This is a genomic window from Aquimarina spinulae (assembly GCF_943373825.1).
GTDB classification, from domain to species: Bacteria; Bacteroidota; Bacteroidia; order Flavobacteriales; family Flavobacteriaceae; genus Aquimarina; species Aquimarina spinulae.
Window position 1 is genome coordinate 1,066,544 of sequence record NZ_CALSBP010000002.1, and the last position, 115,343, is coordinate 1,181,886.

Genomic DNA, 115,343 nt, shown 5'->3' on the forward strand with positions numbered 1-115,343 from the left:
TTTGGACCAGTATATCTTGCCATTATTAATAATTTAGTTACTTAGGATGATTATGAATTAAGGTCTCTTTCCTTCGATAATCAATATTCCTAATTTAGATTTACTTATTGTTATTTATATATAAAAAGATCCCGAAGTAAAATTCGGGATAAAATTTATACTCTACGTCTTTTAGGAGGACGGCATCCATTGTGTGGCATTGGAGTAACATCAATAATTTCTGAAACTTCAATACCAGAATTATGAAGAGAACGTATTGCTGATTCTCTACCATTACCAGGACCTTTAACATATACTTTCACCTTCTTAAGTCCAGCTTCGATAGCTACTTTAGAAGCATCTTCTGCAGCTAACTGGGCAGCATAAGGAGTGTTCTTTTTAGAACCTCTAAAACCCATTTTACCAGCAGAAGACCAAGAAATAACGTCTCCCTTTTTATTTGTTAACGAAATAATTATGTTGTTAAAAGAAGCTGTTACGTGTGCTTCTCCTATAGATTCAACAATTACTTTACGTTTTTTTGAAGTTGACTTTGCCATACTACTTATTATTTAGTTGCTTTTTTCTTATTAGCAACTGTTTTTCTTCTTCCTTTACGTGTTCTAGAATTGTTCTTAGTGCGTTGCCCTCTAAGTGGTAAACCAGCTCTATGACGGATACCTCTATAACATCCAATATCCATAAGGCGTTTGATGTTTAACTGTACCTCAGAACGTAATTCTCCTTCGATGGTATAGACTCCAACAGCTTCACGGATACGACCAATTTGGTCATCATCCCAATCTGAAACTTTTACACTTTCATCTACTTTGGCAGTTTCTAAAATTTCTTTAGCTCTACTTCTACCAATTCCGAAGATATAGGTTAATGCTATAACTCCTCGCTTTTGTTTAGGTATATCTACCCCTGCAATTCTTGCCATAATTACCCTTGTCTTTGTTTAAATCTAGGATTCTTTTTATTAATTACGTAAAGTCGGCCTTTTCTACGCACAATCTTGCACTCGGCACTTCTTTTTTTTATTGATGCTCTAACTTTCATCTCTTTGTTTTTAGTTTCCAAAACATACAAATTATATCTTTTGGAAGATATCAGTAACAAGATTTTTCGGCCTGCAAAACTACACAAAAAATCTTAATTTACAATATTCTTTAATTATTTAGTATCTATATGTTATACGAGCCTTAGTTAAATCATAAGGACTCATTTCTAACTTTACCTTATCTCCTGGTAATAATTTAATGTAATGCATACGCATCTTACCAGATATATGAGCTGTCACTACGTGACCATTTTCTAGTTCTACACGAAACATTGCATTTGATAATGCTTCGATGATACTTCCGTCTTGTTCTATTGCCGGTTGTTTTGCCATTATGCTACTGCTTTACGGTTTTTACCAGTTTTCATTAATCCATCATAATGTCTATTTAACAAGTATGAATTAACCTGTTGCATTGTATCGATAGCTACACCTACCATAATAAGTAGAGAAGTTCCTCCGAAAAACAATGCCCAACCTTGTTGTACATTCAACAATTTAACTGCTATCGCAGGAAACACTGCAATTAGCGCCAAGAATATTGATCCTGGCAATGTGATCTGAGACATGATCTTATCTAAATATTCTGATGTTTCACTTCCCGGGCGAATACCAGGAATAAAACCACCACTACGCTTCAAATCGTCTGCCATTTTATTTGTTGGCACCGTGATAGCTGTATAAAAATATGTAAATATGATAATCAATACTGCAAATAAAACATTATACCAAAATCCAAAAATATCGCTAAATGCTGCAGCAATACCTTGAGAGGTTTCTGAATCTGACAAACCAGCTACAGCGGCAGGCACGAACATAATTGCCTGAGCAAAAATGATAGGCATTACCCCTGAAGCATTTAATTTTAAAGGTATATACTGACGAGATCCAAAAACATTCTTCTCGTATCCTCCTCCAGCTGTTCTTCTAGCATATTGAACAGGTATTTGACGTACCGCCATTACCAACAATACTGATGCTAATATAATTACAAACCAGATAACCAGTTCTATCAATACCATAATCATTCCTCCTCCATCGCCAGAAGTTCTTGATGCAAAGTTTTGCACAAATGATTGCGGCAGCGTAGCAATAATACCCACCATAATTAAAAGAGAGATACCATTACCTATACCTTTATCTGTAATTTTTTCACCTAACCACATGGCAAAAATACAACCTGTAGATATAATGATTACAGAAGACACAACAAAAACTGTTTGATTAGGAATCACAAAAGCTTCTGCCGGAAGTGTTGCAAACAGATTATAGATATATCCTGGTCCTTGAACCAAAGTAATAGCGATAGTTAACCAACGTGTAATTTGGTTAATCTTTTTTCTACCACTTTCTCCTTCTTTTTGTAGTTTTTGTAAATAAGGAATAGCTATTCCCATTAACTGCACTACAATTGAGGCTGATATATACGGCATAATACCTAATGCAAATACTGAAGCGTTAGCGAAAGCTCCTCCTGTAAACGCGTTAAGCAATCCCAACAAACCATCTTGAGTTTGTGTTCCCAGGTTTGCTAATTCTGAAGCATCTATTCCTGGAAGTACTATTTGCGCCCCAAATCGATATACCAAAAGTAATCCTAGTGTAACTAAGATTCTATTCTTTAGTTCTTCGATTTTCCAAATGTTTTTTATTGTGTCAATAAATTTCATGAATTGTCTATTATAAGGTTACTGCTTCACCACCTGCCGCTTCTATAGCAGCTTTTGCAGTGGCTGTAAATTTGTGAGCTGAAACTTTTAATTTTGCTTTCAGTTCACCTCTTCCCAATATTTTAACCAAATCATTTTTCCCCGCCAAACGTGTAGTTAAAATCACATCTAGATCAACAGTATCTTTAATTTTACCATCATCTACTAATTTCTGTAGTGTGTCTAAATTAATCCCTTGATACTCTTTTCTGTTGATGTTTTTAAAACCAAATTTTGGCACACGTCTTTGAAGAGGCATTTGCCCACCTTCAAAACCTATCTTTTTAGAATATCCAGAACGTGATTTTGCTCCTTTATGTCCACGAGTAGCAGTTCCTCCCTTTCCAGAACCTTGTCCACGACCTACTCGTTTGCTATTGTTTTTTACCGAACCTGCAGCAGGTTTTAAGTTACTTAAATCCATGTGCTTTTATTATTTTGTTTCTATCGAAACTAAATGTTTAACTTTATTTACCATCCCAAGGATATTAGGAGTATCTTCATGCTCCACAACCTGGCCGATCTTTTTAAGACCTAGAGCCTCTAGGGTTCTCTTCTGTCTCTGAGTACGGTTAATCGCACTTTTTACTTTAGTAATTTTAATCTTTGCCATCGTTCCTGAATTTATCCTTTAAACACTTTCTCTAGTGAAACTCCACGTTGAGTTGCTACTTGTTGCGCACTACGCAATTGTAACAAAGCATCAAACGTTGCTTTCACCACATTGTGTGGGTTAGACGATCCTTGGTTTTTAGAAAGTACATCATGTACCCCTACAGATTCTAATACTGCACGGATTGCTCCACCAGCAATTACCCCGGTACCTGTAGCAGCAGGTAAGAGTAAAACTCTTGCTCCACCGTACTTACCTTTTTGTTCGTGAGGTAATGTACCTTTATGTAATGGAATACGAACCAAATTCTTTTTTGCATCTTCTACTGCCTTAGCGATAGCTTCTGCTACCTCTTTAGACTTACCTAAACCGTGACCTACAACACCGTTTTCGTCACCTACAACAACTATAGCCGAGAAACCAAATGCTCTACCACCTTTAGTTACCTTAGTTACACGTTGCACACCAACTAAACGATCTTTAAGTTCAAGCCCGCTTGGTTTTACTAATTCTGCGTTTTTATATTTTTGATACATATTTTCTTAGAATTTAAGTCCTGCTTCTCTAGCACCGTCTGCTAATGATTTTACTCTACCGTGATACAAATATCCTCCTCTATCAAAGGATACTGTTTCTACACCAGCTTTCTTAGCTTTTTCAGCAAGCGCTTTTCCTACTAAGTTTGCTTTTTCTATCTTACTTCCTTTTGCTGAAGCAATGTCTTTATCTCTTGAAGAAGCTGCACTGATTGTTTTACCAGTTACATCATCTATGACTTGAGCATAGATTTCTTTATTACTTCTAAAAACAGATAATCTAGGACGTTGTTCTGTACCGCTTACATTACCGCGGATACGCTTTCTTATCTTTAATCTTCTTAAATCTTTTGAGAATGCCATAACGTTAGTTATTATGCAGATTTACCTGCTTTTCTTCTTAATTGTTCTCCTACGAATTTGACTCCCTTCCCTTTATAAGGTTCTGGTTTACGAAAGCCTCTAATTTTAGCTGCTATCTGACCCACCAATTGCTTATCATGAGAAGTTAATTTTACGATAGGGTTCTTACCTTTTTCTGAAATAGTTTCGACCTTAACTTCTGGCGCTATCTCTAAAACTATATTATGAGAGAATCCCAAAGCCAAATCTAATTTCTGACCCTGATTAGAAGCTCTATAACCAACTCCTACCAATTCTAACTCTTTAGTAAATCCTTCAGAAACTCCATTAACCATATTATTAATCAAAGCTCTGTATAAACCGTGCTTTGCTTTATGATCTTTGGCTTCACTAGGTCTTTCTAGAACTACCTGGCCCTCTTCGACTTTCACACCGATACTATCGATTTTCTGAGAAAGCTCTCCTAATTTTCCTTTAACAGTAACAACATTACCTGTCACTTCAACAGTGACACCAGACGGAATAGTTACTGGATTTTTTCCTATTCTTGACATTTCTTTTGTCTTTTATACTGTTAATATACGTAACAAAGTACTTCACCACCTACATTCTCTTGCTTTGCACGTTTACCGGTCATTACACCATGAGAAGTAGAGACTATTGCAACACCTAATCCGTTAAGAATTCTTGGAATATCATTAGACCCTGCATACTTACGTAAACCTGGCTTACTGATTCTTTGCAATTCTTTAATAACTGGTTCTTTAGTTATTTTATCGTATTTAAGTGCTATTTTGATAGTACCTTGTGTTGTATTATCTTCAAATTTATAACTTAAAATATATCCTTGATCGAATAATATCTTAGTGATCTCTTTTTTAACCTTCGATGCTGGAATCTCAACTACTCTGTGCTGAGCACTATTTGCATTACGAATTCTGGTTAAATAATCTGCTATAGGATCTGTATTCATTGTTTATAATTTATGGTTTTGGTTTTCAATTTTTTAATTGAACCTTAAACCAATTAATTTACTTTATTATTACCAACTAGCTTTTGTTACTCCCGGAATTAATCCTTTGTTCGCCATCTCTCTGAATGTTACACGAGAAATTCCAAACTGACGCATATATCCTTTTGGTCTTCCTGTTAACTTACAACGATTATGCTTACGAATTGGCGAAGCATTTTTAGGCAACTTCTGTAATGCTTCATAATCTCCAGCTTCTTTTAAAGCTTTACGTTTTTCAGCGTACTTTGCTACAGTTTTTGCTCTCTTCACCTCACGGGCTTTCATTGATTCTTTAGCCATAATTAATTCTTTTTAAAAGGTAATCCTAGTTCGGTTAACAATGATTTTGCTTCTTTATCGGTTTTTGCCGAAGTTTCGAAAGTAATGTTCATTCCTGAAATCTTATTTACCTTATCGATATCGATCTCGGGAAAAATAATCTGCTCAAGAACACCTAATGAATAATTACCTCTACCATCAAAACCTGTAGCTTTAATTCCGTTAAAATCTCTAACACGTGGTAAAGCTGAAGTAATAAGACGATCTAAAAATTCGTACATTCTTTCTCCTCTTAACGTAACTTTTGCTCCAATTGGCATTCCTTTACGTAATTTGAAAGAAGCAACATCCTTTTTAGAAATCGTTGCTATAGCTTTCTGACCTGTTATATTTGTTAATTCGTCTACTGCATAGTCGATTAACTTTTTATCGGCTACTGCTGCTCCAACACCTCTACTTAAAACTATTTTTTTAAGTTTTGGTACTTGCATTACATTATCATAGCTGAATTCTTCTGTAAGAGCAGACACTACTCTGTCTTTATACTCTTGTTTTAATCTTGGGATATAAGCCATAATTATATTACTTCATTAGATTTTTTAGAAAATCTCACTTTCTTATCTCCTTCTATTCTATATCCTATTCTTGTTGTTTCACCTTTAGCGGTTAACAATGATAAGTTAGAAATATGAATAGGTGCTTCTTGTTTTACAATACCACCTTGTGGATTTGTAGCACTAGGCTTCTGGTGTTTTGACACTAAGTTCACACCTTCTACAATTGCCTTGTTCTTATCTTTCAATACTTTTTGCACAGTTCCCTCTTGACCTTTATTGTCTCCAGCAATAACTCGCACAGTATCTCCTGATTTTATTTTTAGCTTTGTCATCTTCACAAATGTTTTAAAGCACTTCTGGCGCTAGTGAAACAATCTTCATGAATTGCTTATCACGAAGTTCTCTTGCTACTGGACCAAATACACGTGTTCCTCTCATTTCTCCTGTAGGAGTCAATAGAACACACGCGTTATCATCAAAACGGATATAAGAACCGTCTGGTCTACGCACTTCTTTTTTGGTACGAACTACAACTGCAGTTGAAACTGCTCCTTTTTTAATGTTTCCATTTGGAGTTGCTTCTTTTACACTGACAACTATTTTGTCTCCTACAGAGGCGTATCTTCTTTTTGTACCACCTAAAACACGAATGACTAAAACTTCTTTTCCACCTGTGTTATCGGCTACTTTTAATCTAGACTCTTGTTGTACCATAATTACTTCGCTCTTTCAATTACTTCTACTAATCTCCAGCATTTGGTTTTACTCAAAGGTCTTGTTTCCATGATCTTTACAGTATCACCAATATTGCAGTCGTTTTTCTCGTCGTGTGCAACGTATTTTTTCGTTTTTAACACGAATTTTCCGTACATAGGATGTTTTACTTTTTTAACTTCAGCAACCACAATGGATTTCTGCATTTTGTTACTAGTAACAACTCCTATACGCTCTTTTCTTAAATTTCTTTTTTCCATCTTTCAGCAGAATTAACCGTTTAATTCTCTTTTTGTTAGCTCTGTAGCCATTCTCGCAATAGATCTTCTTACTTTACGTAATTGTAAAGGGTTTTCTAAGGGAGACATAGCGTGAGCCATTCTTAAATCTGAATACGCTTTTTGAGATTTACCAAGTTCCTCTTGTAATTCAGCTGTAGATAATTCTTTTACTTCTGATTGTTTCATAATCCTCAAATATTAAGCTTGATAATCTCTAGCTACTATAAACTTAGTTTTTACAGGAAGCTTCTGAGCTGCCAGACGTAAAGCTTCTTTAGCTACGTCATAAGGCACTCCGCTTATTTCAAATAATATTCTTCCTGGTTTTACTACTGCTGCCCAATACTCAACAGCACCTTTTCCTTTACCCATACGTACTTCAAGAGGTTTCTTAGTTATAGGCTTGTCTGGGAAAATTTTAATCCACAGAGAACCTTCTCTCTTCATATAACGAGTAGCAGAAATACGAGCTGCTTCTATTTGTCTAGCAGTAACAAAACTTGAATCTAATGATTTGATTCCGAAAGTACCATTAGAAAGTGTGTGTCCTCTTTGAGAAAGACCTTTCATACGTCCTTTTTGTTGCTTACGGAATTTTGTTCTTTTAGGCTGTAACATTGTTAATTTACTTTAAAAAATTACTTTCTACGACGTGATTTGTTATTACCTCCACTTCGTCCACCTCTGTCACCTTTTCCTTGTTTTTTGGATAAACCAACCAAAGGAGAAAGCTCTCTTTTACCATATACTTCGCCTTTCATAATCCATACTTTAACACCCAATCTACCATAAGTAGTGTGTGATTCTACCAAAGCATAATCTATGTCAGCTCTAAATGTTGATAAAGGAATACGACCTTCTTTATAAGACTCTGTACGTGCCATTTCTGCACCGTTCAAACGTCCTGAAATCTGGATTTTGATACCTTCTGCATTCATTCTCATTGCTGCCGCGATAGCCATTTTAATAGCACGACGATATGAGATACGGCTTTCGATTTGTCTTGCAACACTCGATCCTACCAAAAATGCATCAAGTTCTGGTCTTTTGATTTCAAAAATATTGATCTGAACTTCCTTTTCTGTAATTTTCTTAAGCTCTTCTTTTAACTTGTCTACCTCCTGACCACCTTTTCCGATAATAATACCAGGTCTAGCAGTAGTGATAGTAACGGTTACAAGTTTAAGCGTACGCTCAATAATTACTCTAGATACACTAGCTTTTGATAAACGTGCGTGTACATACTTTCTAATCTTATCGTCTTCGGCAAGTTTGTCACCGTAGTCATTACCTCCATACCAGTTAGATTCCCATCCTCTGATAATACCAAGGCGATTTCCGATTGGATTTGTCTTCTGTCCCATAGTTTATATTAGCTTTGTGTATTATTGTTTGCTGCAACCACTATTGTTACGTGGTTAGAGCGTTTTCTTATTCTGTGTGCACGACCCTGTGGAGCAGGACGAAGTCTTTTTAACATACTCCCTCCATCTACACGAATCTCTTTTACAAAAAGATCTGCATCTTCGATGCTAGCGTCTTCATTTTTCGCCTGCCAGTTTGCTATTGCCGAAAGCAATAACTTTTCTAAACGACGTGATGCTTCTTTAGGGTTAAATCTAAGAATATGAAGCGCCTTTTCAACTTTTACACCACGAACTAAATCCGCTACTAAACGCATCTTACGAGGTGACGTAGGGCAGTTATTAAGTTTAGCAAAAGCGATTTGCTTTTTCTCTTCCTTAATTCTTTCTGCCATTTCTCTTTTACGAACTCCCATGACTTAAATTATTTTTTACCTTTATTTTTAGCACCAGCGTGTCCTCTAAAGGAACGTGTTGGCGAAAATTCTCCTAATTTATGACCTACCATATTCTCGGTAATATATACCGGTACAAACTGGCGACCATTATGAACTGCAATTGTTTGCCCTACAAAGTCAGGAGTAATCATAGATGCTCTAGACCAAGTCTTAATAACAGACTTTTTATTAGCTTCTACATTTGCAGCTACTTTTTTCTCTAACTTATAGTGAACGTAAGGTCCTTTTTTTAATGAACGTGCCATATCTTATTATTTCTTTCTACGTTCTACAATATACTTATTACTCGCTTTCGTTTTAGAACGGGTTCTAAATCCTTTTGCAGGAAGACCTTTTCTAGAACGTGGGTGACCTCCAGAAGAGCGTCCTTCTCCACCACCCATTGGGTGATCAACAGGGTTCATCGCTACTGGTCTCGTACGAGGACGACGACCTAACCATCTTGTTCTACCAGCTTTACCTCCTACGATCAATTGATGATCACTATTAGATATAGCACCTATAGTAGCCACACAGTTAACTAATATCATTCTCACTTCACCAGAAGGTAATTTTACCGTAGCAAACTTACCATCTCTAGCCATAAGCTGAGCGAATGATCCAGCACTACGAGCCATAACAGCACCTTGACCTGGGCGTAATTCTATACAAGAAATGATTGTACCTAATGGAATATCACTAAGTGGCATAGCGTTACCGATCTCTGGAGCTACATTGCTACCAGAAACGACATTCTGACCTACCTGTAAACCATTTTGAGCGATAACATAGCGTTTCTCACCATCTTGGTAATTTAGCAACGCTATAAATGCAGTTCTGTTTGGATCGTATTCTATTGTTGCAACGGTAGCAGGAATTCCCTGTTTATCACGTTTAAAATCAATGATACGATACCTTCTTTTATGACCACCACCTTTGTAGCGCATAGTCATTTTTCCTTGACTGTTTCTACCTCCAGATCTTTTTTTCGGAGCCAATAGGCTTTTTTCCGGCTTATCAGTAGTAATGGCGTCAAATCCATTTACTACTCTAAAACGCTGACCTGGGGTAATTGGCTTTAATTTTCTTACTGACATTTTCTAGTCTTAAAGATTACTATATAAATCAATTACTTCACCTTCCGCCACCTGTACAATTGCTTTTTTATAAGCACTTGTTTTACCAGTGACCATACCTGTTTTTGTATAACGAGTATTACGATCTGGACGGACATTTATTGTTCGAACTTTAGTAACAGATACACCATAAGCAGCTTCAACTGCTTTCTTGATCTCTACCTTATTCGCTTTCTTATCTACTACAAAACCATAGCGGTTAAACACTTCACTATCTGCAGTAGCCTTTTCTGTAATAATAGGTTTTATTAAGATACTCATGGCTTCTATTTACTTAAATTCGTTTCAATTCCTTTCAAAGAACTTTCCAAAAGCACAACATTATTCGCATTAAGTATTTTGTAAGTACTTAATTCTGAAGAAGTTATAACTTCTGAACTTTTCAAATTGCGTGACGACAAATATACATTTTTATTCGACTCTGCCAACACAAACAAAGATTTTTTGTTTTCAAGCCCTAAAGACTTTAAAACTGCAGTAAAATTCTTAGTTTTTACAGTATCAAAAGTAAAGTCTTCGATCACTGTTATTGCTTTGTCATTTGCCTTAATACTTAACGCAGATTTACGTGCTAATCTCTTTAAGTTCTTATTCAATTTAAAAGAGTAGCTACGTGGTCTAGGACCAAAAACTCTACCTCCACCTTTAAATATAGGAGACTTTATACTACCTGCTCTCGCGGTACCTGTCCCTTTTTGCTTCTTTATCTTTCTAGTACTACCTACAATTTCTGCACGCTCCTTAGCTTTATGAGTACCTTGACGTTGATTAGCCAAGTATTGCTTCACATCTAAGTATACAGCATGATCATTTGGTTCTATACCAAAAACAGCATCAGAAAGGTCTGCCTTTCTTCCTGTTTCTTTTCCGTTTATATCAATTACCGCTACTTTCATTACTTCTGAATCGTTACATAAGCGTTTTTATGTCCAGGAACACATCCTTTAACAACAAGTATATTCTTTTCAGGAACTACTTTTAACACTCTTAAGTTTTGAACTTTTACTTTTTCTCCACCCATTCTACCTGCCATTTTCATTCCTTTGAAAACTCTTGCAGGATATGATGCAGCACCAATAGAACCTGGGGCTCTTAAACGGTTATGCTGACCATGAGTTGCTTGACCAACACCACCAAAATTGTGTCTCTTTACTACCCCTTGAAAACCTTTTCCTTTTGAAGTTGCTGATACATCAACAAATTCTCCTTCGGCAAAGTGCTCAACAGTTACTGTATCTCCTAATTTGTAATCCTCCTCAAAACCTTTGAATTCGACAACTTTACGTTTAGCAACAGTTCCTGCTTTTTTAAAGTGACCTAACGCCGCTTTAGTAGCATTTTTGTCTGCTTTGTCATCGAAACCTAGCTGAACAGCTTCATAACCGTCAACTTCTTCAGTTCTGACTTGGGTAACCACACATGGTCCAGCTTCGATTACTGTACATGGAATATTCTTTCCATTTTCATCGAAGATGCTGGTCATGCCGATCTTTTTTCCTATTAACCCAGACATATTTAATTATTTATTAATGATTTACTTATTCTATATTGAAATTACTTTCAATTTTTTTATTCTTTTGCAAAAAAACAGGGTCAAAACACGTTCAACCCTGAATGTATTTCTTTGCCGTTTTTCCCTCGCATACAGCTTGGGACATTTTATCGTAAGGTACACTTACGCACCAAGGTCTTATCACACTTTGATTTCAACCTCTACTCCACTTGGTAATTCCAACTTCATTAACGCATCAATCGTTTTTGAAGAAGAGCTATAAATATCCAAAAGCCTTTTATAAGAACTTAATTGAAATTGCTCTCTGGATTTTTTGTTTACGTGTGGAGAACGAAGCACCGTAAAAATTTTCTTATGTGTTGGCAAAGGAATTGGCCCAGTTACTACAGCTCCTGTACTCTTTACCGTCTTTACGATTTTCTCAGCAGACTTATCTACTAAGTTATGATCGTAAGATTTTAGTTTTATTCTGATTTTTTGACTCATTTCTGTAATAATTAAGCGTTAACTCCTTTTGCAGCTGCAATTACTTCTTCCGAAATATTAGAAGGAGTTTCAGCATAGTGAGAAAATTCCATTGTTGATGTTGCTCTACCAGATGACAATGTTCTTAATGTTGTTACATATCCAAACATTTCAGAAAGCGGAACAGTTGCTTTTACAGTTTTTGCACCAGCACGATCACCCATATCACTTACTTGCCCTCTACGACGGTTAAGATCACCTACGATATCACCCATATTTTCTTCTGGAGTAATAACCTCTAATTTCATAATTGGCTCCATAATTACGGCTTTAGCAGCTTTTGCTGAATTTTTAAAACCTAATTTAGCAGCTAATTCGAAAGATAGTTGATCAGAATCCACATCGTGATAAGATCCGTCAGTCAATGTTACCTTAATCGCATCCACTTCATAACCAGCTAAAGGTCCATTTACCATTGCCATTTTGAAACCTTTCTCTATAGAAGGAACAAATTCTTTTGGTACGTTTCCACCTTTTATCTTATTAATAAACTCAAGTCCAACTACACCTTCATCTGCTGGTTCAATTGTAAATACAATATCTGCAAATTTTCCTCGTCCACCAGATTGCTTCTTGTAAACTTCTCTATGTTCTGCTACAGCAGTAATAGCTTCTTTGTACTCTACTTGTGGTTGACCTTGATTTACTTCAACTTTGAATTCTCGTTTTAAACGATCTACAATAACATCCAAGTGAAGTTCACCCATTCCAGATATGATAGTCTGTCCTGAAGCTTCATCAGAACGCACTGTAAATGTTGGATCTTCTTCGGCCAGTTTCCCTAAGCCAATCCCTAATTTATCAACATCTGCTTTAGTCTTAGGCTCAACCGCGATACCAATTACAGGATCCGGAAAGTCCATAGATTCTAAAACAATAGGGTTTTTCTCATCTGTAAGTGTATCTCCTGTTTTGATAGATTTAAATCCAACAGCAGCACCAATATCTCCAGCTTCTATATACTCAATTGCATTTTGCTTATTAGCATGCATTTGATAGATACGAGAAATACGTTCTTTTTTACCAGAACGATTGTTTAACACATAAGAACCTGCATCTAAACGACCAGAATAAGCTCTAAAGAATGCTAAACGCCCTACAAAAGGATCTGTAGCAATTTTAAAAGCTAAAGCCGCAAAAGGCTCTTTTACATCTGGCTTACGTATCTCTTCTTGATCTGTATTAGGATTTATACCTGCAATACCTTCTTTATCTGTTGGAGAAGGTAAATAACGACATACCGCATCTAATAAAAACTGAACACCTTTATTTTTAAACGCAGATCCACAGATCATAGGAATAATACTCATATCCATTACAGCAGCTCTAAGTGCAGCATGCACTTCTTCTTCTGTAATCGATTCTTCATCTTCCATAAATTTCTCAAGAAGATCTTCATCATACGCAGCAACTTCTTCAATAAGTTTACCACGAAGCGTTCTTGCTTCTTCTTTAAGATCATCTGGAATATCAATAACATCAAACGTTGACCCTTGTCCTTCTTCATGCCATACAATAGCACGATTCTTTACCAAATCAACAATTCCTTTGAAATCTTCTTCGTCACCAATATTTAACACAATAGGTACTGCATTAGAACCTAGCATATCTTTAACCTGCTGACATACTTCCATAAAATTAGATCCTTGACGGTCCATCTTATTCACAAAACCGATTCTTGGTACTTTATAGTTATCAGCAAGTCTCCAGTTAGTTTCTGATTGTGGCTCTACACCATCAACAGCACTAAACAAAAACACTAACCCATCTAGTACACGCAAAGAACGATTTACCTCTACTGTAAAATCAACGTGACCCGGAGTATCAATTATATTAAAATGATACCCTTTAGTATCATCTACCGGTTTACCATTTTCTGTTGGAAAACTCCACTCACATGTTGTAGCAGCAGAAGTAATCGTGATACCACGTTCTTGCTCTTGCTCCATCCAATCCATAGTAGCTGCACCATCATGCACCTCACCAATTTTATGACTCACCCCAGTATAATAAAGAATACGTTCGGTGGTTGTAGTTTTCCCTGCGTCAATATGCGCAGCAATTCCTATATTTCTAGTATATTTTAAATCTCTAGCCATTTCTTAATGATTAAAATCTAAAGTGAGAGAATGCTTTATTTGCTTCAGCCATTTTATGAGTATCTACTCTTTTCTTAACAGCAGCTCCTTCTTCTTTTTCTGCAGCTATAATTTCTGCAGCAAGTTTCTGAGCCATAGATTTCTCATTTCTTTTACGTGAAAATTGAATCAACCACTTCATAGCGGTAGATATTTTACGATCTGGTCTGATTGGATTAGGAATTTGAAAAGTAGCTCCTCCTACACGACGGCTTCGCACCTCTACATGTGGCATTACATTAGATAAAGCATCTTTCCAAATTTCTAAAGACGTTTTTTCGTCATTTTGTTTTTTCTCTTCTACGATATCAATTGCATCATAGAATATTTTGAAAGCTGTCGATTTCTTTCCATCCCACATCATCATGTTCACAAAACGTGTAACTAATTGATCGTTAAAACGTGGATCTGGCAAAATCGGTCTTTTTTTAGCCTTTCTTTTTCTCATGTCTTCTTCTTAAAGTTTTTTGATTACTTCTTAGGGCGTTTAGCACCATACTTAGATCTACGTTGTGTTCTTCCTTCTACACCTGCGGTGTCTAAAGCTCCACGAACAATGTGATATCTAACTCCTGGTAAATCTTTTACCCTTCCACCTCTAACTAATACTATCGAGTGCTCCTGGAGGTTATGACCTTCACCACCGATGTACGCATTTACTTCTTTACCATTTGTTAACCTAACACGAGCTACTTTACGCATAGCTGAATTTGGTTTTTTTGGTGTAGTAGTATAAACACGTGTACAAACACCGCGGCGTTGCGGGCACGAATCCAAAGCAGCCGATTTACTCTTCTTAGTTATTTTGGCTCTACCTTTTCTTACTAATTGTGAAATTGTTGGCATAATTTGCTTTACACTATTATTAAAAATTTAAAAAAATATCCCTTTTAAAGGGCTGCAAAGGTAGAAATATTTTCGAGCAAATCAAATCCTAAGGGATTAATTTTTATTCGTTTATATATATCACCCGAAATAAACAAGGCAGAACAGTAATGTCACCAAACAAATCACAACAAAAACCTTCTGCATTAACCTAAACAGAAGACAAACATAATACTATAATATACGATTACAACATCTTACTATATTATAATGTATACATCTAACTAATTACACCAACTTTACAATAGCTACACTTTAAATTATTATAACCTATCCTTTGTCTAAAAAAAACACTTATCCAATAATAACATAAACTCCCAATATTGCATCCTTATATATACTATAATCAAATTTAAACACTTAATAGGCCCAAATCAAGACAACTCTTCTGCACAGCACTAAACTTTTACAACTTGTTAATCAATAAGAACACTCCTTACATTAAACCTAATACACAATACAAAATATTAAATTAATCAACCTAATCACTCCCCCTATCTACCTAGCACACAAAAACACAACATACGATTAAAATTAGAACTCAAATCACACCTTAATATCTAAATAAACTTTATTTAAACACATTATCATTCCTACAAGCGAAAAAAAAACAAATAAAAAAATCATTACAATTTCAACAAAAAAAAAGCAAAAAAAATGCATTTTCAACAACCGTTTTAAACTTTTAATTACAAAAAGTTGTTTTATTAAGATTTTATTAAGATTTTTGGAACTGGCTAATTCAAATAAATTATAAAATGAAAACAAAGTTTAGTGGAATTTTAACGCTATTACTAGCGTTTGTTGTGCAATTTACTTTTGCACAGGAAAAAGCAATTTCAGGAACTGTAACCGATGATAAAGGGTTACCTCTTCCTGGAGTTAATGTTATTGTGAAAAATACAGCAAATGGTACTCAAACTGATTTCGATGGTAAATATACCATTCAGGCAACTCAGGGCGCAGTACTTTCTTTCAGCTATGTCGGATTCGACTCGAAAGATGTGGTGGTTGGCGACGGTAACTCAATTAATCTTCAATTATCAGCTTCAGCTTCGGAACTAGAAGAAGTTGTTATAACTGCTCAAGGGCTTAAAAGAGGGAAAAAAGCTATTGGATACGCATTACAGCAGGTAGATAGCGAAGATATTATTGAATCAGGCTCTACAAATGCAGTAGATGCATTAGTAGGAAAAGCTGCTGGTATACAAATTACCAGATCATCTGGATCTGCAGGTGGTGGTTCCAGAATACTGGTTCGTGGTGTAACCTCGTTGATTGGAAACAATCAACCTCTTATTGTTATTGATGGGGTAAGAACAAATAATGAAACCTTATCTACTGAAGGAAACACTGCGGGAACAGCACAATCTAATCGTTTAATGGATCTTAATACAGAAGATATTAAATCCTTAACAGTATTAAAAGGGGCGGCCGCTACAGCATTATATGGAACTGCTGGATCAACCGGTGTTATTGTTATCGAAACTAAAAAAGGGAATAAAGATCAGAGATTTAGTATAGATTTCACTTCCCAGACTACGATTGATCAAGTAACTTCTGTTTTTGATCTTCAAAATATATTTGCTCAAGGTTCTGGTGGAACATATGCAGACCCATCTACAGGAGCAAGTGGTTCTTGGGGACCTAGAATATCTGATTTAGAATATTCTACAAACTCTAGTCACCCAAATGCTCCAGGAGCGAGTGCTTTTGATTCTAATGGACGATATCTTTATGACCCAAATGGTTTTTTAGTTCCTAGAGGAACAGGAAATGGGCAAGCAGCTAATACTTACGATAACGTAGGTGATTTTTTCACAACAGCAGTTAGCACCCTTCACTCTCTTGGGGTTCAAGGTGGTGCAGAAAATTCATCTTACAGATTTTCAACCTCTTATCTTGATGGCGAAGGAGTAGTTCCTAATGAGCTTTATGATCGATTCACTGCATCTTTAGCAGGAGATTTACAAGCTACAGAAAAATTAAGTTTTAGTACTACATTAAATTATGCAAAATCTGATTTTCAAAGGGTTCAACAAGGATCTAACACCTCTGGGCTTCTGTTAGGATTACTAAGAACTCCTGCATCATTTGATAACTCAGGAGGCTATGGTAGAGATGCCGTTGATACTCCTGCTGCTTATATATTCTCAAATGGAAACCAAAGAAACTATCGTGGTGGTGGTGGATATGACAATCCATATTGGACAGTCAACAATACCCTTCGAGATGAAGAGGTTAATAGAGTATATGGTAGTTTCAAATTAAACTACCAAGCTCACCCATGGCTTAATGTTGGGTTTAATGTAGGTACAGATTATACAAATGACCGAAGAAAGCAAAATTTCGAAATCAATTCAAGAACGCAATCATCAGGTCAAGTAATCAAGGATGAGTTCAACACTTCTATTATTGATTCTTATTTAAATCTTACAGGATCAGGAGAAATAACTACAGATTTTACTTTAAATTATTTGGTTGGAGCCAATTTGTTTTCTTTCAAAAGGTCTAGACTAAATGTTTCAGGAACAAATTTACTTTTTCAAAACTTTTTGGATTTAAGTAATGCTACTGACGTTACCTCTTTTGAAACCCTTACCCGATATAGAACTCTTGGTGTTTTCGGACAGATAGAATTTGGATGGAAAGACGCAATATTTATTACTGCTACAGGTAGAAATGACTGGGATACTAGATTAGCAGGAACGGGAGATAATTTTGACTTAGGAAGTTTAAGTTTCTTTTACCCTTCTGTTTCTTCTTCTATTGTTTTTTCAGAATTCTTACCTGAGAATGATATTCTTACTCTTGGTAAACTAAGAGGTTCTTGGGCCCAAGTAGGAGCCCCACCTCCATTTGCATATTTAACCTCTACTTCATTTGAAGTTGATCCTATTGGAGATGGATGGGGGAATGCGAATAGCTTCCCAATTGTAGGGCAAACAGGTTTTGAATTAGATAATGTTCGAGGTAATTCTTCACTAACTCCTGAAATATCTGAAACTATTGAGGTTGGTGCTGATTTACGTTTTTTTAATGATAGATTTGGAATTGACTTCACCTATTACAAAAGAAAAACCAAGGATGCTATTCTAAATGCATCACTACCGTCATCTACAGGTTCTACCAATGTATGGCTAAATGCAGGTAGACTAACTTCTGATGGTATCGAATTAGTTGTTGATGGAACACCTGTACGAAATGACAATTTTACCTGGAACACTCAGTTCAACTTTACGAAATCTGAAAGTGTTGTTGACGAACTTGCTCCAGGATTAGAACGTCTTTTCCTTGCAGGCTTTAACAGTGCAGGTACATACCTAGTTGCCGGTAACCCATATGGAGCTATTTTTGGAGGTGCATACTTAAGAGAAGGCGCTGGTGGCGCAAATGATGATGGCTTAAATATCCCGAGTGGCTCTGTTGTAATTAATGACGACCCTACTTCATCTGAATACGGATATCAAGCAGTAGATCCAACTCAACGATCGATTGGTAATCCAAATCCTGATTTTATTTTAGGATGGAAAAATAGCTTTAGCTATAAAAGAATTAATTTCTCATTTCTATTAGATTGGAGACAAGGTGGTGATCTTTGGAATGGAACGGCATGGGCTCTTTCTTTCTTTGGTAGATCTCAAATTACAGCAGAAACAAGACAAGAGGCTCCAGCACCGATTCAAGGAGTTTTATCTGATGGATCAGCAAATAACATTCCTGTGGTAAGAGATCAATCATACTGGCAATCTTCACTTGGTGGATTTGGAGCTGTAGGAGAACAATTTGTTCAAGATGGTGGTTGGATAAGACTTAGAGAAGTTGGTTTATCTTATAGCTTTCCTGAAAAAATGTTTGGAGGCAAATTTGTAAAAGGAGGATCAATTGGTGTAACTGGTAGAAATCTTTGGTTTACTTCTGATTATGAAGGTATCGATCCGGAAACCAGTCTAACAGGTACAGGTAATGGACAAGGCTTTGATTATTTCAATATGCCAAGTACAAAATCTGTAATTTTTAAACTATCACTTAAATTCTAAAAAATATTATGAAATCACATATTTTTAAAATACAATTTATCTTTTTATTGTGCATCGCCACAATATCTTGTGAAAATTTTTTAGATGAAAATCTAAACGTAGACCCAAATAAACCTTCTTCAGTTCCTGTTAGTGCCATGTTACCCTCTATAGGTATCAATATTGCAGATGTTACAGGAGGTGATTTTTCTAGGTTTAACTGCCTGTTAACGCAACAAGTAGAAGGTGTTGCCAGACAATGGACATCTTTCAATAGTTATACAGGATTAACTCCTAATAGGTTTGATACTGCTTGGACTAATTTATATGAAGCAATTTTTATCGAACTAGATATTTATATAAAACAAAGTGAAGAATTAGGAGCTAATCATTATCTAGGTATTGGACAAATACTTCAGGCCTACTCATTAATGTTAGCCACTGATGTTTGGGGAGATATACCATATACCGAAGCAGGTCAAGGTCTTGACAACACTTCTCCTGTATATGATGATCAAGCTACAGTAATATACCCTGCGATTTTCTCCTTACTTCAAAGCGGTATTGAAAATCTAGGAAAAAACGATGGAGGTTTTGCTGTTGAAGGAGATGTTTTTTATAGTGGTGATACTGCATTATGGATAAAAGCTGCAAGAGCAATAAGAGCAAGAGCGCATTTACACCAAGATAATTATGCTGATGCTTTAACAGATGCTCAAGCATCTTTCACATCAAGAAGTGATAATTTAAGATTTACTTATGAAGCAACCAAACCTGGTCAATGGCATAGGTTTAATGATGGAAGAACAGGTGATATTGAATTTCACCCATTCATGAGTGGCTTAATGACAGCACTTAATGACACTGATAGATTAGCTATTTTTTCTGAAACATTTGTTACTGGTCATTCTTATTTGATTGATGCCTTTGGCCAGGATTTAATTTCATATAGAGAAATTAAATTCATAGAAGCTGAATGTTTACTAAGAACAGGAGGAAGTGACGCCGCAATTTCTACAGCTTATTTAGCAGGTATCGAAGCATCATTTGAAGAAGTAGGCCTTACAAATGCACAATACACCACCTACATCGGCAATGCTACTGTTAACCCTGGCGTAGGAAGTATTGCATTAGATCCTCATGTTTATACTCAAAAATATATTGGGCTTTTTGTTCAACCAGAAGTATACAACGACTATAGAAGGACCGGATTTCCTAATTTAACACCAACTTCGGGAACACAAGTTCCTGTGAGATGGAATTATAGTAGTGACGAGTTATTGTTTAACACAAATACTCCTGGCCCAAGTGAAGCTGATTTATATAAACCAAGAGTTGATTGGAATCTATAAAATTTTTAATTTTCCAAATTAGAAATTGGCTCACAACCAAAAGTAGACATAGCGTTAATTTTCAATAGCTTACTACTATATAAAAACAAAAGAACCTGTAATTTAGTTTACAGGTTCTTTTTTGTTTTTAATGTCTTATCTCATTATAAAGTAGCAATAAACTATTGCTAATATTTGGTCTCTTTAGATTGTAATTATATATTTTTTAATAGTGAAAAGTTGTTTTATTAAGATATTATGATGATTTTTGGAGCTGGCTAATTCAAATAAATTGTAAAATGAGAACAAAGTTTAGTGGAATTCTAACGCTTTTACTAGCGTTTGTCGTGCAATTCACTTTTGCACAAGAAAAAACGATTTCAGGAACTGTAACCGATGATAAAGGGTTACCTCTTCCTGGAGTTAATGTTGTTGTAAAAAATACAGCAAGTGGTACTCAAACCGATTTTGATGGAAACTATACCATCCAAACAAATCGAGGTGCTGTACTTTCCTTTAGTTATGTTGGATTTAATCCTAAAGATGTAATAATTGGAGATAGTAACACTATCAATATCCAATTAGTTACCTCTGCTTCTGAATTAGAAGAAGTAGTAATCACCGGACAAGGTTCTGGTATAGCTAAAAGAAAATTATCTACTACTGTAGATTTTTTAACAGCCGATCAAGTAGACAAATTACCTTCTAATCAAATAGATCAATTATTACAGTCTACTACGCCTAGTGCGCAAATAAGGTTAAGTTCTGGTCAACCTGGTACAGCAGCTATCATAAGAACAAGAGGAGCTATTTCTGCTTCGACCTCGGCAACACCAGTAGTTATTGTTGACGGTATTCGTGTAGATAATTTAAATTCGAATCCTCAGTTAGGTATTGGAACAGGAGGTGCTGCGATTTCTGCATTAGCAGATATCCCTGTAGAATCTATAGAAAAAATAGAATATATTAAGGGAGGTGCAGCAACAACTTTATATGGTGCTGATGCGGCAAATGGTATCATCCAAATTATTACTAAGAAAGGTACTTCTGGTAAAACAAGATTTATGTTCGAAACTAAAGTTGGAGCGATCAAAGCGACTGAAGACTTTCTTAAATATAAAAGAACAGGTGAGGCTTTATTTGAACCTGGTCTTGCTATAGAATATAAAATAGGAGTTAATGGAGGTAATGAAAAAGTTACTTATAACTTTTCAGGTAGTTTATACGCAGATGACTCTTTCAATAGGTTAAATGAACAAGTAAGAAGAAACCTTTCTTTTGGTCTTGGTGCACAAGTAACTGATAGATTAAAATATCAAGGGTCTTTCTCTTATGTTGGTTTTGAATCTAACCTGGATTACAATGCAAATACTAGTTTTTCTAGATTTTCGGCTTTTGAAGGTGCTGGACGTGGAAACCTAGATGAATTAACAGAAGCTGAATGGCAAGATGAATTAAATCGTTCTAATAACATTGGAGCTCAAGTAGACATAAATAGTACTGTAAATCGTTTTACAAACTCTAACAAATTTACTTACGATTTTACAGATAGTTTTCAAGCAAATGCAATTATAGGTGTTGATTCTAGAACACAGACACAACAAGAGGTTGGATCTAATGCACTTCAAATCGCTCAAGGGTCGATTAACCCTGGTACAACCGATCAAGCATACTTAAACCGACTAGTGAGACACGCTTTTACAGTTACTGGTGATCTTAATTTTACGCACAGAGCTAATTTAGAAAACTTCTCATTTGTAACTGTTTTTGGAGGACAATTTTTTAGATCAACAGACAGACAGTATAATACAGGAGGCTCAGGTGGAGTTGATGGTACTACTGATTTAGGTTTTTTCCCAACTCAAACAACGGATGATTTTATTTTAGAAAATGCTAATTATGGAGTGTACTTTTTAGAGAATATTGGGATTTATGATGTAGCCTTTCTTGAATTTGGTGGTCGACTAGATCAAAATACTCAAGCGGGTAAAAATACAGATCCTTTATTCTTACCTAAAATCGGTATTACCTATAATATTTCTGATCATGATTTTTATTATGACAGTGGTATAAAAGATATTTTATCTACTGTGAAGTTAAGAGCGAACTATGGTGAAGCAACAAATTTTGCACGAGCGTTTTCACAAGATAAAACCTTTAATCTTAATCCATTTTTAGGAGCTCCATCTTTTATCTTTAACAACCCTGGAAATGATGATTTAATTTCTGAAACTGTTATTACCACAGAATATGGTATCGAATTAGGATTGTTTAATGACAGAATTAATCTAAGTGGTACAAGATATGTTGCGACAACAGAAGATGCATTATTTACTCCTGGACAGCCACCAACTAGTGGTCAATTTAATCAAATCCAAAATATTGGTGAAATTAAAAATGAGGGATGGGAACTTGCCTTGAGTGCTGATGTTATTAGAAGCGAAAAGCACACTTTAAACGTTAACTTTTCTTACAACACGAACGAAAATAGTGTAGTTAGTACTGGTGGTGCTCCTGCATTTAATGTTGGTGGATTTACTGTTATCGGATCTTGGGTAGAAGAAGGAGAAAGCCTTGGATATCTTAGAGGTACTTCTGCTGCTCCTAATGGAGATGGTACATATACATTCACTCCAAATAGTCCTCTAGGAGATACATTTGCTCCTTATTTTGGATCATTTGGAATAAACTATACATGGGATAAATTTAATTTCTTCATGACTGGAGATTATCAATTTGGAGGAAAGATTGTTGATTTAAGCTTTTTACTAAGACATTTAAGAGGAGCTGATGATACTGGAATTCCTGAAGATCTTGTAGGAACGACTAGTCCTTTTAATTATGTTAATTATTTTACTTATGATAATGATTTTGTAAAAATTAGAAATATAGGAATCAATTATTCTTTAGGAGATAAGTTGGGAATATTTGAAAATGTAATTATTGGATTTACAGTAACGAATCCTTTCAACTGGACTGCTGGTGATTTTGATCCAGAGACTACAGGTTCAGGTATTAATCTTCAGAATGGGTTTAGTAGTGGAGGATTTGCTTATGGTACAGAATCTGCACCAAGAACTTATATGACCTCTCTTAAATTCCAGTTTTAAGAATAAATTTAAAATATATTAAAAATGAAAAAAATATTTTTATACACCTTAACAATTGTTCTTTTAATAGGATGTACAGATGATCTAAAAGATGCAACTGATTTCACTTCTGTAGAGAACCCGAATCTTTCTGAGGCATCTATTATAGGTAAACCTAACTCTTCATCAATATGGCTTGAAGGGATTGAAAGAGACCTATCAATTACTTTAAATGAAATATTAATACTAGCAGAACTTGGTTCTGATAATTATGTAAATACTCAAACTTTTTTTAGTCAATTTTTGGATGGTCTTGAAATAAGAATTGATGATCCAGATATGAGAGATACACAATTTAGAATAGCTAGAGTTCGTGAAGCTGCTAAATTTGGACTAGAATCTGTTGGTCCTAATGATTCAGAATATAATACTGAAACAGAAGCTGAGTATAACTTTTTTGAAGGAATGTCGTATTTATATGCAGGGATGTACTTCTCTAATCTTCCGCAGGAAGAGCTAGGACCTACATTTACTTCGGTTCAGAATCTGACAAGTGCTATAACTTCATTTGATCTTGCAATAGGCCTTAATCCTAAAGCAGAGTATTATCTTGCAAAAGCAAGGGCTAATTATTATTTAGGAAATAAAGCAGAGGCTGTACAAGCGGCAAATGATGCTTTAGGACTTAGTACTAGTTTTCTAAGATCTGCTCGATATGACGAATTAAATGGTCCTTCAAATAGATTAGAAGATGCATTTTATGAAAGAGCTACTTTTGATGATTTTCAACCGTTACCATCTTTAGATTTTCTTGATCCAAAATATTCTTTTGTTGATGCAAATCAAGATGCTTCTGTACATTATTTAAAAGCAGAAGAAGCATATTTAATTTTAGCAGAATCTAATCTTGCAGACAATAATGTTGGAGCAGCTCAAACTAATTTAGAAGATTTATTAACGTTGGTGGGTACTAGAGAAGTAAGAACTATAGATGATTCTATTGAAGGAAGAACTCAACAAAGTCCTGGATCTAGACCAGATAAAGCTACTGTTGTGGTTAATTCAAGACCAGGTTTAGTTTTAGATCGTCAGGCTGGTAATGTAATGGTACCTTCTGTATCTGGTACTTCTTTAGTACAAACAGATATTGATGCTATGACTGGTGGAGACACTTCACTAGAATTACTATATAGAACTAGACAAGAAATTTTTATTGCAGAAGGACTTCGTTTTGCAGATATGGGAGTTAAATTGGTTATTCATGAAAATGAGATCTTACAAAACTCAAATATTTCAGAAGGAGATCCTGGTACTGTATCAGTTATTCCATCGTTTATAAATTCTAATATTGCAAATTTAGATGCATTTACTTATGATGACGGAACTGGTGTTGTAACTACCGCGATAGATCTTAATTCTATTTTGGTTGCAAACAAAACTTCTAATGAGGTTTTACCTTTTCATTAATTGTGATCTAGTATTATATTTGTAATACCAATTATTACTTTTTTAAGGGAATTACAAAAAAATAATAAATCCAATTAAAAGCAAAAATGTTAAAAGAGAGGCTACATACTATATGTAGCCTCTTTTTTGTATACAATTCATAAAACTCATTTCTATTATACTATCTTTGGCCCCAATAAATAAGCTACAAACAATTAGGGTAATGCCGATCTACCGTTATGACAGATATGGTTTTACTATATAATAATATACTATATACAGATGAAAAACGATTCCTTAGTTTTTGGTATCAGAGCAATTATAGAAGCCATAACGTCTGGCAAGACCATCGATAAGCTTTTTATCCAAAAAGGATTACATGGTGACCTGGCTAAAGAATTAATGAGCCTTGTAAGGAAACAGAATATTACTATTAACTATGTTCCTGTAGAAAAATTGAATAGATTAACCCGTAGCAATCATCAAGGTGCGGTTGCTTACACCTCTCCTATCGATTTTTATGATCTCGAAAATCTTGTTATGAATGTTATTGAATCTGGAGAAACTCCTTTATTTCTAATTCTCGATCAACTTTCTGATGTTCGTAATTTTGGAGCTATTATCAGAACTGCAGAATGTACAGGTGTACATGGCATTATCATTCAGAAAAAGGGAGGAGCGCCTGTTAATGCAGATACTGTAAAAACTTCTGCTGGTGCTGTATTCAAAATCCCTATATGTAAGGTAGATCATATAAAAGATGCCATGTTTTATTTGCAAGGATCTGGTGTTCAGATAGTAGCTGCCACAGAAAAAGCTAACTCCACTATTTATGATACAAATCTAACTATTCCTACCGCTATCATTATGGGAAGTGAAGGTAAAGGTATTTCTCAATCTGTATTAAAACTGGTAGATCAACAAGCTAAACTACCAATGTATGGAGATATTGCCTCATTAAACGTATCTGTAGCTTGTGGTGTGTTTTTATATGAAATTATAAGACAAAGGTTATAATACTAATTATTCTTCTTCAGGCTTATCTGTATTAGGTCTATATTCGTATATAACGCTAATCTCCTCATCCAAATCTTTCTGAGGTAGGTTTTCGATAAAATTACCATTATCATCAAAATGCTTTAGAAACTCATCTTCTTCAGGATCATAATGTTCGGACTCCCAGATATATTTTTTTGGTTGTACTACTCCTTTTTTGATAAAAAAAGCTAACACAGCCCCAGATAGTATACCTGATAAATGCCCTTCCCATGAGATTTTAGGATCTATAGGCAATACATACATTACCATGCTTCCGTAAATAAAAACTACAACAAAGGATAATGCAATTAATCTAAAGTGTCTTGCAAAAATCCCTTTAAAAAACAAAAAACCAAAAAGCATATAAATTACACCACTTGCTCCAATATGATTTGCTGGCCGACCTAATAACCAGGTTAAAAAGCCTGTAAGAAAAACTCCTATACATAATACTTTCCAAGCGTTATTTTGATAGAAAAAGAAGAGTGCAGCCGACAAAATCAATAATGGCAACGTATTATGCCATAAATGGGTAATATCGGCATGGATAAAAGGAGAGAATAGTATTCCTCTTAACCCAATCACTGTTCTGGGAAGTACTCCAAAATGATTAAAACTTAAGTCAAAACGAATTTCAAACCAAAAAACTATCCAAATAAGTAATACAAACAACAATGGATACCCTACTACCCCTGTATTAAACTTAAAATGAGTTTCTTTTTCTTGCATAGTAGTAAGAATATATCAAAAAAAAGTCCAAAACAAAAAGTTCGGTTAAAATGTCAGGTGTATCCTATATTTTATTCTAAGTCTGTAGATTTATAATAATTATCACCATCTACAGGAAATGCTTTTTCCGAAAACATATCTTCTATTATTCGGTTGGTTAAAGGAGCAATACCTGTTTTAACACCATCTACTTTTATCGGATATGTCATATTAGAAGAATGATTATACCCTAAACAATGTCCAAACTCATGCGCAGTAATATGCCCCGTTTTCTTAGTTAAATAATCCCTTAAGATATGTTCTGCAACACCAAACGTGCTACCTCCTCCTAAACCAGAGACATTTACAACTTTTCCGCATTTCAAAAACTCCTTATTGATTAGTTTTTGATAAAGTTCTTTTTTCTCTTCACTAGTCATAACGATGGCACCATCATTTTTAACTAAGTGCTCTTTTAGGAAACCTTCTTCAAAAGCTTCTGAAGCAAAGATATAACCCAGATTAATTATCATACCAGAAAATCTCCTTATATCCTTAGCACTAATATCATCACTCCAATTGTTATCAGGATTATTATTTTCATCAAAATCATGATATCTAATATCCCATTTCAATTTAGAAAGTGTTTTTAACTTTTTGACAAGTTCGCTTTCCCCCATAAAATCAAACGTTACTTTATCTACTAAAATCCCTTCTGTACTATAATCAGATAAATCTACCATGATTCCATCAAGGTTGATAAATTGAGTTTCTTCACTAAGAAAAGAATATTTAATTTCCTGTTTTGCGTGCGCCCTTATCTTATTAATTTTAAATAGCTTAATCTTAGATTCTACCCCTTCTATATCTGCAATAATAAAAACATTTTCAATATCAACCGGAGCAAAATTAGCAACTTCAATAGTAAAAGCATCAATTGCTTTTACCCTTATTATCTTACCGATTTCATATCGTCTTGTTTCCGAAGTCATTAATTCCTGGGTCTCATCATCCTGAAACATTAATTTAGAATTGGCATCGGTATCAAAAGAATACTCTCTAACTGCAAATTCGGTATTTTCTGCCTCGCTGGAGTTATCATCGTTACTACAAGAAATTAATATGAGCATACTCATTAACAATAAAATATTCTTGTATGTATATATGTTTCTCATTTTTTTGGTTGTTTGTTAGTACGTGTATTGAGCTAATAACTTAACCCTACCCAGCTTATTGTCTGGCAAGAGTAAATTATTCTGTTTTTAAAAAATATATATTACTCTATTACATTCTAATATTTGAGCTCAAAATTCTATAAAAGCTTGTATTTTTACACTTATGAATAAACCACTTGCAGAACGAATACGACCAAAATCCTTAGAACAGTATCTAAGCCAGGAACACCTGATTGGTGATGATGGTTCTCTTACCCAGCAAATCAAAAGAGGACTTATCCCCTCTCTAATACTTTGGGGTCCACCCGGAGTGGGAAAAACGACATTAGCCAATATCATCGCTAACGAATCAGAAAGGCCTTTCTACACTCTTAGTGCTATTAATAGTGGTGTTAAAGAAGTAAGAGAAGTAATTGATAAGGCAAAACAGAGTGGAGGTTTGTTTACTGCCAAAAACCCTATCTTATTTATTGATGAAATTCATCGTTTTAGCAAATCACAACAAGATTCTTTATTAGGTGCAGTAGAGAAAGGATGGATTACCCTTATTGGAGCTACTACAGAAAATCCAAGTTTTGAAGTCATACCTGCACTCTTGTCTCGTTGCCAGGTGTATACACTTAATCCTTTTGGCAAGAAAGAATTAGAAGCATTACTCAATAGAGCCATGCAAGAAGATGAGCATTTAAAATCTAAAGAAATAGTACTTAAAGAAACAGAATCTCTACTAAGGCTAAGTGGCGGAGATGCTCGTAAGCTTTTAAATATTTTCGAATTAATTGTTTCTAGTCAGGATCAGGAACCCATTACAATTACTAATGATCTGGTTTCAAAATTAGTACAACAAAATACGGTGCGATATGACAAAACTGGAGAGCAGCACTATGATATCATCTCTGCTTTTATTAAATCTATCAGGGGAAGCGATCCTAATGCTGCTGTATATTGGCTTGCACGTATGATTGAAGGCGGTGAAGATCTTAAATTCATTGCCAGAAGGCTAATTATACTAGCTTCTGAAGATATCGGAAACGCTAATCCAACTGCCTTGATTTTAGCAAATAATTCTTTCCAGGCCGTTAATACTATTGGTTATCCCGAAGCTAGAATTATATTAAGTCAATGCACAGTTTATCTAGCTTCTTCACCTAAAAGTAATGCATCTTATATGGCTATAAATAAAGCCCAGCAATTGGTAAAACAAACAGGGGATTTATCTATTCCGTTACATATAAGAAATGCTCCAACCAAATTAATGAAAGAATTAGGGTATGGTGAAGACTACAAATATGCTCATAATCATAAAGACAATTTTGTAAAACAAGAATTTCTTCCTGATGAGATTGCCAACACAAAATTATATGATCCAGGAAATAATCAGCGTGAAAACTCATTTAGAACATTTCTTAAATCGAGATGGGGAGATAAATACGAGTATTAACCCTTCTTTTATCTCCCCATTGTATAATTTTTTCCTTTTTAAAAAAGGAATGATTAAATTTTACTGTCTTGCAAAAGTATCTGTAATAAGCTTATTGGTTGCTGGATTAATACGCTCTAATATAAAATTTCCATACCCATCAAAATATCCATTACCACTTAAATCTCCTGCCTGAACTATATAATTTTTTCCGCTTCCCGATTTAAAAATTTTCCCTATCGAGTTTTGCTTTTCTTCACTTTTAAATATCTCATATCCATAATCTTGTTTTTTAAACAAGAAACTTACATCATTAAAAAGGTATGTAATCGTATTTCCTGATGGAGAAGAAGCTTCTACAATTTCCTTAGTTTGTATGGGCTCTTCTTTTTTAACAATCTTTTCTTCTTTATCACCGCTATATGTATAGTTAAGTGCCTCTACCGATATAAAAGCATCTCTAAGTGCTTCATGATATCCCTTCTTATACTCTTTTTCCCTACTCTTTCCTTCTGCCGATGTAAATACTACACTACCATTACAATCTGTTAGCTCAAATACTAGCCTCGTTAAAAACATACCGGGTTTTCTTTTTATATTAGCTCTTAGTGCCTTACAGCCATTAGCTCTAAGATCCTCTGGAAAATTTTCTTCTTTTAAATAGGCTTCAAATCCATACTTAGTCAATAAAAATTTAGTGAGTGAATTAAGCTGATATTTATCCTCTCCTTTTAAAAAATTATAGCTCTTAGGCACTATAACATACTTATACTCATTGATATTTTTTTGAGCATTTACACTTAACGTAGAAATTAAAACAATCCCTAAAAACAAAATACGTAACATATCTATCTCATTATGAAATTAAAACCTAGTTGTACAGAAGTACCTCTTGCTTTTGCAAGATTAGTATATTCTAATAAATTATTACCCGAAATATAAAAATTAATTTTATTAATATGAATAGATGCAAGAAATCCTATATTATAATATGAATAATCATCAATAGTATACGTAAGTTTTGTTCTTAAAAAATTAAAAAACCGCTTATAATAAAACAATGAAACTGCATATTGAGGTCTTTTGGGTCTAAATTGGGTAAACAACTGTACTCCTATAGCATCCATGTATGGAGGTTTTTCTCCCTCAAGATAACAATCACAAGTACCATCATCATATCGGTTAAAAGAATATCTAACAGAGCTGTTTAATTTTAAAGGACGCATAGTTATATAAGTTGTACTTAATGTATCAAGTGGAACAGCTTCTTCTAGTTCATCTAAAAAATTCTGAGCATCCTGACCAGAAAACTGAATTGGTGTTTCAAATCCTTCAAAAGCATAATTACCTCGTGCTCGATAGGTTTCTACATCTTTGGTATATAATATCATCCCTAAATCATTTGCACTTCCTGTAATAGCGAGCTGTTCATTTATTTTATGAGTAAACCCTATATCTACACCAAGCCCCAGGTTTCCTCCCAAAAAAGCTCTTCCTATTAGCTTATTAACGATATCTTTTCCTTCTTTATCTTTAAGGGAAGCATATCCAGATGTTCTTACAGTAACATCTGCATTACTAATTATATGTTGATAAACATTATTTCCTTCTGGGGTTTCTACAGTAGTAAAAGTTCCTTTATTTTTAGCACTACGAATATGAAACATACTAGAATATAATTTGGCTCTGGCCCCAAAAGTTAACTTCTTATTTATCTTCTTTGTGTATCCAAAATGAAATGTAGTTAACAATTCTATAGATCCATTTATAGTAGAAAAACGAAACGGCTGATTAAGAAAATCCTGGTTCCCTTGATAAGCAAGAACCACAAAGTCTTTCGGGAAATACCCTATAACATCTAATTCCTGATAGATTCCTCCAGAGAAATATATATTTTTATTTTTTTTGCTTTCCCATCCAAAACTAATAAGTTCTAATTGCTGTGTTAGGGTTAAATAATCATTGCTTGTAAGGGTATTAAGTGTATTTTCTATTTTATCATTAATGTTTCTTCCATCATCTGCAAAAACATCGTAGATAGACGCTCCTTTTAATCCTGCATTTATATGAAACTGTGATAAAAAAGGCACTCCTGCATGGTAATCAAAATTTATATCAGCTCCAGGATTAAGAAGCAATGACTGAGGAAGATCTGTGAAATCGTATAAGGTTTCTTTATTTTGAGAATATCCCAAGCATCCCCACAGACCTATAAAGAATATAACAATTCTCATAACTCGTAATTAAAAAAATAAGTTCCTTTGGATCGTAATTCAAGGATCCCTCGTAAACTACTATTAATATTTTGTACTCTCATTGAAGAAACAAGTCGTGTAGCATCTCTCAAAACACCAATGTCTGCAGTATCGAAAATGATAACTTCTGTCGTAACAATTGGGCCTGTATCTTCTCCATTTCCAGAATTGGCAGTCATACTATATAAAGGACCAATTCGCTGATTATTATCGTTTAAAAATCCAAAATCAAAATCAAAATCACGCTCTATAGTATTTGTAAACTCAAAAGTCAATTCTACTCTTTCTAAATTATCCACTACAAAATCGGTTCCTAAAAGGTCATAGTCTAAAGTATCATTTACGATTACTTCTGGAATAACAATAGCAGGATCTATATTAGAATCAACAAATTGATTTGTATCAAATCGGGAATACACAAAGTCTACCTCATAGACCGGGGTAAGTACAACGTCTTCTGCTTGCTCAAAATCTACATCTTTTACACAAGAAATTAATGATATTAGCATGCATACACCACATAGTAATACATATACTTTTTTTGTTTTCATTTTGTAGGGAATTATAAAAAATTAAGACGAGTTCTTAAATTATTAGTTATTCATATCATCATCTTGTGTTAATTTCCTTTACTTCTAAGATTTACTTTTGATCTTCGATTATAACAACAGTATAAGTTACAAATACCCTATTTTCAAATTGTTAATTTATTTCGTGTTTTTAAAAACATAATTTAGAACACTTAATAATCAATGTTTAAGCTACTAAAAAAATCCCTGGAATTGCACATGAATTGAAATAAATTACAAATATCTATCTATTATAGATATTTTTTAATTTGCTTTAATTCAGAAACTTGAATATTATGCGTCGGTAGTTCTTCTTTATGATAATTAAAACATATAGTTTTTAAACCTACTGCCTCTGCTCCCAATATATCTGCTTCATAATTATCCCCTATCATCATACTACTATCAAGTTTCGCACCAGATTTTTGTATTGCCTGTTCAAAAATAAATGGATTAGGTTTTTTAACTCCCGCTTCTTCACTATCTGTTATTGTTTTAAAATAATGTAGTATTCCAGAATTTGATAGTTTCTTATTTTGCACTTCTTTAAAGCCATTGGTAATGATATGTAAATCATATTTTGGATTAAGATACTCTAATAAATCTTGGGTTCCATCAATCAAATAGTTATGAAGTGGTAGAAAATTAATATAATCATCAGACATTTCATCTATAATTTCTAGAGAAAATGATATATCGAGATGCATAAATGCTTCTGTAAGTCTACTTCTGCGAAGTTGTTTTTTGTTTACTCTCTCTTCTCTGTATAATTTCCAATACTTCATGTTAATGGGTTGATATACAGCCAGGAAATCTTCAATTTTGGTATTAACATTAAATTTATCAAAAATCATCTTAAATGCTAAAGATGAGTTCCTGTCGAAATCCCAAAGGGTGTGATCCAAATCAAAAAATATGTGTTTTACCGTACTATTCATCTTCTGTTGTCCAAATAAATTCTAAAATTGATTTCCAAAAAGGTTCATTTTGCAAATCACTAAACAATGTGTTACTAAAAACCGGAATAAAGATCCCATTTACCTTTTTTACTTTATCTATATATATGCTAATTTCTTTTCTTGCCGACATTAGATCATTAATATCTTCTCTATCACCCTGACTGGCAAAACAAAAAGAATACACCACCAAAGGAGTTTGCACCTCATAATCAAGATCATAGAACATAAACGGAGAGCAAGTTCCTGCTCTAAAACCAGATTGTTTGGGATAGCCCATAGAATAATCCTCCCCTATTTCTAACTCGATAAAATTGCGATACGCCTCTGGTAATTTTATTTTAAAAAAAGAACAAAGCGAGTATTGAAGTCTTCTGTTAACAATATTCTCTATTCGTAGTTTTTCCTTTTTCAAAAGTGACAAATCAGAGATGGCTTCATACGAAACTTTTAGTCCTACATCAATATAATCTGCAATATGCTTAATAATAGTATGATGCTTTGGGCGGTTATACCCTACATTTTTTTCATATTTAGAATAATCTCCCAATCCAAATAGGGCCTTAGCTTTTCTTTTTTTCTTTTTTTGAAGTTGAATTACAAAATCAAATATATCATATGGATCTCTTTTTAATCCAATAAGCACCTTTATTCTATCTGTTAGTTTATCAAATTGTAATTTCCATAAATCTCGAATTCCTCCTCCTATTGATCGCAAAACTCCTTTATTTTTATACACAAAAGTCTGAGCGACAGAAAAAACAGGAATAATGGTAAATTTCTTTTCCCGAAATTCGAGATCAGGGTATTTCTCTAAAAGCACTTTTTTGAATTTATATGCCCATATATCTATTACCGGATCTTGCAAAAAATTATGGATATATCCTATACTTTCTGTAGCAGGAAAACGCCCCATATTATCTTTTACATGTGGCAAATACTCCTCATATCGTGTTAAAAGATAAAAAGTAGCTGCAAAAATATCAAACGGTAATGCAGAATCGGCATGCTTAACATCAAAAAAACATTTTGTTTCTTCCCAATCAAAAACTTGAACATCTACGTCATTTAAGCCATGCTCAAAAAGTAAATCAACACTCTGGAAATAAAGCTCTTTTCCTAATGGTTGTCTTCCATACGAAAGCTTAGGGCCATCATGAGCGATAAAAGGTTCTATTTTAGATGTTAAATCAATATCTAAACCTAGTATTCGCTTACACATTTGTTTAAATGTATAGGAAACTCTTGGGGTAATTCTTTGTACGTGAATTAATAGCATATTGTTGTATTGTGTATTACGGTTTATAATTCCGTAAGACTCACTTCTATATTATGGATTCATCTGCAAAGCTAAAATAGTTTTTTTCTGTAATAACAAGATGATCCAGTAGATTGATATCTAAAGTTATCCCTGCTTGTTTTAGTTTTTGGGTTAATATTTTATCTGATTGACTTGGCATCACTACTCCACTAGGATGATTATGTCCTAATATTATTCCTGTAGCGCCATATTCTAAAGCAGATCTAAAAACGATTCGAGCATCTACCAGAGTTCCTGTCTTTCCTCCAACACTTATCTGCTTTTTCTGAATTACTTTATTTGCATTATTCAGAAACAGCACCCAAAATTCCTCATGCTCAAGATCTCCTATGATAGGGTGAAAAAGATGAAATGCATCTTTACTACACGTAATTTTTGGTACTATGGGTACGTTTTCATCTCTTCGTCTTCTTCCTAATTCTAAACCGGCAACAATAGCTATCGCTTTAGCTTCGCCAATCCCCTTAAAATTTATCAATTGTTTTACTGATAATTTTCCCAATGCATTAATTTCATGATCGACGCTAGCCAAAATACGCTTACTTAATGCAACGGCACTTTCTTCGCGATTACCCGAACCAATGAGTATCGCAATCAATTCTGCATCTGTTAATGCGTTCTTCCCTTTAGCGATTAATTTTTCTCTTGGACGATCATTTTCACTCCATTCCTTGATAGAAAATGAAGAATTTAATTTACTCATATAACAAGTTTAACAATTAAAAATAGTCGGTAAATCCTATCTGTAAGTATAAACTATTTATCTCAATTACAACAACTTATTCTCGAATTAATATCACTATATTAACACTTCATTTATTGCCAAATTGTATTATTTCGCTATATATATTTGTTTGAAAATGAAAGTTTTACTATATTTGGTCACCCTTAATCCAAAAATGAATATTTTAACACCTTCAAATGAACCTATTTATGAAGAATATTTTTACTTTCGTTTTACTTCTTGCAACCGTGAGTTTCTATGGGCAGGATAAGAAGATTTCGTTTCTTAATTTAGTAGGAAATAACATACAAGTCCCTAAGGGATGCCAAGCGCAATCTGAATATGAACTACAAGCTTGTGACGGAACATCAATAAAATGGGATTATTATAATGATGACATGTTATCTGCAGTTTTTGATGCTACAATAACGGCATTTGCAGAAAGTAATAGTTCAAAAACAGAAGTAACCTTTACTTCTTTTGGTGCTCAACTAAAAGGATATAAATTTAAAATGGGAACTACTTTCCAATATTTTTTGAAAGGAACAATTAAAGATCAACCGTTAATGATCAATTTGGGTACTCCAAAAGATATTGCAAATAATGATGATCTAGATGGGTTTCTAAGTCTTTTCTTTGATGAGGTAAGTTAAAAAAACATATATAATATTCTATAAAAGGCTAATCATATGATTAGCCTTTATTTTTTTAGACTAAAAAGTGGTATTTTTGAGTACACCGCCTAAAAAAATGTATTATGAAATCCCTACTCGATCCAGCCGCACATAACGAGATAGAAAATCGCATAAACAAATTATCTGTTACTAGTAATGCTATCTGGGGAAAAATGAATGTTTCACAAATGTTTCATCATTGTCAATTTCCATTAAAAATTGCTTTAAAAAAAGATCACCCCGAACTTAAACCCAATATATTGGCTAAGCTACTCTTCAAAAAATCTATGTATAATGATAAACCATGGAGAAAAAACTTGCCAACACATTCAAAACTAAAAGTAGTTGAGCAAAAGGATTTTGAAACCGAGAAAGAAAAACTTTTACATCTTGTAACCGAATTTTCTAACCAGAAAGATAAAAAAGAATGGGAGCCTCATCCAATGTTCGGGAAATTTACTAATAAACAATGGGGACAACTACAATATAAACATCTGGATCATCATCTTCAACAGTTTAACGCATAACTTCTAAAAACACTAGTATAAGAAAAACATTATCCAGAAGTCCTAAACCATGAGTTGTTGGTCAAACCAATCAAAAAAGTATAAAAGATTTACAATCAAGTCTATTGAAAACACTTTCAGTTTTCAATCCAATGTTTCACTTCGTTAAAATCCAATCCTCCATAATTACCACTACTCATAAGTAATAGTGCAGAATTATCTAAATCTTTCTGCTTTAAATACTGCTGAAAACTTCCTGGATCGGTATAAATAATGAGATCATTGCGATTAAAAGCTTCGGCAATTTGCGAAGCAGAAACTTCCTTAAGCTGTTTTATCTTTACGGCATGAGGGGAGTAAAACACTACTGCCTCATCGGCGGCATCCAAAGCGCCTTCATATTCTTTTAAAAATGAAGCATCCAGACTACTATAGGTGTGTAACTCTAGACAGGCCACCACATTTCGATTTTGATATTGCTCTTTTACTGCTTTTGTAGTTGCCCTTACTTTAGATGGGCTATGCGCAAAATCTTTATATGCCACAGCTTTATGGCTCTCTGCGATTTTTTCTAATCGCTTTGATGCTCCCGTAAAAGAAGCAATGGCCTCATAAAAATCATCTTCATCAATTCCCATATGCTGGCAAATCCATTTTGCACCAGCAAGGTTATTTAAATTATGTGCACCAAATATTTCGATGGGCATTTCTCCTTCAGGAGTATCTAGTAAAGTTTCTCCATCCTCTACGCGATACTGCGGAGTTACATATTCAAACTTTCGAATTGGATTTTCTGTTAACTCTGCTAGTTTTTTTACCTCAGTATCCTCTTGATTATATACCAATGCGCCACCATTAACAATAGAATTCATAAAAATTCTAAACTGATCGACATACATATCAAAAGTCGGAAATACATTAATATGGTCCCAGGCAATCCCACTTACCAAAGCAATATTAGGGTGATACAAATGAAATTTTGGCCTGCGGTCAATCGGCGAAGATAAATACTCATCTCCTTCTAAAACGATAAAATCATTCTCTTCTGTAAGGTGCACCATGGTATCAAAACCTTCTAATTGCGCTCCTACCATATAGTCTACTTCCTTATCATGATAGTGCAGCACATGCAAAATCATAGAAGTAATCGTTGTTTTACCATGCGATCCTCCTATTACTACACGGGTCTTATTTTTGGACTGTTCGTATAAAAATTCTGGATACGAATATATTTTCACCCCTAATTCCTGAGCCTTAAGAAGTTCTTCATTGTCCTTTTTGGCATGCATACCCAAAATAATTGCATCAAGATCTGAAGTGATTTTTTCTGGAAACCAACCAAATTCGGTTGGTAATAATCCATGTCGTTCTAATCTTGATTTTGAAGGTTCAAAAATAGTATCATCACTTCCTGTTATTTGATATCCTTTTTGATGTAATGCTATGGCCAGGTTATGCATCGCACTACCTCCAATAGCTATAAAATGTACACGCATAGTAAACTCTTAAATCAGAGAGTAAAGATACAATTAACAATTAGCTAATAAAATAATGAGGTAATGAAAAATAATTTCAAGCCATAATTATTTTCCTCATTAAATCATAGGGTTTCCTAAACAAAACAGAGACTTCCCTCATTTATCATTTCATCTGTTCTTTTTTAAGCCTTTCTTAGTCATCAAATAAAATGTGGCAGAAATTTTGATTTATAGTAACAAAATTATCCTGACTCATTTCAAATACGTAGTTTTATGATGCTATTTACGAATTATGAAGCGTTATCATATAAAATAATACAGCACTTATTTACGTTTGTTTCACAACCTAAAAAATATATGATGAAAAAGCATATCATCCTTATTATAATCTGTATATCAAACCTGTATATTATGAAAGGTCAAAATGACTATCAAAGTGATTGGAAAAAAGTAGAAGCTTTTAACCAGGAAGGATTACCAAAATCTGCTTTGGAGGTAGTTGAAACTATATATACTAAAGCGAAAAAAGAAAATAATGATAACCAGGTAATTAAAGCTTTTCTTCATAAGGCAAAGTATATGCTTACTCTAGAAGAAAACGCACAACTTACCATTATCAAAAACTTGAAAAGCGATATTGAAAATAGCGAGTTTCCTAAAAGAAATATCCTAGAAAGCGTTCTTGCCAACTTATACTGGCAGTATTTTCAACAAAATCGATGGAAATTTTATAATAGAACTCAAACTTCAGAAAAAGTTGATGTCGAAGATTTTAGAACCTGGGATCTGGAAACATTATTTGCAGAAACACACCTTTACTACCAAAAATCTCTTAAAAATGGAGTTTTGGCCCAGCAAACGAACCTTAATAAGTTTGATCAAATCTTAGATACGCGTACCGATTCTAAAAAATATCGTCCTACACTATACGATTTTTTAGCTCATAATGCTTTAGATTTCTATAAAACCTCAGAAACCAATATTACCAAACCTTCGTATGCTTTTACTATAAATGATAAAAAATATTTACAAGAACACACTGTTTTTTCATCTTTAAAAATAGAAACCAAAGACTCATTATCATTACAATTTAATGCTTTAAAGCTATTTCAAGATTTAATAAAATTTCATGCAAGAGACAAAGCACCAGATGCTTTGATCGAAGTAAATATAGAACGCATAAAATTTGTATCAGAAAATGCTGTTTTTGGTGATAAAAAAACCGTTTTACTCGAATGCTTACAATCAGAAAAAAAGAAATTTGCAACTCATAGTGCTTCAGCTTTATATGATTATGAAATTGCGAATTTATATAAAGAATATGCTTCTACTTATATCCCGGAAGAAAACGATACGCATCGCTGGAAATTAAAAGAAGCCTTAGAAATATGTAATGCTACAATTAAGAAATTCCCTGATTCGAGAGGAGCCAATCAATGTAAAGCATTAAAAAGTCAGATACTTCATACCGAATTAAGCATCAAAACTGAAAAATATATTCCTATACAGAAACCTGGTAGATTACTAATCACATATAAAAACCTGAATAAACTTTATTTTAGTGCTTTTAAAATTACTCCTAAGCAACTAAAAGATTTAAATAGGTTATATAAAACTGAAGATCAGATCAAATTCTTGAGTTCCTTAAAGGTAACTAAAACATGGGAAGCAGAAATTTGCGATGAACAAGACTATCAAACACATACTACCGAAGTATTATTACCCGAACTGGAGCAAGATTCATATCTTATTTTAGCAACGATATCAAAAGATCTTTCTCAAAAAAGCTTGTTTTCATATGGGAACACCCAGGTTACTAATTTAGCATTAACAGAAAACAGAACTCCAGAAAAATCAATATTCCAGGTTTTAGATCGTAATAATGGAGTTCCTATTGCCAATGCTAAAATACATTTGAAAACAAATAATCAAAGAGGATACGGCAACAAATTAGATAAAACACTAATTACCGATGAAAAAGGTCAGGCATATTTAATAGTAAATACATATCACTATGATGTTAATATTACTGTTTCGTATGAGAAAGATGCTGCCAGATTTGAGGGATACTATCTAAATCAATCTCATAAACCAGATTATAGTACTAAAACTAACACTACTACTTTTCTTTTTACAGATCGTAGTATTTATAGGCCTGGACAAACTGTATATTTTAAAGGGATTATGATGTCTTCTGATGGTAAAGAAGAATTTAAAGTAGTACCTAACCAACCCACTTTTGCGACATTAAAAGATGTAAACGGACAGGATGTAAAAACTTTACAATTCACAACTAATGATTACGGATCTTATAGCGGTGAGTTTATAATTCCTACTTCTGGACTTACCGGGGTGTATACCATACAAACTAATAATTATAATAGTACTTCCTTTTCTGTTGAAGAGTATAAACGGCCTAAGTTTGAGGCTAAATTTAATCCGGTTACAGAGACCTATAAAGTTAATGATGAAATAAAACTTACCGGAGTTGCAACGGCTTATGCCGGTAGTGCAATTACTGATGCCAAAGTAGTGTACAGAGTACACCGTAAAGTGCAATATCCCCGTTGGTGCTATTGGTATCCAAGACACACGGTAGAACCTCAGGAAATCACTCATGGAGAAACCGTAACCGATGAAAAAGGAGAGTACACTATTAATTTTAAAGCACTCCCTGATCTTGGAGTATCTAAAGAGGATTTACCAATTTTTAATTACGAGGTTATAGCAGATGTAATCGATATAAACGGAGAAACACGCAGCACCACAACAATAGTTAATGTAGGATATCATGCGATAACCGCTGCTATTACAATCAAAGATAAGATTGATAAAACACAAAAAGACAACACGCTTACGATAACCACCATTAACCTAAATAACGAGTCTGTTGCAGCAGCAGGAACGGTTAAGGTTTATAAGCTGAAAGCTCCTAAAAAACCTATGCGAATTCGCCCATGGAAAGCACCTGATTACGAAGGTTTCAAAGAAGAAAAATTTGCAGCATTATTTCCTCATGATGCTTTCAAAAATGAGCATGATTATCGAAAATGGGATAAAGGAAATATGGTACTGGATAAACCGTTTAATACTGCATCGACAAAAGAAAATGAAACAGGAACACAACAACTTTCTTTGGGTAGCATCAAAAAATGGGAGTCTGGTAAATATGTTATCGAATTAAATACCAAAGATCGATTCGGTCAGGATGTAAAAGATATACAATACATTACCCTATACAGTCAGGAAGACAAAAATATTAGTGATCAGCAATTGTTTGAAATCACCACCAATAAATCTACCTATAAAATTGGAGATGAAGCGATTGTAAAGTTTAGTTCTGCTTCAGAAGACATAACAATTACAGTAGATATTGAGAAGAACCATAAAATTATTGAAACAAAACTTATTAAGCTCTCGAAGAATAGTAAAACTATCAAAATTCCAATTACAAAAGAGGATCTGGGAGGGTTTTCAATCGGATATAGCTACCTAAATTATAATGGATATCAAAGCGGAGCAATGATAATCCCTGTACCTTATGAACCTACAGAGCTTAGTATAGAAACCAAAACCTTTAGAGACAAATTACTTCCTGGTCAACAGGAAACCTGGAGTTTTACGATCAAAGGTCCTAAAGGTGATAAGGTTAGTGCAGAACTATTGGCTAGTATGTATGATGCTTCTTTAGATCAGTTCAGACCTCATCAATGGTATTTTGATCCTATCAATCGACCTACATATTATACCCAGAGTAAACGACATGCTACACAGAGTTTTGGAGTGCTCACATTTAGATTACAAAACCACAATAACCCATCATACCATTATAGCAGCCAGGGGTATGATCAACTAAACTGGTATGGTTTATATTTTGGTCAACAATATTTTGGAGGTCGAAATAGAAATTATGACATCATGGAAAGTGGTGCTCCTGCACCAATGATGAAAAGGTCTGCTGCCAAATCTGCCGTTGCCAATGAAGTTGCAATGGAAGAAGCAGAATTTAATGCCGATGATGGGGTTCGAGGAGTCGCTGGAGATGTTGCCGAGAAAGACGAGGAAGAAAGTAGAGCAGGAAAACAACAAGAACAGCAATCTCTCGAAGGTGTTAAAATTCGGAAAAACCTACAGGAAACTGCTTTTTTCTTTCCACAATTAACTACCGATGCAGAAGGTAATGTAAGTTTTAATTTTACCGCTCCCGAAGCATTAACAAAATGGAAATTGCAGCTACTGTCACATACCAAAGGTTTAAACGCAGCAACAACAACTTTAGAAACAGTAACTCAAAAAGAGTTGATGATTCTTCCTAATCCACCCAGATTCTTAAGAGAAGGTGATAGAATAATACTAAGTTCTAAAATATCAAACCTTGCTACCAAAGACCTTAATGGTATTGTAGAGTTACAACTATTTGATGCTTTAACCAATAAAGTGATAGATACAAAGCTTCAAAATAATAATGCTCGTCTAGATTTTATGGTAAAAGCCAAAGGAAACACTAATGTATCCTGGGAGCTTCGGATTCCTGATGATGTACAGACTGTTCAATATAAAATCATAGCCAAAGCAGGAGATTTTTCTGATGGTGAACAAAATGTACTTCCAGTATTAAGCAATAGAATGCTAGTTACCGAGACATTACCTATGTGGATTCGTTCTGATCAAACAAAAACATTTACACTAGATAAATTAAAGGATAACACCTCTAGTACACTAAAACATCATAAGCTTACTCTGGAGATGACTTCTAACCCGGCTTGGTATGCTGTACAAGCGCTACCCTACCTTATGGAATATCCATATGAATGTGCAGAACAAACATTCTCTAGATACTATGCAAATAGCCTGGCTAGCCATATTGCTAACTCTAATCCCAGAATCCAGGAAGTATTTAATCAATGGAAATCCAGTGATGCACTACTAAGTAATCTTGAAAAAAACCAGGAATTAAAGTCTCTGATGATTCAAGAAACACCATGGTTACGTGATGCACAAAGCGAAACAGAACAAAAGAAACGAATCGCTTTGCTTTTTGATCTTAATAAAATGAATAACGAACTACAATCGGCATTAAACAAATTAAAACAAATGCAGTATGGTTCTGGTGGGTTCCCTTGGTTTCAGGGAGGGCGAGAAAATAGGTTTATCACACAACATATTACTACAGGATTCGGACATCTAAAAAAGTTAGGGGTTACGAAATATGATGGAGATACCGCAAATATGCTACAAAATGCAGTTCGTTTTCTGGATGCAGAATTTGTAAAAGAATACAAGGAGCTTAAGCGATATTGTGAGAAACATAAGATTGACATCAATAAAAATCATTTAAGCTATACTCAGATTCATTATTTGTATATGCGTAGTTTCTTTACAAATATCAAAAGGCCAAAAAATACTAACGAGGCTTGGAACTATTACCTGGGGCAATCTAAAAAATATTGGTTAAGTCAAAGTCTATATGCGCAAGGAATGTTAGCCTTAATAACACACAGAAATGATGATAGTACAACAGCTAACAAAATCATAAGATCACTAGACGAAAAAAGTGTAACTAGTGAAGAATTAGGGATGTATTGGAAATCAAATACAGCAAGTTGGTTCTGGTATCAGGCTCCAATCGAAACTCAATCGCTAATGATTGAAGTCTTTTCAGAAGTAGAAGCAGAACCTAAACGAACCAAAATTGTTGATAATCTAAAAATCTGGTTACTTAAAAACAAACAAACCAATCGTTGGAAAACCACTAAGGCTACTTCTGATGCTGTATATGCATTATTACTACAAGGCAGTGATTGGTTATCGGTAACCGATATGGTAGACATCGTATTAGGAGATCAAAAAATCGATCCAGGCAAAATGGAAGATGTAAAGGTCGAAGCTGGAACAGGATATTTTAAAACCTCCTGGAATGGCAATGAAATAAAACCTAATATGGCAACTGCCAAAATCTCTAAAAAAGGAAAAGGTATTGCCTGGGGAGCTTTATACTGGCAATATTTTGAAGAACTAGATAAAATCACTTCGGCAAAAACACCACTCTCTTTAAAGAAAAAATTGTTCTTAAAGAAGAATACAGATACCGGTGAAGAAATTACAGAAATTACTTCAAAAACCAAGCTAGAATTAGGTGATCTGATAAGAGTACGTATCGAATTGAGATCTGATCGTGCAATGGAGTTTGTTCATATGAAAGATATGAGAGCATCTGGCCTGGAGCCCATCAATGTAATCTCACAATATAAATGGCAAGATGGTTTAGGATATTATGAAAGTACGAAAGATGCTTCTACAAACTTTTTCTTTGACTATTTACCCAAAGGAGTATATGTTTTTGAGTATGACCTTCGTGTCAATAATAAAGGAGATTTTTCTAACGGCATCACCACGATACAAAGTATGTATGCCCCAGAGTTCTCTAGTCATTCTGAAGGAATCAGAGTAACCATCAAATAGAATAATACATTTCTTTTAATTATTTTAGTCTTCTCCAAGTTTACCGAATGTGGTTTGGTAAACTTGGAGAAGACTAACTAATATTCAGACTTTATTTTATGAGGGTAATCAAAAAGATATTCAAATACATTGGGATCATTTTAATACTCCCGGCATTATATCTTATCATATCTCTGGTACTAACCTATATTCCAGTAAATGGAAAACAAGATAACGAAGAAAAAAATCACACTGTTTACCTAAGTTCTAATGGTGTTCATTTAGAAATTATCATTGCCAAAAACGATTTAAATACTATTGTTTTAGAAGATCAGTTAGATGCTTCTCAGGCACAATATTTCTCATTTGGCTGGGGCGATAAAAACTTTTATGTCGAAACTCCATTATGGGCTGATCTTACATTTGTTAATGGGTTTCAAGCTTTATTTCTTAATACTCCAACCTTATTACACGTCACCAGGCATTCTTCTATACAAGAGGATTGGGTAGCTCTAAAGGTCAATCAAAAACAGCTCACAAAGATAAACCAATATATATCTGCTACTTTTAGATTAAATGGTGAAAACAAAAAAATAGTATTACCTGGTTTAGGATATTACAAAAACGATGATTTTTATGAAGCTACAGGAAATTACACATGCTTTAACACCTGTAATAGCTGGGTCAACACCGGATTAAAACAAAGTGATATAAAAGCGTGTTTATGGACACCCTTTGATTTTGGATTAATGGGTATGCATAAAAATTAATCTGACAGATAAAAAAAACCTGTCTGGTTTAAAACCGACAGGTCCAGAAATATTATAAAGATCTAATTTTATTTCTTGGGCATCATTACTGCATCTATCGTATGGATAAGCCCATTAGATGCCTTAACATCTGTAGTTACCAGATTACCTCCATTACCCATTTGATCTATAAGAAAAACTCTATCCCCTTTCATTGTTGCAGTCAATAATGCTCCTCCTATTGTTTTTAACTTCACACTTCCGTTACCCTCATTAATTGCAATAACAATATCTTCTTTTGTAATTACACTAGGTATGATATGACAATTTAATATAGTCTTTAGCTGCTCTTTATTTTCTGACTTTAATAGTTTTTCTACAGTAGCAGGATTTAATTTATCAAAAGCTAAATTTACTGGAGCAAATATGGTAAACGAACCTTTATCCTCTAGTGACTTTGCCAATTCGGTCACTTTAATTGCAGATGTGAGTGTAGAAAACCCTTTATCCATAGAAGCAAATTCGAGTATAGTGGGTAGTTTTTCCTTAATAGTTTCCGAAGATGTTACATTCTGTGCTATTAATTTTTCGTTTTGTGTAGTCCTATCATTTTTCGTTTCACTACAAGCGGTCAATAATAACAATCCGGATAAAGCAAAAACTGGTAATACATTTCTAATTTTCATTGTAAGGATTTTTCGTTTTTTTGTTTGTATGGGAACGGTACAGAAGTGTTTTTCTTTGGTAAATTTTGGTTAAATAAATCTTAACAAAACACTAAATTCATTATTCAACAAATTTTAAGAACCAAAGAACACTACTATACAATTACTTTATAAAGGTAGCAGGGGTAGCAAAATTATAAACGTCAACTTATTATCCGTAACGTTTCTTCTAGTATTCGTTTTTAGTCATACTCATAATGAATTTCTTAATCTAGATTATTTTTTTAGTCATCTTATATGTTGAATTTTGTCTTAAGCAAATAAAATCAATGACATGAAAAAAGATCGGATCGATATTAGTGAGGTTAATCCAAATGCATACAAGCCTATTTTGGCACTTTATGATGATATCAAAAAAAGTTCATTATCTGACCTAGAGTTTTTATTGATAGAAATTAGGGCTTCACAAATTAATGGTTGTGCCTACTGCGTGCAAATGCATATTCAGGAAGCTGTTAATCAAGGAGAAAAACAATATCGCATACATGCTTTACCTTTTTGGAGAGAATCTCCTTTTTTTATTGAAGAAGAACAAGTCATCCTGGAAATGACAGAGGAAATAACTCATATTTCTGCAGATGGATTAAGTGATGAGCTGTATCAAAAAGCCATTCGTCTTTTTGGTGAAAAAAAAGTGGCAGACATTATTATGGCAATTTGTTGTATCAATGTATGGAATAGAATAGGAAGAGCCACTTTAATGACTCCAATACCATCTTAAGAATAATTAAATTTTTATATCAATGAAGATTATCTATATCAAACTCTTTCTAAGAGTAAGTATTGCTTTAGGTTTTTTATCTGCAGTAGCAGATCGATTTGGATGGTGGCCTCAAGAAAGCTCTGCCTGGGGTAACTGGGGTAGTTTTATAGAGTACACCAAGGTGCTTAACCCATGGGTTCCTAATAGCCTTATAAATGCTGTAGGAGTTGTAGCTACAGCTGCAGAAATAGTATTAGCTATATTTTTGATTATTGGATTCAAAACATCATTATCTGCCAAGCTAAGTGGTGCTCTTATTGCCCTTTTCGGCATTGCTATGTGTGTTACTATTGGTATTAAAGCACCACTAGATTATTCTGTATTCTCTGCTGCAGCCGCCGCATTTGGGCTTAGCATAATCAAAGAAAAATATCTCGAAATCGATACATTATTAAGTAAAAAGTAATCGGCATAATACATTAAGATCAAGCACAGAAGGTAAACTACAAAGTATAATCCTCTTTTTTACACTTCTGTGCTCATCTATAGTTTTAACATCCAAAACAATATAATACGAGTTTGGTTACTTCTTCACTCCTAATTATTTTATTGTTTCACTAGCTGTTTTACTATCGATATCTACAATTTCTAATCTATAAATTAATTCTCCGTATTTAATTCGATTAGGCATATCCTCATACACATCAATAAATGTGCGGTCTGTATAACTTTCTGGAATTAGAAAAGGCCTGTTTCCCATGTAAGTCTCTACTATCAAAATATCATCTTGATGTGCCCCTACTGCTTTAGACATCGTATTGGCCAGCGAGTTCCCTTCATAAGCTGCCACCATATTTACAACTCTAAAATCTTTATTCATAGCTATATCAAACCTGTAATAATTATAGTTTGATTCTTCTGGATTAGGTAAACTAAATGAAAATTCAAATTCGTTTTCTAGCACCTCTTCATGGCCCCATGTTTTTACTAAATAAGTGCCAGGAAGGAGTATTTTTTGTACCGTATTTCCTGGATCAATTATTTCATTTATTGCCCAAACATCACTTGGTGTACCATCTTCATAAATCATCTCAAAAGTAACTGACTTTTGCTCTTCACTGGTATTAAACAATCTAAAATGTTGCCTTGCTCCATCCTGTTCATCTGCTATAACACCTAGAATGATTGCTCCTAGTACCAAAAAAATAATAAATCCGATAAAAAGTTTTATAATTATTTTCATATTAAATTTTCTGAAATGTATTACCCGTTGTACTCAGTGCTTTTTTCATAAGACTTGCATTCTCTTCTTTATATTTTTTCAGTATTATTGACTTAATAAGAGTTGTTAAAATCATTCCTGGAATAAAAGCTATAACTCCTCCTAAAGCTCCTGCCAATTTATAACCTGGCAAAAAATCTAATGGCGCTATATGATTAGCCCCCATATAAGCTCCTATAAACATAAAAGGAAAAGCTATACCATACATTAAAAAACTACTAATCTTTGTAGATTCTGAGACCTCTATATTTAGGTCTCTAAAATGTTGTTTCTTCCAGTTTAGAGATAAAGAAGCACCGATTTTATTCCCTTTTCTTATTTTTATATCATAACTCCAATCATCTTCTATTTCGGTGTCTTTCCCTAAAGAAATTATATATTCATCTCCAAAATCATTATCTAATCTAGCTGCTAATCCAGAAACATATTCTTTTATTTCTTCTTTAGCTGCATTTACATCTTCTGCATTTAATTTATAAACCATATGCTATTATTCACGTATTAAAAATTGCTTGATCTTCTTTAATTATACCTTCTATTTCTTTTTCAAATCGTAACCATTTTGGTAATAATATTAAGATGGGAAGGATCCCAGAGACCAGTATTCTTGCCATTGTTGATGGCGCAAACCCACTTATCACTATATGGTTTTTATCAGATTTAGTTTTCAACTTAACAGAAGCACCTATCCAGTTACTTTTCTTAATGACAACATCTGCTCCTATTAAGGAACTTAGATACACTTCATATCCAAAAGGAGAGAACATCGTATCCAGATAATCTTTTAATACCTCTTTGGTAAGAGTTTTCTCTGTGGTTATTTCAATTTTTCTAGCCATATTTAGTTTCCTACAATTCTATAATCATTTTATTTAAATACAACCTTGATCATCGGTTTAAACCAACAAATCTTTTTAGGGGAAGGGGGGTAGATTTTCTTTTGTTTAAATTAAAAGGTTACAATTTTTGATTCAATTCATTTTCCCACTCTTCATAATTTTTCACGATGATTCTATATGTTTCATTCTGTTTACTTGTAACCTCCAGGACATTTTTTGTTACGCCATGTTTTCCCTGGGTTATTTCCTGTATGTCTTTAAACTCAAGGTTAAATCCAAAACTTTTCTTTTCAACTTGTTTTTTAAGTAAACCACCCAAAAGCCCTAACCCACTAACACCTGTCTTATGCGCATCTAAAACGAGTCTATCGGGTGTTAGATACAATGTTCCCTGCATCAAGTTCACTTTTGATTTAAGATATCCTACTTTTTCTTCTTTTTGGATTCCTTCTTTTACTAACTCTTCTTTCATAACTATTTTTTTACTGACTAAGTAAACTTTTCTACAATCGGTATCAGTATTTTGTTGTTTATTTCACTTTATCACAACTTAATTCTCCTCTATGACCAATGGTGTGTTGCTTGATGTTTTCATCATATTGCCCATTACCTAAATAGGGTTTTAAAAACCCGAAATTTCTATAACCACAGCCTTCATCATCGGAATATAGCACATCCCCTTCTACATAATTTCCTGTAATATTTCCATAATCATCTTTTAAGATTTGCCAATCTAATGTGATCATAACTTTATGAAATTTCACTCCTGGCCAGTCTTTAGTATTTGCCCATAACTCAATTTGTTGCATCATTTCTGCTTCCAAATTTGCATTACGCATTACAGGAGTAGGTGCTCTTTTTGCTTTTAAAGCTCCTTCTTCAATTTCTTTAGCCATCATTATTAAATCTTCGGTCCCCTCTGTTGTGTCATAGGTAATCGTACCAAAATAGAGTTCGTCTTCCTGATCCATTTTTCCATCGGTAAGTGAAATTCTTAAATTATGCTTATAAGGGTCTAAGCGTTCACCCATTCTCCCCAGCAAAAAAGAAGCCCCATCTCTATCTATTTTCATACTCGCTACAGAAGAAGGAACTATTTGAAATACCGCATAATTTTTCTCTAAATCTGTTTTTTTCAACCTTTTCACTGTACATTGATTTACTACTTCATTTTCTTTTGGCAACAGATCTTTCTCCATTTTATCCATTCCTATAGTTATCCAATAGTGATTTCTTCCAAAATTATCTTGAAAATGATTACTTAGCCGTTTCAAATAATAGCTGTCTTTCATTTTTGCAGGAAAGTAAGCCACCCCCCAAATTTCATCTCCTATTTTAAAATCTGTTTTTATTGTTGACATATCTTCGTTACCAACTGTAGGTTCTTTAGAAAAGAAAACTATTTTCCCAACATTCTTTTGGTGAAAATCTGACGTTGCATCCTTCACAAAATATTCAAGAGGTCCTTTTTCTTCTTCTTCCTCCTTCTTTTGCTTCTTTCCCCACAAACTTCCTAACTCCTTAGATAATTCGGACTTAATACCTAGTTGTTTTTTTGCAGCTTTTAGTTCTTTTTTACTAATTGCCAAAACCTCTTTTTTTATGACCAGATTCATATCTCCTAATACTAGAAGTGTTAAAAGGTTATTCTTTTTTGTCAAAATGTAATTTTCTTTTGTATCAACACTTTCATAACTACCTGGTATGTTTTTTAGTAATGAAAAAGCTATCTCTACAGTTCCTCGATACGTGTCGAATGTTGCTTTTATACTTCCATCTCTTCGATTAAGGATTTTAATTTGGTTTATTTTATTCCCAGTCACAAAATAGAGTCCATCAGGAATTTTTTGAGCGCTTGCCTTTACAGAAAACAATACTAAAATGACAATGAGAATACTCTTAAATTGATTCATAATTATTAAAGTAATTTTTTAAGTGCTCAAATATAGATATCGGTCAAAACAAAAAAAGCTTTACTTCATATTCGCATTGCTTTTAGTGATATTCGATACGTATTATTTGATATTTGAAAATTAACAAAGAACCTTTCTAGGGTTATGATGGGAAATTTTGGCTTTTGATCTATGATTAAGATCTTTTATTGAATGGTAATATTACATTTCAAGAAAAGGAACTACATATAACAATGCAATGAAGAACTCTAGAATGTTTGGTTTTCTACTTTGTAGAAAAAGAAATTAAAGAATTGTGAACCTTTTTTATTAGAGAAATAAGCGGTACACTAAATATGAAGCTATGCCAAAAAAGTTAATATATCATCTTAATGCTAAAATAGAATTAGCACTAATACTATATTACAAAATAAGAAATCAAATTTTTAGTCATTCAACATTTGCCAAAGTTTATCTTTTAACTCTTGCAACCCTTGTTGTGCTACCGAAGAAATAAACAGGTAAGGAACGTTAAGTTGCTGATCTAACTCAACCTTCATTTCTTTTTTTAACTCATCATCCAGCATATCAGATTTTGATATTGCTATAAGTCGTTCTTTATCTAATAAATCAGGATTGTACCGTCGTAGTTCATCCAAGAGGATTTCATATTGTTCTTTGATATCAGGGGCATCAGCCGGAACCAAAAACAACAAGGTAGAATTACGTTCGATATGACGTAAAAAACGATGACCTATACCTTTACCTTCTGCTGCTCCTTCTATAATACCAGGAATATCGGCCATCACAAAAGTTTGAAAATCTCTATACTCTACAATACCCAGGTTTGGTTTAAGTGTAGTAAACTCATAATCTGCAATTTTAGGTTTTGCAGCGGTTATAACCGACAGCAAAGTAGATTTTCCTGCATTAGGAAATCCTACCAACCCAACATCTGCCAGCACTTTAAGCTCTAGAGTAACATCATATTCTTGTCCTTCTACACCTGGCTGGGCATAGCGAGGAGTTTGGTTTGTTGGGCTTTTAAAATGCCAATTACCTCTACCACCCATACCACCTTCGGCAGCAACATATTCTTGTCCTACTTCTGTAATTTCTTTAATAATATCTTGTGTTTCGGTATCCCGAATTACTGTTCCCAAAGGTACATCTACATAAACATCTTCTCCATCGGCTCCTGTACTTCTGCTTTTACTTCCGTGTCCTCCGTGACCAGCTCTTAGATGGCGTTTAAATTTAAGATGATGTAGTGTCCACATGTTAGGGTTTGCACGAATAATAACATGACCACCACGGCCTCCATCACCACCATCGGGTCCTCCTTTGGTAATGTATTTCTCACGATGTAAATGTGCAGATCCTTTCCCTCCCTTCCCGGAAGTTATATGTAATTTCACATAATCTACAAAATTCCCTTCTGTCATAATTCGTTTCCTATATCACCCTAATAAAAATCAGAGATATTTCAATTTTACTTTTACTATACTGAATTTAGGTTCAGCTTTCACAAACTAAAGTTTGTCTATTACACTACTTAACCTCTCTGTAATTTCATCGATACCTCCTACTCCATCTACACCAAAATATTTATCTTGTTTTTGGTAGTAATTCTTTAAGATGGCTGTTTCGTCATAATATACTTTAATACGATTACGTATCACTTTTTCATCTGCATCATCAGGTCGCCCTGATGTTTTCCCTCTTTCGAGTAATCGTTGTACTAATACTTCATCATCTACCTCTAGAGCTACCATTGCACTAACCATTGCTCCTTTTGATTCTAGCAATTTAGCTAGTGAATCTGCCTGAGCTTCAGTTCTTGGAAACCCGTCAAAAATAAAGCCTTTAGCTCCTGGGTTTTTATCAACTTCGGCATTCAGCATATTAATTGTAACCTCATCAGGTACCAATTGGCCTTTATCGATATATGATTTTGCCAAAGTACCTAACTCTGTTTCATTTTTTATGTTGTATCTAAACACATCTCCTGTAGAGATATGTACCAGATTATATTTTTGTTTTAAAACTTCTGCTTGTGTTCCTTTTCCTGCTCCTGGAGGTCCGAATAACACCAAATTTGTCATGTTGTTTGGTTTTAATTGATAAACTTCTGTAAGATTACGCCCTAATCCGTTATAATCAAGTCCGTATCCTACAATAAATCGGTTTGGGATTTCTATCCCAATATAATTTATATTAATTTTTTTAGTATATGCTTCGGGTTTATAAAATAGAGTAGCAATTTTGTATGTTAAACACCCTTTTTCTACTAACATTTCTGTTAGCACTTCGATTGTATTACCCGTATCTACAATATCTTCTATGATCACCACTGTTCTTCCCGAAACCTCTTCACCCAGCCCTACTAACTCTTTAACCTCGTGTGTGGTTTCAGTTCCTTCGTATGAAGCTAATTTCACAAAGCTAATTTCGCAATCATAATCAAACCGTTTCAAAACCTCTGAAGCAAACATAAACGCACCATTTAACACTCCTATAAATAAAGGGTTTTTATCTGCCAAATCTTGATTTAATCCAGCAGACACCTTATCTATTGCAGTCTCTATTTCTTCCTCACTAATGAAAGGAACAAACTGTAAATCGTGCAGTTTTACCATCTTATTTTATACTTGTTCTGGTTTGATTTTTTAATTTAAAGCCGCAAAGATAGTGATTAGTAATGAGCATAACTAAGAATTACGACATCAACCTTCTTACAACCAAAGGCAGGTCAAAATGGTTGTTATACAAATACAGATTAGTATAGGTTTAATCATCATCAAATAAAAACACATATCACCCAAATAAGCTTTCTTATAGTTAACTTATTGCATTTACCTTACATTATTGTGGTTATTCCTTCTGAAAAAATTATTTTTGCATTTTATGATAAATTTGAAACCCCGAAAATGACAAATTTTTTCTCATCAAACTTTAAGTTAGGAATACTAGGAGGAGGTCAGCTAGGTAAGATGATGCTTTATGACACCCGAAAATATGACATCCAAACATATGTCCTCGATCCAAGTCAAGATGCTCCTTGCAAAATTGCATGCGATCATTTTCAACAAGGTAATTTGATGGATTATGAGACTGTATATAATTTTGGAAAAAAGGTAGATGTACTCACTTTTGAAATTGAAACTGTAAATCTAGAAGCTTTAGTTCAGCTAGAGAAAGAAGGTAAGAAAGTCTATCCAAGTTCAAAAACTCTGGAAAAAATACAAAACAAAGGGAAACAAAAGCTTTTTTACGAGGAAAACAAAATTCCTACTGCTGAGTTTACCCGATTTTCTAATAAGGCTCACCTTACCGAAGGAATTACCAATAATAGAATCAAACTTCCATTTGTCTGGAAAAGTACGCAAGGAGGATATGATGGCAAAGGTGTTTCGATTGTTAGATCCGGAGCAGACTTAGCAAAACTTCCTGATACAGAATGTATTGCAGAACATTTAGTTGATTTCAAAAATGAATTAGCTGTAATTGTTGTTCGCAATCCTAGTGGAGAAATCAAAACCTATCCTGTGGTAGAGATGGAGTTTCATCCAGAGGCCAACCAGGTAGAATATGTGATTTGCCCAGCCAGAATTGATTCTAAAATTGCGCAAAAAGCAGTAAAAATTGCCGAGAAAGTGTCTAAAGCTTTTGAGCATGTAGGAGTACTGGCTGTAGAAATGTTTCAAACACAAGAGGATGAGATTCTTGTAAATGAAGTTGCTCCAAGACCACATAATAGTGGACATTATAGCATCGAAGCCAGCTATACTAATCAATTTGAACAACACATAAGAGCTATCCTAGATTTGCCTTTGGGAGCTACAGAAAGTAAAGTAGGTGGTATTATGGTCAATCTGGTAGGTCAAGAAGGGTACACAGGAGATGTTATTTATAAAAATATAGAAGAAATCATGAAAATGAAGGGTGTTACTCCTCATATTTATGGTAAAAAACAAACACGTCCTTATAGAAAAATGGGGCATGTTACTATAGTTCATGAAAACATAGATGAAGCTCGAAAAATAGCTGAAAAAGTAAAAAACACAATACAAGTAATTAGCTAATAGAGGTGTAGAAACTTATTTTATATACCTTCATACTCTATTATGATTACTAATTTTTGACAAACAAATACTAACAATAACAAATACTATAATGAGCAAGGTGGGAATAATAATGGGTAGTACTAGTGATATGCCTGTAATGGAAAAAGCTATCGAAGTATTACAAGGTTTTGATATCGAAGTCGAAGTAGATATTGTTTCGGCACATCGTACCCCAGAAAAATTATTTGATTATGCCAAAAATGCCCATACCAGAGGCATACAAGTTATTGTAGCTGGTGCTGGTGGCGCTGCTCATCTTCCTGGGATGGTGGCTTCATTATCTCCCCTACCAGTGATTGGCGTTCCTGTTAAATCACGTAATTCTATCGATGGATGGGATTCTGTTTTATCAATTTTGCAAATGCCCGGTGGAGTTCCTGTAGCTACTGTAGCTTTAGATGGCGCACTCAATGCTGGTATTTTGGCAGCACAAATTATAGGTGCAAGTGATACATGTGTTTTAGATAAAATCTTAATCTATAAAGAAGGATTAAAGCAAAAAGTAATCGAAGGTGCTAAGCAGATAAAAAAATAACAAAAAAAAGAGTCACTTTTCAGTGACTCTTTTGAATATCAGGCCTTACAAAAGAATATAACAATATTTATTAACCAACTTAAATATATTACACAAAAAATTCATCGTAAGACCATTACTCTTAAAACCTACAACAAAGGTAAAACCTTACTTTAATTACACAATAAAAGTAATGCTAAAATATTCATAGTTTTCGATGAAATACCAATTTCATCGATAAAAAACAATAATTAAGATTTTTTTAACGTTTTTTTGATCGAAAAAACAGACAGTAAAGCAGTTTTTTTGCTCAAAAACCCATTTTTTAGTGAAAAATAGAAGACAAAAGAGCTGCAAAATGCAGCTCTTTCGATATATTTGGTCTTTGCATTAGAACAATTATTTATATTCATACCCCAAATAAAAATAATCTTTTATTCTAAATACCAGACCATACTAATAAACCTAATCAAATCTATTGGTATAAAATTTAGTTTAATGAAAAACACCTAGAACCTGGGAACGTTTTTCGATAAAAGGCTGTTTTTTCCGATGTAAGAACATATAATATAAAAAAACAAGAAGAAATCATTAATACACAATGAACAATCCACTATTAAAACCATTTGATGCTGCACCATTTTCAGAAATAAAGTCAGATCATTTTTTACCGGCTATAAAAAACGGCATTTCTATTGCCAAAAAACAAGTTGATACAATAGTTTCTAATTCCAAACCACCTTCATTTTCTAATACTATAGAGGCATTAGAATATTGCGGAGAACTACTGGATAGAGTTACCAGTGTCTTTTTTAATTTAAATAGTGCCGAAACTAATGAGGAAATTCAAAAAATAGCACAAGAAGCCTCTCCTTTACTTTCTGAATTTAGTAATGACATAGCACTTAATCTCGACTTGTTTAAGAGAATCGAAGTAGTGTATACACAAAAAGAATCATTAGATCTTAATCCAGAACAGTCCAGACTTCTTGAAAAAAGATACAAATCATTCTCGAGAAATGGAGCCAATCTTCCTGATGAAAAAAAAGAAAAGCTAAGAGAGGTTGATAAAGAGCTTTCTACACTAAGCCTAAAGTTTGGCGAAAACATCTTGGCCGAGACTAATAAATTTGAGATGTTGCTTGCCGACGAATCTGATCTAACTGGTTTACCAGAAGGAGCTAAGGAAGCAGCTAAATCTATGGCAGAAGCAAAAGGTAAAAAAGGGTGGTTAATCACCCTGGACTACCCAAGCTATATTCCTTTTATTACTTATGCCGATAATCGAGAGTTGCGCAAAAAACTAGCTCTTGCTTTTGGATCCAAGGGATTTCACAACGATGACCTTGACAACCAGGAAATCGTTTTAAAAATTGCAAATCTTAGGCATCAACGTGCTCTTCTTTTAGGATACTCCTCTCATGCCAATTATATCTTGGAAGAACGAATGGCAGAAACTCCTGATACTGTATTTTCTTTTCTAAATGAAATTTTGGAGAAAGCCAAACCTGCTGCAGAAAGAGAATTTGAACAATTACAGTCTTATGCAAAAGAATTAGATGAAATTGATCAATTGCAAAAATGGGACGGAGCTTACTATTCTGAAAAACTAAAACAAAAGCTCTTTGATCTTGATGATGAAAAACTGAAACCTTATTTCAAGCTAGAAAATGTAATCGACGGAGTCTTTACTGTAGCTTATAAACTGTTTGGGCTTCAATTTAAAGAAATCAATGATGTAGATACATATCACGAAGAGGTAAAAACGTATCGTGTTACAGATACTGAAGGTAATTTTGTCTCACTGTTTTATGCCGATTTTCATCCCAGACCAGGGAAACGTAATGGAGCATGGATGACATCCTATAAATCACAAATGAGGAAAAATGAGGAAAATATAAGGCCACATGTTTCTATTGTTTGCAACTTCACCAAACCTACTCCTAGTAAACCATCTTTATTAACGTTTAATGAAGTAACAACACTATTTCATGAATTTGGGCATGCATTACATGGTATGCTAGCCAATACCACCTATCCCGGTTTGTCGGGAACTAGTGTATACTGGGATTTTGTAGAATTACCTAGCCAGGTCATGGAAAACTGGTGTTATGAAAAAGAAGCTTTAGAGCTTTTTGCAAAACACTACGAAACAGGTGAAGTAATCCCAATGGAGTTGGTCGAAAAGATTAAAGAATCTGCAACCTTTATGGAAGGTATGGCTACACTGCGTCAATTGAGTTTTGGACTACTTGACATGTCATGGCATGCACAAGATCCAAGCAATATAAAAGATGTAAAAACACATGAGAAAACTACTTTTTCGGCAACTTCTCTATACCCAAATGTAGAAGAAAACTGTATGAGTACAGCTTTTTCGCATATTTTTCAAGGAGGGTATTCTGCAGGGTATTATTCTTATAAATGGGCAGAAGTATTAGATGCAGATGCTTTTGAATATTTTAAAGAAAATGGAATTTTTAATCGTGAAATCGCTACCAAGTTTAAAGATCATGTGTTATCTAAAGGAGGTACAGAAAACCCTATGACTCTTTATAAGCGTTTTAGAGGGAAAGAACCTAAACCTGAAGCGTTATTAAAACGAGCAGGATTAATTAAATAAAAGATACCAAATGGGTCTATTGAAGCTAAAAACTGCAACAGACCCATTTGGCAAATCTAATAACATCCTTCATTATCACTTTATAATCGTCTTCTTTGTATATTTTTTGATCTACCAAAAAGCACACTCCGTCAGAAAACTTTGAAATATCAATTTAGACAGCTTTACTTTTATGCCTGATCTCTTGTACAATATTTCCTTTTCATAAATATGAACACAATACTATATAAGCCTTTATACTTACGTGATTGAGTAATAATAAAGTCTCTTAAATCCATTTTACATATTGGAAATCCCAAAACCCTGTTTTCAGGGTATAAGGATGAAAATATTATTCTTTTTTTTGAACTAAAGCGCATTAAAATTAAAGCTCAAGAATAGCTGTGGATTTTTAGAATTAAATAGTGTTATACCAAATTCATATTAATTAAATTATTGTAAAAAATGAAAAAAACAATTTTAAATTTAGGAAAGGTCTTAAGTAAAACTCAGCAAAAAAGTATTAACGGCGGTAGGTATACAGAATGTAATTCTGATTCTGATTGTCCTAATAATATGTCATGCTGTTATTTTTCTTTGTATAAAACTGAAATATGCGCCTTTAAACAATTTTGTTAATACCTCTTTGATTGTCCTTTATTAATGTTATAGATCATTTGTTCTTTTAAGAGCTCATAAGTGTGAGATATCTATGCTTTACAGAATTTCTGATCTCTTGGGGCAAACAATAGAGGTATTTTAACAATAAAAAAGCAGACACATTTTACTAATGTATCTGCTTTTTTTGTTTTTAAGAAGAATATACTTCTCCTTGAATTATGACGAATTTGGATACCTTATTTAGAGTTCTAACAGTTGTGTTAGGATTAGATATATTGTTTGAGTAATTTCTATTATTTTTTGTGCATTTATAGTTTCTTTTTTGTTCTATCTCAAAATAAGTAAAACAAAGTTTTATAAGAAAAAATCTCTTCTTAACAGGTTCTAAATGCCATAATAGTTTGGTTCTATTGTAATCAAGTTTACAAAACTATCATACTGTAGTTATCAATATACTCACCTTAACTTTATTCTCACTAACAGAAAAAAGTTAAGATGAGTTGATATGTTATAACTATTTTATAATCATCTGTTTTGTAGCACTTTTTGATCCATTAAAAAGTGTCAAAAAGTATACTCCTGTAGAAAATTTGGAAGTATTGACTTGAGTAACTTTATTTTTAAGCCTAATCTCTCGTACAATATTTCCTTTTACATCTACAACCAACACACTTCCTGATTTCCATAATTCATTATTAACAGTAATCTCTATATGACTTTCTGTTACAGGATTAGGGTAAAAATCAAAAGACAAGCTATCATCAGATAATAAATCGACAGCAGAACTTCTTGCAAAAAGACCTCCACAAGGTCCGATATGTGTCCAACCATTATTATTAGTTCTTTCATAAAGATTACCTTGATACGTTACTCGATCTCCAGGTTGGTAATTTGTAGAAGAGTTATACGGTGCAACACCAGCACAAGGATCACTGCTTCCTCCTGTGGTAGTTACATTTATCACATTACTTGCAGCAGATACATTACCTGCAGCATCTTTTGCTTTTACACTAAATGTATAGGCGGTACTAGCTGTTAACCCTGTGATACTAGCTGTGGTTCCAGAAACAGAAGTTTCAACCGTATTTCCTTTATACACATCATATCCGGTCACACCTACATTATCTGTAGAAGATGTCCATGATAGTGTTAAAGTAGTTTGTGCTACATTTGATGAGGATAATCCTGCCGGAGTAGAAGGCGCCTGAGTATCTCCCCCGCCAGATCCTCCGATAACAACAGTATAGTCTTCTACTTCTCCATATTCAAAAGACTCACAAGCAGTAGGAATCGCATTATATTTCATAGAAACTCTCATTCTTGTGCTTCCATTTTTTGCACTAGCGGGTACGGTAAAGCTACCACTTACTGGTGTTGTTTTTGAAGCTGTTTTGCTCCAAACTAACTCTCCAGAATCGGCAAAATCTTTATCTTGATTATAATCAATCCATACTGCATACCCTTCATCATATGTACTTCCCACCCATGTCGGTGTCACTGTAATGGTATGAGATGTTCCTTTAGAGAGGTTAGTAGTTTCTGCTGTAAAATCACTATAGCCCCCGCTTCCTGCGGTAGAGGTTTTATTTATTGTTCCTAAAGCAACTTTACCAATATATTCATCCGATGTTTTTTGCCCATTAGAGGCACAATAACCTGTTGGGGGGGTTCCTCCACCCGCATTAGAAACTTCTATAAGATATTCTAAAGCTAATTTTGCAAATTTGGCAGCATGTGTTGCATTCGCAGTAGGAAAGTTAGATGATGTATCTCCAGAAGTATGAATCTTAGGGTTACTTTCTCTAAATTTAGCTTCAATAGGAAATGCTGTTTCATATCCTTGTTGTGCAAAACTATGGTGATCAGAACATCCATAGTTACAAGCAGAAGTACCATATGTAATTTTATGTGTTCCTGAAGCATTATAATGATCCATTAATCTAGTTAAAAAGTTATTTAAAGAAGTACTATTATATGAATCGGTTGTAATAAAAATATCATTTGTAGACCCTTTATAATTGGTCATATCCAATTGTACATAACTCACTATATTTACATTACGATTCTTATAATCTCTTGCTATTTCTTTAGACCCAACCAAACCGATTTCTTCTGCAGCAAATGCCATAAACTCTACCGTTCTTTTTGGCTTGTAATTCATACTAAACAACACTCTGGCAACTTCAGTTATCGTTGCAATACCAGAAGCATTATCATCTGCTCCCGGGGCATTATTTTGATTACTCGGTGATGTCGAATCCAAATGTCCTCCTAAAACCACATATTCATTTGGTTTTTCTGTACCGGTAATCGTCATAATAACAGACGGCATTTGGGAACCAGAATGATTTACAAGTCTAACCGATACATCACTACGATTACCGGCAAGTCCTTCCCATTTTGCTTTTAAATCTGTAGAAGCTCTTTTTGCACTAGCTTTAGTATGATACCGGGTACCATAATTTTCAAGTTCTTTAATTTGTCTATCAATATTAGTGTTATTTACCAACCCTAAACTTTGATTTACTAATTGATCCTGAGTAATCTCAAAAGCAACTGCTGCTTTTGTTAAGGATTGATTTTTTGATTTTTGAATTGAATTAGCTTTTACTATTGCTTCTATAGCAGCTTTTTCTGAAGTTTCGTAAAAATACCCTGGCCCATGCCTTAATCCTGTGTGATGTAGTTCTTCTGCCGAATGTTCATTCAACATTACGGCACTATATTCGTTAACCGACTTAATAATTTTTACATCATTTGGATGATTCTTTTTTAGTTTCAATGCGTCCTGAGTATCCATCGTCGCATGAAACATTTTTGATCGTTCCTGCGCATAAATACATGACGTTAATACGCTTAGCGATACCGCTAAAAAAAATAGATTTAGTTTTCTCATCGTTAGTTTAGTTTGTTGAGTTTATAATTTGTGTTTGTGTAGTAGCTAAAGTACATAATATCAAAGTCGAACAAAAGACGTTTAATCATAGAATAATCAAGGTAAATCCGTAATAATCTATCCGTTATGAAGAAGGTAATAAGTGAATGCTTTTTAAAAATTATCATCTATAAAATATGATATCATTCACTCATCAATAGTAAAAATAAACCTATTTCTACCAGACTATATATGTACCACCAAAGATTAAAGTGATACCTAAAATCTATAGCCTACCTCTTGATAGTAATAAGTTCTTTTTGTAAAGTGATGTTATAGATCGATTGCAAAGATCGGGAGGAATCCCAAGTCACATAGCAAATGCTCCAAAGTAGGTTATTAAGTTTCATAAGTTGATTTTGTGTGTATTAAGTAAACTAAACTATCAAAAAAGTCCTACCTAGACAATATATACATGTCCTAAATCAATGAAAAGATGTCCTAAAACACAATTTAGTACACCTTTTGGCTATATTATAGCCAAAACATCGCATCAAAATACTATTGACTTGGGCTATATCGTCTTCAATGTTTCAATATTTTTTGAAAGTTTAAAATTTTTTATATATTTGCAATATGAATTATGATGAAGCAAAAAATAAGTTTATTTCTACCTGGGGATCTTTAGGAACCTTATGGGGCATCAATAAAGCAATGGCACAGATCCATGCTTTATTATTAATATCTCCAGAACCTCTTTCTATGGAAGATATTATGGAACAATTACAAATCTCTAGAGGCAACACCAGTATGAATTTACGACAATTGATGGATTGGGGTATTGTTTTTAAAGAGAATAAAATGGGAGAACGAAAAGAATATTTCACTTCAGAGAAGGATGTACAAGAACTGGCAAGACAAATCGCCAAAGAAAGAAGTAGAAGAGAGTTACAACCGACTATTAAAATCTTAAAAGATGTTTCGAACATTGATGAAGATGGAACCGCAAAAACCAAAGAATTAATAAAACAAACTAAAGCACTACATGAAATGGCTGATACATTAGATGTTTTAATGAATAGAGTTATTGGTCAGGATCATAACTGGATCACAAAAGCATTGGTGAAATTAATTAAATAAAAAAGCACAGTAAACAAAAAAGGAGGCGTTCTCCTTTTTATTTTCAATTATAGTTTCAATTTTTTCTGAAACTTTAAAATTAACAAAACATGAAATTCAATATTCCAAACTGGTTGATTATTACAGCAGGCATCGGTCAAATATTCACTGCAGTAATATATCCCTATATAAGACATAAAGTATTTGATTGGTATACCGATGTAAAGCAGCTAAAGCCACTCAATCAAGAAATTGCAAAAACGTACGGAAGATATATCCAAGGTCTTAATTTTTCTTTTGGATTAATAGCAATCCTACTTACCTCTCACCTTAAGGAACAATCTGAATTGGCAATTGCATTAACTGGACTAATTGCAGCGTACTGGGTTGGTAAAGTTGCAACCCAAATTGCATATTATCCTATGTATGAAATACCAAAGAAAAAGATATTCAAAATAGGTAGCTATGTTATGAATTGCCTATTTGTCCTTTTTGCCACTGTTTATACTTTATTGTTAATCTATAATTGTATTGGTTTTTTTAACCTCTACTAAAACTATATCATCATGAGTACACTTACCATATTGCACAAACTAAGGCTTAAAAAATCTACTACAAAAGAAAAAATAATCAGGTTTTATGATGAAGCAACAGAAGATTATGAGTTCTGGAGTACCGATTTCAATATGCATTTTGGATACTATACTCCTTTTAAAACCAGTATTCTAAAAAGAGATTCAATGCTTAACGAAATGAATCAGCAGGTTTTTGATCGCTTACAGGTTCCTAAACAAAATTCACTTGTAGCAGACCTGGGATGTGGTATTGGTGGCGCTATACAGTATGGATTAAGAAAATATCCTCTACTGCATATCATTGGTGTAACACTTTCTTCTTTTCAGGTGAGAGAGGGAAATAAAAGGTTACAACATAAGAATGGGTTGATCTTAGAAGAAAACTATTGCCATACATCTTTCAAAACCAATAGTGTAAATGGAGCTTATGCTATAGAAAGTTTTTGTCATTCTGGGCATAGTAAAGAGGCTTTACAAGAAGCATACAGAATACTAAAGCCAGGCTCTAAATTAGTGATAGCCGATGCGTTCTTAAAAATAAATAAAGAGCAATTATGTATCGGTGGTAATTATTGCTACGAACAACTTTGCAAAGGATGGAGTCTAGAAGGTTTGGGAAGTATTAAAAAAATAGAACAGACATTAAAACATATAGGTTTTAGGAATGTAAATATCGAAGATGTATCATTTAGAGTTGCTCCTTCTGTTCTACATGTTCCTTTTGCAATTACAGGATTTATGTTTAAAAAACTATGTAGAAAAGAAACTCTAAAACCACAAAGTTGGAAAAACTTAAAAGGATCACTATTCGCACTACTTTCTGGTCTACATATCAAAAGTTTTGGATATTATTTAATCACCGCAGAAAAATGAAATTAGAAAACATATGAAAAAAATAGTCATAGCAGCAGGGACAGGTTTTCTTGGTAAAGTACTCGTAGCATATTTTAAAACGAAAGCAGAATCTATTATAATTCTAACCCGTGGAAAAAGTAGAACAGAAAATAATGTTCAATTTATTCATTGGAATGCAAAAACCTCTGGGGATTGGATACATGAACTAGAGAATGCAGAAATAGTAATCAATTTAGCTGGCAAATCGGTAGATTGTAGATATACTCAAAAGAATAAAGATCTTATTTTAAATTCAAGAGTGACTTCAACCTCTATTTTGGGAGAAGGTATACGTAAATGCAAAAACCCTCCCAAAATCTGGTTAAATTCATCAACAGCAACTATCTATCGACATTCTTTAGATAAAGAAATGGATGAAATTGATGGAGAAATAGGAACTGGTTTTTCTGTTGATGTTGCTACATCATGGGAAAAAACATTTTTCAACCAACAAACTCCTAAAACCAGAAAAATTGCATTAAGAACCTCTATTGTCTTAGGAGAAAAGGGAGGAGCTTTACCATCAATTCTTAATTTAACCAAAATTAGGTTAGGGGGAAAACAAGGTAATGGGAATCAAAAATTAAGCTGGATACACGAAATAGACTTTGCAAGAAGTATCGAATTTATTATAAATACTCCTAGCATTGAAGGTGTGATAAATATTGTTTCACCTAAACCCGTAACCAATTCAGTCTTTATGAAAACACTTAGAAAAGTTATGAAAATCCCCTTCGGAGTTCCTATTTCAAAACCAATACTTCAATTTGGAGCAAGAATTATTAACACAGAAACCGAACTTGTACTCAAAAGTAGAAATGTAATTCTTTCAAAACTTATGAATAATGGATTTCAGTTCTTGTATCCCGAACTTAAACCAGCATTAATTTCACTTATTTAGAAAATTATGACAACTATACGACTAACAACTCAAATAAAAACTCCGGTTAAAGAAGTATTTGATTTAGCTAGGAGTATTGACTTTCACATGATATCGGCAAACAAGACTAAAGAAAAAGCTATTGCAGGAAAAACTTCGGGATTAATCGAATTAGGAGAAACGGTTACCTGGAGAGGGCTACATTTTGGAATTTATCTCATTCACAAAAGTATAATTACCGAGTATGAATCCCCGAATAATTTTACCGATGAAATGGTCAAAGGATGTTTTAAGTTTTTTAAGCATCAACACATTTTTTACAAAACAGCATTTGGAACAGAAATGATCGATATACTCGAATACGAAACACCCTACGGTATTTTAGGTAAATTATTTGATAATCTAGTCCTAAAAAAACATCTTACTCAATTTCTTTCTGCTCGCAATCAATCTATAAAACTGTATTTAGAATCTAAAAATGTAGTAAAATCGCATCATAATAACTATTTGTAAGGATTCAATATTAATAGACACAAAATACTGATTCGTTAAAGCGCCTATAAGATTCAACTTTTTATCCTATTTTTGGTGAATATAACAACAGGAAATATAATGTCAACAAATACCATAGACCCAAATATGTGGGTGGATAAGTACAGTGATTACCTATTCAACTATACCATTGTAAGAGTTGATGATAAAGAAATTGCCCAAGATTTAGTACAGGAAACATTCTTTGCCGGACTTAAATCCATGAAAAATTTTAAAGGCGAAGCTAGTGAACGTACCTGGCTTATTTCTATTCTGAAAAGAAAAATCATCGATCACTATCGTAAAATTAATAGTAACAAAGGTAAAGCAGAGGTAAGAATGAACTATACCTCTGATTCTGAAACTGAAGGCGATTGGTTAGAAGAACGTGTAGCAGATCCTTTTGATGGCAATGCAGAAGGTGAGATCGAAAACGAAGAGTTAGGTCTAGCCATACATGATTGTATGGGAAAATTGCCTCAAAAACAAGCTGTTATTTTTAAATTAAAAACAATACAAGGTTTCGATACTGAAGCTATTTGTAATGAATTTGATATCACTGCGTCTAACTTATGGGTGATCATCCATAGAGCACGTACAGCTATGGCCGAATGTCTAGAAAAAAATTGGTTTTAGGAAAAATGAGTAATAAAAAGGGAATAATAGTAAGTTGTTCAGAAGCAAATCACTTCTGTGACAAAAATCAGTATAAAGAAGCTTCTTTTTGGGAAAAAGTAAAGCTGAACATACATTTAATATATTGTAGAGCATGCAGAAAGTACACTGCAAAAAATATGAAATTAACCAAATTGGTAAAAAGCCCAAAAGTGATTAGTATTAACCGTTCTGACAAAGAAGCAATGAAAGAACGATTAAAGCAAAGAATGTAACCCTGAATAGTTATAGCATAATGCCCTCGAATAAAAGAATTACCCATATAGTATAATGAAAACTACGAATAAGAATAAAGTATTTGTATCCTGCGAAGAAGCAAAACATATTTGTGATAAAAATCAATATGGTGAAGCTTCTTTTCTCGAAATAATAAAACTTAATATTCGCCTGGTGTATTGTAAAGTAACACGAGCGTATTCCAAAAAAAACACAAAACTTACAAAAACCATTAATAAATCTACAACACAGTCAATCAGCGCTTCAGATAAGGAAGCAATGAAAAAAGAAATAACAAAGAGGATTAACTAAATAAAGACTCGAGAATAACAAGGATTATTAACCACATTATAGGAATACTCTCTACCCAAAAAGAACAATAATATTCTGATTGTTTCTTATCTGTTCCCCATAAAAAGAATAAACTTATTGTAGTTATCAATATAGTACTCAAAATTTCTATCGAAGATAATAACTCATTTTTTACAGCAGTTAATAATAAAAAAATAACCAATAAAATACTACCAAAAAGCTTGGTTCTTGTCACTCCTATTTTTTGCGGAATCGTTTCTAAAGCTACATCATCATACTGCAAGTCTCTCACTTCGAAAGGTAACATCATAACCACAATAAATAAAAACCGTTGAATCATTTCTATTAAAAAATTTAAATTCAGATTTCCTTTAACATATACTAATGGGACCAATACAGTCATACCAGCCCAAACCATTCCGATAATAAAGATTTTTACCCCTGCAAGGCTCCTTAAGTTCTTTTTGTTAGGAAAAACAGGAACAACATACAAAACAGTAAGTACTATAAACGGTGCCATATAGATCCATGTATTAATCGACACTCTAAACGAAAGATAGATAAAAGACACGCAACTCAAAATGGTTAAGACACGAATCCCTTTCATCGATTTGGTCAATCTTTTGTGGTAAAGTTTAGAGACTTTAGAATATTTCACAAAATTATATGCCGTAATAGCACCTAAAAAAGAAAAAAGGATATAGATAAATTGACCAGATATTCCATATTTAATAAAAGTAATTTGCACCAAAGCACATATAGCTAAAGCAACATGGATACTGCCGTTAATATAGAATCTGAATATGCTTTTTAAGGTTTTCACGTTACTTATTAGGGGTTATGTGTTAACAAAACCCGAATTTGGTTAAAAACTTGATAGGTCTAGGTTAATTAATTGTGAAAGTTTTAGCAATTAAATATGTATTTTTGAAATCTCAATTTCAACTGTTTTTTTTCGTTATGAAAACCGATTCCTTTAAACTACGTCATATAGGTCCTTCAACAAAAGATCTTGGCGAGATGTTAAACACAATTAAAGCAGATTCTTTAGAACAATTAGTATATGAAACTGTTCCTGATGATATTCTTTTAAAAAAATCGTTAAATCTAGATTTTGCCTTAAGTGAGCAAGAATATTCTGCGCATATACAAAAGCTTTCTGCAAAAAATAAAGTATTCAAAACCTACATCGGTTTAGGATATCACGAAGCTAGTTTACCCGCAGTTATACAACGTAACATTCTTGAAAACCCAGGATGGTACACTGCATACACACCTTATCAAGCAGAAATTGCGCAAGGTAGATTAGAAGCATTACTAAATTATCAAACCATGATCTGTGATCTTACAGGTATGGAACTGGCTAATGCCTCTTTATTAGATGAGAGTACAGCTGCTGCAGAAGCAATGACTATGTTATTTGCTGTACGATCCAGAGATCAGAAAAAAAATAATGTAAACAAGTTTTTTGTTTCCGAAGAAATATTACCGCAAACACTTTCTTTACTACAAACAAGAGCAATTCCTCTTGATATCCAATTGGTAGTAGGAGATCATCAGCAATTTGATTTTTCGACCGAATTTTATGGTGCTATTTTGCAATACCCAGGTAAATTGGGTCAGGTATATGATTATGCAGGTTTTGTAGAAAAAGCTCATCAAGCAGAAATCAAAGTTGCTGTAGCTGCAGATATATTAAGTTTAGTATCATTAAAATCCCCGGGAAGCTTTGATGCAGATGTTGTCGTAGGAACTACACAACGTTTTGGAATCCCTCTTGGATATGGTGGCCCACATGCTGGATTTTTTGCTACAAGAGAAGCATATAAAAGGACTATTCCTGGCAGAATTATAGGGGTTACTCAAGACCTAAATGGAGGTCGTGCCTTACGAATGGCATTACAAACGCGTGAACAACATATTAAACGAGATAAAGCAACTTCTAATATCTGTACAGCACAAGTACTATTGGCTGTTATGGCCGGAATGTACAGTGTATATCACGGTCCGGAAGGCTTAAGTTATATTGCCTCAAAAGTTAACACATCGGCAGTAACATTAAGTACAGAATTAGAAAAACTAGGTTTCAATCAACTTAACACAGCTTATTTTGATACTATTCGCATACAAGGTGATGCAACCAAAATAAAAGAAATCGCAGAAGTTCATGAAGTAAATTTCTTCTATCCAGATTCAGAAACAGTTTCAATTTCTTTAAATGAAGCAACAACAATTGAAGATCTAAATACGATCCTATCAATTTTTGCTAAAGTTGCAGGAAAAGAATATACTCTTATTCAGGAAATTGATAATTCGAATACCATAGATAAAAATCTAAAACGTAATACCGAGTTTTTAACAAATGAAGTATTCAATTCTTACCATTCTGAGACAGAATTGATGCGTTATATTAAAAAATTAGAACGAAAAGATCTGTCATTAAATCATTCTATGATTCCGTTGGGATCCTGTACAATGAAACTTAATGCAGCGGCAGAAATGCTACCTCTTAGTGATCCACAATGGGGAAACATTCATCCTTTTGTTCCAGTACATCAAGCTCAGGGATATCAAGAAGTTCTAAAAAAACTCGAAGAACAGCTTACAGAAATCACAGGATTTGCAGCTACCTCTTTACAACCAAACTCTGGTGCACAAGGAGAATTTGCCGGATTAATGGTAATTAGAGCATATCATGAGTCAAATGGAGATCATCATCGTAATATTTGTTTGATCCCTTCATCTGCTCATGGCACAAATCCCGCCTCTGCAGTAATGGCAGGAATGAAAGTAATTGTTACCAAAGCCACAGAAGAAGGTAATATTGATATAGATGACCTAAGAGAAAAAGCACTAAAATATAAAGATAACCTCGCCGCTTTAATGGTTACCTATCCGTCTACACACGGTGTATATGAATCTGGGATTAGAGAAATCACTCAAATTATTCATGATAATGGCGGACAAGTATATATGGATGGTGCCAATATGAATGCACAGGTTGGTTTAACCAATCCGGGTGCAATAGGCGCAGATGTATGCCACCTTAACTTACACAAAACCTTTGCTATACCTCACGGTGGTGGTGGGCCTGGCGTTGGACCAATTTGTGTTGCAAAGCAGCTGGTTCCATTTTTACCAGGTAATCCAATAATCACTACCGGAGGAAATCAGGCAATAACTGCAATTTCTGCAGCTCCTTGGGGATCTGCTCTGGCATGTTTGATTTCTTATGGATATATTACCATGCTTGGAGTAAATGGTTTAAAAGAAGCTACCCAATATGCTATTTTGAATGCTAATTATATCAAAGAACGCTTAGATGGGCATTACGATGTATTGTATGTTGGAGAAAAAGGAAGAGCTGCTCATGAAATGATTCTAGACTGTAGACCATTTAAGACAAATGGTATAGAGGTTACCGATATTGCAAAACGACTTATGGATTATGGGTTTCATGCTCCAACAGTTTCTTTCCCGGTAGCAGGAACCATTATGATCGAACCTACCGAAAGCGAAAGTAAATCAGAATTAGATCGTTTTTGTGATGCCATGATTGCGATACGTAAGGAAATAGCAGAAGCTACCGCTGATAATCCAAATAATGTAATGAAAAACGCGCCACATACTATGGCTATGCTTACAGCAGACTCGTGGGATTTCCCGTATTCGAGAGAGCAAGCAGCATATCCATTATCATATGTAGCCGATAATAAGTTTTGGCCATCTGTTCGTCGTGTAGATGACGCATATGGAGATAGGAACTTAATTTGTACATGTGCTCCTATTGAAGAGTATATGGAAACAGAAGCTTAAGAAATCTATTATCCCATAAATGATGAAGAGGTGACTTTATGGTTGCCTCTTTTTCGTTAACCATACTATGATTAGAAAATAAGTGTAATTTTTAAAACTGCACAGTAAACCTATGAAATGAACCATAACAATTAAAGTTGATACCAACCGAAATGTTCAATTGTGAAATCAAAGATTCACGAATACCTTGATTAAAAGTAATCAACAGATGAGTAATTCCATCTGACAACTAAAAATAATAAAAAAGAACAGATGAAAGATATCACTTCAAGGCAAGACATAGAATTCTTAATGAACGCCTTTTATAAAGACGCTTTTGCAGATCCTGCAATTGGCATCTTTTTTACCAAAATTGCAAAGATTAATCTCGAAGAACATATTCCGGAAATTACAGATTTTTGGGAACAACAATTATTTAGAACAGGAAATTACAAAAAGAATGTGATGCAGATTCATAAAAATTTAAGCAGTAAAAAAAAGTTAGAAAAAATCCATTTCGATACTTGGTTATCACTGTTTCACAAAACAGTAGATCGCAATTTTAAAGGAGAAAAAGCGCACCTTATCAAAACAAGAGCCTTATCTATTGTAACGGTTATGCAATTAAAAATAGAATAATCTATTGGTTCTAAACCCGGGTTATGCATTAAAATTCTATATTATGAAGGTTGATAAATGCAGTAAAATATTCCTCAATAGTTTCAAATTATAATAAATTTTCTAATGTACAATCAGAGTTTAATCAAATCCATAAAAAAGTTGGGCATCGTAGTATCTATTATGTATGCATAATAAAATAATTCTTATCATGTACCTTACCATTTATAATAAATAATTGGGTACAATGAATATCAAAATAACGGGTACAGGGAGCTATATTCCTAATGAAATTAAAAAAAACGACGACTTTACCAATCATCAATTCTTTACTGAAAACAAGGTTTTAATAGAACATAACACTACCGCTATAATTGATAAATTCAAAAAAATCACTGGTATTGAAGAACGTAGATATGCCTCTACCCATCAAAACACTTCTGATTTAGCATTTCTTTCTGCAAAAAAAGCAATTATAGACTCAAAAATTGATCCTGAAACCCTTGATTACATTATTGTAGCCCATAATTTCGGCAATGTAGACAAAAACTCCTCTCAGGCTGATACTGTCCCCAGTCTTGCGGCAAGAGTAAAACATAAATTAAAAATAAAAAATCCATACTGCGTCGCATATGATTTGCTTTTTGGGTGCCCTGGCTGGATAGAAGGAGTCATACAAGCCCAATCATATATAAAAAGTAGTATGGCTCAAAAATGTCTTGTTATTGGGGCAGAAACTTTATCTCGTGTTATAGATAAACATGATCGGGATTCTATGATTTATTCTGATGGATCTGGAGCTGTGATACTAGAAAAAACAAAACAACCCGGAGGGATAATTTCTTCTATAAGTGCTTCTTATACACTTGAAGAAAGTAATTTTTTATTCTTCGGAAAAACAAACAATAACATCTCTAATGATGATACGAGATACATCAAAATGCATGGAAGAAAAATATATGAATTTGCTTTAAATCAAGTGCCAAAAGCAATGAAAGTCTGCCTTGATAAAACTAATATTAACATCACAGATATCAAAAAAATTATCATTCATCAAGCTAATGAGAAAATGGATGAAGCTATTGTAAAAAGGTTCTATGATCTATATGACCAGAAAGTCCCCGACGGCATTATGCCCATGACTATTCAAAAGCTAGGAAATAGTAGTGTTGCTACTGTTCCTACTTTATATGACCTTATTTTAAATGGTAAAGTAGAAAACCAATCCATTAAAGAAGGAGATATTTTGCTATTTGCCAGTGTAGGCGCAGGGATGAACATCAATACTCTTTTATATCAATTTTAAAGCTTTTATAAAATTCTCTTAGATGTACAGATAGTAATCTGAGTAATTGTCTATTTTTACACTATAATTACTGATTTGACTATTATGTACGAAGGAAATTTTCCTCACCAGCGATACCAAAAAACTTTAGAATTTCTTAGAGAAAATACCCCTGCTCCAGGTACTGTTCTGGATTTGGGTGTTAGAAATCCTTTTGTAGAGTTTATGGAAAAAGAAGGGTATACAGTATCAAATACCTCTGGCGAAGATCTGGACCTTAATACAGAAGCTGTACAAAAAGAAAATATTCAAATTGTTACTGCCTTCGAAATTTTTGAGCACCTTATCGCTCCTTTTAATGTTTTACGCGACATTAAAGCAGATAAACTAGTTGCTTCTATCCCATTAAAATTATGGTTCTCTCCTGCCTATCGTAGTAAAACTGATCCATGGGACAGGCACTACCACGAATTTGAAGATTGGCAATTTGATTGGTTACTCGAAAAAGCCGGCTGGGAAATTAAAGTAAGAAATAAGTGGACACATCCTGTTAAAAAGATTGGTTTACGACCACTATTAAGACTTTTTACGCCGAGATACTATATTGTATATGCAGAGCGAGTAAAAAAATCTTAATGTGTGTGTTTTGAATAGTAAAACCTAAAAAAATATATTTTTGAATATATATATTATCATACCTGCTCATAATGAAGAGCGTTTTATCGCAAAGACTCTTGATTCTTTGGCTTCTCAAACACATATTCCTACCAAAATAGTAGTAGTTAATGATCATTCTACAGACAATACAAAAGGTATTATAAATGAATATGTAAATACATATGATTATATATCCATAGTAGATACGTATACTTCTAAAAATCATATGCCGGGAAGCAAAGTGATTAATGCTTTCTATGAGGGTTTCAAAACATTAGACACAAACTATGATATTATTTGTAAATTCGATGCAGATCTTGTTTTTCCACCAAATTACTTAGCTAAAATTACCCATCATTTTCAGGAGAATGATAAAACAGGAATGGTAGGTGGATTTTGTTATATAGAAAAAAATAAAAAATGGGTTTTAGAAAATTTAACCAGCAAAGATCACATCCGAGGAGCATTAAAAGCATATCGTAAAACGTGTTTCGAAGATATTAACGGGCTTAAACCAGCAATGGGATGGGATACTATAGATGAGTTATTAGCTCAATATCACAATTGGGAAATAAAAACCGACGACACCTTACATGTCAAACACTTAAAACCAACCGGAAATAAATACAACCCTAAAGCAAAATATAAACAAGGAGAAGCCTTTTATCGAATGCGATATGGTTTTTGGATTACGCTAATTGCTTCAGTAAAATTGGCATTGCTCAAAAAACAACCAAGCTTAATCAATCATTATTTAATAGGTTATTATAAAGCAAAGGCAAAAAAAGAGGCTTTCCTTGTTTCCGAAAAAGAAGGAAGTTTTATTCGTAAACTTCGTTGGGAAAAAATGAAAAAAAAGCTCCTATAGCGAATAGTTCCATTCAGAAAACTAGTATTTCTTTAACTTTTTTACCATAAATTATTCTTACATTGAAACATTAATTTTTTTAAAAAATAATTTCATGAAAATCAAACCACTTCTTTGGGCATTAAGTTGCATACTATGCTTAGCTGCTTGTAATAAGGAAAACAAAGCAGAAAAAGTAGATTATGTGCTTTTCTCTGGAAAAGTAAGTAATACTCTAGAAAATGAGATTAGTGTATTTAGAAATAGTGATCACTTCAAAAAAGTCATATCAATTAATGAAGATGGTACATTCTCTGATACTTTAAAAATTGAATCCAAAGGCTCCTATACTTTTGTGATTGGTCGTGAAAGATCATCCTTATATTTAGATCATGGGGATCAATTAGAATTAACAATAGATACTAAGCAGTTTGATGAAAGTATAAAATATACGGGTACTGCTGCAGATGCTAATAACTATCTAGCAGAAAGAGCCTTAATAGGAGAAAGTCTTTTTACTGGTGGCCCAGAAGGATATAAAAAACTTTTTATGAATGAAGTCGAGGAGTTTAAAAAATTAATATCTCAAAATAAACAAGCTAAAAACGACGCAATTAAAAAATATAAAAATTTAGACCCCGAATTTGTAGCTACTCAAACTAAGGATAATCGTTATGAATACTTATCAATGTTAAATAATTATCCGTCGACTCATAGCCATTATGCAAAGAAAGAAGACTATAAAGTTCCAGAAGGTCTTCTGGATGAATTAAAAGATTTTAATATTGATAATGCCGAAGATTATGAGAAATCTAACGCTTATAGAAGATTAAGTTCTGATGTTTTTTATAGAATTTCTGAAGAAAAAGCTACGAATGATAGCATCTCTATGGATAAAGCAATGATGGAGAATTTGGCTCAACTAAAAAGTAAAAATATCAGAAATGCTTTTATGAAAAATATAGCATATCAAGTATCACCTAGAAATGATAACGCAGCAGAATTATATGATATGCTTATGGCGGCCTCAGACGATGAAGAATTTAAAAGTGAATTAACCAATAAATTCGAAAAAATAAAAGTATTGGTTAAAGGTAATGTGTCGCCCGTATTTAATGATTACGAAAATTACAAAGGAGGAACAACTTCTTTAAGTGATCTTAAAGGAAAATATGTATACATCGATGTTTGGGCTACCTGGTGTGGGCCTTGTAAGGCCGAAATTCCGCACCTAAAGAAAATCGAAAAACAATATCACAATAAGAATATTGAATTTGTAAGTATCTCTATTGATAAAAAACCACAACACGATGCCTGGAAAACAATGGTTAAAGAAAAGGAATTAGGTGGAGTTCAATTATTCGCAGACAACAATTGGGGATCTCAATTTATTGTTGATTATGGAATAAGAGGAATCCCTAGATTTATCTTAATTGATCCCGAAGGTAAAATTGTAAGTGCAAGTGCACCAAGACCATCTGATCCAAAACTTGTAGAGGTTTTTAACGAATTAAGTATCTAAGATTTAATCTTATTCTTTAAAAAACATAAATCCGCAAATTTTATAAAATTTGCGGATTTACTGTAAAATAAACCTCCTATTTTTACACCTCTTTATACTAATTTTGAATTAAAAATAGACAGACTTGTCTGTTTTTAAAATTATTTTGTAGTTTTGTACTGTGAAACACTCTTTAGTAAGACAACATATCATAGAAACTGCCTCTGATCTTTTTTACCAAAAAGGATATAATCGCACTGGTATAAATGAAATCATAAAAGAAGCAGGTATTGCAAAAGCAACACTATACAATCATTTTGCTTCAAAAGAAGATATCTGCCTTGCTTATCTTAGATTTAGAAATGATCTATTTACAAAAAACATAAAAACCTTTGTAGGTAATGCTAAAAAAGGAAAGAATCAACTGTATGCTTTATTTCATTTTCTTATAGAATTCTTTGCAGAAAAAGATTTTAATGGATGCTGGTGTGTAAATACTATTGCCGAAATCCCTAGAGAAAACGAAAAAATCAGGAAAGAGATTCAAAAACAAAAAGAAGAATTTATCGAATTTATAAAAGAACTGGTAGAACAGAACTGTAATCAAAATATAGCTTCAGTAAATGAAGCACTGGCCAAAAGAATTTATTTAATTTACGAAAGCTCTATTTCCGAAAGTAAATTACACCAAAATCAATGGCCAATAGATACTGGTTTATCTCTTTGTAAAAGCATACTGAACTAAAAAATTTTATTAATTAAAGACAGACTTGTCTGTTCAATTTTATTCATCCTAAAAAACTAAAAATGACAACATTCAAAAACAAAACAGCTTTGGTCGTTGGCGGAACGAGCGGAATTGGTAATGCTACCGTAAATACTTTAATCGAAGGAGGTGCTACCGTGCACGTAGTAGGGAGAAATATATCCAAAATACCAGATGCAGATAACATAATTAAACACCAGGTCGATATTACAGATACAGCCAGTGTAAATGAATTAACCGATACCATTTCTAGACTAGATCGCTTAGATTATCTGGTAAACGCATCCGGGATCTTTGGGCCAAAAGCATTTCTGGATCATACGGTAGAGGATTACGATGCTTATCAGGATCTTAACAGAGGATTCTTTTTTATAACGCAATCTGCCGCTAAAAAAATGAAAGAAAATAATAGTGGAGCTATTGTAAATGTAGGTTCGATGTGGGCAAAACAAGCTGTAAAAGCAACTCCTTCTTCTGCTTATTCTATGCAAAAAGCAGGACTACATACTCTTACTCAACACCTGGCAATGGAGCTGGCAGATCACGGGATTAGAGTAAATGCAGTATCTCCTGCCGTAGTCGAAACTCCGGTTTATGATAGTGTTTTTGGCAGTGCCGAAGAAGCTAAAAAAGCGTTGGTAGGGTTTAATAATTTTCACCCTATAGGAAGAAATGGAACTCCGCAAGATATTGCCAATAGTATCACTTTTCTATTATCTGATAAAGCCTCCTGGGTTACTGGTGCGATATGGGATACTGATGGTGGCGTAATTGCCGGACGTAATTAAAAAATAATATCAAAGTAAGGCCTCAGAAGGAGGCTTTACTTTTTACATTTAACTATAATGAAATCAGAAGTACTTATAATTGGTGCCGGATTAACAGGGTTGTTACTTGCTTATAGGTTAAAAGAGCACAATATTCCTTTTAAAATTATCGAAGCTAGAAGTAGAATTGGTGGAAGAATACATACAGTTCTTACTAATGATGAAACACCAATAGAAATGGGGGCTACCTGGATAGGAATCCAGCATCAGGAGTTACTAAAAGTATTAGAAGAATTAAAGCTACCTGTTTTTGAACAATTCATAAAAGGAACTGCATTGTTTGAATCGATATCTACCGCCCCACCTCAGCACATACATTTACCACCAAACCAACAACCAAGTTATCGAATACAAGGAGGAACTATTGCTTTAATTAATACTTTGGCTTCATCTCTTACCAAGGAAGAACTTATTTTAAATGAAAAAGTAACGAGCATTAATTATACTAAAAATCAATTTGAAATTAATACTACTAACCACAACTATCATACGCATAAAGTAGTATCTACATTACCACCTAAGCTTCTTATAAATACTATACATTTTAATCCTTCTTTACCTAAAAACATTATAAAAATAGCTAACAATACCCATACCTGGATGGGAGATTCTATAAAATTTGGAATTGCTTACAAAAGACCATTTTGGAAAGAAAACAAATTTTCGGGAACTGTATTTAGTAATGTGGGGCCGATAACAGAACTATATGATCACTCAAACCACAGAAATACTAAATATGCCTTAAAAGGCTTTTTGCAAAATGAAATGTATCTGGAAACCAAAAAGAACAGAAAATCTAAGGTGATACACCAACTCCAAAAACTCTTTGGTGATGCTGCTTTAGAATACTCTCAATATAAGGAAGAGATTTGGAGACAAGAATCCAATACCTTTAACGATTCTGAACATTTTATCTTTCCTCATCAAAATAACGGTCATCCTATCTATCAAAAAGATTTTTTTGATAATACCTTATTTATTGCAGGTGCCGAAACTGCAACTCTATTTGGAGGATATATGGAAGGTGCAGTTAAAAGTGCACAATCCATATATCAAAAATTAAAAGAATAACTCTTACTCTAACACAAAGGATAGCACTTTTCCTGTTGCCCCGTTAGGAAAAGCAATTCCTAATAAAGCTGAGATAGTAGGTGCAATATCCGGGATATATGTTTCTTGAGTTGTACTTCCTTTTTGTATTCCTTGTCCAAAAAACAATAAAGGAGCATGAGTATCATAGGTTAAACCACTTCCATGAGTCGAACCTGTTTTAGAATACGATATCGTAGCAGGGTCCATTACATATACCACATCACCACTTCTTTTTTGATTATATCCTTTTTGAATTAATGCTGCAATACCGGTAACATATTCACCTGTTTCTAATTGGTTCCTGGTAAATACTTTATCAATTTGATTTTCCTGAAGCATATAATGAGCGAGTGCTTTCTCAAGTTTTTCTGCAGATATTGTATGTTTTTTTAACATGTTATAATCAAAAAACACTTGATTGTTCGATATGTTTTCGATCAATCCATCTACTTTAAACTGTGCTTTTACAAATGCTTTAACCTTGGTCGTAAATGCATCTCTATCAAAATAACCTGCAGGAATCTTAACAGATTTTAAATATGACGGTACATGTACAGCTCCATGATCTGCCGTAAGGAAAACGGTATATTGCCCCTTACCTACTTTAGTATCCAGAGTATCAAAAAAACGTTCTAAATCTTTATCTAATCGCAAATATGTATCTTGAATTTCTTTAGAATTTACTCCAAAGTTATGCCCAACATAATCTGTACTAGAAAAACTTACGGTAAGAAAATCTGTAGTCCTATCAGCCCCCAGTTGCTCCCCTTCGATTGCAGCAATTGCAAAGTCGGTAGTTAAGCTGTTTCCATAAGCCGAAGCTTTAATGATATCATATCCTGCATTTTGATCTTTTAGATTTGCTAGATCGTAAGGAAATGTAGCTGTTTCTTTACCTTTATATCCACCTTCAAACTGATTTTGATCCGGGCCGCTTTCTGTATATGTATTAATATCATAAAGGGTATTCCATACTTTTAAGTAAGACTCTGCCTGGTTAGAAGTATTAAATTTTTTAACCCAATCTGGTAATTCGTTACGGTAATAGGTACTGGTTATCCATTTCCCTTCATCTTTACCTCTAAACCAATATGCGCCATTGGCAGAATGACCAGCTGGCAGAATAGCACCTCGGTCCTTTATAGCAATACCAATTGTTTTTCCTTTTAATTGTGTATGTAATCTATTTTGATCACTTACGGTAGATGTTTTCATACGATGAGGAGACATTCGTTCCATTTCGCTATTAGATCCTACTGCTTTAACCAATGAATCGCTTGCACAATACACCATTGCTTTACCAAACTTATCGTACCAATGATTAGAGATAATTCCATGATTTTTTGGTGTAGTTCCTGTATATATAGAGGCATGACCAGGACCGGTATAAGTAGGTACATAATTAAAATGATTGTTTTTACAATTAAAACCTTCATTGATCATACGTTTAAACCCCCTATCACCGAATCGATTATAAAAACGGGTTAAATAATCATATCGCATTTGATCTACAACAATACCAACTACCAGCTTTGGCGAACTATTGATTTGAACAGCTTCCTGTGCTCTACAAGGTATGCAGCATAACGCAACTAATAAGATTAGAAATACTCTTTTTATCATTATATTTTGAATTTAAATAGCTAAAATACTATTCCTACAAATGTAAAACTTTAATAGAAGGTTAAATGCTATGGATATTTTTTTTTCTATTTTAGCCTTTCTAATTATAATGCATGTTTTACTTAGACGATATTGGTCGCTATTTTTTAATGTTAAAAGGCGTTTTTAGTCGAATGACTAAAGGTTCTGTGATACGGAATCTGATATTTAAAGAGATAGATGATTTAATTATTGGTTCTTTAGGAATAACAGTATTTCTAGCCTTTTTTATTGGAGCGGTTGTAGCCATTCAAACTGCGCTCAATCTTACTAACCCTCTAATTCCCAAAAAGCTTATTGCTTTTGCTTCAAGACAATCTGTAATACTTGAATTTGCTCCTACATTTATTTCTGTTATCATGGCAGGTAAAGTAGGTTCTTTTATTACCTCGAGTATTGGTACAATGCGAGTAACCGAACAAATCGACGCCTTAGAGGTAATGGGTATCAACTCTCTCAATTATTTAGTTTTCCCTAAAATCATTGCCATGCTTACTTATCCTTTTATTATTGCGATAGCAATGTTTGTAGGTATATTTGGAGGATATGTTGCCGGAGTTTATGGGGGATTTATTTCTAGCTCAGAATTTTTGACAGGACTGCGAGAGGAGTTTATTCCTTATCACCTGGTATATGCTTTTATAAAAACTTTTTTATATTCTTTTCTACTAGCAACCATACCATCATTTCATGGGTATTATATGAAAGGTGGTGCACTAGAAGTTGGTAAAGCAAGTACTTCTGCCTTTGTATGGACTACGGTTTCTATTGTCATATCTAATTATATTCTCACTCAACTATTATTAAGCTAATGATAGAAGTTACCAATTTACATAAAGGGTTTAACGGAGAAGAAATTCTAAAAGGAATTACTACAACCTTTGATAGAGGCAAAACTAATCTCATCATTGGTACCAGTGGAAGTGGTAAAACTGTATTCTTAAAATGCTTACTTGGACTTTTTACTCCAGAACAAGGTTCTATTTGCTATGATGGTAGCACATATTCCGAACTTAATGAGGAAGAACAAAGAAGCTTGCGAGAGCAGATGGGAATGGTTTTTCAGGGTAGTGCGTTATTTGACTCTATGACCGTAGAAGAAAATGTAATGTTTCCTCTTATGATGTTTACCAAACAAAAAAAGGAAGAAATGTTAGAGCGGGTTCATGAGGTTTTAGATCGTGTACATCTTGAAAATGCTGAGAAAAAGTTACCTTCAGAAATTAGTGGTGGAATGCAAAAACGTGTAGCCATTGCACGTGCCATAGTAACACGTCCCAAATATCTATTCTGTGATGAACCTAACTCTGGACTTGATCCCAGAACTGCTATTGTTATAGATAACCTAATTAAAGAAATTACTGAAGAATACAATATCACCACCGTAATCAATACGCACGATATGAATTCGGTAATGGAAATTGGTGAAAAAATCGTTTTTCTTAAAAATGGTAATTTAGAATGGGAAGGTGATAAAACCCAAATATTCAAAACCGATAATAAAGCAGTAACCGATTTTGTATACTCTTCTAATTTGTTTAAAAAAGTTCGAGACGCTCAGTTAAAAGGCCTATAGTTCGCAATATAAACAAACATTATTTCTTATGTATTAGTTCGTCTTACCATGGATAATAGTACTCCACTAAAAATCAATAACGTTCCTATGATTTTATTTTGCAAATGAATCTTTTCCTTATTTTCAAGATATTTTTTTAATCGGGATGCAAATCTAACATACATAAAAAGACTAATACCATCAATTACCAAATAGGTTATCCCTAATACTAATACTTGTGGCGCAAAGGCAAGACTTTCATCGATAAACAAAGGAAATAATGCAGCGAAAAATACAATTGCTTTTGGGTTTGATGCAGACATAAAAAAACCTTCGCTATATAATTTTAAAAAACCCTTTTCTCTATTCTTTTTTTTGAATTGTTCGACATTTGGTTTTGAAATAATTTTTGTCACCCCCATATATATCAAATATCCAACACCAATCCATTTTATAAGGCCAAAAATTTCTCCCGAAGAAATAACGATAGATGCTAACCCCAGCGAGGATAAAAGAATCTGTATAGCATTTGCCGATAAGTCTCCTAATATAGTTCCAACTGTCTTTTTTGTTCCGTAATTCATACTATTCGCAGAAGCAAGTAGTACACTTGGTCCGGGAGTTACTGCAATAATAAAAACTGTTCCTATAAACGAAATCAAAAGTGTAAGATTCATACCGATTGTTTTTTATAATTATTCTAAAAATAGCAAAATAATAATTGCAAATCCAGGACTAGCATTATTAATAAATAGGTAAGTAGAATCTAACTTTATATTCTACTTACCTATTGGATCAATTTAGTCTAAGCAATAGTGCTCTTTCTTAGTTTATTTTGTTTAAAGTTATTCTATTTTTCTTTTACTTCACCCTATTATTTTTTCAATACCATGCTTCGATTTTTCTAAAATGATTTTTAGTTCACTCTCTTCTATATCTGTTAATGGCTTTAATGGACTTCTCAAATTTCCTCCCTCTTCTCCTAAAATCGTTAAACCCGCCTGAACTGCTCTTGGTAATCCTTTGTTAACTATATATTTCAGGAGATTGATCTGTTTATAAAATATGTTTTGCGCATCTCTCAAATCATTTTTTTGAATTGCATCATACAACGCAATATTAAGTTCGGGAATAAGATTTGGAGCTGCAGTACACCAACCCGTTGCTCCTGCAGAAAGAGCGGCTAATGCCAAAGGATTCGAACCATTATAAAAAGCTACATCTTCCCCCAATTCTTTTCTTAAATAGTGCATACGTTGCACATCGCCTGTGCTTTCTTTAATCATGGTAACATTAGGGATTTCTAACAAACGTTTTAGTAGTGCAGGTGACATATCTACCCCACTTGTAGCAGGATTATTATAGGCCATAATTGGAATAGAAATCTGTTTTGCTACCGTGTCATAGTGCCGAACGATCTCATCATCTGTCAATTTCCAGTAACTCATTGGGATGATCATAACCGCTGTAGCACCAGCTTTTTCTGCAAACTTAGCATGATGCACTGTTCTTTCTGTTGTTAGATTCGAAACTCCAACTAAAACAGGAAGTCGTTTATTCACTTGCTGAATTGTTGCTTCGGTTATCGCCTCTTTTTCCTGATCAGTAAGATAAGGAAGTACACCTGTACTTCCTAAAGGAGCAATACCGTGAGATCCATTTCTTATTAATCGTTCTAAAAGTTTTCTAAACAAATCAACATCTACCTTTTCATTAGTATCAAATGGTGTTATTGGATAAGCAATCACGCCCTTAAATTGTACATTTTTCATAATGTATTTTTTTTTGATGATTATAAATCTCTACCTTCTTCTTCACGAAGTGCTACACCTAAGTTTTGAAGCTGGGGTGCATTTTCACTGGCAATGTATTTTGCATTTTTTGTACTACTCAAATTTTTATGACGATGCCAGGTCCAACTGGGAATGTAAACAGCATCCCCTGCTTTCCAATCTACTCTCACATCTTCTATTTCGGTATACCCTTCTCCTTCGATTACATACAATAATGTTTCATACGTATGCCTATGTTTGTTTGTCATTTGGTCTGGTAACAAACCTCCAATCGTCATACTTACATTTTTACTAGGTAGATCTATAAAAAAAACAGGATGTTTTCTTTCTGTAGAGAATTGATCGTGTACCCCTGCATTTTCTACATTTTTATGTATTAATGTGTCTGGCATTACAAATTTTGGTCTTGCAAAAGTTTCATGAAAATCTTTTGAACTGAATTTTTTTTCTTTAGTTTCCATTGTTTTCTAATTTTTTGTTCATTGTATTATTACGATGTAAAAGTATTTTATATTTGGACTATCTTTATGGTACAGAAAAGACATAAATAGACAGTCCAGATGCTTAGACCTTGGAAACTTCAAATTAAAATCGATCTTACTAGTAAGAAAGCTATATATCTACAAATTGCAGATGCTATTATTGATGCAATTAAAAATGAGCAATTACATAAAAACCAGGCTTTACCGGGAAGCAGACAATTAGCAGAATTAATAAAAGTAAACAGGAATACGGTTGTTGAAGGTTTAAACGTCTTAATCGCAGAAGGGTGGCTTGTTTCTAAAGAAAGAAAAGGAACATTTGTGGCTAATGTTTTTCCTAAACAGGATCAACATAAAAGTGTTTACAGGCAAAATACTACAGATGACAAGCATTCATCAAAACCATTGATCGTTTTTGACGACGGGTTTCCGGATAGTAGACTTGCTCCTACCACGGCATTAGCAAGAGCATACAGGCAAATTTTTAATCGCAAAGCTCGTTGGCAAATGATGGGGTACAGTAATGAACTCGGGGATTCTGAGTTTAGAAATGCAATGGTACAAATGCTAAATTTTAAACGAGGGATGAATACTTCAATTCATGAAATTTGCATCACCAGAGGTAGCCAAATGGCAATGTATTTAACAAGTCATTGTTTATTAGAAAAAAATGATTTTGTATTAATAGAAAATCCAGGATATAAACCAGCATGGCGAGCTTTTGAGAGTATTGGAGCCAATCTTCTTCCTGTTTCGATAGATGATCAAGGGTTAAGTATCGATGATGTAAAGTATTATTTAAAAAAGCATAAAAAGATAAAAGCATTATACACAACTCCTCATCATCAATTTCCCACAACTGTAACCATGAGCCTGCAAAGACGTTTAGAATTAATCTCATTATCTAATCAATATGGATTTACCATCATTGAGGATGATTACGATAATGAATTTCATTTTGGATACAGGCCAGTTTTACCGATTTCTAGTTTTGATAACGTTCAGCATTTTATTTACATAGGAACATTAAGTAAGATCATTGCACCTGCCCTGCGTATTGGTTATTTGGTGGGAAGCCAAAGTTTTGTAAAAAAGGCAGGAGATCTTCGTAAAATTATTGATGTACAGGGTGATAATATCATGGAGCAAGCCATTTTACAATTAATAAAAGACGGAGAAGTAAAACGTCATTTAAAAAAGACTTCGGCGATATATAAAGCCAAAAGAGACTATTTCGAAACCTTACTTCATACATATCTAAAAGAAAAAGTATCTTTTAGTAAACCAGATGGAGGGCTTGCTTTTTGGTTGGTTCCTAAAAAAGAAGTGGATGTTTTTCAGATTGCCAAAAAACTAAACATGCAAGGTATAGATATTATTACGCCTAATAAATTTAGTTTTATCAACCCCATACATGGTTTCCGTTTAGGGTATGCATCATTATCCGAAGAACATTTAAAAAAAGGAGTTATTGCGCTTTCTAAGTTATTATAACGATATATCACACAAACCTTATCCCCATACTCTTATTTATGATAGTGATTTAAATCTGTTGTACTCATTACAGGGGTGAATTCTATTATACTATATTCTGCTATTTCTTTTTGTATTAGCGGATCTTTATCTAAGATTTCATAAACTTCTTCTTCAGAGTCGCAATTTGCGATTACAATTCCTCCTGTTCTTGGTGATTTGGGCCCCCCTATTATAAATTTCCCTGTGTTGTATTGTTCTGAAATATAACTACGGTGGGCTTCAGTAAAACGATTAACTTCTTCTATTGGTTTAACAAAATTAAAATTGATAATAAACATCGTGTATTTTTTTTTAGTTCTTAGTTACAATTTTGACATCTACACTATTCTGGTTTTATATCCAAATACCGTTCTTTTATGATATTAAAATGCCTTAGTTCATGCCCCGCTATATGATATGCTAATCCCCTAACAGTTCTTTTATTAATATTTCCGACAGATATACCACTCCTCATAAAACAATCATCAGGTAAGTATTTAAAAAGGGCTATGGTCGATTTTCTAACCATCTCATATTCATCAAATATGCTTTCTAAACTTCGCTCATTAGCTTTAGAATAAATTGCATAATCTTTTTCTTCGAACCCAGGTAAAGGTGTTTTATCATTTCTCGCATATCGTAATGCCCGGTATGAAAAAATACGTTCATCATCTATAATATGCACCAGGATTTCTTTAATAGTCCACTTATTCTTAGCATACTTGTGGTACAATTTTTCTTCTGGCAAATTGTATATAAAATTCTTGATGGTAATGAAATTATCCCACAAATGATTTAAAATTTTGCCGTCATCCTGCAACAAATCCATGTACATACTAGAGTAAGAAGGAAACTCACCAGAAATAGGTTTATCAATTTTCCTCATAACATTTTGTTTAGGTTGTTATTCGCCCAAGTTTCTATTAAAAATCTAGCTATCGAATCTGGTCTCGAAAGTATTAGTTCTTCTTTTGATACACTCTCATGTATTTGTTCTGCCGAAAACCAGGCAGCATCCATAATTTCTTCGCCATCAACCTCAAATTCTGTATGTTCTACTTCGGCAACAAATCCCATCATTAAAGAAGATGAAAATGACCATGGTTGCGAGTCGACATAGCGTAAATTAGTTACAGCTACATTCACTTCTTCTTTCATTTCTCTTACTACAGCATCTTCAAGGCTTTCTCCAATTTCGACAAACCCTGCAAATGTGGAACACATATATCCATTATCAATTTTTCTTTTATTCAACAAACATAATGGTTGCCCTTCTTTTGGTTTATACTCAATAAGTACAATAATAGCTGGTGAGATTTGTGGATAGAAAATAGTAGAGCATTTTGGGTTTTTACATTTTTTGCTATGTCCATTTTCCCAGTTTTTAGTATCTGCTCCACAAGCACCACAAAACTTGGTTATTTGATGCCACTTATTTATCCCTAAAGCATACGCCAAAAGTGCTGCCTGTTCATTTTCTAATTGATCCACCAAATCCCGAACATCACAAAACCAGCCCCCTTTTAAAATTTTTGAAACACTTTTTACATCTGCTTCTGTTAAGTCGGCTGTCCAGATTTTTTTGCCTTTCTGTACTCCTAAAAAAGAACTGTTAAGAGAAACCTGTTTAAATAATTCTAATGGAAATAAAGCTAACTCTTTTCTTTCCTTTTCTTGAAAGAAATAAAATTTATGTTGAAACGAAATAATCAAAACATCATTTGAAGAAATCACTGAAGAAGTTCTTCTGTTTTCAGCTGCTCTATCAAAAAATGGATTACTATAATATTGTTTTTTCATTTCGAGCTATAGTTATTTGCCCAGGTTTTTGCCCATTTACCTAGTGGAGATAATAATTCGAATAGTTCTTTCCCTTGCTTAGTTAACATATATCCATCAATAGAACGCTCAATAAGATGAGATTCTGTAAGCTCCTTTAATCTCTTATTTAACGTAGTGGGAGAAATTGATTCGCAATACTCTTGTAATTTCCTAAATGTACTTGGACCTCTATACAGATGCCATATTATTCCCATAGCCCAACTTCTTCCTAACAGATCGAAAAGAGCCATGATGGGTTGTCCGGTTTTTGATCCTCTAACTGGTTTTCCTGGTTTTGGTGTTGCCATATTACAAATGCTACATATTTAATAGCAAAGCTACATAAAGTGTAGCAATAAATCAATAAAAATAATATTTATGTTTACAGATAGCATTATCTGTAGTATTATAAACAGTATTCGTATTGAGTTATAAAAAAACAGAAGACAATTTGACCCCAAAATCAAATTGCCTTCCATTACATACAAAAATAGCTACTGTAGGTGTCTCTTTTTTTAAAGAGAGTAGGTTCTAATTTCTAAAAACAGAATAGACTCTAACATCTGGGGCGTTTTCTAAATAAGGTTTTAATTCTCTAACCACATCTTTTTCGAATAAATTCGATGACAGGTATGCTTTTGCATCAGCTTCAGATTCAAAACCATGCATCACCTGTACATCTTCGGTTCTTAGGATCAATTCTTTTGATACTGCTCCTTTGATTTGTTTTAAAAATGGCTCTTTGTATTTAAGATATATACCAGCAGCGCGCTCTCGATTTTCTGATTTGATTTTCAGGGTAATTTGTAAATAGGCATTTGTTTCTGCTTTTTTATCCATTGTCATTGATGTTAAAGTTAATAGCACTATTGTCGCGAATATTGGCAATAGTCTGATCGAAAATTTAAATTTTGATTTCATTGCATTTATAATTTTGTTACAGAACAAAAGTAGCTCGCAACGAAACCCAATAAAATGGACAAAACCTACTATAATTAGTAAATTTAGGAAATCGTTTTCCTAAACTCTGAGGGAGAGATTTTAAGATGTTTTTTAAAATACTTGATAAAATAATAAGGATCTTGAAATCCTAAATCATATCCGATTTGGTTTATACGTGCATTAGTATGTATCAATTTTCTTTTGGCTTCCAAAAGGATTCTATCGGCAATCACTTGCGAAGTTGTTTTCCCCATTTCGGATTTAATAATAGAATTAAGTGTTTTTGTTGAAATGGAAAGCTCATCTGCATAATTGGATACAGACCAGTTTTGATTAAAATTATGCTCTAAAAGGTCTCTAAACTTGAGATATGTAAAATTACGGCTTAAGTCTGTTTTGATTGTTTTACCATTTTTTCGCTTCTCACGTTCTATACGAAGCAAAAAAGCTTTTAGTACATTAGATAGAATCATTTGGTTACCAAACTCACCACTATTCTTAGTTTCATTTTCTATTTGCTGAAAATAACTTAAAATCTGGTGTTCCTGTTCATTAGGAACCTGATAGAAGGGTTCTTGGTGATTATTGAATATAGAGTAGGTAAGAAAAAAGTTGATATCGGTTTCATTATTTAAAATAAATGATTCATTAAAATGAAGCAATAAACCACTATAGTCCTGGCGTTTTTCAAAAAAATGAATCTGATTTTTAGCAATAAAAAAAATCCTGTTTTTTTTAATATCATACTCTTCAAAATCTATAAAATGCTTTCCTTTATTGCTTTTAAACCAAATAATCTGATAAAAACTATGTGTATGTGGTTTTGAAGAATGTTGAGAATTCGTTTTTTGATATTCGGCCAAATCATAAATATCAAACTGCCTCTTTTGGGGTTCATCTTTTAGAAAATGATATTTTTCGATTTCTTGTTCTGACATCATTTTTGATTCATATTATCCTCGAAATGGGATTTGTTATATGGAGTATACTTTTTTTATAATTTCACTTACATCGGCATAGAAATGCTTTGAATTTTCTATCATATGCCAGTGCCCTACGCCTTTATAAAGCTTGTTTGGGATATTATGTTCTTTTATAAATCTCTGGGTGTCTTTTGGAGTATCCAAATCACCCCATATATAGATCTTATTACAAGTTAAGTCTTTGAACTCAAACCCGCATTTATTATCCTTAATGTGTTCCTGGCTTGTAATCCCCCAGTTACGCATTCCCTGTGGTTCGGCAAACCTAAAGCTGCAATAATATCTTTTATATCGTTCTTCTTTGATTGCATTTTCAAAAATCCTTTTCTCAAAGGATTGAGTAAATTCTTTTGCTGTATTATATTGTAAAGGCTTGCTTGAAAAATAGCTATCTGCCTCTGTTAGGTTTCCTTCTATATTAATATAGTAATTAATCTTACTTGCTAATTGTTGGCAAACCCAGGTTCCTATAAGTGCACCAATCGAATGTGCAACAATATTTGTTTTTATGTTGTTCTCTGTTTCTCTTTCTATTACTTGTGAAAGTAAATCTGCTTGCTCTTTAATCGATACATATTCAGAGTTTATAGGACTAACTCCAAACCCAGGAAGATCTACAATATAAAGATTAAATTCTGACGCAAGATCAGAGTTAAAAACCTCTTTATAGGCTAAACCAGAATCAGCAAATCCATGTAAGAACCAAATTGATTGTTTGGTTTTATCTACAATATTATACCTTATAAATATACCGTCAAGAACTTTTATTTTCATGTGTTTTTTAAAGTGTAAAGATTATTGTTTTTAACTCTATAGCCTCTTGTTTTTTAATATCTCAATTTTAATAGTTCCTTATAAGGATCTCCTTTCAAACCTAAGAGTTGAGCAAATGCTTGTTCGGTTTTCACTCCATTAGATTTTAACTCCTTTATTTTGGACCGAAACTCAACTCCTTTTTCCTTCAAAATCTTATGTTCTACGATCATATGTCTATACGCATCTTGTTGTTCTGTAGGAATATTTTGTCCGAAAATCTCAATATCAAATCCATTGGATCGAAACCGGCAAATCGTTCTTTTTGTTTTACCATATGTTCGGGTCGAAATCGCAAAGCCTTTTTCTTTTTGAAATAACCCAATAACCATGTTTGAAAATTTTGCATGGTCTTCGCATTTACAAATGATATCCAGATCACTTTGCGGTACATCAATATCAATAGGTATAGTTCCTGTAAGAATCGGGGTATATGCCTTCAATACTTGCATAATATCCAAACCTAATAAGGTGTCATATGCTTTTCTTTGCCGAATATTTCCAAATTTTAAATACGCTATATTTCTAAAATCTGTCATGACTACTGAAACAAAAACTATTATCAGCGTAAGGTATAAAACGGCTATAAAAATATGTTATAAAATTAAGTTAATGCCTGCCAAAATAATCATTTGGTCATCTTATCTCTACTATAGAAATATTCCTTGTAATCAACCTCGTTAATTCATTGGACTGCCATACCAAATCCTATTCTTTTTTGCTGCTTGTAGTTTGTTCTTGTACTGAGTGAGCATCTATTCTATATCCAGTTGCATTTTGTCCTTCTGGACTCCCTATTACTATACCATAAAACACATTACCATCAATTAGTACGTTCTTTTTATTGTATATAGATAGATCTAATCTTTGATTCTTACTTATTACGGGTATCGTTATTTCGTTATCCAATAGTATTTCCCAATCCCAAAACATATGACCTGCTCCTTTTCCTGTTTTATTCGGAGTATATGTTCTAAGTATTCCTTTAACAACTATTCGTTTATTTTTATTTTTTTCAAGGCATTCAAAATTAGTACAAGTAGTATAATTTTGATCTTTTATTACTTTACCAATTTTTCTTTCTTGTACACAAGAAATCATGATTACCATAATCAAAAGAAGAACGGCATTAAGCTTTGTATCTATTTTTTTAAACATTGGAGTATATCTTTTATTACAAATCTAGACTTATACAACGACTACTATTACTTCCTTAATTATTTTTTCTTTTATCAGTTTCAAGTATCGAGTATCCAAAATTGTCTGACCATCCCGATTTTAAAGGTAATATTTGCCTACCTCTTCCTTCTCTTATCATTCCTACTTTCTCAAGAACCTTTATAGAACCAATATTATCTACTGCGCATCCAGCTTCTATTCGATGTAATTTGAGAGTTTCAAATCCAAAATCTATTACTGCTCTTAAAGATTCTGTGGCGTATCCTTTTTTCCAATAATCAGAATGTATCTTATACCAAATTTCTCCTCTATTATATTTTTTATTTCCGATTTTTAACCCAAATAGGCCTAAGAATTTTCCATCAGATTTAGTTTCAATTGCAAATGTATAATTCTTTATTTCATGCAATTGATTTTCTTCAATCCAGGGCTCTATTATAGATTTAGTTTCTTCAATATGTATTGGAATTCCCAAGGTATTATATTCATCAGTCTCGGGTAAAGAATGTAATTTATGAATCGAATCTAAATCCGATAACGTAATCAATCTTAATTTCGTTCTTTCTGTTACTATTTCGATTCTGGTCATTTTTAAAATACAATATGATAAGATTTAAAACTTTTTATTATCCTCTATTTATTATATAGTATCCATTTCCCAACGAGTTACTTTCTTAGTTCCTCCTTCTTAAAGTACAGATACTCCTAAGACAATAATTACAGAAAAAGAATATAGATTTATTTTATCTACCTCCTTCATTATTCTACATACAATGTATCTGCCTTCATTTCTTTGGTAATCCATTCTTGCAGTTTGTTTACCCTAATAGCATTAAGACTATCGGATACCTGAAATTTCCATCTAGGAAAGATAACTTGCACGGTATCTACTTTTAAGAAATTTGATTTTTGTACCTCGCCATATCCTAGTTCTGCCAAATCTGGGAATCGTATTTTTGCATCTTTGGCTATACTGGCATACGGCATTATGGTTACCGGAACTACCTTATTTGCTTCTTTGAGTTGAGTTTCTAGACCGGCTATCTTAATCTTAAGGTCTTCAATTTCATCCAGAAGCTTATCATTTTCTTTTTCTACACGATTTAACTGCACTATAGACCTATCATATGCTTTGGATACTTGATCAATACCTCTTGACTTATTACCATTTATTGCCAATGCAAAATCACTAATACTGGTATATTTTTTAATTTCATTTTGCAAATCACTAACGGTAGCCTCATTAATCTCTCCATCAAAATATAATTTTATAGATTCATTATTATAATCATAGAAATCTTTTCTGAGGTACAAGTTTTCATTAGCATCAATTTCATTAGCTTTAAATGCCTTATAATCCCGTTCTGCATTACTCTCATTAAGAGTTACATAGAATGTATAACTCGCAGGTATCATTACTAATATTGCTAGTAAAGAGGCAAGTCGTGCTATACGTTTTCTTTTTGCAGAATTAGCATACCGCAACATTGGGAAACGCAATAATTTGGAAACGATAAATGTAGATAAAGCAATAAATGTGGCATTAATAGAAAACAAATACAGTGCTCCCAGGGCATACTCTAATTTCCACTCTGCAATACCATACCCTACTGTACATAGAGGTGGCATTAACGCAGTAGCAATAGCTACTCCTGCTATAGCATTAGGCATTGTTCCTTTTTTAGATTTGGCGACAATTAGTGCCAAACCTCCAAAAACTGCAACTAATACATCCAAGATAGTAGGTGCTGTCCTGGATTCTAACTCTGGAGTTAATTCTGTTAAAGGAGAAGCCCAAAAATATAATGTGGCAGCAAGAACACTTAGACCTACCATCACACCCAGATTAACCAGAGATCTTCTTAATGTATCAATATCATTAATAGCAATAGATAATCCAATTCCAACAATTGGTCCCATTAATGGAGAAATTAACATCGCTCCTATCACTACTGCCGTAGAACTTACATTAAGACCAATAGACGCTACAAATACCGAAAAAATAAGAATCCAGGCATTATGTCCTTTAAAAGGGATATCATTTTTAACATCCTCTATTGTTTGATCCTTATCTGTCTCTGATCTTATATCTAATAGTTCTCTAACAAATGTATTAGCACTGGCAAAAAGGCCTTTGGCATCTCTCTTTACTGTTTCTGCCATCTCGTCCTGATCAGGAACGGGTTGATTTGTATTTTCTGTCATTGTACTTTATCCGTATTGTTCTCCGTAGGTTTCTTTTACTTTTTTAAGTACCTTTTTAATATCCTGTTCTTTCTTTTTGGGATAAATCAAAAGTACCTCTTCTTTGTCTATAATAATATAATCCTTAAGCCCATCGACTACCACAATTTTATCATTAGATGTTCTAATCATATTACCAGATGCATCTTCTGGCAATACTCTGGCATTAACTACAGCATTATTAGCTTTTGTTTTATCTAATTTATCATATAACGACCCCCAGGTTCCCAAGTCATTCCAATCAAAAGTTGCCGGAAGCACGTATACATTATCTGCTTTCTCCAAAATAGCATAATCGATAGATATGTTCTCTGCCAGCGGATAATTTTCTTGTATAAAATCGTTCTCCTGCATCGTATTATAGACGACCGACCCTTTTTCAAATAAAGCAGTCATCTGTTGCTGAAATTTGGCGAAAGCAGTTATAATACTTTGCACACTCCAGATAAAAATCCCCGCATTCCATAAATAGTTTCCTTCACTTAAAAACTTTTTGGCAGTATCATAATCTGGTTTTTCTGTAAATTGAGCTACTTTTTTCTTAGCCTCTTCGCTTTCTTTATTATATTGAATATAACCATATCCCGTATTAGGAAAGGTGGGTTGAATTCCCAAGGTCATCAAAATATCATGTTCTAAACATGCTGTAAAACTATATTCTAGATTTGTTATAAATGCATCTTCATCCTCTATCCAATGATCACTAGGTGCAACTACCATCACTGCATCAGGGTTGTCCTTCTGGATCTTTAATGCTGCATATAGGATACATGGTGCTGTATTACGCATTGCAGGCTCGGTTACTACCTGTCGTTGCTCTGCTTCTGGTAACTGCTCTAAAACCAAATCATTATATCGCTCGTTGGTAAGAATAAATATATTTTCTTTGGGAACAATCTTAGCCAGACGTGAAAATGTACGTTGGATCAGTGTTTCTCCTGTTCCTAACATATCGTGAAACTGTTTTGGAAATTCTGAAGTGCTCACAGGCCAAAACCTTGACCCTACTCCACCTGCCATCAATATTGCATAATAATTTTTGTTCATAATCAATTTAATAATTCAACTTCTGCGTTTGGGTTAAAAAGGTAAATTCTGCCTGTATTAAGTTCTACGCATTCATAGCGCTTTACTTTCTTATTACCTTTCTTAAAGACTTTTCCATTGTATAAACGGAAGACACTTCCGAGGGGTAACTCAAAGATATAATTTTTATCATTAGCAGGATCATATTGTTTTAATGCTAATGATAATTTTTCATCGGTATCGCTACTAGCTCTTGGGTTTTTAAAATGATGTGCTATAACAGGTAATAATTTAGCTGGGAATACTTCGGGATTAATATAGGGCAACATTAATTGCTGAAAGGTTCTTTTCCATTCTATCCCATGTGGTTTTATATAACGCCCATACTTCTCAAAAGCAACAAGATGTGCTACTTCATGAATCAAGGTAATAAGGAAACGGTATTTATTAAGAGATGCATTTACAGTAATCTGGTGTCTCCCATCCGGCATTTTGCGATAATCTCCATGTCGAGTAACTCTCTCATTGACAATTTTAAGATGTACATTACATTTTATAACGAGATCAAATGCCTTATCTACAGATCGTTCTGGAATATATTTCCTTAATATTTCTTTCAAATGCACAAAATTATTAATCTTCCTTTTACTTGCGCAAAATACAAAATTAAGCGCACGAGAATAGCACGCTTAATTTAATATTTTTTTTACTTTTTTACCCATTTAAAATACACAAAGATTACACCCCCTAATACTAGTAATGGCCAGATATAAAACAATAATAATGTTAGGTTTTCTATAATCGACCAACCAAAAGACAATCCTTGTTTTGCTTTATCTAAAAAATGAGGTTCGTATCCTACAGGTTCATCTTTTGGAATTATAGTTTGATATACATCTACCTGAACCGTACTATACGATACCTTATTACTTAAATATTTTAATCTTCCCTGGGCAGATTCGATTTCTTCCTGAAGCAAACTAAGCTTTTCTTCGGTTTTTAAAATGTCTTCTACCGTTTTAGCTCTTGTTTTTAAAATGGTTTCATAACGCTCTTTTACATCCAACTTTGTTTGTAATCGTGATGTAATATCAATATATTCTTCGGTTACATCTACTGTAGATATATTTTTATAATCCACGAATTCTGCCAATCCACATACACTATCCAAAACAGTATCAAACTGGTCTTGAGGAATTCTTATTGTAAAACGGTTTTCTTTAGTATAATTTGTATTTGTGAATCGCTCGTCAGAAATATATCCTTGGTATTTTAAAGCAATTTTTCTAGCCAATAGTGTTGCTTCTTCAACATCTTTAACTTTAATTCGACAATTAGCATTCTTAATAATCTTTAGCTTGGTATCGACATTATTTTTTTTAGTTTTCAATCTATCACTATCCAGTAGTGTAGCTTCTTTTGTTTGTTCTTCAGATTCAACACTTGACAATACGGGAGTTTCTCCAGTATCTTCGAGCATAATATGTTCTGAGTCTAATGCATATTTGTTTTCACTATTAGCACAAGAATATCCTAATAAGGTAATTCCAATTAAAATTATTATTCTGCTTATTTTAAATTTGTTCGTTTTCATTTTTATATTTTTTATCTTGTTAAACTGAAAACAAACTTAAAACCAAACCTCATCTACCTATTGTAGAATACTTGTAAAGGAATTGTAAAACATTTTACAAAATACAAATCACTCATTATCAAAACATTAAAACTATAGTTCCTGAAGAAAAAATACTATTCGATCTCCTTAAAAAAGCTGTTGCGCAACAGTTCTTAAAGGAAAACACTGCTTCGAGTTATGATATTTCTGATTGGAAGGGACAAGATATTATATGGTTTCAGGAAGATTTACAAAAACGAGTAAAAGCTTCGATTAGCGAAAAATCTTTCTATAGTTATTTTAAAAATTCTTCAGAAAAATTACCTCGTGTTGATATCCTTAATCTACTCTCACAATACTGTGAATATAGAAACTGGAATGATTTTAAAAGTAATCACACTATTCCTTCAACCCCTGCAAAGACACTAGATATTCCTAAATGGTTTTGGATTGTACCGTTAAGTCTTGGCGTATTGATCCTGGTATATTTCTTAATTCCTAAGCAGAACATCTTTAGTTTTTGCTTTATCGATCAGGATAGAAATCGACCTATCACCAAAATTCCTATCGATATTATTATACTAAACGATGAAGAATCTCCTTTTTATTCAAAAAGTGACAGTACAGGCTGCTTTACCTGGAAAACAAAAGATGATTTTATTCGTTTTGTAGTTCAGTCTCCTTATCATAAAACCGATACCATATATCGAATGACCTCTTCTGATCGCCGTGAGGATTTACATATTAAAACAGATGACTATGCCTTAATGCTTCATTATTATGCTAACGGAAAAGTTAACGATTGGCAAAACAGACGAAAAGAGTTGTCTAGAATAATTGCTAATGATGCAACTATTTTTCAGGTATTACCACAACGATTAGGTATTGAAATGTATGCCAAAGATGAATTTATAAATAAATTAACTACACCAACACAAAGCTTAAAAAATATTGAGATTATAGAATCCCGAAGATTAAATGGACAGATTGTTAAACTAAAATTCAGGATAAAATCATGAAAAGACTCATATATATCATAGTGCTTTTATTCTCATTTGGCTGTGCCAATAACACTTCTAAATCTATGGAAATGAATGCCGCAGAGAGTTTTGAAAAAGTAGAAGAGCAATCTGACCTTTCTGAGGATGATGCCTATTCCCTGATAATCTCCCAGAAACTTCAGGAATATCTGGACAAAAAGACATTAGCCAGAACCAATCCCGATTTTACTATCGATACAAATAAAAATGAATTGCTCTCTGCAGAGAAAGGGGGGCAACTTAAACATATTAATTTTATCACTCCTTTTGAAACTGTTTCTGATTCTGTAAAGAAAGTAGCAACACAAGTTATTCTTGAACATCAGACCGATACTATTATAACATTGATTAAAACCTCTATCATTACTATTGACAACGAAGTTTTTAAAACGCATAAAATAGAGTTCGAAAAAACAGAAGGTATCCAAAATTAATAAAGCCATCGATTAAGGTATAATCGATGGCTTTTCTAATTCTATTTACAACATCAAAGATGTAGTAAGGTCGAGGAGTTGTTTACCAGGCCCAGACTCTATATGATGATGTTTTATCATTCCATGATTTTCTCCAGAACCACCATCCCGACAGGGTGTAATTTCTTAAATCGTTTACCCCTGCGACAGTTTGAAAATATGGAGAATAAAAATTTAAGGTTCTACCATTATAACAACTATGTTGATATAATCTCACATATGCTCTTCTTCCCCATGGTTTAGTAATTCTAAGAGAAGACATATGATCATTATACCCTCCCAAATTCCAATCTTTATAATAGTATCTATTCGTTCTTCGTATACCTGTCATTTCTGTAACATAGTTTATATGATAGTAGAAATAAAAGTTTCCGGTGCCATTAATCGACCCATCTACACAAGACCCTTTTGTAACTTGCTGTTCTGATCTTTCTTTAGGAAAATCTCCTGCTAGTTTAGCTATATATTCATCTACCTCTTCATTAGTATTAAAAACTTTTACACTAATGGTTGTTTCTCCTTCTTTTTGATCTTCAAAAAATAATCCTTGAGGAGAATCTTTTTTTCCAAAAATACGCTCTGCCATTTGTACATCTCCGTCTACTTTTACTACTTCAGATTCCTTGGTATCTAAAACATAAAGAACTTTAAATTTTTCCCCGTAATAATCATAATTGTGTACGATTTCTACAATTCCTTGTTCCGGAGCTTTATTCTGAAGATCTTTAGTTGACTCAACACCAGATTCTTCGATATTTAATTCGTCTTTATCACAACTTATAAAGACAAAAAGCATCATAACAGACACTGCACAGAATTTAATAATTAGTTTCATTTTTTATGGTTTTAAGATTCCTACTCTATTTAAGGCTTTTCGGAGTTCGCCTATAGTTTTGGTTAGGGTGCTATTAATCATTTTTGGCGCCTTTACAACTCTTAATAGCATATGTAAATGTATTCTTTTTCCTTTGAGCAAAAAGGGGGAAATATCCCATTTTTTATAAAAGAATACCTTACACATTATATGCATATCCATCAAAACAGATAATGGTTATCCATTACTTATTTAATGAATAACCATTATCTGTTTTATTTAAAAAAATCAAACTATTGCCTCTGGTAATAAATATTATAGGCAGTTTATTGTAGTCTATATTAAAAATAGAAGGAAAACAAACTAATATGCAGCAAAAGTATTTTTCATATTCATCAATATACTTTTAAACAATTGTTGCTACATGATTTAATGAAACCTTACAGGTTTTAAAACCTGTAAGGTTTCATTAAATCATGGTGTACTACTAGACACCTGAAGAGCTTTTCCGTTATAAAATTTATTTCCGGTTAAGGAGAATTCTTTTATATATTCTGCCATTTCTATGGCTGTTAAAGGTGCCTGATACCCCGGAAATGCTTCTTCCAGCATTTCGGTCTGCACAGCTCCAAGAGCAAGCACATTAAAACCAATACCACTTTCTTTATATTCTTCTGCCAATAGCTCGTTTAAGGTAATCACCGCACCTTTACTAGAACTATAAGCGGCTAACCCAGGAAACTTCATACTTCCCTGTATACCTCCCATACTACTCACTGTAACAACATGACTACCGGGTTTCATATGAGGCAAAGTTAAACGTGTAATTTCGGCTACTCCAAAAACATTTACCTTATATACCTCTTCAAAATCCTGAGTAGAGATTTCACCAAAAGGTTTATTTAATAATTTACCGGCGTTATTGATCAAAATATCCACCTGTTTCCATGAAGAAGAGATGTAGCTACTCATCTTTTCAAGGTCTTTTGGGCTACAGATATCAAAAGAAAATGTATGTATGTTTTTATGTTGAAGAGCATCGATAGGTTTTTCATTCCTTGATAATGCTAACACCTGGTGACCTTCGTCGGCAAATAGCTTTGCCATTTCATACCCAATACCTCTACTTGCACCTGTTATGATAATATTTTTCATTCTTCTCTAAAATTAAGTCATATAAAAAATCATATCTTTTTTGACTTTTCAGACCATCTCTTTTTATTAATTTAACTTAATTTCTTTACCCGAAGTATTTGCCATTTTTGTAAGTACAGGAAAACAACTATTAATAAGTTCTGTCATAAACTCAAAATTCATTTCAGATACTTCATCATCTACATGGTGGTAATAGTCATAGTTTGTAAAATCGAAAGTAGAGATCGTCTGGCATGGCACTTTAAATTGCTCATAGAATGGATAATTATCGCTTCTTCTAAACAGTTGAAATTCTTTGGCTTTTGGCAAATATCCTATCAGCTCCGATCCTGCATATTCATTCATTTTTTGAGCCATATTAGACACTTCATATCCTGTGATATAGGCTTTATATGGCTTATCATTTAATGGTACTCCTATCATTTCAAAATTAACCATAGCATACACATTAATATTCTTTTCTTTTAGTACCTCTGCAAGGTGTGCCGACCCCAGCAATCCTCTTTCTTCTGCACCAAACAGCACAAAAAGAATACTACGTTTGTTATTTTTTAATTGAGCAAATTGTTTAGCCAGAGAAATTACTGCACTGCTTCCTGCTGCATTATCATTAGCGCCATTAGCAATTACATCACCGTTAACTTCTTTTCCTGTACCTATATGATCAAAATGTGCTCCTAGTATGATAAATTCTTTTGATAACTCATCATCTGTACCTTTAAGAAATCCAACAACATTATATGTTGCTGTTCCTTTTGCATCAAAAGCATCTCTATAGGTTTCAAAATATGGTACTATCTTATTTTTCTTAAACTCTTCTTCTATAAATTTTGCGGCTTTTTCTAAACCTTCGCTTCCAGTATCTCTTCCTTTCAACTCATCACTAGCTAAAAAATTCATTATAGCTGCAACATCAGAAACTTTAGTTTTTTCTATAGAAGCATTTTCTGCTGTTTTAGCTTGTGGTTGAGCAATTGTTCCTTGCTTACAATTGATAAATAAAATCGAAATCAGGATGATCAATATGTTCTTTGTCATAAAAATATGTTTTGGATAAAGATAAAAAATCCCGCTTCATTAGAAGCAGGATTGAATATGAATATTATAATAGCAGTCATCTACGCAAGCATAGTAACTGGATTTTCAAGATACTGTTTTAACGTTTGTAAAAACTGAGCTCCTGTTGCCCCATCTACAGTTCTGTGATCACAAGCTAAGGTCACTTTCATTGTATTACCAACTACAATCTGACCATCTTTAACAACTGGTTTTTCTACAATAGCACCAACCGAAAGTATAGCAGAATTAGGTTGATTAATAATAGAAGTAAATTCCTGGATTCCGAACATCCCTAGATTAGATACCGTAAATGTACTACCACTCATTTCCTGCGGAGTTAATTTTTTATTACGGGCTCTACCTGCTAAATCTTTAACCTTAGCTCCTATTTGAGTAAGAGACATATGGTCGGTAAAAGGCAAAACAGGAACTACCAATCCATCTGGTACCGCTACAGCAACCCCAACATTAATATGTTTAGCATATCTGGTCGCTACATCTGTCCACTGCGTATTAACCTGTGGGTGTTTACGAAGTGCCAATGCACATGCTTTAACCACCATATCATTAAAAGACACTTTAACATCTGGTAATTCATTAATCTTCTTACGCGATGCCATTGCATTTCCCATATTTACCTCGATAGTAAGGTAGTAGTGCGGTGCATTAAATTTTGAAGCCGAAAGACTTTTTGCAATAGCTTTACGCATTTGCGAATTTTTCACTTCTTCAAAACTTTCTTCTCCTGCCGGCGTATATGTTTGTACTACAGGAGCAGAAGTTGTTTCTTTAACTGGTTGTGACGTACTAGCACTAGCTGCTGTTACAGAAGGTGTAAATGATTCTACATCTTTCTTTACAACACGTCCGTTTTCGCCTGTTCCTTTTACCAGAGAAAGGTCTATTCCTTTATCTGCTGCTATTTTCTTTGCTAACGGAGAAGCAAATATTCGCCCTCCCGATGTTCCATTTCCTTGTGAAGTTGCAACTGTTGTTTCTGCTTTTGCAGGTGCAGCATCTTGTACTGCTGCTGTTACAGGAACGCCATCTTTAAGTGCAGATATATCTGTTCCTGCAGGGCCAATTATTGCCAATAAAACATCTACCGGAGCAGTTTGCCCTTCTTCTATTCCAATATGTAACAAGGTTCCGTTATAGAATGACTCAAACTCCATAGTAGCTTTATCTGTCTCTATTTCGGCTAGAATATCTCCTTCTTCAACGGTATCTCCTACTTTTTTTAACCAGGTAGCTACGGTTCCTTCTTCCATGGTATCACTAAGGCGTGGCATTGTAATAATCTCTACGCCATCAGGAATTGTAGCAGTTTGATTAGAAACGGGAGCTAATTCTTCTACTTTTTCTTCTTTTACCGATTCTGCATTTGGTGTAGTATTTCCGTTTAATAAATCAGAAATATCTTCGTTTTCTTCTCCGATAATTGCGAGTAATTGATCTACCGGAGCTGTCTCACCTTCTTCGATCCCCACATGAAGTAATGTTCCTTCATAAAAAGATTCGAACTCCATTGTCGCTTTATCTGTTTCTATTTCAGCAAGGATATCTCCTTCACTAATTTTATCTCCTTTTTTAACAAGCCACTTCGCAACCACTCCTTCTTCCATGGTGTCGCTCAATCGCGGCATATTAATTACTGTAGCCATAATTTATTGTGGTTTGTGTGATAAAAATGGATAATTATCCTGTTCGTATACAACGTCATACATCACATTCTTCTCTGGGAATGGTGATTCTTCGGCAAACTTTTGACATTCTGCAACTCTATCCTTTACTCGTTTGTCTATTACCGCAATTTCTTCATCTGTAGCGTGCTTTTTCTCTTTAATAATATCCAAAATCTGAGTTATTGGATCTATTTTTTGATATTCTGCTACCTCTTCCTTTGTACGATATTTTTGCGCATCACTCATAGAATGACCTCTATATCGATATGTTTTTAATTCTAAAAATGTTGGACCACCACCTGTTCTTGCTCTTGTTATTGCCTCATCCATAGCCTCTGCTACTTTTATAGGATTCATTGCATCTACCGGACCAGAAGGCATTTCATATCCTTGTCCTAATTTCCAAATATCTGTATGGTTTGCAGTTCTTTCTACAGACGTCCCCATAGCATACCCATTATTCTCTACGCAAAATACTACGGGTAATTTCCATAACATTGCCAGATTAAAAGTTTCATGTAATGACCCTTGACGAGCGGCTCCATCACCAAAAAATGTAAGCGTTACTGCATCTCTTTTATGATATTTATCTGCAAATGCCAAACCTGCTCCTAAAGGTATTTGTCCTCCAACAATTCCATGTCCTCCATAAAATCGATGTTCTTTTGAGAAAATATGCATTGATCCTCCTAAACCTTGAGAAGTACCAGTAGCTTTACCATACAACTCTGCCATTACTCGTTTTGGATCTACACCCATACCAATTGGCTGAACGTGATTACGATATGCTGTAATCATTTTATCCTTGGTAAGATCCATAGCATGTAAAGCTCCTGCCAAAATTGCTTCCTGACCATTGTATAAGTGTAAAAAACCTCTTACTTTTTGTTGAATATAAACTTGAGCTAACTTATCCTCGAATTTTCTCCAGAAAAGCATTTCTTCGTACCAATTTAGGTAAACATCTTTGGTTATCTTTTTCATTTAGTTGTACTGATGTATGTCTAAAAAAACTAGCTACAAAACTAGTCATTATTTAATTTTTTCTCTTATTTTTTAAGAGAACGAAAAACAAAAATAACATATTCGAAATTAAAGGGAAAGGAGTTTGCTGATAAAATCAACGAAAACGTTATAAATATGAATTATCAAAAATAAGCGGTAATATATTAGATAAAGAAGATGATTTAACTACTTTTCCTGTTTCTCCCATAAAATAAATAGCTATTGGCATATTTTGTTTTACCTCATATTCTGCTATTGCTTGTCTACATGCACCGCAAGGAGGTGTCGGGGTCAATAATTGATATTTTAACGATTTAGCAGAAAGTGCCATAGTAACAATAGGAACCTCAGGGAAATTAGCTCCGGCATAATATATAGCCGTACGTTCTGCGCACAATCCCGAGGGATAACACGCATTTTCCTGATTATTTCCTAAAACCACCTCTCCATTCTCTAATAAAAGTGCTGCTCCAACCAAAAACTCAGAGTAAGGAGCATACGCCTTATCTCTAATAGCAAAGGATTGCTGCATCAATTCCTGAATATTTCCTGGTAACTCATCAAATGAATCATATACCTGTAAGACAGATTTTATTTCTATTTCTTTCACACGTTTAGATTTTAGTAATTTCTTAATGCTCGTTTCATGTGTTATTAATACTACTTTCTAACTCCTCATACAGTATTGTTTAACCTACATAGCCTTTAAACACTCTACAAAGCATATCGTATTCCTAAATTTGAACTACAAATAAAAGTATTACAATGTACTATAAACAAAAAAAGTATCAAACCCTTCGGCTTGATACTTTTTATATTAATTTGCGATATTTTCTAGTCGTAATATTCGTCTCCAAAATTAAAGGAAAGACCAAAACGTAGTGTTCCTTCAAGTGGACTTCTAACAGACGAGGTAGAAAATAAATACGATATATCTAAATTTACAATATTATACCTGAAACCTGCACCTAGAGATAGAAATTTACGCGCTCCTTTTTCTTCAGATTCATTAAAGTATCCCGCTCTAAAAGCAAATACATCGCGATACATATATTCTGCACCTAATGCCCAGGTAATTTCTTTTAATTCTTCGCTAAACCCATCTGGCGCATCTCCCCAAGAAGAAAAGATAGATCCAAATGCACTTTTATCATTATACTCATCGTTTGCAGCTTGCTGTTCTTCTGCTGTAATATTACCATCACCGTTAGTGTCTGGATCTAATGGAGTTGGCACAAGTAATTTACTAAACTCTAACGAAGGTGTAATTCGATTATCTTCATTAAGAATAAAATCGAATGCAGCTCCTAATCTAAAATTAGTAGGGATAAAGTTTTCTTGACCTGCATCATCATATTTTATTTTTGGTCCTATATTAGAAATCGTAGCTCCTGCTCTCCATCTACCATTAAAAGAATTAAAAGCAATCTCATCACTTCTATAAAAACCAGCGATATCTACACCAAAACTTCCTGCTGCACTAGCATCTGCCCCAAGACCTTGTAATCTAAGATCAGAACGTAAGTAGCGACCCGCTACAGCCATAGAGAATCTATCACTAAGTTTTAATGCATATGAAATATCAAGGGTTAATTCATTTGGTTTTTGAACATTAGGCTCATCATTAGGCCCTTGTCTAAATTCTATATCCCCTAAGCTAAAATATCTAAAACTCGCTGCTACAGCACTTCGCTCATTAAGACGATTATAATAATTCACATTCCCCAAGAATATGTCATTAACCAGATTACTTAAGTAAGGAGTATAGTTAACCCCAACCCCTTGCTTATTTTTTATGAATGCATATTTAGCTGGATTCCATTGTTGTGAAAATGCATCTGGAGAAGTAGCAACCCCTTGATCTGCTAAACCAGCCGCTCTTGCATCTGCAGCTATTAATAAAAATGGAGTAGCAGTTGTTATTGCTCTGTTTTGTTCCTGAGCCTGAGTTTTAAAAGTGAAAACTGTAACACACAATAGGCTAAGGGTTAATAATCTTTTCATATCCTTTAAAAATTGAGTTTGACAAATATATAGTTATTTAGTTAGTAAGAATAGTGAGTTCTTAATTTTTTTAAGTTGATGGTTTATAAACGCTGATTTTAAGGATATCTTATATTTCATTTTAGTTTCCGTGATTAATTTTTATTAAAACATGCCAAACACACGCCCTTAATCCCCTTGTAATCTCTTAAATTTCAAATAATTAACAATCTTATCTCATTATAAGATTGCCCACCACAAGAAGTGAAAATAATGTTAAATAATCATTTTATTTAACATTTTATTAAGAAACATAAAAATTTAAGAACAATGTTTTTTTAATATTTTAAATTTCTTGTTTTTATTACATCTCAAATAATAAACTCACAAATATTGCGTTAAACCAGAGTCGTTATAAATTCATAAAAAAATGTGAATTGATAATATTTTGAAAAAATTAGGGTAATTTTAACGTTTATTATTTATATTGCAAGCCCTAATTTCTACTTAAACGAACTTAAGATTATGAAAAACGCGTTTATTTTTAAGTCGCTAATGGCGCTTTCCATTAGTGTTTTACTGTTTAGTTGTTCTAAGAACGATTATGGGAGCAGTTCTAGAGCCACAGGTTGGAAATACAATTCCAAAGATGGTGGATTTCAGGTACAGACAAATTACAAAGAGCAAGAAACTGGCCCTGGTTTAGTATTTATTGAAGGAGGTACATTCACTATGGGACGTGTACAAGATGATGTAATGCATGACTGGAACAATACTCCAACTCAGCAACATGTTCAATCCTTTTACATGGATGAAACCGAAGTTACCAATGTAATGTATCTGGAATATCTTGATTGGTTAAAAGGAGTATACCCTCCTACAGAACCAAAATACAGAAACATATATTATGGTGCTCTTCCTGACACCTTAGTTTGGAGAAATCGACTTGGTTTTAATGAAATGATGACCAATAATTACTTACGTCATCCTGCGTATGCTAATTATCCTGTTGTAGGGGTAAATTGGATTCAAGCAATAGAATTCAGTAATTGGAGGACTAACCGCGTTAATGAAAGAATTCTTGAAGAAGAAGATGTAATTAAAAAGAATGCTCCTTTTGAAGATGTTTCTGCAGAAAGCACTTTTGACACAGATACATATTTAAACGCTCCTTCACAAACTTATGGAGGTAATGATGAAGCTACCAGAGGTGGTAGAGCATCAGAAAGATATGCAAAAACTAACGACTCTACAGGACTATATATACAACGTAAAGATGGATTACTTTTACCCAAATACAGACTCCCAACCGAAGCTGAATGGGAATATGCTGCTTTAGGGTTAGTAGAAATTAGAAGTTATAACATCTATAGAGGTAGAAAAAAATATCCATGGACTGGAAAATACACACGTTCTGGAAAAAGAAGAACTCGTGGAGATCAATTAGCTAACTTTAAGCAAGGTGATGGTGATTATGGTGGAATCGCTGGATGGAGTGATGATGGTGCAGATATTACTGCTCCTGTAAAATCTTACAATCCTAACGATTATGGTTTATATGATATGGCAGGGAATGTTGCAGAATGGGTATCCGATGTTTACAGACCTATTGTAGATGATGAATATAATGATTTTAACTACTATAGAGGAAATGTATATACCAAAAACGCTATCAATCCTGATGGAACTGTAAAAATCGTTATGACAGATTCTATAGTATACGATACACTTAGTAATGGTAAAATTATAGCTCGAGTATTACCTGGTGGAATTTTACAAGTTCCTATCGATGAGCAGGAAACATACATGAGAACTAATTTTACTGATAGTGATAACAGAAACTATAGAGATGGTGATAAAAGTTCTTCTAGATATTACGAAGGATTTCAAGATCAAGCTACTCCTAACAGAAGAATGTATAATGCACCTATTCATTACGTAGGTCCTGATGCAGAAGATAGCACACAAATGGACAGAAGATACGATGAGTCTAGTAAGAGAACTACCATTGTTGATGATGAAGTACGTGTATACAAAGGTGGTTCCTGGAAAGACAGAGCCTATTGGTTAGATCCCGCACAAAGAAGGTTCTTACCACAAGATATGGCTACCGATTATATTGGTTTCAGAAATGCAATGTCTCGTGTTGGTACCAAAGCCAGAAAGAAAAAAACACCTAGACACCAGAAACCAAAAGGATAAAAATTTAATTAAAGTTCGTTATAAATACCAAAAGCCCTGTACATATTTGTCAGGGCTTTTTAATATCATATAATTAATGACCATCACCCAAATACATCAATTATTCCTAGTCAGCAATGGCGTATGTACAGATACTCGAAAAATAGAGCCTAATGTTATCTTTTTTGCTTTAAAAGGAGAAAAATTTAATGGAAACACATATGCACAAAAAGCCTTGGAACATGGAGCAGCATATGCAATAATTGATGAAGTAGCATTTAAAACAACAGAAAAACATATTCTTGTAGATGATGTTCTACAAACGCTACAAGACTTAGCTTCGTTTCATCGTAAGCACTTAAATATTCCTATTATCGCTTTAACCGGAAGCAATGGAAAAACCACCACAAAAGAATTAATCAACAGTGTCCTTTCTTCTTCTTTTAAGACTACTGCAACGATAGGCAATCTCAACAACCATATCGGAGTTCCTCTTACACTTTTATCAATGACAAAGGAAACTCAAATAGGAATTGTAGAAATGGGAGCCAATCACCTGGAGGAAATTGCATTTTTATGCTCTATTGCCACGCCAGACTATGGATATATTACAAATATTGGAAAAGCTCACCTAGAAGGTTTTGGTAGTATAGAAGGTGTCTTAAAAGGAAAAACAGAACTTTATGATTATCTAAAAAAGCACAACAAATTAGTTTTTCTTAATCTTGAGGATAAAAAGTTAGTAAATGCATCTTCTGGAATAAAAACGTATAGTTTTTCACAATCTAATACCAGTGATGTAATTATTAAATTAACGGGTATCGATCCTAATGTAATTATTTCTTACCAAGATAGTACCATACACAGTAACTTAATAGGCCAGTACAACTTTACAAATATTGCAGCTGCTATCGCTATTGGGTCTCATTTCAAAATTAGTATAGACAAGATCAAACATGCAATAGAATCCTATACTCCTACAAATAATCGTTCACAAATCATTAAAAAAGGAGATCATACCATTATTCTGGATGCCTATAATGCAAATCCATCAAGCATGGAAGCTGCTATACATAATTTCGTTCAATTACAATACAATACTAAAATTGTCTTTTTGGGAGATATGTTTGAATTGGGTGATGATACAGCTCTAGAGCATCAAAAAATAACAGACCAGATAAGCAATACAGAAACAGAAGAAATATATTTAATCGGGACTCATTTTTTTGCCACTAAATGTACTAATCCGCATGTTCATAAATTTAAATCTTATGAAGACCTTGAGGTAAATTGGGCTCTAAAAAATCAAAAAGATGTAATTCTAATCAAAGGATCCCGAGGCATGAAGCTAGAAAGAATTCTAGACCTTCTTTAACTCGTTATAGCGTCATTTCCTACAAATGCTTCAAGATTGTCTATAGATGTTTTGACAGACTTCCTAATGGCTCTTTTTATCAAAAGAAACAACATCAACTTATGCAATAATGATTTTGCCTCAGGGTACACCTCTACAGTTAACAAGCATCGATTATCAGGTAATGATTTTATAATAAAAAATTGATACAATGCATGCAAAGGAGCATCTGTAGTACGCTCTCCATAGACAATCTCATCTACGCCCGCTTTCTTGGTTACTGTTGTAAAATTGAGTCGTTTCCCATCAATTACACAGACATGTTCGGTACCTAACCGAGTAACTTCTCCCGGGTTATATTCGAATTTATCAACTCCCTTTGCCCAATAATGTCTATAGCTATAATTAGTAATATATTCTAATAATTGTGCTGCAGGAATTTCGAATTCTTTCATTAAAACTATAGACGGAGAACATTGAAAACTCACCACTTCTGGGGTGGCAAAAGGAGTAAGTTTCAATTTGTTTTTACTTATTTCGGAAAACGAATAAACAATTTCTTTGGTATCATAAGTATCCTTACCCGCTCTAAAATGGTATAATTTACTCTCATAATTAGCAGGAAGCCCAATAGTTTTAGACACTTCATCACTTAACAAAGCATAGTTATCGCTTACAATTGAGTTTTTAAGTAATCTATGAGCCTCAATAACTACCTGACCAAAAGGCTTACGTTTTTCCTGAACTGTAATAAATTGTAGCTCTCCACAATGCGCTACTATTTTTAACTGTAAATCAGGTGCTGTAGCACATGCATTACAAGGGCAAACACGGTTTTTCTCTAAAAGTTTAAGGTGACTATAAAACGAAGTAAACATTGTTTCAATCTGAGCCAGTAGCTTTTCTTGTGACGGGATTTCATTTTCTTTATAAAAAAATAATGCGTCCCCTTCTATTTCTGCCAGTTTTAAATCTTGTGTATTAGCATTAATCAAAACTTCTAACAACTCAGAAATCACATGCTGACTGTGCTCTACCTCGGTATTCTGAACAAAGTGTGTAAAACCAGAAATATCAGGTATAAAGAGTAATGATTTTGCCATTAGAAAATATAATATTTGTTTGATTAAAATGAGAGAGAAGTATAGCTCTTGCACACTTTTCAAATCATAGACTAACTATTTTTATGCATAGGTAGTAGGTATTTTTCTTTATACCTAACAATATACAAATCCTTATTGATCATCAACAAGTCAATAGATGTATTTAACTTCATATCTCTTTTCTTTTAAGAGGTCGCCATAATTCCTCCATCAATAGTTAGGGCAGAACCTGTCATCCAAGAAGAATCTTCTGATGCCAAAAACAATGCTAGTTTAGCAATATCTTCTGGTGTACCCAAACGTTTTAATATGGTAGCATTTTTTACATTATCAATAGCTTCATCAGGCTTTTTAAATGCTTTTGCAGAATCCCAGATCAGAGGTGTATCTACAGGTCCGGGACAAATAGCATTAATGCGTATTTCAGGACCATAATCTAATGCTGATTGCTTAACTAATGAGACTAACGCAGCTTTTGATGCGCAATAGGCAGCGTGGTTTGGGAAACATTTAAATGCAGCTATTGATGCATTAGCAATGATGACTCCTTTCTCTTTTTTGATATATGGAATAGCATATTTACATAAATAAAAGAACGAATTAAAATTTATATTCAGGGTTTCATGCCAGTCTTCAATACTAATCTCGGTAAGACTTCCCAACCCTAAGACTCCTGCATTACTTACTATACCATTAAGTTTTTTGTATTTGGTAATCGCTCTGGAAACGAGTTCTTTATTCACTTCAGGAATTCCTACATCACCTGCATGAAATATAGCATCTGCAGATATCGATTTTAACTCTTCTACAAGTGCATTTCCTCTCTGTGTGTTTCTACCACTCAGCACTAATTTAGCTCCTTCTTTTGCATATAAAACAGCAATAGCTTTTCCCATACCACTTGTAGCTCCGGTAATAATAAATACCTGATTTTCTAATTTCATTTTACTTCTTTTGCAGCTTTGACTAATAACTCCTTTGTTAATTGAATACCTTTATCTTCGTCATCATTAGTACCTTCGTATTCAATACCAATGTAACTAGTATAACCAGCATTTTTTACAATTTGAAGCATTTAGTCGATTTGCGTTTCATTTCCCTGTTCATCAAAATCATGGGATTTGGCACTAATCCCTTTAGCAAAAGGCATCATATCCTTTACTCCTTGATATCGGTCATATTCATAAAAATTGCCGAAATCTGGCAACGTACCACAGTTACTATGGTTCACATTTTTCATGATTTTAGATAACCAATCACCATGTGTAGAATAGCTTTGATGATTTTCGACTATTATATTGATAGCATAGTCTTTAGCGAAATCAGATAATTGTACTAAACTGTCCTCTCCTGCCTTTGCAACATTCGTTCTACTTCCTTCTCCATGTAAATTAACACGAATAGACTTACATCCTAAAAATTGCGCTGCTTCTATCCATTTATAATGATTTTCTATTGCTTGTAATCTTGCTTTTTTATCTTGGTTACCCAATTCACCTTCTGCATCAACCATAATCAAAACATTTTCTACATTAAGATCTGATGTACGCTGTTTTAATTCTTTAAGGTATTTATGATCTTTGGCTTTATCTATAAAAAACTGATTAACATATTCTACAGCATGAATATCAAAATCATTTTTAGCTTTCGCAGGAAAATCGAATGTTGAAAGTTTTCCCGAACGTAAACTTCTATGTAACGACCACTGTGCAAGTGATATTTTAAAAAACAAAGTGTCTTCTTTTACGATCATACCAGATGGAAATGATAATGTTAATCCCATACCTAAAGCTGTGTTTGAAGTTTTCTTTATAAAAGTTCTTCTGTGCATATTCTGATCGGTTAACAAGACCAGTTTGTTGGTAAACGATCCCAACGATGATCTCTTAGTTTATCTATCCATTCTTGTGAAAGTCCTTGTCCATCACCTATACGCATATTGGCTTCTACATTACGTAGTTGACGCATACCGGGAATCATCGTGGTAACGGCAGGATGTGCTGCAATAAAACGCAATGCTAATTCTGCTAATGGCATTTCATTCTGAACCAGTTCTTTTAATTTTTCAATACGTTTTATAGTAGGCGGCAAATTTTCGGAGCCAAAATAGATGTTTCTAAAATCACCAATATCCCATTTAGATTCTAAAGTAAGTTTTCCGGTAAGAGAGCCTTCATCAAATGGAACACGGGCTATAACTGCAATATCATTCTTTTCGCAATACGGAAATAATACATCTTCGGGAGATTGATCGAAAATATTATAAATAACTTGTATCGAATCGATTAATCCAGACTCTAGTGCTTTCAAGCAATTGGCAGGTTCCCATCGGTTTACACTAATCCCAAAAGATTGTACTTTTCCTTCTTGTTTTAGTTTTAATACCATTTCTTTCCATTCATCCCGCTCTGCCCAGCTATCCTCCCATACATGAAATTGTTGCAAATCAATGGTTTCAACTCCTAAATTCTTCAAACTCTTTTCTGTATACTCTACGATATGATTTGATGGGTAAATATCTTTTAAAGTAGCTAATTTACTTGGCGGCCATTCATCAATTTTCGGAGGAATTTTTGTTGCCGTATACAGTCTTTTTTCTGAGTGTCTTTTTAATAATCCAGCTAAAATTTGCTCGCTTCTTCCTTCTGCATATCCCCACGCTGTATCAAAAAAATTACAACCCAATTCAATAGCTCTATCCAATGACTTATTAGATATTTTATCATCTGACTCTGACCAACCTGCCATACCCCACATACCATATCCAACCTGACTTACATTCCAATCTAACTTTCCAAATTTTTTATATTTCATTTTAATCTATGCTTTTCCAAAATTGTTACTTTTCCGCATACAAATTATTAAAAATTGCATTCAAAAGTGTTCCACTACCTCCATTAAATTTCCAAAATATAATCCCTGCCAGTTCGTTTTTTTTTCACAAATTCTACTTTATATTTTATCGATTTGGCATTGTGATAAGTAGTACATAAAGAATTCTTCTTAGAGGCCAAAAAAGCAAGCCATAAATAACCAACCCTATATAGATTATAATTCTTCATTAGAAATGTCATTTATAAATCGGTCTTCTTATATAAATACATCCACTCATAAATACTGATATCAAAGGGGTCATACGCACTGTTTCCGCTGCCTCTCCCTGTATTATCATAAGTTCTGGACCAAGAGTCATGACCGACACCAGAGTATATGGTTATCTTGGCTTTTGTTGTTGGGTTTTCTGCATTAATTGCATTAACCATTGAAATCGATTTATCATATGAAATAATCCTATCTGCATCTCCATGAAATGCCCAAACAGGAATATTAGTAAATTGATTTCCTGTTGATACATCTCCCCATCCTGCGATAGGAACTATGGCTACTACATATGAATTACTGCCTTTTGAAGAAACATAATCATAGCAACCTTTCCCTCCCATACTAAATCCTGTCATGTATATTCGTTGTGTATCTATCTTTAGGTTATTAATCAAAAAAGCAATAAAATTGTGTAAGTTTTCCGTATTCCAAATAGATGGGGATTGGGGCGATACAACAATCATAGGGTGTTTAGGATTCCATTGATTTTTATATATTAACGACGAAGGACCGTCGAATAAAATAGAATTTAAATCATTTGGATTTACAGAACTATCTCCTCTTGCTCCACCTCCATGTAAGTGAATCAATAAAGGGAATTTTTCTGTATTGGCGATATTATATTCAGAAGGAACATATGCATAGAATCCATATTGGGATTTTGTAGACCCTTTTAGATATGCTTTCTGCACACCTGACGGGATTGTATTTAACTCAACAAGATCATTTGTATTTGTATCTATAACACTATCACTTGAGCTACAATTGGCAAGTAATTGAATGGTTAATAAAAACAAGTACCTCTTTTTTTTGATAATAGAATATGCCATACTAATCTATCTTATAAAAAGCGCATATCATTTTTGAGAAAAGAATGTCTCAAAACATCCTCTATCTGCCATTGTCACAAAACATTGAGTATTATTTTTCCCTCCAAAAGCGATATTAGTTGGTTTCTTCCCTTTTAGTTGTACTTCTCTTAATTCTTTACCTTCAGGAGATAATACTAATACAGTTCCTTTATCATATCTACACACATATAAATTCCCTTTAGCATCACATCTCATACCATCTAAGCCAAAATCTTTGAATGTCTTGAATATTCTTTTATTAATAGGTTTGCCATTTTCTGTTATATCATACACCCAAATGTTTCGTTGTATAGATTCATTAACATACAATTTCTTTCCATCGGGGCTAACTTCTATACCATTAGTTGTTCCCATATTTTTTTCTACCAAAACAAGCTTTCGATTAGAAGTCATCCATAAATTACCTGTTCCCTTTTTCCAGTTAGGATCACTTGCATACAGGGTTCTATTAGAAGAAATAGCAATATCATTTGGTTGGTTCATTGTAGAGTCATGAGCAAAAATAGCAACTTCTTTTGAGCCTTTTTTTATATACAATATGTTATGGTTTGTATAATCTGCTATATACATATTATCGGATTTATCAAAACGAATTCCGTTACCAATGCTACCTGTAGGTAATTTTACAAATAAAGAGCTTTCTCCTTTACTATTAACAACACCTATTGTACCTTCTTCTTTAAAATTAACTGCATATAGATTTCCTTTACTATCTACTGCCGGACCTTCGATACCTTTGGTAAATTCATATTCTTTAGTAAAATCGGTACTATTATCAATAGGTTTTTCTTTAGTACATGAACTAAAAACTATGGTTCCAAAAAACATTACCGTAAAAATTATAGTATTTTTCAACATATTAAGGTTTTACATTTTTAATTTCTAATCCTGAGATTAGCTTTTTAATTGCCGGTATTGTTACGAGTTCTGTGTCAGCAATTGGTTTGCTAAGAAAATCAATAATAGCTATTGATTTTTGATGCTCAGCTTTGTTTATACTTCCTCTAGTTAATCCTTTTTTTAGAATGGATGATAGTTCTTCTAATTTTGAAGATAAAGGTTCTAATTTTGCTAGTGTTGGATTATTATTTATTTTGCTGAAATCAGTATGATTTGTTATCCATTTGTTGAGTAATGCTATAATTTCCTGTTTTTCAACATTTCCATTAGATTTTAAATATTTTTTTACACTTTTATTAAACAGTATAGCATCAATAGCATCTGTATTACATGCGTCTACAAATTGCGTAAATGGCGAATACGATTTATACTCAACTCCTCCTTTATTTCTTTGGTATGCTTTTAACGGTTCACAAATTTTTGTAAGAGTAATCAATGATTTTAATTCTTGATTATTACTAATATTCCTTAAAATCACATTTCTATTCCTTATGTGAGAAATCCCTAATTCTTCTAACCTGTAATTAACTTTCTCTAATCTTTTAAGCATATTATCTGCATCATTAACCTCATTAGATGACCATAATTTTTCTGCAATTGCAGCTGTTCTAGGCCAAATTCTAGAATCTATAGAAACAGGAGTAACTAATTCCCCCCACATTGTTGCTTCTCCTCCCAAGATATTTTTTAGTTGTTCTTCTGTTAAGCCATGATCTTTTGAAATAGGTTCATTTGCATAATGATGTCTAATAGATTTAAGTAAATCTATATAATACCCTTTGGACAACACTGTTTTATAACCTTGTTTAGCTGCTTTTAGCATTGCTTCTTTACCTCTCCAGGAATGTATAACAACATCTTTGGGTAAAGTTGGTTGCAAAATTTCGTCCCATCCCATCATGATTTTTCCTTGCTCTTTTAATATTTTTTGAATTTTGATATTAAAATACGCTTGCAATTCATGGTTGTCTTTTATTTTATTTTTCTTCTTAAACTCTCGGATTTTATCGTTTTCATCCCAATGCTTACCTTCATTTTCATCACCTCCAATATGGAAATATTTATCAGGAAAAAGTGGGGCAATTTCTGAAAACACATCAGTAATAATTTCGTAGGTAACTTCTTTTGTAGGATCCAAAGTAGGATTAAAAATACCTGCATATCTTTCTATTTTATAGATAGTGTCCTTACTTGCCATTTCTGGATATGCTACT

Annotated in this window: 121 protein-coding genes (2 of these 121 running past the window's edge); 39 read left to right on the top strand and 82 right to left on the bottom strand. The window is 33.5% G+C overall.

The annotated features are described in order from the left end of the window. From rpsD to rpsL, 30 genes are all read right to left on the bottom strand, one after another. On the bottom strand, positions 1–23 hold the 5' portion of the coding sequence (gene rpsD, locus NNH57_RS10280; RefSeq protein ID WP_025666465.1) for a 30S ribosomal protein S4. Its footprint begins 583 nt before the window's first position; the window shows 23 of its 606 coding nt (coding positions 1–23); it begins with the start codon at positions 21–23; its stop codon lies off the left edge, out of view. Positions 24–155: 132 nt separating this feature from the next. Then, positions 156–539 carry a 30S ribosomal protein S11 gene (gene rpsK / locus NNH57_RS10285; protein WP_074408993.1) on the bottom strand — a complete coding sequence of 128 codons (384 nt, stop codon included), beginning with the start codon at positions 537–539 and terminating at the stop codon, positions 156–158. Positions 540–547: 8 nt separating this feature from the next. Next, the gene (rpsM, locus tag NNH57_RS10290) at positions 548–922 is read right to left on the bottom strand and encodes a 30S ribosomal protein S13 (RefSeq protein WP_024770859.1); all 375 of its coding nucleotides are present in this window, start codon (positions 920–922) and stop codon (positions 548–550) included. A gap of 2 nt (positions 923–924) precedes the next feature. Then, positions 925–1,041, bottom strand: coding sequence for a type B 50S ribosomal protein L36 (gene ykgO / locus NNH57_RS10295; RefSeq protein ID WP_013621733.1), 117 nt, complete (start codon positions 1,039–1,041; stop codon positions 925–927). Between the two features lie 118 nt (positions 1,042–1,159). Beyond that, the gene (gene infA / locus NNH57_RS10300; RefSeq protein WP_008613577.1) at positions 1,160–1,375 is read right to left on the bottom strand and encodes a translation initiation factor IF-1; all 216 of its coding nucleotides are present in this window, start codon (positions 1,373–1,375) and stop codon (positions 1,160–1,162) included. Then, positions 1,375–2,712: a preprotein translocase subunit SecY gene (gene secY / locus NNH57_RS10305; RefSeq protein WP_025666462.1), complete on the bottom strand. Its 1,338-nt coding sequence runs from the start codon at positions 2,710–2,712 to the stop codon at positions 1,375–1,377. The genes infA and secY overlap by 1 nt, the downstream gene beginning before the upstream one ends. 10 nt (positions 2,713–2,722) lie before the next feature. Beyond that, positions 2,723–3,175 (bottom strand): 50S ribosomal protein L15, encoded by a 453-nt coding sequence (gene rplO, locus NNH57_RS10310; RefSeq protein WP_025666461.1) that lies wholly within the window; start codon positions 3,173–3,175, stop codon positions 2,723–2,725. Positions 3,176–3,184: 9 nt separating this feature from the next. Then, positions 3,185–3,364: a 50S ribosomal protein L30 gene (rpmD, locus tag NNH57_RS10315; RefSeq protein ID WP_024770862.1), complete on the bottom strand. Its 180-nt coding sequence runs from the start codon at positions 3,362–3,364 to the stop codon at positions 3,185–3,187. 11 nt (positions 3,365–3,375) lie between these two features. Beyond that, complete coding sequence (rpsE, locus tag NNH57_RS10320) at positions 3,376–3,900, bottom strand: 30S ribosomal protein S5 (protein WP_025666460.1); 525 nt, start codon at positions 3,898–3,900, stop codon at positions 3,376–3,378. Positions 3,901–3,906: 6 nt separating this feature from the next. Further along, positions 3,907–4,263 (bottom strand): 50S ribosomal protein L18, encoded by a 357-nt coding sequence (gene rplR, locus NNH57_RS10325; RefSeq protein ID WP_025666459.1) that lies wholly within the window; start codon positions 4,261–4,263, stop codon positions 3,907–3,909. Positions 4,264–4,274: 11 nt separating this feature from the next. Further along, the gene (gene rplF, locus NNH57_RS10330) at positions 4,275–4,817 is read right to left on the bottom strand and encodes a 50S ribosomal protein L6 (protein ID WP_074408994.1); all 543 of its coding nucleotides are present in this window, start codon (positions 4,815–4,817) and stop codon (positions 4,275–4,277) included. Positions 4,818–4,837: 20 nt separating this feature from the next. Continuing rightward, positions 4,838–5,236 (bottom strand): 30S ribosomal protein S8, encoded by a 399-nt coding sequence (gene rpsH, locus NNH57_RS10335; RefSeq protein ID WP_025666457.1) that lies wholly within the window; start codon positions 5,234–5,236, stop codon positions 4,838–4,840. Positions 5,237–5,305: 69 nt separating this feature from the next. Then, the gene (gene rpsN, locus NNH57_RS10340; protein WP_025666456.1) at positions 5,306–5,575 is read right to left on the bottom strand and encodes a 30S ribosomal protein S14; all 270 of its coding nucleotides are present in this window, start codon (positions 5,573–5,575) and stop codon (positions 5,306–5,308) included. A gap of 2 nt (positions 5,576–5,577) precedes the next feature. Further along, entirely contained in the window at positions 5,578–6,129 is a 552-nt protein-coding gene (rplE, locus tag NNH57_RS10345) for a 50S ribosomal protein L5 (protein ID WP_025666455.1), read from the bottom strand. A gap of 2 nt (positions 6,130–6,131) precedes the next feature. After that, complete coding sequence (gene rplX / locus NNH57_RS10350) at positions 6,132–6,443, bottom strand: 50S ribosomal protein L24 (RefSeq protein ID WP_025666454.1); 312 nt, start codon at positions 6,441–6,443, stop codon at positions 6,132–6,134. 13 nt (positions 6,444–6,456) lie between these two features. Then, positions 6,457–6,825: a 50S ribosomal protein L14 gene (rplN, locus tag NNH57_RS10355; RefSeq protein ID WP_024770870.1), complete on the bottom strand. Its 369-nt coding sequence runs from the start codon at positions 6,823–6,825 to the stop codon at positions 6,457–6,459. A 2-nt stretch (positions 6,826–6,827) separates the two neighbouring features. Beyond that, the gene (gene rpsQ / locus NNH57_RS10360; protein WP_025666453.1) at positions 6,828–7,085 is read right to left on the bottom strand and encodes a 30S ribosomal protein S17; all 258 of its coding nucleotides are present in this window, start codon (positions 7,083–7,085) and stop codon (positions 6,828–6,830) included. Between the two features lie 12 nt (positions 7,086–7,097). After that, a complete protein-coding gene (rpmC, locus tag NNH57_RS10365; protein WP_025666452.1) occupies positions 7,098–7,292 on the bottom strand; it encodes a 50S ribosomal protein L29 in 195 nt (64 codons plus the stop codon). A 12-nt stretch (positions 7,293–7,304) separates the two neighbouring features. Beyond that, the gene (gene rplP, locus NNH57_RS10370; RefSeq protein ID WP_025666451.1) at positions 7,305–7,724 is read right to left on the bottom strand and encodes a 50S ribosomal protein L16; all 420 of its coding nucleotides are present in this window, start codon (positions 7,722–7,724) and stop codon (positions 7,305–7,307) included. A 20-nt stretch (positions 7,725–7,744) separates the two neighbouring features. Beyond that, the gene (gene rpsC, locus NNH57_RS10375) at positions 7,745–8,470 is read right to left on the bottom strand and encodes a 30S ribosomal protein S3 (protein ID WP_025666450.1); all 726 of its coding nucleotides are present in this window, start codon (positions 8,468–8,470) and stop codon (positions 7,745–7,747) included. A gap of 8 nt (positions 8,471–8,478) precedes the next feature. Continuing rightward, positions 8,479–8,886, bottom strand: coding sequence for a 50S ribosomal protein L22 (gene rplV / locus NNH57_RS10380; RefSeq protein ID WP_024770875.1), 408 nt, complete (start codon positions 8,884–8,886; stop codon positions 8,479–8,481). 8 nt (positions 8,887–8,894) lie between these two features. Further along, complete coding sequence (rpsS, locus tag NNH57_RS10385; RefSeq protein WP_024770876.1) at positions 8,895–9,173, bottom strand: 30S ribosomal protein S19; 279 nt, start codon at positions 9,171–9,173, stop codon at positions 8,895–8,897. 6 nt (positions 9,174–9,179) lie between these two features. Continuing rightward, complete coding sequence (gene rplB, locus NNH57_RS10390) at positions 9,180–10,004, bottom strand: 50S ribosomal protein L2 (RefSeq protein WP_074408995.1); 825 nt, start codon at positions 10,002–10,004, stop codon at positions 9,180–9,182. 9 nt (positions 10,005–10,013) lie between these two features. Further along, complete coding sequence (gene rplW, locus NNH57_RS10395) at positions 10,014–10,304, bottom strand: 50S ribosomal protein L23 (RefSeq protein WP_024770878.1); 291 nt, start codon at positions 10,302–10,304, stop codon at positions 10,014–10,016. Between the two features lie 5 nt (positions 10,305–10,309). Next, positions 10,310–10,939 carry a 50S ribosomal protein L4 gene (gene rplD / locus NNH57_RS10400; RefSeq protein WP_025666448.1) on the bottom strand — a complete coding sequence of 210 codons (630 nt, stop codon included), beginning with the start codon at positions 10,937–10,939 and terminating at the stop codon, positions 10,310–10,312. After that, positions 10,939–11,556 (bottom strand): 50S ribosomal protein L3, encoded by a 618-nt coding sequence (rplC, locus tag NNH57_RS10405; RefSeq protein WP_074408996.1) that lies wholly within the window; start codon positions 11,554–11,556, stop codon positions 10,939–10,941. The genes rplD and rplC overlap by 1 nt, the downstream gene beginning before the upstream one ends. Positions 11,557–11,736: 180 nt before the next feature. After that, positions 11,737–12,042 (bottom strand): 30S ribosomal protein S10, encoded by a 306-nt coding sequence (rpsJ, locus tag NNH57_RS10410; RefSeq protein WP_010181931.1) that lies wholly within the window; start codon positions 12,040–12,042, stop codon positions 11,737–11,739. Positions 12,043–12,053: 11 nt separating this feature from the next. Then, positions 12,054–14,180: an elongation factor G gene (gene fusA / locus NNH57_RS10415; RefSeq protein WP_074408997.1), complete on the bottom strand. Its 2,127-nt coding sequence runs from the start codon at positions 14,178–14,180 to the stop codon at positions 12,054–12,056. A 10-nt stretch (positions 14,181–14,190) separates the two neighbouring features. Next, a complete protein-coding gene (rpsG, locus tag NNH57_RS10420; protein WP_024770882.1) occupies positions 14,191–14,667 on the bottom strand; it encodes a 30S ribosomal protein S7 in 477 nt (158 codons plus the stop codon). A gap of 23 nt (positions 14,668–14,690) precedes the next feature. Then, positions 14,691–15,065, bottom strand: coding sequence for a 30S ribosomal protein S12 (rpsL, locus tag NNH57_RS10425; RefSeq protein WP_024770883.1), 375 nt, complete (start codon positions 15,063–15,065; stop codon positions 14,691–14,693). 797 nt (positions 15,066–15,862) lie between these two features. On the opposite strand from rpsL, the gene NNH57_RS10430 reads away from it, so the two are divergent. The 5 genes from NNH57_RS10430 to rlmB all read left to right on the top strand — a co-directional run bounded on the left by NNH57_RS10430 (position 15,863) and on the right by rlmB (position 26,006). Further along, on the top strand, positions 15,863–19,144 hold the full coding sequence (locus tag NNH57_RS10430; protein WP_074408998.1) for a SusC/RagA family TonB-linked outer membrane protein: 3,282 nt from the start codon (positions 15,863–15,865) through the stop codon (positions 19,142–19,144). Positions 19,145–19,152: 8 nt separating this feature from the next. Continuing rightward, positions 19,153–20,475 (top strand): SusD/RagB family nutrient-binding outer membrane lipoprotein, encoded by a 1,323-nt coding sequence (locus NNH57_RS10435; RefSeq protein ID WP_074408999.1) that lies wholly within the window; start codon positions 19,153–19,155, stop codon positions 20,473–20,475. 278 nt (positions 20,476–20,753) lie between these two features. Beyond that, complete coding sequence (locus tag NNH57_RS10440) at positions 20,754–23,564, top strand: TonB-dependent receptor domain-containing protein (protein WP_074409000.1); 2,811 nt, start codon at positions 20,754–20,756, stop codon at positions 23,562–23,564. 24 nt (positions 23,565–23,588) lie between these two features. After that, entirely contained in the window at positions 23,589–25,010 is a 1,422-nt protein-coding gene (locus NNH57_RS10445; RefSeq protein WP_082994951.1) for a tetratricopeptide repeat protein, read from the top strand. A gap of 261 nt (positions 25,011–25,271) precedes the next feature. Continuing rightward, on the top strand, positions 25,272–26,006 hold the full coding sequence (gene rlmB / locus NNH57_RS10450; protein ID WP_074409001.1) for a 23S rRNA (guanosine(2251)-2'-O)-methyltransferase RlmB: 735 nt from the start codon (positions 25,272–25,274) through the stop codon (positions 26,004–26,006). Between the two features lie 6 nt (positions 26,007–26,012). Here the strand turns inward: rlmB and NNH57_RS10455 are convergent, their stop codons facing one another. Both NNH57_RS10455 and NNH57_RS10460 read right to left on the bottom strand, forming a co-directional pair. Then, the gene (locus NNH57_RS10455) at positions 26,013–26,756 is read right to left on the bottom strand and encodes a rhomboid family intramembrane serine protease (RefSeq protein ID WP_074409002.1); all 744 of its coding nucleotides are present in this window, start codon (positions 26,754–26,756) and stop codon (positions 26,013–26,015) included. 71 nt (positions 26,757–26,827) lie between these two features. Then, positions 26,828–27,910 (bottom strand): hypothetical protein, encoded by a 1,083-nt coding sequence (locus NNH57_RS10460; protein ID WP_132065820.1) that lies wholly within the window; start codon positions 27,908–27,910, stop codon positions 26,828–26,830. Positions 27,911–28,073: 163 nt separating this feature from the next. On the opposite strand from NNH57_RS10460, the gene NNH57_RS10465 reads away from it, so the two are divergent. Then, a complete protein-coding gene (locus NNH57_RS10465; RefSeq protein WP_074409004.1) occupies positions 28,074–29,351 on the top strand; it encodes a replication-associated recombination protein A in 1,278 nt (425 codons plus the stop codon). 60 nt (positions 29,352–29,411) lie between these two features. On the opposite strand, the gene NNH57_RS10470 is transcribed toward NNH57_RS10465, so the two are convergent. The 6 genes from NNH57_RS10470 to radC form a co-directional block, all read right to left on the bottom strand. Continuing rightward, positions 29,412–30,176: a hypothetical protein gene (locus NNH57_RS10470; RefSeq protein ID WP_074409005.1), complete on the bottom strand. Its 765-nt coding sequence runs from the start codon at positions 30,174–30,176 to the stop codon at positions 29,412–29,414. Positions 30,177–30,178: 2 nt separating this feature from the next. Further along, positions 30,179–31,564, bottom strand: a complete 1,386-nt coding sequence (locus NNH57_RS10475; RefSeq protein WP_108807708.1) for a DUF5723 family protein — start codon at positions 31,562–31,564, stop codon at positions 30,179–30,181. Continuing rightward, positions 31,561–32,136 (bottom strand): hypothetical protein, encoded by a 576-nt coding sequence (locus NNH57_RS10480; protein ID WP_108807707.1) that lies wholly within the window; start codon positions 32,134–32,136, stop codon positions 31,561–31,563. Before NNH57_RS10480 ends, NNH57_RS10475 begins: the two co-directional genes overlap by 4 nt. A gap of 269 nt (positions 32,137–32,405) precedes the next feature. After that, positions 32,406–33,092 (bottom strand): YjjG family noncanonical pyrimidine nucleotidase, encoded by a 687-nt coding sequence (locus NNH57_RS10485; protein ID WP_074409008.1) that lies wholly within the window; start codon positions 33,090–33,092, stop codon positions 32,406–32,408. After that, positions 33,085–34,389: a DUF7033 domain-containing protein gene (locus tag NNH57_RS10490; RefSeq protein ID WP_108807706.1), complete on the bottom strand. Its 1,305-nt coding sequence runs from the start codon at positions 34,387–34,389 to the stop codon at positions 33,085–33,087. The genes NNH57_RS10485 and NNH57_RS10490 overlap by 8 nt, the downstream gene beginning before the upstream one ends. A gap of 46 nt (positions 34,390–34,435) precedes the next feature. Then, positions 34,436–35,134: a RadC family protein gene (radC, locus tag NNH57_RS10495; RefSeq protein WP_074409010.1), complete on the bottom strand. Its 699-nt coding sequence runs from the start codon at positions 35,132–35,134 to the stop codon at positions 34,436–34,438. Between the two features lie 230 nt (positions 35,135–35,364). Between radC and NNH57_RS10500 the strand changes: the two genes are divergently transcribed. Both NNH57_RS10500 and NNH57_RS10505 read left to right on the top strand, forming a co-directional pair. Continuing rightward, on the top strand, positions 35,365–35,808 hold the full coding sequence (locus NNH57_RS10500) for a hypothetical protein (RefSeq protein WP_074409011.1): 444 nt from the start codon (positions 35,365–35,367) through the stop codon (positions 35,806–35,808). A gap of 104 nt (positions 35,809–35,912) precedes the next feature. Beyond that, complete coding sequence (locus tag NNH57_RS10505; protein WP_108807705.1) at positions 35,913–36,356, top strand: DUF1569 domain-containing protein; 444 nt, start codon at positions 35,913–35,915, stop codon at positions 36,354–36,356. Positions 36,357–36,472: 116 nt separating this feature from the next. On the opposite strand, the gene NNH57_RS10510 is transcribed toward NNH57_RS10505, so the two are convergent. Further along, positions 36,473–37,831 carry a UDP-N-acetylmuramate--L-alanine ligase gene (locus tag NNH57_RS10510; protein ID WP_108807704.1) on the bottom strand — a complete coding sequence of 453 codons (1,359 nt, stop codon included), beginning with the start codon at positions 37,829–37,831 and terminating at the stop codon, positions 36,473–36,475. A gap of 393 nt (positions 37,832–38,224) precedes the next feature. Between NNH57_RS10510 and NNH57_RS10515 the strand changes: the two genes are divergently transcribed. Together NNH57_RS10515 and NNH57_RS10520 are read left to right on the top strand one after the other, a co-directional pair. Then, positions 38,225–44,275 carry an alpha-2-macroglobulin family protein gene (locus NNH57_RS10515; RefSeq protein ID WP_234423359.1) on the top strand — a complete coding sequence of 2,017 codons (6,051 nt, stop codon included), beginning with the start codon at positions 38,225–38,227 and terminating at the stop codon, positions 44,273–44,275. A 98-nt stretch (positions 44,276–44,373) separates the two neighbouring features. Then, positions 44,374–45,024, top strand: coding sequence for a TIGR02117 family protein (locus NNH57_RS10520; protein ID WP_074409015.1), 651 nt, complete (start codon positions 44,374–44,376; stop codon positions 45,022–45,024). Between the two features lie 68 nt (positions 45,025–45,092). Here NNH57_RS10520 and NNH57_RS10525 read toward each other — a convergent pair whose 3' ends face one another. Further along, a complete protein-coding gene (locus tag NNH57_RS10525) occupies positions 45,093–45,689 on the bottom strand; it encodes a fasciclin domain-containing protein (protein WP_074409016.1) in 597 nt (198 codons plus the stop codon). A 313-nt stretch (positions 45,690–46,002) separates the two neighbouring features. On the opposite strand from NNH57_RS10525, the gene NNH57_RS10530 reads away from it, so the two are divergent. Both NNH57_RS10530 and NNH57_RS10535 read left to right on the top strand, forming a co-directional pair. Then, entirely contained in the window at positions 46,003–46,449 is a 447-nt protein-coding gene (locus NNH57_RS10530) for a carboxymuconolactone decarboxylase family protein (RefSeq protein ID WP_074409017.1), read from the top strand. A 22-nt stretch (positions 46,450–46,471) separates the two neighbouring features. Beyond that, on the top strand, positions 46,472–46,897 hold the full coding sequence (locus tag NNH57_RS10535) for a DoxX family protein (RefSeq protein ID WP_074409018.1): 426 nt from the start codon (positions 46,472–46,474) through the stop codon (positions 46,895–46,897). 135 nt (positions 46,898–47,032) lie between these two features. On the opposite strand, the gene NNH57_RS10540 is transcribed toward NNH57_RS10535, so the two are convergent. The 7 genes from NNH57_RS10540 to NNH57_RS10570 all read right to left on the bottom strand — a co-directional run bounded on the left by NNH57_RS10540 (position 47,033) and on the right by NNH57_RS10570 (position 53,083). Then, complete coding sequence (locus NNH57_RS10540; protein ID WP_108807702.1) at positions 47,033–47,674, bottom strand: hypothetical protein; 642 nt, start codon at positions 47,672–47,674, stop codon at positions 47,033–47,035. A gap of 1 nt (position 47,675) precedes the next feature. Beyond that, entirely contained in the window at positions 47,676–48,197 is a 522-nt protein-coding gene (locus NNH57_RS10545; protein WP_108807701.1) for a hypothetical protein, read from the bottom strand. A gap of 10 nt (positions 48,198–48,207) precedes the next feature. Beyond that, on the bottom strand, positions 48,208–48,552 hold the full coding sequence (locus NNH57_RS10550) for a hypothetical protein (protein ID WP_108807700.1): 345 nt from the start codon (positions 48,550–48,552) through the stop codon (positions 48,208–48,210). A gap of 118 nt (positions 48,553–48,670) precedes the next feature. Next, positions 48,671–49,024 carry a hypothetical protein gene (locus tag NNH57_RS10555; RefSeq protein ID WP_074409022.1) on the bottom strand — a complete coding sequence of 118 codons (354 nt, stop codon included), beginning with the start codon at positions 49,022–49,024 and terminating at the stop codon, positions 48,671–48,673. Positions 49,025–49,082: 58 nt separating this feature from the next. Beyond that, on the bottom strand, positions 49,083–50,465 hold the full coding sequence (locus NNH57_RS10560; RefSeq protein WP_108807699.1) for a hypothetical protein: 1,383 nt from the start codon (positions 50,463–50,465) through the stop codon (positions 49,083–49,085). A gap of 425 nt (positions 50,466–50,890) precedes the next feature. Continuing rightward, the gene (gene obgE, locus NNH57_RS10565; RefSeq protein WP_074409024.1) at positions 50,891–51,889 is read right to left on the bottom strand and encodes a GTPase ObgE; all 999 of its coding nucleotides are present in this window, start codon (positions 51,887–51,889) and stop codon (positions 50,891–50,893) included. Between the two features lie 87 nt (positions 51,890–51,976). Beyond that, positions 51,977–53,083 (bottom strand): adenylate kinase, encoded by a 1,107-nt coding sequence (locus tag NNH57_RS10570; protein WP_108807698.1) that lies wholly within the window; start codon positions 53,081–53,083, stop codon positions 51,977–51,979. Between the two features lie 291 nt (positions 53,084–53,374). Between NNH57_RS10570 and NNH57_RS10575 the strand changes: the two genes are divergently transcribed. From NNH57_RS10575 to NNH57_RS10585, 3 genes are all read left to right on the top strand, one after another. Next, on the top strand, positions 53,375–54,529 hold the full coding sequence (locus tag NNH57_RS10575) for a 5-(carboxyamino)imidazole ribonucleotide synthase (protein WP_074409122.1): 1,155 nt from the start codon (positions 53,375–53,377) through the stop codon (positions 54,527–54,529). Positions 54,530–54,620: 91 nt separating this feature from the next. After that, a complete protein-coding gene (gene purE / locus NNH57_RS10580; RefSeq protein WP_074409026.1) occupies positions 54,621–55,106 on the top strand; it encodes a 5-(carboxyamino)imidazole ribonucleotide mutase in 486 nt (161 codons plus the stop codon). 580 nt (positions 55,107–55,686) lie between these two features. After that, the gene (locus NNH57_RS10585; protein ID WP_108807697.1) at positions 55,687–57,708 is read left to right on the top strand and encodes a M3 family metallopeptidase; all 2,022 of its coding nucleotides are present in this window, start codon (positions 55,687–55,689) and stop codon (positions 57,706–57,708) included. Positions 57,709–58,822: 1,114 nt separating this feature from the next. Here NNH57_RS10585 and NNH57_RS10590 read toward each other — a convergent pair. Next, complete coding sequence (locus NNH57_RS10590; RefSeq protein WP_108807695.1) at positions 58,823–61,204, bottom strand: M20/M25/M40 family metallo-hydrolase; 2,382 nt, start codon at positions 61,202–61,204, stop codon at positions 58,823–58,825. A gap of 615 nt (positions 61,205–61,819) precedes the next feature. On the opposite strand from NNH57_RS10590, the gene NNH57_RS10595 reads away from it, so the two are divergent. From NNH57_RS10595 to NNH57_RS10630, 8 genes are all read left to right on the top strand, one after another. Continuing rightward, positions 61,820–62,323 carry a GbsR/MarR family transcriptional regulator gene (locus NNH57_RS10595; protein WP_074409029.1) on the top strand — a complete coding sequence of 168 codons (504 nt, stop codon included), beginning with the start codon at positions 61,820–61,822 and terminating at the stop codon, positions 62,321–62,323. An 89-nt stretch (positions 62,324–62,412) separates the two neighbouring features. Continuing rightward, positions 62,413–62,856: a hypothetical protein gene (locus tag NNH57_RS10600; protein WP_074409030.1), complete on the top strand. Its 444-nt coding sequence runs from the start codon at positions 62,413–62,415 to the stop codon at positions 62,854–62,856. A gap of 12 nt (positions 62,857–62,868) precedes the next feature. Beyond that, complete coding sequence (locus NNH57_RS10605; RefSeq protein WP_165944045.1) at positions 62,869–63,750, top strand: SAM-dependent methyltransferase; 882 nt, start codon at positions 62,869–62,871, stop codon at positions 63,748–63,750. Between the two features lie 13 nt (positions 63,751–63,763). Then, entirely contained in the window at positions 63,764–64,672 is a 909-nt protein-coding gene (locus NNH57_RS10610) for a TIGR01777 family oxidoreductase (protein ID WP_108807693.1), read from the top strand. Between the two features lie 6 nt (positions 64,673–64,678). Then, positions 64,679–65,164, top strand: coding sequence for an SRPBCC family protein (locus NNH57_RS10615; RefSeq protein ID WP_108807692.1), 486 nt, complete (start codon positions 64,679–64,681; stop codon positions 65,162–65,164). Positions 65,165–65,263: 99 nt separating this feature from the next. Continuing rightward, positions 65,264–65,818, top strand: a complete 555-nt coding sequence (locus tag NNH57_RS10620) for a sigma-70 family RNA polymerase sigma factor (protein ID WP_025666410.1) — start codon at positions 65,264–65,266, stop codon at positions 65,816–65,818. A gap of 5 nt (positions 65,819–65,823) precedes the next feature. Continuing rightward, on the top strand, positions 65,824–66,072 hold the full coding sequence (locus tag NNH57_RS10625; RefSeq protein ID WP_074409123.1) for a hypothetical protein: 249 nt from the start codon (positions 65,824–65,826) through the stop codon (positions 66,070–66,072). Between the two features lie 55 nt (positions 66,073–66,127). Then, positions 66,128–66,385, top strand: a complete 258-nt coding sequence (locus NNH57_RS10630) for a hypothetical protein (RefSeq protein ID WP_074409034.1) — start codon at positions 66,128–66,130, stop codon at positions 66,383–66,385. On the opposite strand, the gene NNH57_RS10635 is transcribed toward NNH57_RS10630, so the two are convergent. Beyond that, positions 66,378–67,208, bottom strand: a complete 831-nt coding sequence (locus NNH57_RS10635; protein WP_108807691.1) for a UbiA prenyltransferase family protein — start codon at positions 67,206–67,208, stop codon at positions 66,378–66,380. The genes NNH57_RS10630 and NNH57_RS10635 overlap by 8 nt on opposite strands. Positions 67,209–67,345: 137 nt before the next feature. On the opposite strand from NNH57_RS10635, the gene gcvP reads away from it, so the two are divergent. The 9 genes from gcvP (at position 67,346) to NNH57_RS10680 (ending at position 77,752) form a co-directional block, all read left to right on the top strand. Beyond that, on the top strand, positions 67,346–70,201 hold the full coding sequence (gene gcvP / locus NNH57_RS10640) for an aminomethyl-transferring glycine dehydrogenase (RefSeq protein WP_108807690.1): 2,856 nt from the start codon (positions 67,346–67,348) through the stop codon (positions 70,199–70,201). Positions 70,202–70,453: 252 nt separating this feature from the next. Next, positions 70,454–70,819 (top strand): group III truncated hemoglobin, encoded by a 366-nt coding sequence (locus tag NNH57_RS10645; protein WP_024772068.1) that lies wholly within the window; start codon positions 70,454–70,456, stop codon positions 70,817–70,819. 226 nt (positions 70,820–71,045) lie between these two features. Next, on the top strand, positions 71,046–72,104 hold the full coding sequence (locus NNH57_RS10650) for a 3-oxoacyl-ACP synthase III family protein (RefSeq protein WP_074409037.1): 1,059 nt from the start codon (positions 71,046–71,048) through the stop codon (positions 72,102–72,104). Between the two features lie 84 nt (positions 72,105–72,188). Then, on the top strand, positions 72,189–72,719 hold the full coding sequence (locus NNH57_RS10655) for a class I SAM-dependent methyltransferase (RefSeq protein WP_074409038.1): 531 nt from the start codon (positions 72,189–72,191) through the stop codon (positions 72,717–72,719). 40 nt (positions 72,720–72,759) lie between these two features. Next, entirely contained in the window at positions 72,760–73,608 is an 849-nt protein-coding gene (locus NNH57_RS10660) for a glycosyltransferase family 2 protein (protein ID WP_074409039.1), read from the top strand. A gap of 94 nt (positions 73,609–73,702) precedes the next feature. Continuing rightward, complete coding sequence (locus tag NNH57_RS10665) at positions 73,703–75,109, top strand: TlpA family protein disulfide reductase (RefSeq protein WP_108807689.1); 1,407 nt, start codon at positions 73,703–73,705, stop codon at positions 75,107–75,109. A gap of 160 nt (positions 75,110–75,269) precedes the next feature. Next, positions 75,270–75,833, top strand: coding sequence for a TetR/AcrR family transcriptional regulator (locus NNH57_RS10670; protein WP_074409040.1), 564 nt, complete (start codon positions 75,270–75,272; stop codon positions 75,831–75,833). A gap of 62 nt (positions 75,834–75,895) precedes the next feature. Then, complete coding sequence (locus tag NNH57_RS10675) at positions 75,896–76,642, top strand: SDR family NAD(P)-dependent oxidoreductase (protein ID WP_074409041.1); 747 nt, start codon at positions 75,896–75,898, stop codon at positions 76,640–76,642. 57 nt (positions 76,643–76,699) lie between these two features. Continuing rightward, entirely contained in the window at positions 76,700–77,752 is a 1,053-nt protein-coding gene (locus NNH57_RS10680; RefSeq protein ID WP_074409042.1) for a flavin monoamine oxidase family protein, read from the top strand. Between the two features lie 3 nt (positions 77,753–77,755). Here NNH57_RS10680 and pafA read toward each other — a convergent pair whose 3' ends face one another. Then, positions 77,756–79,396, bottom strand: coding sequence for an alkaline phosphatase PafA (pafA, locus tag NNH57_RS10685; RefSeq protein WP_082994954.1), 1,641 nt, complete (start codon positions 79,394–79,396; stop codon positions 77,756–77,758). A gap of 113 nt (positions 79,397–79,509) precedes the next feature. On the opposite strand from pafA, the gene NNH57_RS10690 reads away from it, so the two are divergent. Further along, positions 79,510–80,247: an MlaE family ABC transporter permease gene (locus NNH57_RS10690; protein WP_074409043.1), complete on the top strand. Its 738-nt coding sequence runs from the start codon at positions 79,510–79,512 to the stop codon at positions 80,245–80,247. Further along, on the top strand, positions 80,247–81,011 hold the full coding sequence (locus NNH57_RS10695) for an ABC transporter ATP-binding protein (protein WP_074409044.1): 765 nt from the start codon (positions 80,247–80,249) through the stop codon (positions 81,009–81,011). The genes NNH57_RS10690 and NNH57_RS10695 overlap by 1 nt, the downstream gene beginning before the upstream one ends. 26 nt (positions 81,012–81,037) lie before the next feature. Here NNH57_RS10695 and NNH57_RS10700 read toward each other — a convergent pair whose 3' ends face one another. The 3 genes from NNH57_RS10700 to NNH57_RS10710 form a co-directional block, all read right to left on the bottom strand. Next, positions 81,038–81,667 (bottom strand): LysE family translocator, encoded by a 630-nt coding sequence (locus NNH57_RS10700; protein WP_074409045.1) that lies wholly within the window; start codon positions 81,665–81,667, stop codon positions 81,038–81,040. 189 nt (positions 81,668–81,856) lie between these two features. Next, positions 81,857–82,762 carry a dihydrodipicolinate synthase family protein gene (locus NNH57_RS10705; protein ID WP_108807688.1) on the bottom strand — a complete coding sequence of 302 codons (906 nt, stop codon included), beginning with the start codon at positions 82,760–82,762 and terminating at the stop codon, positions 81,857–81,859. Between the two features lie 20 nt (positions 82,763–82,782). Further along, positions 82,783–83,244, bottom strand: a complete 462-nt coding sequence (locus NNH57_RS10710) for a cupin domain-containing protein (protein ID WP_074409047.1) — start codon at positions 83,242–83,244, stop codon at positions 82,783–82,785. A 99-nt stretch (positions 83,245–83,343) separates the two neighbouring features. Between NNH57_RS10710 and pdxR the strand changes: the two genes are divergently transcribed. Continuing rightward, a complete protein-coding gene (pdxR, locus tag NNH57_RS10715) occupies positions 83,344–84,759 on the top strand; it encodes a MocR-like pyridoxine biosynthesis transcription factor PdxR (RefSeq protein ID WP_074409048.1) in 1,416 nt (471 codons plus the stop codon). A gap of 32 nt (positions 84,760–84,791) precedes the next feature. On the opposite strand, the gene NNH57_RS10720 is transcribed toward pdxR, so the two are convergent. From NNH57_RS10720 to NNH57_RS10785, 14 genes are all read right to left on the bottom strand, one after another. Further along, positions 84,792–85,079 (bottom strand): YciI family protein, encoded by a 288-nt coding sequence (locus NNH57_RS10720; RefSeq protein WP_074409049.1) that lies wholly within the window; start codon positions 85,077–85,079, stop codon positions 84,792–84,794. A 44-nt stretch (positions 85,080–85,123) separates the two neighbouring features. Continuing rightward, positions 85,124–85,666 (bottom strand): DinB family protein, encoded by a 543-nt coding sequence (locus NNH57_RS10725; RefSeq protein WP_074409050.1) that lies wholly within the window; start codon positions 85,664–85,666, stop codon positions 85,124–85,126. Then, positions 85,663–86,580, bottom strand: a complete 918-nt coding sequence (gene nudC, locus NNH57_RS10730; RefSeq protein WP_074409051.1) for an NAD(+) diphosphatase — start codon at positions 86,578–86,580, stop codon at positions 85,663–85,665. The genes NNH57_RS10725 and nudC overlap by 4 nt, the downstream gene beginning before the upstream one ends. Beyond that, the gene (locus NNH57_RS10735) at positions 86,577–86,909 is read right to left on the bottom strand and encodes a winged helix-turn-helix transcriptional regulator (RefSeq protein ID WP_074409052.1); all 333 of its coding nucleotides are present in this window, start codon (positions 86,907–86,909) and stop codon (positions 86,577–86,579) included. Before NNH57_RS10735 ends, nudC begins: the two co-directional genes overlap by 4 nt. A 223-nt stretch (positions 86,910–87,132) precedes the next feature. After that, on the bottom strand, positions 87,133–87,522 hold the full coding sequence (locus NNH57_RS10740; RefSeq protein ID WP_234423358.1) for a hypothetical protein: 390 nt from the start codon (positions 87,520–87,522) through the stop codon (positions 87,133–87,135). A gap of 83 nt (positions 87,523–87,605) precedes the next feature. Continuing rightward, the gene (locus tag NNH57_RS10745; protein WP_108807687.1) at positions 87,606–88,484 is read right to left on the bottom strand and encodes an AraC family transcriptional regulator; all 879 of its coding nucleotides are present in this window, start codon (positions 88,482–88,484) and stop codon (positions 87,606–87,608) included. A gap of 33 nt (positions 88,485–88,517) precedes the next feature. Next, complete coding sequence (locus NNH57_RS10750) at positions 88,518–89,300, bottom strand: alpha/beta fold hydrolase (protein WP_108807686.1); 783 nt, start codon at positions 89,298–89,300, stop codon at positions 88,518–88,520. 53 nt (positions 89,301–89,353) lie between these two features. After that, complete coding sequence (locus tag NNH57_RS10755; protein WP_074409055.1) at positions 89,354–89,878, bottom strand: DUF4269 domain-containing protein; 525 nt, start codon at positions 89,876–89,878, stop codon at positions 89,354–89,356. A 169-nt stretch (positions 89,879–90,047) separates the two neighbouring features. Further along, entirely contained in the window at positions 90,048–90,497 is a 450-nt protein-coding gene (locus tag NNH57_RS10760; RefSeq protein WP_108807685.1) for a hypothetical protein, read from the bottom strand. Between the two features lie 55 nt (positions 90,498–90,552). Next, complete coding sequence (locus tag NNH57_RS10765; protein WP_074409057.1) at positions 90,553–91,107, bottom strand: GNAT family N-acetyltransferase; 555 nt, start codon at positions 91,105–91,107, stop codon at positions 90,553–90,555. A 170-nt stretch (positions 91,108–91,277) separates the two neighbouring features. Then, positions 91,278–92,723 (bottom strand): DUF389 domain-containing protein, encoded by a 1,446-nt coding sequence (locus NNH57_RS10770; RefSeq protein WP_234423356.1) that lies wholly within the window; start codon positions 92,721–92,723, stop codon positions 91,278–91,280. 6 nt (positions 92,724–92,729) lie between these two features. After that, positions 92,730–93,809, bottom strand: a complete 1,080-nt coding sequence (locus NNH57_RS10775) for a mannose-1-phosphate guanylyltransferase (protein ID WP_074409059.1) — start codon at positions 93,807–93,809, stop codon at positions 92,730–92,732. A gap of 2 nt (positions 93,810–93,811) precedes the next feature. Beyond that, positions 93,812–94,408: a SprT-like domain-containing protein gene (locus NNH57_RS10780; RefSeq protein ID WP_074409060.1), complete on the bottom strand. Its 597-nt coding sequence runs from the start codon at positions 94,406–94,408 to the stop codon at positions 93,812–93,814. A gap of 86 nt (positions 94,409–94,494) precedes the next feature. After that, entirely contained in the window at positions 94,495–95,382 is an 888-nt protein-coding gene (locus tag NNH57_RS10785; RefSeq protein WP_108807684.1) for a DUF4349 domain-containing protein, read from the bottom strand. A gap of 494 nt (positions 95,383–95,876) precedes the next feature. On the opposite strand from NNH57_RS10785, the gene NNH57_RS10790 reads away from it, so the two are divergent. Both NNH57_RS10790 and NNH57_RS10795 read left to right on the top strand, forming a co-directional pair. After that, a complete protein-coding gene (locus tag NNH57_RS10790) occupies positions 95,877–96,422 on the top strand; it encodes a hypothetical protein (protein WP_074409062.1) in 546 nt (181 codons plus the stop codon). Beyond that, a complete protein-coding gene (locus NNH57_RS10795; protein ID WP_132066268.1) occupies positions 96,419–96,877 on the top strand; it encodes a hypothetical protein in 459 nt (152 codons plus the stop codon). The genes NNH57_RS10790 and NNH57_RS10795 overlap by 4 nt, the downstream gene beginning before the upstream one ends. Positions 96,878–96,959: 82 nt before the next feature. Here NNH57_RS10795 and NNH57_RS10800 read toward each other — a convergent pair whose 3' ends face one another. The 7 genes from NNH57_RS10800 to porV form a co-directional block, all read right to left on the bottom strand. After that, entirely contained in the window at positions 96,960–97,751 is a 792-nt protein-coding gene (locus NNH57_RS10800; RefSeq protein WP_132066266.1) for a hypothetical protein, read from the bottom strand. Positions 97,752–98,204: 453 nt separating this feature from the next. Next, positions 98,205–98,885, bottom strand: a complete 681-nt coding sequence (locus NNH57_RS10805; protein WP_074409066.1) for an SDR family NAD(P)-dependent oxidoreductase — start codon at positions 98,883–98,885, stop codon at positions 98,205–98,207. Between the two features lie 66 nt (positions 98,886–98,951). Further along, complete coding sequence (locus tag NNH57_RS10810) at positions 98,952–99,923, bottom strand: M28 family metallopeptidase (protein WP_108807680.1); 972 nt, start codon at positions 99,921–99,923, stop codon at positions 98,952–98,954. Positions 99,924–100,003: 80 nt separating this feature from the next. Further along, the gene (locus NNH57_RS10815; protein ID WP_108807679.1) at positions 100,004–101,608 is read right to left on the bottom strand and encodes a pyruvate dehydrogenase complex dihydrolipoamide acetyltransferase; all 1,605 of its coding nucleotides are present in this window, start codon (positions 101,606–101,608) and stop codon (positions 100,004–100,006) included. A gap of 3 nt (positions 101,609–101,611) precedes the next feature. Continuing rightward, entirely contained in the window at positions 101,612–102,613 is a 1,002-nt protein-coding gene (pdhA, locus tag NNH57_RS10820) for a pyruvate dehydrogenase (acetyl-transferring) E1 component subunit alpha (protein WP_074409069.1), read from the bottom strand. Between the two features lie 148 nt (positions 102,614–102,761). Continuing rightward, entirely contained in the window at positions 102,762–103,271 is a 510-nt protein-coding gene (locus NNH57_RS10825) for a cytidine deaminase (protein WP_328515240.1), read from the bottom strand. A gap of 197 nt (positions 103,272–103,468) precedes the next feature. Further along, positions 103,469–104,638 (bottom strand): type IX secretion system outer membrane channel protein PorV, encoded by a 1,170-nt coding sequence (gene porV, locus NNH57_RS10830; protein ID WP_074409071.1) that lies wholly within the window; start codon positions 104,636–104,638, stop codon positions 103,469–103,471. A 504-nt stretch (positions 104,639–105,142) separates the two neighbouring features. Between porV and gldJ the strand changes: the two genes are divergently transcribed. Continuing rightward, positions 105,143–106,819, top strand: coding sequence for a gliding motility lipoprotein GldJ (gene gldJ, locus NNH57_RS10835; RefSeq protein ID WP_074409072.1), 1,677 nt, complete (start codon positions 105,143–105,145; stop codon positions 106,817–106,819). A 76-nt stretch (positions 106,820–106,895) separates the two neighbouring features. Further along, on the top strand, positions 106,896–108,173 hold the full coding sequence (locus NNH57_RS10840; protein WP_108807678.1) for a UDP-N-acetylmuramoyl-tripeptide--D-alanyl-D-alanine ligase: 1,278 nt from the start codon (positions 106,896–106,898) through the stop codon (positions 108,171–108,173). Here the strand turns inward: NNH57_RS10840 and NNH57_RS10845 are convergent. From NNH57_RS10845 to NNH57_RS10875, 8 genes are all read right to left on the bottom strand, one after another. Beyond that, positions 108,170–109,255, bottom strand: a complete 1,086-nt coding sequence (locus tag NNH57_RS10845; protein WP_108807677.1) for a DUF2652 domain-containing protein — start codon at positions 109,253–109,255, stop codon at positions 108,170–108,172. The genes NNH57_RS10840 and NNH57_RS10845 overlap by 4 nt on opposite strands. Before the next feature lie 185 nt (positions 109,256–109,440). After that, entirely contained in the window at positions 109,441–110,199 is a 759-nt protein-coding gene (locus NNH57_RS10850; protein ID WP_074409075.1) for an SDR family NAD(P)-dependent oxidoreductase, read from the bottom strand. Continuing rightward, complete coding sequence (locus tag NNH57_RS26455) at positions 110,196–110,330, bottom strand: hypothetical protein (protein WP_255412027.1); 135 nt, start codon at positions 110,328–110,330, stop codon at positions 110,196–110,198. The genes NNH57_RS10850 and NNH57_RS26455 overlap by 4 nt, the downstream gene beginning before the upstream one ends. After that, entirely contained in the window at positions 110,331–111,086 is a 756-nt protein-coding gene (locus tag NNH57_RS10855) for a sugar phosphate isomerase/epimerase family protein (protein ID WP_234423355.1), read from the bottom strand. 11 nt (positions 111,087–111,097) lie between these two features. Next, complete coding sequence (locus NNH57_RS10860) at positions 111,098–112,069, bottom strand: aldo/keto reductase (protein WP_108807676.1); 972 nt, start codon at positions 112,067–112,069, stop codon at positions 111,098–111,100. Between the two features lie 260 nt (positions 112,070–112,329). Next, a complete protein-coding gene (locus tag NNH57_RS10865; RefSeq protein ID WP_074409078.1) occupies positions 112,330–113,187 on the bottom strand; it encodes a carboxylesterase family protein in 858 nt (285 codons plus the stop codon). A gap of 27 nt (positions 113,188–113,214) precedes the next feature. Further along, a complete protein-coding gene (locus tag NNH57_RS10870) occupies positions 113,215–114,084 on the bottom strand; it encodes an SMP-30/gluconolactonase/LRE family protein (protein WP_234423354.1) in 870 nt (289 codons plus the stop codon). 4 nt (positions 114,085–114,088) lie between these two features. Next, positions 114,089–115,343 carry the 3' portion of a beta-N-acetylhexosaminidase gene (locus NNH57_RS10875; protein WP_108807675.1) on the bottom strand. Its footprint extends 785 nt past the window's final position, so 1,255 of the gene's 2,040 nt are visible here — the last part of the coding sequence; its start codon lies beyond the right edge, outside the window — the gene reads right to left on this strand; it ends in the stop codon at positions 114,089–114,091.

Bases quoted from the DNA above. Each gene is read 5' to 3' on its own strand.
- rpsK (WP_074408993.1), bottom strand. From the start codon at position 539: ATGGCAAAGTCAACTTCAAAAAAACGTAAAGTAATTGTTGAATCTATA.
- rpsM (WP_024770859.1), bottom strand. From the start codon at position 922: ATGGCAAGAATTGCAGGGGTAGATATACCTAAACAAAAGCGAGGAGTT.
- ykgO (WP_013621733.1), bottom strand. From the start codon at position 1,041: ATGAAAGTTAGAGCATCAATAAAAAAAAGAAGTGCCGAGTGCAAGATT.
- infA (WP_008613577.1), bottom strand. From the start codon at position 1,375: ATGGCAAAACAACCGGCAATAGAACAAGACGGAAGTATCATCGAAGCA.
- secY (WP_025666462.1), bottom strand. From the start codon at position 2,712: ATGAAATTTATTGACACAATAAAAAACATTTGGAAAATCGAAGAACTA.
- rplO (WP_025666461.1), bottom strand. From the start codon at position 3,175: ATGGATTTAAGTAACTTAAAACCTGCTGCAGGTTCGGTAAAAAACAAT.
- rpmD (WP_024770862.1), bottom strand. From the start codon at position 3,364: ATGGCAAAGATTAAAATTACTAAAGTAAAAAGTGCGATTAACCGTACT.
- rpsE (WP_025666460.1), bottom strand. From the start codon at position 3,900: ATGTATCAAAAATATAAAAACGCAGAATTAGTAAAACCAAGCGGGCTT.
- rplR (WP_025666459.1), bottom strand. From the start codon at position 4,263: ATGGCATTCTCAAAAGATTTAAGAAGATTAAAGATAAGAAAGCGTATC.
- rplF (WP_074408994.1), bottom strand. From the start codon at position 4,817: ATGTCAAGAATAGGAAAAAATCCAGTAACTATTCCGTCTGGTGTCACT.
- rpsH (WP_025666457.1), bottom strand. From the start codon at position 5,236: ATGAATACAGATCCTATAGCAGATTATTTAACCAGAATTCGTAATGCA.
- rpsN (WP_025666456.1), bottom strand. From the start codon at position 5,575: ATGGCTAAAGAATCAATGAAAGCCCGTGAGGTGAAGAGAGCAAAAACT.
- rplE (WP_025666455.1), bottom strand. From the start codon at position 6,129: ATGGCTTATATCCCAAGATTAAAACAAGAGTATAAAGACAGAGTAGTG.
- rplX (WP_025666454.1), bottom strand. From the start codon at position 6,443: ATGACAAAGCTAAAAATAAAATCAGGAGATACTGTGCGAGTTATTGCT.
- rplN (WP_024770870.1), bottom strand. From the start codon at position 6,825: ATGGTACAACAAGAGTCTAGATTAAAAGTAGCCGATAACACAGGTGGA.
- rpsQ (WP_025666453.1), bottom strand. From the start codon at position 7,085: ATGGAAAAAAGAAATTTAAGAAAAGAGCGTATAGGAGTTGTTACTAGT.
- rpmC (WP_025666452.1), bottom strand. From the start codon at position 7,292: ATGAAACAATCAGAAGTAAAAGAATTATCTACAGCTGAATTACAAGAG.
- rplP (WP_025666451.1), bottom strand. From the start codon at position 7,724: ATGTTACAGCCTAAAAGAACAAAATTCCGTAAGCAACAAAAAGGACGT.
- rpsC (WP_025666450.1), bottom strand. From the start codon at position 8,470: ATGGGACAGAAGACAAATCCAATCGGAAATCGCCTTGGTATTATCAGA.
- rplV (WP_024770875.1), bottom strand. From the start codon at position 8,886: ATGGGAGTTCGTAAAAGAGAAATGGCAGAAAGAATTAAGGAAGAGAAA.
- rpsS (WP_024770876.1), bottom strand. From the start codon at position 9,173: ATGGCACGTTCATTAAAAAAAGGACCTTACGTTCACTATAAGTTAGAG.
- rplB (WP_074408995.1), bottom strand. From the start codon at position 10,004: ATGTCAGTAAGAAAATTAAAGCCAATTACCCCAGGTCAGCGTTTTAGA.
- rplW (WP_024770878.1), bottom strand. From the start codon at position 10,304: ATGAGTATCTTAATAAAACCTATTATTACAGAAAAGGCTACTGCAGAT.
- rplD (WP_025666448.1), bottom strand. From the start codon at position 10,939: ATGAAAGTAGCGGTAATTGATATAAACGGAAAAGAAACAGGAAGAAAG.
- rplC (WP_074408996.1), bottom strand. From the start codon at position 11,556: ATGTCTGGGTTAATAGGAAAAAAGATCGGCATGACCAGCATCTTCGAT.
- rpsJ (WP_010181931.1), bottom strand. From the start codon at position 12,042: ATGAGTCAAAAAATCAGAATAAAACTAAAATCTTACGATCATAACTTA.
- fusA (WP_074408997.1), bottom strand. From the start codon at position 14,180: ATGGCTAGAGATTTAAAATATACTAGAAATATAGGAATTGCTGCGCAT.
- rpsG (WP_024770882.1), bottom strand. From the start codon at position 14,667: ATGAGAAAAAGAAAGGCTAAAAAAAGACCGATTTTGCCAGATCCACGT.
- rpsL (WP_024770883.1), bottom strand. From the start codon at position 15,065: ATGCCAACAATTTCACAATTAGTAAGAAAAGGTAGAGCCAAAATAACT.
- NNH57_RS10430 (WP_074408998.1), top strand. From the start codon at position 15,863: ATGAAAACAAAGTTTAGTGGAATTTTAACGCTATTACTAGCGTTTGTT.
- NNH57_RS10435 (WP_074408999.1), top strand. From the start codon at position 19,153: ATGAAATCACATATTTTTAAAATACAATTTATCTTTTTATTGTGCATC.
- NNH57_RS10440 (WP_074409000.1), top strand. From the start codon at position 20,754: ATGAGAACAAAGTTTAGTGGAATTCTAACGCTTTTACTAGCGTTTGTC.
- NNH57_RS10445 (WP_082994951.1), top strand. From the start codon at position 23,589: ATGAAAAAAATATTTTTATACACCTTAACAATTGTTCTTTTAATAGGA.
- rlmB (WP_074409001.1), top strand. From the start codon at position 25,272: ATGAAAAACGATTCCTTAGTTTTTGGTATCAGAGCAATTATAGAAGCC.
- NNH57_RS10455 (WP_074409002.1), bottom strand. From the start codon at position 26,756: ATGCAAGAAAAAGAAACTCATTTTAAGTTTAATACAGGGGTAGTAGGG.
- NNH57_RS10460 (WP_132065820.1), bottom strand. From the start codon at position 27,910: ATGAGAAACATATATACATACAAGAATATTTTATTGTTAATGAGTATG.
- NNH57_RS10465 (WP_074409004.1), top strand. From the start codon at position 28,074: ATGAATAAACCACTTGCAGAACGAATACGACCAAAATCCTTAGAACAG.
- NNH57_RS10470 (WP_074409005.1), bottom strand. From the start codon at position 30,176: ATGTTACGTATTTTGTTTTTAGGGATTGTTTTAATTTCTACGTTAAGT.
- NNH57_RS10475 (WP_108807708.1), bottom strand. From the start codon at position 31,564: ATGAGAATTGTTATATTCTTTATAGGTCTGTGGGGATGCTTGGGATAT.
- NNH57_RS10480 (WP_108807707.1), bottom strand. From the start codon at position 32,136: ATGAAAACAAAAAAAGTATATGTATTACTATGTGGTGTATGCATGCTA.
- NNH57_RS10485 (WP_074409008.1), bottom strand. From the start codon at position 33,092: ATGAATAGTACGGTAAAACACATATTTTTTGATTTGGATCACACCCTT.
- NNH57_RS10490 (WP_108807706.1), bottom strand. From the start codon at position 34,389: ATGCTATTAATTCACGTACAAAGAATTACCCCAAGAGTTTCCTATACA.
- radC (WP_074409010.1), bottom strand. From the start codon at position 35,134: ATGAGTAAATTAAATTCTTCATTTTCTATCAAGGAATGGAGTGAAAAT.
- NNH57_RS10500 (WP_074409011.1), top strand. From the start codon at position 35,365: ATGAAGAATATTTTTACTTTCGTTTTACTTCTTGCAACCGTGAGTTTC.
- NNH57_RS10505 (WP_108807705.1), top strand. From the start codon at position 35,913: ATGAAATCCCTACTCGATCCAGCCGCACATAACGAGATAGAAAATCGC.
- NNH57_RS10510 (WP_108807704.1), bottom strand. From the start codon at position 37,831: ATGCGTGTACATTTTATAGCTATTGGAGGTAGTGCGATGCATAACCTG.
- NNH57_RS10515 (WP_234423359.1), top strand. From the start codon at position 38,225: ATGAAAGGTCAAAATGACTATCAAAGTGATTGGAAAAAAGTAGAAGCT.
- NNH57_RS10520 (WP_074409015.1), top strand. From the start codon at position 44,374: ATGAGGGTAATCAAAAAGATATTCAAATACATTGGGATCATTTTAATA.
- NNH57_RS10525 (WP_074409016.1), bottom strand. From the start codon at position 45,689: ATGAAAATTAGAAATGTATTACCAGTTTTTGCTTTATCCGGATTGTTA.
- NNH57_RS10530 (WP_074409017.1), top strand. From the start codon at position 46,003: ATGAAAAAAGATCGGATCGATATTAGTGAGGTTAATCCAAATGCATAC.
- NNH57_RS10535 (WP_074409018.1), top strand. From the start codon at position 46,472: ATGAAGATTATCTATATCAAACTCTTTCTAAGAGTAAGTATTGCTTTA.
- NNH57_RS10540 (WP_108807702.1), bottom strand. From the start codon at position 47,674: ATGAAAATAATTATAAAACTTTTTATCGGATTTATTATTTTTTTGGTA.
- NNH57_RS10545 (WP_108807701.1), bottom strand. From the start codon at position 48,197: ATGGTTTATAAATTAAATGCAGAAGATGTAAATGCAGCTAAAGAAGAA.
- NNH57_RS10550 (WP_108807700.1), bottom strand. From the start codon at position 48,552: ATGGCTAGAAAAATTGAAATAACCACAGAGAAAACTCTTACCAAAGAG.
- NNH57_RS10555 (WP_074409022.1), bottom strand. From the start codon at position 49,024: ATGAAAGAAGAGTTAGTAAAAGAAGGAATCCAAAAAGAAGAAAAAGTA.
- NNH57_RS10560 (WP_108807699.1), bottom strand. From the start codon at position 50,465: ATGAATCAATTTAAGAGTATTCTCATTGTCATTTTAGTATTGTTTTCT.
- obgE (WP_074409024.1), bottom strand. From the start codon at position 51,889: ATGACAGAAGGGAATTTTGTAGATTATGTGAAATTACATATAACTTCC.
- NNH57_RS10570 (WP_108807698.1), bottom strand. From the start codon at position 53,083: ATGGTAAAACTGCACGATTTACAGTTTGTTCCTTTCATTAGTGAGGAA.
- NNH57_RS10575 (WP_074409122.1), top strand. From the start codon at position 53,375: ATGACAAATTTTTTCTCATCAAACTTTAAGTTAGGAATACTAGGAGGA.
- purE (WP_074409026.1), top strand. From the start codon at position 54,621: ATGAGCAAGGTGGGAATAATAATGGGTAGTACTAGTGATATGCCTGTA.
- NNH57_RS10585 (WP_108807697.1), top strand. From the start codon at position 55,687: ATGAACAATCCACTATTAAAACCATTTGATGCTGCACCATTTTCAGAA.
- NNH57_RS10590 (WP_108807695.1), bottom strand. From the start codon at position 61,204: ATGAGAAAACTAAATCTATTTTTTTTAGCGGTATCGCTAAGCGTATTA.
- NNH57_RS10595 (WP_074409029.1), top strand. From the start codon at position 61,820: ATGAATTATGATGAAGCAAAAAATAAGTTTATTTCTACCTGGGGATCT.
- NNH57_RS10600 (WP_074409030.1), top strand. From the start codon at position 62,413: ATGAAATTCAATATTCCAAACTGGTTGATTATTACAGCAGGCATCGGT.
- NNH57_RS10605 (WP_165944045.1), top strand. From the start codon at position 62,869: ATGAGTACACTTACCATATTGCACAAACTAAGGCTTAAAAAATCTACT.
- NNH57_RS10610 (WP_108807693.1), top strand. From the start codon at position 63,764: ATGAAAAAAATAGTCATAGCAGCAGGGACAGGTTTTCTTGGTAAAGTA.
- NNH57_RS10615 (WP_108807692.1), top strand. From the start codon at position 64,679: ATGACAACTATACGACTAACAACTCAAATAAAAACTCCGGTTAAAGAA.
- NNH57_RS10620 (WP_025666410.1), top strand. From the start codon at position 65,264: ATGTCAACAAATACCATAGACCCAAATATGTGGGTGGATAAGTACAGT.
- NNH57_RS10625 (WP_074409123.1), top strand. From the start codon at position 65,824: ATGAGTAATAAAAAGGGAATAATAGTAAGTTGTTCAGAAGCAAATCAC.
- NNH57_RS10630 (WP_074409034.1), top strand. From the start codon at position 66,128: ATGAAAACTACGAATAAGAATAAAGTATTTGTATCCTGCGAAGAAGCA.
- gcvP (WP_108807690.1), top strand. From the start codon at position 67,346: ATGAAAACCGATTCCTTTAAACTACGTCATATAGGTCCTTCAACAAAA.
- NNH57_RS10645 (WP_024772068.1), top strand. From the start codon at position 70,454: ATGAAAGATATCACTTCAAGGCAAGACATAGAATTCTTAATGAACGCC.
- NNH57_RS10650 (WP_074409037.1), top strand. From the start codon at position 71,046: ATGAATATCAAAATAACGGGTACAGGGAGCTATATTCCTAATGAAATT.
- NNH57_RS10655 (WP_074409038.1), top strand. From the start codon at position 72,189: ATGTACGAAGGAAATTTTCCTCACCAGCGATACCAAAAAACTTTAGAA.
- NNH57_RS10665 (WP_108807689.1), top strand. From the start codon at position 73,703: ATGAAAATCAAACCACTTCTTTGGGCATTAAGTTGCATACTATGCTTA.
- NNH57_RS10675 (WP_074409041.1), top strand. From the start codon at position 75,896: ATGACAACATTCAAAAACAAAACAGCTTTGGTCGTTGGCGGAACGAGC.
- NNH57_RS10680 (WP_074409042.1), top strand. From the start codon at position 76,700: ATGAAATCAGAAGTACTTATAATTGGTGCCGGATTAACAGGGTTGTTA.
- pafA (WP_082994954.1), bottom strand. From the start codon at position 79,396: ATGATAAAAAGAGTATTTCTAATCTTATTAGTTGCGTTATGCTGCATA.
- NNH57_RS10690 (WP_074409043.1), top strand. From the start codon at position 79,510: ATGTTTTACTTAGACGATATTGGTCGCTATTTTTTAATGTTAAAAGGC.
- NNH57_RS10695 (WP_074409044.1), top strand. From the start codon at position 80,247: ATGATAGAAGTTACCAATTTACATAAAGGGTTTAACGGAGAAGAAATT.
- NNH57_RS10700 (WP_074409045.1), bottom strand. From the start codon at position 81,667: ATGAATCTTACACTTTTGATTTCGTTTATAGGAACAGTTTTTATTATT.
- NNH57_RS10705 (WP_108807688.1), bottom strand. From the start codon at position 82,762: ATGAAAAATGTACAATTTAAGGGCGTGATTGCTTATCCAATAACACCA.
- NNH57_RS10710 (WP_074409047.1), bottom strand. From the start codon at position 83,244: ATGGAAACTAAAGAAAAAAAATTCAGTTCAAAAGATTTTCATGAAACT.
- pdxR (WP_074409048.1), top strand. From the start codon at position 83,344: ATGCTTAGACCTTGGAAACTTCAAATTAAAATCGATCTTACTAGTAAG.
- NNH57_RS10720 (WP_074409049.1), bottom strand. From the start codon at position 85,079: ATGTTTATTATCAATTTTAATTTTGTTAAACCAATAGAAGAAGTTAAT.
- NNH57_RS10725 (WP_074409050.1), bottom strand. From the start codon at position 85,666: ATGAGGAAAATTGATAAACCTATTTCTGGTGAGTTTCCTTCTTACTCT.
- nudC (WP_074409051.1), bottom strand. From the start codon at position 86,580: ATGAAAAAACAATATTATAGTAATCCATTTTTTGATAGAGCAGCTGAA.
- NNH57_RS10735 (WP_074409052.1), bottom strand. From the start codon at position 86,909: ATGGCAACACCAAAACCAGGAAAACCAGTTAGAGGATCAAAAACCGGA.
- NNH57_RS10740 (WP_234423358.1), bottom strand. From the start codon at position 87,522: ATGAAATCAAAATTTAAATTTTCGATCAGACTATTGCCAATATTCGCG.
- NNH57_RS10745 (WP_108807687.1), bottom strand. From the start codon at position 88,484: ATGATGTCAGAACAAGAAATCGAAAAATATCATTTTCTAAAAGATGAA.
- NNH57_RS10750 (WP_108807686.1), bottom strand. From the start codon at position 89,300: ATGAAAATAAAAGTTCTTGACGGTATATTTATAAGGTATAATATTGTA.
- NNH57_RS10755 (WP_074409055.1), bottom strand. From the start codon at position 89,878: ATGACAGATTTTAGAAATATAGCGTATTTAAAATTTGGAAATATTCGG.
- NNH57_RS10760 (WP_108807685.1), bottom strand. From the start codon at position 90,497: ATGTTTAAAAAAATAGATACAAAGCTTAATGCCGTTCTTCTTTTGATT.
- NNH57_RS10765 (WP_074409057.1), bottom strand. From the start codon at position 91,107: ATGACCAGAATCGAAATAGTAACAGAAAGAACGAAATTAAGATTGATT.
- NNH57_RS10770 (WP_234423356.1), bottom strand. From the start codon at position 92,723: ATGACAGAAAATACAAATCAACCCGTTCCTGATCAGGACGAGATGGCA.
- NNH57_RS10775 (WP_074409059.1), bottom strand. From the start codon at position 93,809: ATGAACAAAAATTATTATGCAATATTGATGGCAGGTGGAGTAGGGTCA.
- NNH57_RS10785 (WP_108807684.1), bottom strand. From the start codon at position 95,382: ATGAAAACGAACAAATTTAAAATAAGCAGAATAATAATTTTAATTGGA.
- NNH57_RS10795 (WP_132066268.1), top strand. From the start codon at position 96,419: ATGAAAAGACTCATATATATCATAGTGCTTTTATTCTCATTTGGCTGT.
- NNH57_RS10800 (WP_132066266.1), bottom strand. From the start codon at position 97,751: ATGAAACTAATTATTAAATTCTGTGCAGTGTCTGTTATGATGCTTTTT.
- NNH57_RS10805 (WP_074409066.1), bottom strand. From the start codon at position 98,885: ATGAAAAATATTATCATAACAGGTGCAAGTAGAGGTATTGGGTATGAA.
- NNH57_RS10810 (WP_108807680.1), bottom strand. From the start codon at position 99,923: ATGACAAAGAACATATTGATCATCCTGATTTCGATTTTATTTATCAAT.
- NNH57_RS10815 (WP_108807679.1), bottom strand. From the start codon at position 101,608: ATGGCTACAGTAATTAATATGCCGCGATTGAGCGACACCATGGAAGAA.
- pdhA (WP_074409069.1), bottom strand. From the start codon at position 102,613: ATGAAAAAGATAACCAAAGATGTTTACCTAAATTGGTACGAAGAAATG.
- porV (WP_074409071.1), bottom strand. From the start codon at position 104,638: ATGAAAAGATTATTAACCCTTAGCCTATTGTGTGTTACAGTTTTCACT.
- gldJ (WP_074409072.1), top strand. From the start codon at position 105,143: ATGAAAAACGCGTTTATTTTTAAGTCGCTAATGGCGCTTTCCATTAGT.
- NNH57_RS10840 (WP_108807678.1), top strand. From the start codon at position 106,896: ATGACCATCACCCAAATACATCAATTATTCCTAGTCAGCAATGGCGTA.
- NNH57_RS10845 (WP_108807677.1), bottom strand. From the start codon at position 109,255: ATGGCAAAATCATTACTCTTTATACCTGATATTTCTGGTTTTACACAC.
- NNH57_RS10850 (WP_074409075.1), bottom strand. From the start codon at position 110,199: ATGAAATTAGAAAATCAGGTATTTATTATTACCGGAGCTACAAGTGGT.
- NNH57_RS26455 (WP_255412027.1), bottom strand. From the start codon at position 110,330: ATGCTTCAAATTGTAAAAAATGCTGGTTATACTAGTTACATTGGTATT.
- NNH57_RS10855 (WP_234423355.1), bottom strand. From the start codon at position 111,086: ATGCACAGAAGAACTTTTATAAAGAAAACTTCAAACACAGCTTTAGGT.
- NNH57_RS10860 (WP_108807676.1), bottom strand. From the start codon at position 112,069: ATGAAATATAAAAAATTTGGAAAGTTAGATTGGAATGTAAGTCAGGTT.
- NNH57_RS10865 (WP_074409078.1), bottom strand. From the start codon at position 113,187: ATGGCATATTCTATTATCAAAAAAAAGAGGTACTTGTTTTTATTAACC.